The organism is Ruegeria sp. BB5, from assembly GCF_056539405.1.
In genome coordinates this window covers 396,257-508,466 of sequence record NZ_JBQFUX010000001.1, presented here as the reverse complement: position 1 = coordinate 508,466, position 112,210 = coordinate 396,257, and the positions used below count along the sequence as shown (strand labels likewise).

115 protein-coding genes, 4 tRNA genes and 2 pseudogenes (2 of these 121 cut by a window edge) are annotated in these 112,210 nt (G+C 56.6%); 53 read left to right on the top strand and 68 right to left on the bottom strand.

Annotated features, from left to right (window positions below):
• Window positions 1–148, top strand: partial view of a hypothetical protein gene (locus tag ACR0DL_RS02575; RefSeq protein WP_480687432.1) — the final stretch only. It extends 1,469 nt beyond the left edge of the window; 148 of the gene's 1,617 nt are visible here — the last part of the coding sequence; its start codon lies beyond the left edge, outside the window; its stop codon occupies window positions 146–148.
• Window positions 149–227: 79 nt separating this feature from the next.
• Here the strand turns inward: ACR0DL_RS02575 and ACR0DL_RS02570 are convergent, their stop codons facing one another.
• The 5 genes from ACR0DL_RS02570 to nthA all read right to left on the bottom strand — a co-directional run bounded on the left by ACR0DL_RS02570 (window position 228) and on the right by nthA (window position 3,603).
• On the bottom strand, window positions 228–470 hold the full coding sequence (locus ACR0DL_RS02570) for a DUF2842 domain-containing protein (protein ID WP_480687430.1): 243 nt from the start codon (window positions 468–470) through the stop codon (window positions 228–230).
• Window positions 470–1,765, bottom strand: a complete 1,296-nt coding sequence (locus ACR0DL_RS02565) for an adenylosuccinate synthase (RefSeq protein ID WP_170348284.1) — start codon at window positions 1,763–1,765, stop codon at window positions 470–472. The genes ACR0DL_RS02570 and ACR0DL_RS02565 overlap by 1 nt, the downstream gene beginning before the upstream one ends.
• Before the next feature lie 214 nt (window positions 1,766–1,979).
• Window positions 1,980–2,318: a nitrile hydratase accessory protein gene (locus tag ACR0DL_RS02560; protein WP_480687428.1), complete on the bottom strand. Its 339-nt coding sequence runs from the start codon at window positions 2,316–2,318 to the stop codon at window positions 1,980–1,982.
• Window positions 2,315–2,992 (bottom strand): nitrile hydratase subunit beta, encoded by a 678-nt coding sequence (nthB, locus tag ACR0DL_RS02555; protein WP_480687426.1) that lies wholly within the window; start codon window positions 2,990–2,992, stop codon window positions 2,315–2,317. Before nthB ends, ACR0DL_RS02560 begins: the two co-directional genes overlap by 4 nt.
• A complete protein-coding gene (gene nthA, locus ACR0DL_RS02550; RefSeq protein ID WP_170348281.1) occupies window positions 2,989–3,603 on the bottom strand; it encodes a nitrile hydratase subunit alpha in 615 nt (204 codons plus the stop codon). The genes nthB and nthA overlap by 4 nt, the downstream gene beginning before the upstream one ends.
• 150 nt (window positions 3,604–3,753) lie before the next feature.
• Here nthA and secG point away from each other — a divergent pair, with 150 nt between their 5' ends.
• The 10 genes from secG to ACR0DL_RS02500 all read left to right on the top strand — a co-directional run bounded on the left by secG (window position 3,754) and on the right by ACR0DL_RS02500 (window position 11,988).
• On the top strand, window positions 3,754–4,119 hold the full coding sequence (secG, locus tag ACR0DL_RS02545) for a preprotein translocase subunit SecG (RefSeq protein WP_058280875.1): 366 nt from the start codon (window positions 3,754–3,756) through the stop codon (window positions 4,117–4,119).
• A 159-nt stretch (window positions 4,120–4,278) separates the two neighbouring features.
• On the top strand, window positions 4,279–5,922 hold the full coding sequence (locus ACR0DL_RS02540) for a CTP synthase (RefSeq protein WP_480687424.1): 1,644 nt from the start codon (window positions 4,279–4,281) through the stop codon (window positions 5,920–5,922).
• A 101-nt stretch (window positions 5,923–6,023) separates the two neighbouring features.
• The gene (locus ACR0DL_RS02535) at window positions 6,024–6,797 is read left to right on the top strand and encodes an isocitrate lyase/PEP mutase family protein (protein WP_170548220.1); all 774 of its coding nucleotides are present in this window, start codon (window positions 6,024–6,026) and stop codon (window positions 6,795–6,797) included.
• A 121-nt stretch (window positions 6,798–6,918) separates the two neighbouring features.
• The gene (locus ACR0DL_RS02530; protein ID WP_170348277.1) at window positions 6,919–7,368 is read left to right on the top strand and encodes a tellurite resistance TerB family protein; all 450 of its coding nucleotides are present in this window, start codon (window positions 6,919–6,921) and stop codon (window positions 7,366–7,368) included.
• 20 nt (window positions 7,369–7,388) lie between these two features.
• Window positions 7,389–7,826 (top strand): tellurite resistance TerB family protein, encoded by a 438-nt coding sequence (locus ACR0DL_RS02525; protein ID WP_170348276.1) that lies wholly within the window; start codon window positions 7,389–7,391, stop codon window positions 7,824–7,826.
• Between the two features lie 5 nt (window positions 7,827–7,831).
• Window positions 7,832–8,563, top strand: coding sequence for a phosphate/phosphite/phosphonate ABC transporter substrate-binding protein (locus ACR0DL_RS02520; RefSeq protein ID WP_480688462.1), 732 nt, complete (start codon window positions 7,832–7,834; stop codon window positions 8,561–8,563).
• Between the two features lie 137 nt (window positions 8,564–8,700).
• Window positions 8,701–9,477: an ABC transporter ATP-binding protein gene (locus ACR0DL_RS02515; RefSeq protein WP_170357811.1), complete on the top strand. Its 777-nt coding sequence runs from the start codon at window positions 8,701–8,703 to the stop codon at window positions 9,475–9,477.
• A 34-nt stretch (window positions 9,478–9,511) separates the two neighbouring features.
• Complete coding sequence (locus ACR0DL_RS02510) at window positions 9,512–10,225, top strand: transporter substrate-binding domain-containing protein (protein WP_170348273.1); 714 nt, start codon at window positions 9,512–9,514, stop codon at window positions 10,223–10,225.
• Between the two features lie 72 nt (window positions 10,226–10,297).
• Window positions 10,298–11,185 (top strand): ABC transporter permease, encoded by an 888-nt coding sequence (locus ACR0DL_RS02505; protein WP_170349373.1) that lies wholly within the window; start codon window positions 10,298–10,300, stop codon window positions 11,183–11,185.
• A complete protein-coding gene (locus tag ACR0DL_RS02500) occupies window positions 11,182–11,988 on the top strand; it encodes an ABC transporter permease (RefSeq protein WP_170348272.1) in 807 nt (268 codons plus the stop codon). The genes ACR0DL_RS02505 and ACR0DL_RS02500 overlap by 4 nt, the downstream gene beginning before the upstream one ends.
• Before the next feature lie 336 nt (window positions 11,989–12,324).
• Here the strand turns inward: ACR0DL_RS02500 and ACR0DL_RS02495 are convergent, their stop codons facing one another.
• The 6 genes from ACR0DL_RS02495 to ACR0DL_RS02470 all read right to left on the bottom strand — a co-directional run bounded on the left by ACR0DL_RS02495 (window position 12,325) and on the right by ACR0DL_RS02470 (window position 18,824).
• Window positions 12,325–13,077, bottom strand: a complete 753-nt coding sequence (locus ACR0DL_RS02495; protein ID WP_480688460.1) for an NERD domain-containing protein — start codon at window positions 13,075–13,077, stop codon at window positions 12,325–12,327.
• Between the two features lie 215 nt (window positions 13,078–13,292).
• Window positions 13,293–14,708, bottom strand: a complete 1,416-nt coding sequence (locus tag ACR0DL_RS02490) for a UvrD-helicase domain-containing protein (protein ID WP_480687422.1) — start codon at window positions 14,706–14,708, stop codon at window positions 13,293–13,295.
• On the bottom strand, window positions 14,695–16,425 hold the full coding sequence (locus ACR0DL_RS02485) for an ATP-dependent nuclease (protein ID WP_480687420.1): 1,731 nt from the start codon (window positions 16,423–16,425) through the stop codon (window positions 14,695–14,697). Before ACR0DL_RS02485 ends, ACR0DL_RS02490 begins: the two co-directional genes overlap by 14 nt.
• 283 nt (window positions 16,426–16,708) lie before the next feature.
• Complete coding sequence (locus ACR0DL_RS02480) at window positions 16,709–17,797, bottom strand: hypothetical protein (RefSeq protein ID WP_480687418.1); 1,089 nt, start codon at window positions 17,795–17,797, stop codon at window positions 16,709–16,711.
• Between the two features lie 420 nt (window positions 17,798–18,217).
• Window positions 18,218–18,294 (bottom strand) — tRNA-His (locus ACR0DL_RS02475).
• A gap of 47 nt (window positions 18,295–18,341) precedes the next feature.
• The gene (locus ACR0DL_RS02470) at window positions 18,342–18,824 is read right to left on the bottom strand and encodes a GNAT family N-acetyltransferase (RefSeq protein WP_480662216.1); all 483 of its coding nucleotides are present in this window, start codon (window positions 18,822–18,824) and stop codon (window positions 18,342–18,344) included.
• Between the two features lie 77 nt (window positions 18,825–18,901).
• Between ACR0DL_RS02470 and ACR0DL_RS02465 the strand changes: the two genes are divergently transcribed.
• The gene (locus ACR0DL_RS02465) at window positions 18,902–19,090 is read left to right on the top strand and encodes a DUF6324 family protein (RefSeq protein ID WP_170348270.1); all 189 of its coding nucleotides are present in this window, start codon (window positions 18,902–18,904) and stop codon (window positions 19,088–19,090) included.
• Between the two features lie 4 nt (window positions 19,091–19,094).
• Here the strand turns inward: ACR0DL_RS02465 and ACR0DL_RS02460 are convergent, their stop codons facing one another.
• Window positions 19,095–19,526 carry an MmcB family DNA repair protein gene (locus ACR0DL_RS02460; protein ID WP_480687416.1) on the bottom strand — a complete coding sequence of 144 codons (432 nt, stop codon included), beginning with the start codon at window positions 19,524–19,526 and terminating at the stop codon, window positions 19,095–19,097.
• 115 nt (window positions 19,527–19,641) lie between these two features.
• Here ACR0DL_RS02460 and ACR0DL_RS02455 point away from each other — a divergent pair, with 115 nt between their 5' ends.
• A complete protein-coding gene (locus ACR0DL_RS02455; protein ID WP_170348268.1) occupies window positions 19,642–19,962 on the top strand; it encodes an ArsR/SmtB family transcription factor in 321 nt (106 codons plus the stop codon).
• Window positions 19,959–20,384, top strand: a complete 426-nt coding sequence (locus ACR0DL_RS02450; protein WP_170348267.1) for an SRPBCC family protein — start codon at window positions 19,959–19,961, stop codon at window positions 20,382–20,384. The genes ACR0DL_RS02455 and ACR0DL_RS02450 overlap by 4 nt, the downstream gene beginning before the upstream one ends.
• Window positions 20,385–20,600: 216 nt before the next feature.
• Here the strand turns inward: ACR0DL_RS02450 and ACR0DL_RS02445 are convergent, their stop codons facing one another.
• From ACR0DL_RS02445 to ACR0DL_RS02425, 5 genes are all read right to left on the bottom strand, one after another.
• Window positions 20,601–20,906, bottom strand: a complete 306-nt coding sequence (locus tag ACR0DL_RS02445) for a hypothetical protein (protein ID WP_170348266.1) — start codon at window positions 20,904–20,906, stop codon at window positions 20,601–20,603.
• Between the two features lie 59 nt (window positions 20,907–20,965).
• Complete coding sequence (nusB, locus tag ACR0DL_RS02440; RefSeq protein ID WP_170348265.1) at window positions 20,966–21,448, bottom strand: transcription antitermination factor NusB; 483 nt, start codon at window positions 21,446–21,448, stop codon at window positions 20,966–20,968.
• Window positions 21,445–21,996, bottom strand: coding sequence for a 6,7-dimethyl-8-ribityllumazine synthase (locus ACR0DL_RS02435; protein WP_170348264.1), 552 nt, complete (start codon window positions 21,994–21,996; stop codon window positions 21,445–21,447). Before ACR0DL_RS02435 ends, nusB begins: the two co-directional genes overlap by 4 nt.
• 2 nt (window positions 21,997–21,998) lie before the next feature.
• Window positions 21,999–23,120 carry a 3,4-dihydroxy-2-butanone-4-phosphate synthase gene (gene ribB, locus ACR0DL_RS02430; RefSeq protein ID WP_170348263.1) on the bottom strand — a complete coding sequence of 374 codons (1,122 nt, stop codon included), beginning with the start codon at window positions 23,118–23,120 and terminating at the stop codon, window positions 21,999–22,001.
• Window positions 23,121–23,222: 102 nt separating this feature from the next.
• The gene (locus tag ACR0DL_RS02425) at window positions 23,223–23,810 is read right to left on the bottom strand and encodes a riboflavin synthase (RefSeq protein WP_170357806.1); all 588 of its coding nucleotides are present in this window, start codon (window positions 23,808–23,810) and stop codon (window positions 23,223–23,225) included.
• 138 nt (window positions 23,811–23,948) lie between these two features.
• On the opposite strand from ACR0DL_RS02425, the gene ACR0DL_RS02420 reads away from it, so the two are divergent.
• The 3 genes from ACR0DL_RS02420 to ACR0DL_RS02410 all read left to right on the top strand — a co-directional run bounded on the left by ACR0DL_RS02420 (window position 23,949) and on the right by ACR0DL_RS02410 (window position 28,470).
• Entirely contained in the window at window positions 23,949–25,247 is a 1,299-nt protein-coding gene (locus ACR0DL_RS02420) for a capsule biosynthesis protein (protein WP_480687414.1), read from the top strand.
• A gap of 92 nt (window positions 25,248–25,339) precedes the next feature.
• Window positions 25,340–26,470: a polysaccharide biosynthesis/export family protein gene (locus tag ACR0DL_RS02415; RefSeq protein WP_170348260.1), complete on the top strand. Its 1,131-nt coding sequence runs from the start codon at window positions 25,340–25,342 to the stop codon at window positions 26,468–26,470.
• Window positions 26,470–28,470, top strand: a complete 2,001-nt coding sequence (locus tag ACR0DL_RS02410) for a capsular polysaccharide biosynthesis protein (RefSeq protein ID WP_480687412.1) — start codon at window positions 26,470–26,472, stop codon at window positions 28,468–28,470. The genes ACR0DL_RS02415 and ACR0DL_RS02410 overlap by 1 nt, the downstream gene beginning before the upstream one ends.
• Here ACR0DL_RS02410 and ribD read toward each other — a convergent pair.
• From ribD to ACR0DL_RS02380, 6 genes are all read right to left on the bottom strand, one after another.
• Complete coding sequence (gene ribD / locus ACR0DL_RS02405; protein ID WP_480687410.1) at window positions 28,467–29,567, bottom strand: bifunctional diaminohydroxyphosphoribosylaminopyrimidine deaminase/5-amino-6-(5-phosphoribosylamino)uracil reductase RibD; 1,101 nt, start codon at window positions 29,565–29,567, stop codon at window positions 28,467–28,469. The genes ACR0DL_RS02410 and ribD overlap by 4 nt on opposite strands.
• Window positions 29,564–30,034 (bottom strand): transcriptional regulator NrdR, encoded by a 471-nt coding sequence (nrdR, locus tag ACR0DL_RS02400; RefSeq protein WP_005983889.1) that lies wholly within the window; start codon window positions 30,032–30,034, stop codon window positions 29,564–29,566. The genes ribD and nrdR overlap by 4 nt, the downstream gene beginning before the upstream one ends.
• Before the next feature lie 121 nt (window positions 30,035–30,155).
• The gene (locus tag ACR0DL_RS02395; protein ID WP_170348257.1) at window positions 30,156–30,569 is read right to left on the bottom strand and encodes a secondary thiamine-phosphate synthase enzyme YjbQ; all 414 of its coding nucleotides are present in this window, start codon (window positions 30,567–30,569) and stop codon (window positions 30,156–30,158) included.
• An 18-nt stretch (window positions 30,570–30,587) separates the two neighbouring features.
• The gene (locus ACR0DL_RS02390) at window positions 30,588–30,989 is read right to left on the bottom strand and encodes a hypothetical protein (RefSeq protein WP_170409302.1); all 402 of its coding nucleotides are present in this window, start codon (window positions 30,987–30,989) and stop codon (window positions 30,588–30,590) included.
• 78 nt (window positions 30,990–31,067) lie between these two features.
• On the bottom strand, window positions 31,068–31,571 hold the full coding sequence (locus ACR0DL_RS02385; protein ID WP_480688458.1) for a DUF4166 domain-containing protein: 504 nt from the start codon (window positions 31,569–31,571) through the stop codon (window positions 31,068–31,070).
• A gap of 45 nt (window positions 31,572–31,616) precedes the next feature.
• Window positions 31,617–32,054, bottom strand: coding sequence for a thiol-disulfide oxidoreductase DCC family protein (locus tag ACR0DL_RS02380; protein ID WP_480687408.1), 438 nt, complete (start codon window positions 32,052–32,054; stop codon window positions 31,617–31,619).
• 323 nt (window positions 32,055–32,377) lie between these two features.
• Here ACR0DL_RS02380 and ACR0DL_RS02375 point away from each other — a divergent pair, with 323 nt between their 5' ends.
• Window positions 32,378–33,382, top strand: a complete 1,005-nt coding sequence (locus tag ACR0DL_RS02375; protein ID WP_170513183.1) for a helix-turn-helix domain-containing protein — start codon at window positions 32,378–32,380, stop codon at window positions 33,380–33,382.
• Between the two features lie 201 nt (window positions 33,383–33,583).
• On the opposite strand, the gene rpoD is transcribed toward ACR0DL_RS02375, so the two are convergent.
• The 4 genes from rpoD to ACR0DL_RS02355 all read right to left on the bottom strand — a co-directional run bounded on the left by rpoD (window position 33,584) and on the right by ACR0DL_RS02355 (window position 39,593).
• Window positions 33,584–35,572, bottom strand: a complete 1,989-nt coding sequence (gene rpoD / locus ACR0DL_RS02370; protein ID WP_170348252.1) for an RNA polymerase sigma factor RpoD — start codon at window positions 35,570–35,572, stop codon at window positions 33,584–33,586.
• Between the two features lie 114 nt (window positions 35,573–35,686).
• Window positions 35,687–37,636, bottom strand: a complete 1,950-nt coding sequence (gene dnaG / locus ACR0DL_RS02365; RefSeq protein WP_480687406.1) for a DNA primase — start codon at window positions 37,634–37,636, stop codon at window positions 35,687–35,689.
• 80 nt (window positions 37,637–37,716) lie between these two features.
• Window positions 37,717–38,013, bottom strand: coding sequence for a hypothetical protein (locus ACR0DL_RS02360; protein ID WP_170357791.1), 297 nt, complete (start codon window positions 38,011–38,013; stop codon window positions 37,717–37,719).
• Between the two features lie 149 nt (window positions 38,014–38,162).
• A complete protein-coding gene (locus ACR0DL_RS02355; RefSeq protein ID WP_170357789.1) occupies window positions 38,163–39,593 on the bottom strand; it encodes a Glu/Leu/Phe/Val family dehydrogenase in 1,431 nt (476 codons plus the stop codon).
• 327 nt (window positions 39,594–39,920) lie between these two features.
• Between ACR0DL_RS02355 and ACR0DL_RS02350 the strand changes: the two genes are divergently transcribed.
• The 4 genes and pseudogenes from ACR0DL_RS02350 (at window position 39,921) to ACR0DL_RS02335 (ending at window position 42,719) form a co-directional block, all read left to right on the top strand.
• A complete protein-coding gene (locus ACR0DL_RS02350) occupies window positions 39,921–41,600 on the top strand; it encodes a TadE/TadG family type IV pilus assembly protein (protein ID WP_480687404.1) in 1,680 nt (559 codons plus the stop codon).
• Window positions 41,597–41,752, top strand: a pseudogene (locus ACR0DL_RS02345) (TadE/TadG family type IV pilus assembly protein); the annotation flags it as partial. The gene ACR0DL_RS02350 and the pseudogene ACR0DL_RS02345, both read left to right, overlap by 4 nt.
• Window positions 41,753–41,884: 132 nt before the next feature.
• Window positions 41,885–42,127, top strand: coding sequence for a hypothetical protein (locus tag ACR0DL_RS02340; RefSeq protein ID WP_480688490.1), 243 nt, complete (start codon window positions 41,885–41,887; stop codon window positions 42,125–42,127).
• Window positions 42,128–42,131: 4 nt separating this feature from the next.
• Window positions 42,132–42,719, top strand: coding sequence for a TadE/TadG family type IV pilus assembly protein (locus ACR0DL_RS02335; RefSeq protein WP_480687402.1), 588 nt, complete (start codon window positions 42,132–42,134; stop codon window positions 42,717–42,719).
• On the opposite strand, the gene ACR0DL_RS02330 is transcribed toward ACR0DL_RS02335, so the two are convergent.
• Window positions 42,682–43,173, bottom strand: coding sequence for a hypothetical protein (locus tag ACR0DL_RS02330; RefSeq protein WP_480687400.1), 492 nt, complete (start codon window positions 43,171–43,173; stop codon window positions 42,682–42,684). The genes ACR0DL_RS02335 and ACR0DL_RS02330 overlap by 38 nt on opposite strands.
• A 147-nt stretch (window positions 43,174–43,320) precedes the next feature.
• Between ACR0DL_RS02330 and ACR0DL_RS02325 the strand changes: the two genes are divergently transcribed.
• The gene (locus tag ACR0DL_RS02325; RefSeq protein ID WP_170532833.1) at window positions 43,321–44,232 is read left to right on the top strand and encodes a pirin family protein; all 912 of its coding nucleotides are present in this window, start codon (window positions 43,321–43,323) and stop codon (window positions 44,230–44,232) included.
• On the opposite strand, the gene ACR0DL_RS02320 is transcribed toward ACR0DL_RS02325, so the two are convergent.
• Window positions 44,229–44,816, bottom strand: coding sequence for a TetR/AcrR family transcriptional regulator (locus tag ACR0DL_RS02320; RefSeq protein ID WP_170357779.1), 588 nt, complete (start codon window positions 44,814–44,816; stop codon window positions 44,229–44,231). The genes ACR0DL_RS02325 and ACR0DL_RS02320 overlap by 4 nt on opposite strands.
• 99 nt (window positions 44,817–44,915) lie before the next feature.
• Here ACR0DL_RS02320 and ACR0DL_RS02315 point away from each other — a divergent pair, with 99 nt between their 5' ends.
• From ACR0DL_RS02315 to ACR0DL_RS02290, 6 genes are all read left to right on the top strand, one after another.
• On the top strand, window positions 44,916–45,164 hold the full coding sequence (locus ACR0DL_RS02315) for a hypothetical protein (protein ID WP_170513157.1): 249 nt from the start codon (window positions 44,916–44,918) through the stop codon (window positions 45,162–45,164).
• A 127-nt stretch (window positions 45,165–45,291) separates the two neighbouring features.
• Window positions 45,292–46,578 carry a homoserine dehydrogenase gene (locus ACR0DL_RS02310; RefSeq protein WP_480687398.1) on the top strand — a complete coding sequence of 429 codons (1,287 nt, stop codon included), beginning with the start codon at window positions 45,292–45,294 and terminating at the stop codon, window positions 46,576–46,578.
• Window positions 46,579–46,648: 70 nt separating this feature from the next.
• On the top strand, window positions 46,649–47,632 hold the full coding sequence (glpX, locus tag ACR0DL_RS02305; RefSeq protein WP_480687396.1) for a class II fructose-bisphosphatase: 984 nt from the start codon (window positions 46,649–46,651) through the stop codon (window positions 47,630–47,632).
• Between the two features lie 93 nt (window positions 47,633–47,725).
• Entirely contained in the window at window positions 47,726–49,468 is a 1,743-nt protein-coding gene (gene recJ, locus ACR0DL_RS02300) for a single-stranded-DNA-specific exonuclease RecJ (RefSeq protein ID WP_480687394.1), read from the top strand.
• A 98-nt stretch (window positions 49,469–49,566) separates the two neighbouring features.
• Window positions 49,567–49,641, top strand: a tRNA-Glu gene (locus ACR0DL_RS02295).
• 23 nt (window positions 49,642–49,664) lie between these two features.
• Window positions 49,665–49,739: transfer RNA gene (locus ACR0DL_RS02290), tRNA-Glu, on the top strand.
• A gap of 9 nt (window positions 49,740–49,748) precedes the next feature.
• Here ACR0DL_RS02290 and ACR0DL_RS02285 read toward each other — a convergent pair.
• Genes ACR0DL_RS02285 through ACR0DL_RS02255 form a run of 7 tightly spaced genes read right to left on the bottom strand, consistent with a single transcriptional unit; the run spans window position 49,749 to window position 57,135 of the window.
• Window positions 49,749–51,590, bottom strand: coding sequence for a V-type ATP synthase subunit A (locus ACR0DL_RS02285; protein WP_480687392.1), 1,842 nt, complete (start codon window positions 51,588–51,590; stop codon window positions 49,749–49,751).
• Window positions 51,587–52,279, bottom strand: coding sequence for a hypothetical protein (locus tag ACR0DL_RS02280; RefSeq protein ID WP_480687390.1), 693 nt, complete (start codon window positions 52,277–52,279; stop codon window positions 51,587–51,589). Before ACR0DL_RS02280 ends, ACR0DL_RS02285 begins: the two co-directional genes overlap by 4 nt.
• A gap of 1 nt (window position 52,280) precedes the next feature.
• Window positions 52,281–52,958 carry a hypothetical protein gene (locus ACR0DL_RS02275; RefSeq protein ID WP_480687388.1) on the bottom strand — a complete coding sequence of 226 codons (678 nt, stop codon included), beginning with the start codon at window positions 52,956–52,958 and terminating at the stop codon, window positions 52,281–52,283.
• Entirely contained in the window at window positions 52,958–53,401 is a 444-nt protein-coding gene (locus ACR0DL_RS02270) for an ATP synthase subunit C (RefSeq protein WP_170348235.1), read from the bottom strand. The genes ACR0DL_RS02275 and ACR0DL_RS02270 overlap by 1 nt, the downstream gene beginning before the upstream one ends.
• Window positions 53,398–55,194, bottom strand: a complete 1,797-nt coding sequence (locus ACR0DL_RS02265) for a V-type ATP synthase subunit I (RefSeq protein ID WP_480687386.1) — start codon at window positions 55,192–55,194, stop codon at window positions 53,398–53,400. Before ACR0DL_RS02265 ends, ACR0DL_RS02270 begins: the two co-directional genes overlap by 4 nt.
• The gene (locus ACR0DL_RS02260) at window positions 55,191–55,796 is read right to left on the bottom strand and encodes a V-type ATP synthase subunit D (RefSeq protein ID WP_480687384.1); all 606 of its coding nucleotides are present in this window, start codon (window positions 55,794–55,796) and stop codon (window positions 55,191–55,193) included. The genes ACR0DL_RS02265 and ACR0DL_RS02260 overlap by 4 nt, the downstream gene beginning before the upstream one ends.
• A complete protein-coding gene (locus tag ACR0DL_RS02255; RefSeq protein WP_170357764.1) occupies window positions 55,774–57,135 on the bottom strand; it encodes a V-type ATP synthase subunit B in 1,362 nt (453 codons plus the stop codon). The genes ACR0DL_RS02260 and ACR0DL_RS02255 overlap by 23 nt, the downstream gene beginning before the upstream one ends.
• Before the next feature lie 243 nt (window positions 57,136–57,378).
• On the opposite strand from ACR0DL_RS02255, the gene ACR0DL_RS02250 reads away from it, so the two are divergent.
• From ACR0DL_RS02250 to ACR0DL_RS02215, 8 genes are all read left to right on the top strand, one after another.
• Entirely contained in the window at window positions 57,379–59,118 is a 1,740-nt protein-coding gene (locus tag ACR0DL_RS02250; RefSeq protein ID WP_170348231.1) for an ABC transporter substrate-binding protein, read from the top strand.
• Between the two features lie 83 nt (window positions 59,119–59,201).
• Window positions 59,202–60,251 (top strand): ABC transporter ATP-binding protein, encoded by a 1,050-nt coding sequence (locus ACR0DL_RS02245; protein ID WP_170357763.1) that lies wholly within the window; start codon window positions 59,202–59,204, stop codon window positions 60,249–60,251.
• A 1-nt stretch (window position 60,252) separates the two neighbouring features.
• Complete coding sequence (locus ACR0DL_RS02240; RefSeq protein ID WP_170374698.1) at window positions 60,253–61,329, top strand: ABC transporter ATP-binding protein; 1,077 nt, start codon at window positions 60,253–60,255, stop codon at window positions 61,327–61,329.
• Complete coding sequence (locus ACR0DL_RS02235; protein WP_170348228.1) at window positions 61,326–62,189, top strand: carbohydrate ABC transporter permease; 864 nt, start codon at window positions 61,326–61,328, stop codon at window positions 62,187–62,189. Before ACR0DL_RS02240 ends, ACR0DL_RS02235 begins: the two co-directional genes overlap by 4 nt.
• On the top strand, window positions 62,186–62,983 hold the full coding sequence (locus ACR0DL_RS02230) for a carbohydrate ABC transporter permease (protein WP_155139158.1): 798 nt from the start codon (window positions 62,186–62,188) through the stop codon (window positions 62,981–62,983). Before ACR0DL_RS02235 ends, ACR0DL_RS02230 begins: the two co-directional genes overlap by 4 nt.
• 8 nt (window positions 62,984–62,991) lie before the next feature.
• Complete coding sequence (locus ACR0DL_RS02225; protein ID WP_480687382.1) at window positions 62,992–63,396, top strand: DUF2160 domain-containing protein; 405 nt, start codon at window positions 62,992–62,994, stop codon at window positions 63,394–63,396.
• Between the two features lie 66 nt (window positions 63,397–63,462).
• On the top strand, window positions 63,463–63,858 hold the full coding sequence (locus tag ACR0DL_RS02220) for a BlaI/MecI/CopY family transcriptional regulator (RefSeq protein WP_170348226.1): 396 nt from the start codon (window positions 63,463–63,465) through the stop codon (window positions 63,856–63,858).
• Complete coding sequence (locus ACR0DL_RS02215) at window positions 63,845–64,942, top strand: M56 family metallopeptidase (RefSeq protein ID WP_226688631.1); 1,098 nt, start codon at window positions 63,845–63,847, stop codon at window positions 64,940–64,942. The genes ACR0DL_RS02220 and ACR0DL_RS02215 overlap by 14 nt, the downstream gene beginning before the upstream one ends.
• Window positions 64,943–64,947: 5 nt before the next feature.
• On the opposite strand, the gene ACR0DL_RS02210 is transcribed toward ACR0DL_RS02215, so the two are convergent.
• Window positions 64,948–66,351 (bottom strand): MATE family efflux transporter, encoded by a 1,404-nt coding sequence (locus tag ACR0DL_RS02210; RefSeq protein WP_254437314.1) that lies wholly within the window; start codon window positions 66,349–66,351, stop codon window positions 64,948–64,950.
• A 311-nt stretch (window positions 66,352–66,662) separates the two neighbouring features.
• Here ACR0DL_RS02210 and ACR0DL_RS02205 point away from each other — a divergent pair, with 311 nt between their 5' ends.
• Complete coding sequence (locus ACR0DL_RS02205; protein WP_480646235.1) at window positions 66,663–67,127, top strand: putative molybdenum carrier protein; 465 nt, start codon at window positions 66,663–66,665, stop codon at window positions 67,125–67,127.
• A 29-nt stretch (window positions 67,128–67,156) separates the two neighbouring features.
• On the opposite strand, the gene ACR0DL_RS02200 is transcribed toward ACR0DL_RS02205, so the two are convergent.
• On the bottom strand, window positions 67,157–68,692 hold the full coding sequence (locus ACR0DL_RS02200; protein ID WP_480687380.1) for a trimethylamine methyltransferase family protein: 1,536 nt from the start codon (window positions 68,690–68,692) through the stop codon (window positions 67,157–67,159).
• A complete protein-coding gene (locus tag ACR0DL_RS02195) occupies window positions 68,689–70,041 on the bottom strand; it encodes an MmgE/PrpD family protein (protein ID WP_480687378.1) in 1,353 nt (450 codons plus the stop codon). Before ACR0DL_RS02195 ends, ACR0DL_RS02200 begins: the two co-directional genes overlap by 4 nt.
• Window positions 70,042–70,288: 247 nt before the next feature.
• Between ACR0DL_RS02195 and ACR0DL_RS02190 the strand changes: the two genes are divergently transcribed.
• Window positions 70,289–71,167 (top strand): LysR substrate-binding domain-containing protein, encoded by an 879-nt coding sequence (locus tag ACR0DL_RS02190; RefSeq protein WP_480687376.1) that lies wholly within the window; start codon window positions 70,289–70,291, stop codon window positions 71,165–71,167.
• A 13-nt stretch (window positions 71,168–71,180) separates the two neighbouring features.
• Here ACR0DL_RS02190 and ACR0DL_RS02185 read toward each other — a convergent pair whose 3' ends face one another.
• The 6 genes from ACR0DL_RS02185 to ACR0DL_RS02160 all read right to left on the bottom strand — a co-directional run bounded on the left by ACR0DL_RS02185 (window position 71,181) and on the right by ACR0DL_RS02160 (window position 78,377).
• Window positions 71,181–72,200 carry a D-cysteine desulfhydrase family protein gene (locus tag ACR0DL_RS02185; RefSeq protein ID WP_480687374.1) on the bottom strand — a complete coding sequence of 340 codons (1,020 nt, stop codon included), beginning with the start codon at window positions 72,198–72,200 and terminating at the stop codon, window positions 71,181–71,183.
• A 7-nt stretch (window positions 72,201–72,207) separates the two neighbouring features.
• Window positions 72,208–72,942, bottom strand: coding sequence for a TSUP family transporter (locus ACR0DL_RS02180; RefSeq protein ID WP_170374685.1), 735 nt, complete (start codon window positions 72,940–72,942; stop codon window positions 72,208–72,210).
• Between the two features lie 111 nt (window positions 72,943–73,053).
• Window positions 73,054–73,794, bottom strand: a complete 741-nt coding sequence (locus ACR0DL_RS02175; protein ID WP_425080888.1) for an aspartate/glutamate racemase family protein — start codon at window positions 73,792–73,794, stop codon at window positions 73,054–73,056.
• 37 nt (window positions 73,795–73,831) lie between these two features.
• Entirely contained in the window at window positions 73,832–75,070 is a 1,239-nt protein-coding gene (locus ACR0DL_RS02170) for an NAD(P)/FAD-dependent oxidoreductase (protein WP_480687372.1), read from the bottom strand.
• Between the two features lie 4 nt (window positions 75,071–75,074).
• Entirely contained in the window at window positions 75,075–77,288 is a 2,214-nt protein-coding gene (locus tag ACR0DL_RS02165) for a TRAP transporter permease (protein WP_480687370.1), read from the bottom strand.
• 81 nt (window positions 77,289–77,369) lie between these two features.
• Window positions 77,370–78,377 carry a TAXI family TRAP transporter solute-binding subunit gene (locus ACR0DL_RS02160; protein ID WP_170348216.1) on the bottom strand — a complete coding sequence of 336 codons (1,008 nt, stop codon included), beginning with the start codon at window positions 78,375–78,377 and terminating at the stop codon, window positions 77,370–77,372.
• Between the two features lie 127 nt (window positions 78,378–78,504).
• On the opposite strand from ACR0DL_RS02160, the gene ACR0DL_RS02155 reads away from it, so the two are divergent.
• Complete coding sequence (locus ACR0DL_RS02155; protein ID WP_480687368.1) at window positions 78,505–79,473, top strand: LysR family transcriptional regulator; 969 nt, start codon at window positions 78,505–78,507, stop codon at window positions 79,471–79,473.
• A 110-nt stretch (window positions 79,474–79,583) separates the two neighbouring features.
• Here ACR0DL_RS02155 and ACR0DL_RS02150 read toward each other — a convergent pair whose 3' ends face one another.
• From ACR0DL_RS02150 to ACR0DL_RS02105, 10 genes are all read right to left on the bottom strand, one after another.
• Window positions 79,584–80,339, bottom strand: a complete 756-nt coding sequence (locus ACR0DL_RS02150; protein ID WP_170348214.1) for an ABC transporter ATP-binding protein — start codon at window positions 80,337–80,339, stop codon at window positions 79,584–79,586.
• Window positions 80,340–80,348: 9 nt separating this feature from the next.
• Window positions 80,349–81,104 carry an ABC transporter ATP-binding protein gene (locus tag ACR0DL_RS02145; protein WP_170409253.1) on the bottom strand — a complete coding sequence of 252 codons (756 nt, stop codon included), beginning with the start codon at window positions 81,102–81,104 and terminating at the stop codon, window positions 80,349–80,351.
• Window positions 81,105–81,114: 10 nt separating this feature from the next.
• Window positions 81,115–82,320: a branched-chain amino acid ABC transporter permease gene (locus tag ACR0DL_RS02140; protein ID WP_170513086.1), complete on the bottom strand. Its 1,206-nt coding sequence runs from the start codon at window positions 82,318–82,320 to the stop codon at window positions 81,115–81,117.
• Window positions 82,321–82,324: 4 nt separating this feature from the next.
• The gene (locus ACR0DL_RS02135; protein ID WP_425080889.1) at window positions 82,325–83,356 is read right to left on the bottom strand and encodes a branched-chain amino acid ABC transporter permease; all 1,032 of its coding nucleotides are present in this window, start codon (window positions 83,354–83,356) and stop codon (window positions 82,325–82,327) included.
• A 112-nt stretch (window positions 83,357–83,468) separates the two neighbouring features.
• Window positions 83,469–84,815, bottom strand: coding sequence for a substrate-binding protein (locus ACR0DL_RS02130; protein WP_170348210.1), 1,347 nt, complete (start codon window positions 84,813–84,815; stop codon window positions 83,469–83,471).
• 512 nt (window positions 84,816–85,327) lie between these two features.
• Window positions 85,328–85,702 (bottom strand): nuclear transport factor 2 family protein, encoded by a 375-nt coding sequence (locus tag ACR0DL_RS02125; protein WP_480687366.1) that lies wholly within the window; start codon window positions 85,700–85,702, stop codon window positions 85,328–85,330.
• Window positions 85,699–86,595 carry an alpha/beta hydrolase gene (locus tag ACR0DL_RS02120; protein WP_480687364.1) on the bottom strand — a complete coding sequence of 299 codons (897 nt, stop codon included), beginning with the start codon at window positions 86,593–86,595 and terminating at the stop codon, window positions 85,699–85,701. The genes ACR0DL_RS02125 and ACR0DL_RS02120 overlap by 4 nt, the downstream gene beginning before the upstream one ends.
• On the bottom strand, window positions 86,592–87,077 hold the full coding sequence (locus tag ACR0DL_RS02115) for a flavin reductase family protein (protein WP_480687362.1): 486 nt from the start codon (window positions 87,075–87,077) through the stop codon (window positions 86,592–86,594). The genes ACR0DL_RS02120 and ACR0DL_RS02115 overlap by 4 nt, the downstream gene beginning before the upstream one ends.
• Complete coding sequence (locus tag ACR0DL_RS02110) at window positions 87,074–87,751, bottom strand: glutathione S-transferase family protein (RefSeq protein ID WP_480687360.1); 678 nt, start codon at window positions 87,749–87,751, stop codon at window positions 87,074–87,076. The genes ACR0DL_RS02115 and ACR0DL_RS02110 overlap by 4 nt, the downstream gene beginning before the upstream one ends.
• A complete protein-coding gene (locus tag ACR0DL_RS02105) occupies window positions 87,744–88,934 on the bottom strand; it encodes an LLM class flavin-dependent oxidoreductase (protein ID WP_170409251.1) in 1,191 nt (396 codons plus the stop codon). Before ACR0DL_RS02105 ends, ACR0DL_RS02110 begins: the two co-directional genes overlap by 8 nt.
• Before the next feature lie 114 nt (window positions 88,935–89,048).
• On the opposite strand from ACR0DL_RS02105, the gene ACR0DL_RS02100 reads away from it, so the two are divergent.
• Window positions 89,049–89,654 (top strand): helix-turn-helix domain-containing protein, encoded by a 606-nt coding sequence (locus tag ACR0DL_RS02100; RefSeq protein WP_170357727.1) that lies wholly within the window; start codon window positions 89,049–89,051, stop codon window positions 89,652–89,654.
• A gap of 187 nt (window positions 89,655–89,841) precedes the next feature.
• On the opposite strand, the pseudogene ACR0DL_RS02095 reads toward ACR0DL_RS02100, so the two are convergent.
• Window positions 89,842–90,528: pseudogene (locus ACR0DL_RS02095) on the bottom strand (IS6 family transposase).
• 263 nt (window positions 90,529–90,791) lie between these two features.
• Window positions 90,792–91,379 carry a TetR/AcrR family transcriptional regulator gene (locus ACR0DL_RS02090; protein WP_480646216.1) on the bottom strand — a complete coding sequence of 196 codons (588 nt, stop codon included), beginning with the start codon at window positions 91,377–91,379 and terminating at the stop codon, window positions 90,792–90,794.
• A gap of 87 nt (window positions 91,380–91,466) precedes the next feature.
• Here ACR0DL_RS02090 and ACR0DL_RS02085 point away from each other — a divergent pair, with 87 nt between their 5' ends.
• From ACR0DL_RS02085 to ACR0DL_RS02075, 3 genes are read left to right on the top strand one after another with little or no spacing between them, the layout of a single operon-like run.
• A complete protein-coding gene (locus ACR0DL_RS02085; RefSeq protein WP_480662271.1) occupies window positions 91,467–92,573 on the top strand; it encodes an NmrA family NAD(P)-binding protein in 1,107 nt (368 codons plus the stop codon).
• A gap of 47 nt (window positions 92,574–92,620) precedes the next feature.
• The gene (locus ACR0DL_RS02080; protein WP_480662273.1) at window positions 92,621–93,193 is read left to right on the top strand and encodes a carbonic anhydrase; all 573 of its coding nucleotides are present in this window, start codon (window positions 92,621–92,623) and stop codon (window positions 93,191–93,193) included.
• A 55-nt stretch (window positions 93,194–93,248) separates the two neighbouring features.
• A complete protein-coding gene (locus ACR0DL_RS02075; protein ID WP_170348200.1) occupies window positions 93,249–93,737 on the top strand; it encodes a hypothetical protein in 489 nt (162 codons plus the stop codon).
• A 248-nt stretch (window positions 93,738–93,985) separates the two neighbouring features.
• On the opposite strand, the gene ACR0DL_RS02070 is transcribed toward ACR0DL_RS02075, so the two are convergent.
• The 3 genes from ACR0DL_RS02070 to ACR0DL_RS02060 all read right to left on the bottom strand — a co-directional run bounded on the left by ACR0DL_RS02070 (window position 93,986) and on the right by ACR0DL_RS02060 (window position 97,075).
• Entirely contained in the window at window positions 93,986–95,656 is a 1,671-nt protein-coding gene (locus ACR0DL_RS02070; protein ID WP_480687357.1) for a GMC family oxidoreductase, read from the bottom strand.
• Window positions 95,657–95,823: 167 nt separating this feature from the next.
• Window positions 95,824–96,531: an IS6 family transposase gene (locus ACR0DL_RS02065; RefSeq protein ID WP_480687355.1), complete on the bottom strand. Its 708-nt coding sequence runs from the start codon at window positions 96,529–96,531 to the stop codon at window positions 95,824–95,826.
• A gap of 454 nt (window positions 96,532–96,985) precedes the next feature.
• Window positions 96,986–97,075: transfer RNA gene (locus ACR0DL_RS02060), tRNA-Ser, on the bottom strand.
• A 202-nt stretch (window positions 97,076–97,277) separates the two neighbouring features.
• On the opposite strand from ACR0DL_RS02060, the gene ACR0DL_RS02055 reads away from it, so the two are divergent.
• From ACR0DL_RS02055 to ACR0DL_RS02020, 8 genes are all read left to right on the top strand, one after another.
• Complete coding sequence (locus ACR0DL_RS02055) at window positions 97,278–98,645, top strand: SPOR domain-containing protein (RefSeq protein WP_480687353.1); 1,368 nt, start codon at window positions 97,278–97,280, stop codon at window positions 98,643–98,645.
• 17 nt (window positions 98,646–98,662) lie between these two features.
• The gene (locus ACR0DL_RS02050; RefSeq protein ID WP_480687351.1) at window positions 98,663–99,829 is read left to right on the top strand and encodes a D-alanyl-D-alanine carboxypeptidase family protein; all 1,167 of its coding nucleotides are present in this window, start codon (window positions 98,663–98,665) and stop codon (window positions 99,827–99,829) included.
• Entirely contained in the window at window positions 99,826–100,449 is a 624-nt protein-coding gene (tmk, locus tag ACR0DL_RS02045) for a dTMP kinase (RefSeq protein ID WP_480687349.1), read from the top strand. Before ACR0DL_RS02050 ends, tmk begins: the two co-directional genes overlap by 4 nt.
• A 10-nt stretch (window positions 100,450–100,459) precedes the next feature.
• On the top strand, window positions 100,460–101,581 hold the full coding sequence (locus tag ACR0DL_RS02040) for a DNA polymerase III subunit delta' (protein ID WP_480687347.1): 1,122 nt from the start codon (window positions 100,460–100,462) through the stop codon (window positions 101,579–101,581).
• The gene (locus tag ACR0DL_RS02035; RefSeq protein WP_170348188.1) at window positions 101,578–102,384 is read left to right on the top strand and encodes a TatD family hydrolase; all 807 of its coding nucleotides are present in this window, start codon (window positions 101,578–101,580) and stop codon (window positions 102,382–102,384) included. The genes ACR0DL_RS02040 and ACR0DL_RS02035 overlap by 4 nt, the downstream gene beginning before the upstream one ends.
• Window positions 102,381–103,178 carry an MBL fold metallo-hydrolase gene (locus ACR0DL_RS02030; protein WP_170348187.1) on the top strand — a complete coding sequence of 266 codons (798 nt, stop codon included), beginning with the start codon at window positions 102,381–102,383 and terminating at the stop codon, window positions 103,176–103,178. Before ACR0DL_RS02035 ends, ACR0DL_RS02030 begins: the two co-directional genes overlap by 4 nt.
• A 42-nt stretch (window positions 103,179–103,220) precedes the next feature.
• Entirely contained in the window at window positions 103,221–104,153 is a 933-nt protein-coding gene (locus tag ACR0DL_RS02025; RefSeq protein ID WP_170348186.1) for an AEC family transporter, read from the top strand.
• A 71-nt stretch (window positions 104,154–104,224) separates the two neighbouring features.
• On the top strand, window positions 104,225–104,917 hold the full coding sequence (locus ACR0DL_RS02020) for a CbiX/SirB N-terminal domain-containing protein (protein ID WP_480687345.1): 693 nt from the start codon (window positions 104,225–104,227) through the stop codon (window positions 104,915–104,917).
• Window positions 104,918–104,950: 33 nt separating this feature from the next.
• Here ACR0DL_RS02020 and ACR0DL_RS02015 read toward each other — a convergent pair whose 3' ends face one another.
• The 5 genes from ACR0DL_RS02015 to ACR0DL_RS01995 form a co-directional block, all read right to left on the bottom strand.
• The gene (locus ACR0DL_RS02015; RefSeq protein WP_480687343.1) at window positions 104,951–105,973 is read right to left on the bottom strand and encodes a GGDEF domain-containing protein; all 1,023 of its coding nucleotides are present in this window, start codon (window positions 105,971–105,973) and stop codon (window positions 104,951–104,953) included.
• Window positions 105,970–106,557: a heme NO-binding domain-containing protein gene (locus ACR0DL_RS02010; RefSeq protein ID WP_480646186.1), complete on the bottom strand. Its 588-nt coding sequence runs from the start codon at window positions 106,555–106,557 to the stop codon at window positions 105,970–105,972. The genes ACR0DL_RS02015 and ACR0DL_RS02010 overlap by 4 nt, the downstream gene beginning before the upstream one ends.
• A 121-nt stretch (window positions 106,558–106,678) precedes the next feature.
• Window positions 106,679–108,238 (bottom strand): trimethylamine methyltransferase family protein, encoded by a 1,560-nt coding sequence (locus ACR0DL_RS02005; RefSeq protein WP_480687341.1) that lies wholly within the window; start codon window positions 108,236–108,238, stop codon window positions 106,679–106,681.
• 120 nt (window positions 108,239–108,358) lie between these two features.
• The gene (locus ACR0DL_RS02000; protein WP_170395775.1) at window positions 108,359–109,051 is read right to left on the bottom strand and encodes an HAD family hydrolase; all 693 of its coding nucleotides are present in this window, start codon (window positions 109,049–109,051) and stop codon (window positions 108,359–108,361) included.
• Between the two features lie 24 nt (window positions 109,052–109,075).
• Window positions 109,076–109,360: a DUF3572 domain-containing protein gene (locus tag ACR0DL_RS01995; RefSeq protein ID WP_480687339.1), complete on the bottom strand. Its 285-nt coding sequence runs from the start codon at window positions 109,358–109,360 to the stop codon at window positions 109,076–109,078.
• Window positions 109,361–109,447: 87 nt separating this feature from the next.
• Here ACR0DL_RS01995 and ACR0DL_RS01990 point away from each other — a divergent pair, with 87 nt between their 5' ends.
• Entirely contained in the window at window positions 109,448–110,848 is a 1,401-nt protein-coding gene (locus tag ACR0DL_RS01990) for a diguanylate cyclase (protein WP_170409229.1), read from the top strand.
• 5 nt (window positions 110,849–110,853) lie between these two features.
• On the opposite strand, the gene ACR0DL_RS01985 is transcribed toward ACR0DL_RS01990, so the two are convergent.
• The 3 genes in view from ACR0DL_RS01985 to ACR0DL_RS01975 are tightly spaced (each overlapping or abutting the next) and all read right to left on the bottom strand, a layout consistent with a single transcriptional unit that may run on beyond the window.
• Window positions 110,854–111,327: a periplasmic heavy metal sensor gene (locus ACR0DL_RS01985; RefSeq protein ID WP_170409226.1), complete on the bottom strand. Its 474-nt coding sequence runs from the start codon at window positions 111,325–111,327 to the stop codon at window positions 110,854–110,856.
• The gene (locus ACR0DL_RS01980) at window positions 111,324–111,692 is read right to left on the bottom strand and encodes a hypothetical protein (RefSeq protein ID WP_254438695.1); all 369 of its coding nucleotides are present in this window, start codon (window positions 111,690–111,692) and stop codon (window positions 111,324–111,326) included. Before ACR0DL_RS01980 ends, ACR0DL_RS01985 begins: the two co-directional genes overlap by 4 nt.
• Window positions 111,667–112,210, bottom strand: the 3' portion of a protein-coding gene (locus ACR0DL_RS01975) for an RNA polymerase sigma factor (protein ID WP_480687336.1). It continues 68 nt past the right edge of the window; 544 of the gene's 612 nt are visible here — the last part of the coding sequence; its start codon lies off the right edge, out of view; its stop codon occupies window positions 111,667–111,669. The genes ACR0DL_RS01980 and ACR0DL_RS01975 overlap by 26 nt, the downstream gene beginning before the upstream one ends.

Sequence of the window (112,210 nt, the reverse complement as noted above, 5' to 3'; positions counted from 1 at the left end):
CAAGCAAAATGACTTCAACCGCGAAGAAAGCCTGCGGTCCTTCGGTCAGTTGCTGCGCGATGGAAAGATTGAAAAAGCGGGCGGCGGGCGTTTCGCGGCCTCGACCCAGATCGGGTTCCGCCCGGATGACGAGCGCGCCGCGGGATAATCCCCCCCAACCAGTACAATGGAAAAAGGGCCAGAGGTTACTCTGGCTCTTTTCTCTTCATCACCTGAATTGCCAGTGATCAATCCGAGTTTTGCTCTGGGTCTTCTTTGCCAACACCTTTGAAGACAAACTTGAACGGCAGCGCCCACACAATGCCCAATCCGACGTAGACCAACAGTTCCAACCAGATGGGCGGACGGTCGAGCCAGCTCACCACCGTCACAACCGCCACGATATAGATAGGAAGCCCAATCAACAGCAGCACCAGCGACCAACGCCGCCGGGCCTTGTAGCTCAGACCGGAATTGCCGTGATCGCTCATCAGTCGGCAAACGGGTCAGTCACCAGAATGGTGTCGTCCCGCTCCGGACTGGTAGAAAGAAGGGCCACGGGACACTCGATCAGCTCTTCAACGCGACGTACGTATTTGATCGCGTTGGCAGGCAGATCGGCCCAGCTGCGTGCGCCTTCGGTGGATTCACTCCACCCCGGCATTTCTTCGTAGATGGGTTTGCAGCGCGCCTGTTGATCAGCTGCGGTAGGCAGATAGTCCAGACGCTCGCCATCCAGCTCATACCCCACGCAAATTTTCAGTGTCTCAAACCCGTCCAGCACGTCCAGCTTGGTCAGCGAGATGCCGTTCACACCGCTGGTCGCACAAGTCTGGCGTACTAGGCAGGCATCGAACCAGCCACAGCGACGCTTACGCCCGGTGGTTGTGCCGAATTCGTGTCCACGTTCACCAAGGCGTTGACCGTCCGCGTCATCCAATTCGGTCGGGAACGGTCCTTCACCCACGCGGGTCGTATAGGCTTTGACGATACCGAGAACGAAATCAATCGACCCTGGACCGATACCCACACCAGTCGCCGCCTGCCCCGCGATCACGTTGGACGAGGTCACAAAGGGATATGTGCCGAAATCGATATCCAGCAACGCGCCCTGCGCCCCTTCGAAAAGGATGCGTTTACCAGCCTTGCGCTTTTCGTTCAGCACCTTCCAAACCGGAGCGGCAAACGGAAGAATTTGCGGCGCGATCTCTTTCAATTGGGCGATCAGCGCGTCCCGGTCAACGGGCTCGATCCCAAGCCCCTTACGCAGCGGGTCGTGGTGTTGCAGCGCACGATCCACGCGCGCCTCAAGCGTGGCTTCATCAGCAAGATCGGCAACACGAACAGAGCGGCGGCCCACTTTGTCTTCGTAAGCCGGTCCGATGCCGCGACCAGTGGTCCCGATCTTGGTGCCCTTGCTGGCAGCTTCTTCGCGCGCACGGTCCAGTTCGCCATGGATAGGCAGGATCAGCGGCGTGTTCTCGGCAATCATCAGAGTCTCGGGCGAGATATCGACACCTTGCGCCCGAATGGTTCCGATTTCCTTGATCAGGTGCCACGGGTCCAGCACAACACCATTGCCAATGACACTCAGCTTGCCGCCCCGCACGACGCCTGAAGGCAACGCATGCAGCTTGTAAACTTCACCATCAATGACCAGCGTATGACCGGCATTATGCCCGCCTTGAAAACGCGCGATCACGTCTGCCCGTTCGCTGAGCCAGTCGACGATCTTGCCTTTTCCTTCGTCGCCCCACTGGGCGCCGACAACAACCACATTGGCCATATCCGGTCCTTTTGCGCTGAATTATCAAACTCGGCTCATATAGCGGGGTCAAAGCGGCAGGGAAACCGGTAATTCGCCGCAGTTTAGAACCGCGCAATGTGCGGTGCCTCCGGCGGGGATAGTTTCGGCCAGATGAAGTATGGCTCCCCTGTTCATCCGGCCTCAAATGTCTTGGAGGAGTCGCCCAGAACAAGCGGCGGGGGTAGCGCCCCTCCTATTCGCCTGCCGCCAAATGCACCGGTTGACCGTGTGGCGTCGTCAAATAAGCCTCTTCCCAAGCATTTCTCATGCGTTGAATGTCACTTGGTAACGTCGAACCTTGTTCGACCAACAATTGCTCCAAGTTCTCCAGCCACGCGTGAAAATAATCATTCCCGCCATCCAGTTCCTTGTCCAACCCGTGCAATTTCAAAGTATGCGAAAATCGATCGGCCCAATCTGACCACTCGAATTGTCCAGCTTCGTTCAATGCAACTGTCAGGGCGAAGACCTGCGCATGCCAGGGTTCGGCAAAAACCGGCTCTGGTGCGGAATGGGTGGAACAGGTGCTCATACGGGCTCCAGATAGCTTTGCCACAAGTCCAGAACGACCTCGTCCTTAAGATGCTCCGGGTCAGCCCACAACTCGGACGCGGCAAACGCCACCGCATAAAGGGGCTCTGGTGCCTCGCCCAAACCATGTGCATTTGAATCTGGCAACACATGCGTACCGTGCAGCCGCAAAATTCGGCCATTTGCACCCGATGCATAGATTGGCAGTCGCGTATGGCCGCCACTCACCAGGCGATTGGCTGCCGTATCCACAGTTCGGACATTCTGCCCGACTTCAAACTGTATCGGCACGTCCGAAGCCCGATCTGCTGGCCCGCCTTTGGCCAAGGCTTCCGAGACGGTCCCGGCTTTCAGAACACGGGCTGCCAACGGGTGTGGGCCATCGGTGCCTGCGCCCGACAAATCATCCAAGGTCAGCACCCCCTTTTCGACCAGCAGGTCGGCCAGACCGGATATCCACTTTTCATAGTAAGAGAACCGTGCGTAGTCCTTGGGCGACAGCCTTTCGCGCGCGTGGCGCGAGACGTCAATATTCCATTGCCCCAGAAACCCGACCGCCAGCGTCACGGCCAAGGCGCGACCATGCCAGTCCTCGGCAAAGACCGGGGCGCTTTCGGCCTCGGGCGTAACCGGACCGTCCCCAAACCGACCACCCATATCGTGAACACGGGTCATGACGGCACCTTAGGCAGGCCCGTGCCAATCATGCTGTCACGGGTAACAAGCGCAGCAAGGTCCTCTTCTCCCAGCCCTTCTGTGCCTTCCGGGCGCATGGGAAGCACGAGGTAGCGAATCTCTGCGGTCGAATCCCATACCCGCACGGATGATTCTGGCGTCAATTCGACACCGAATTCGGCCAAGACCTTGCGCGGCTCACGTACCGCTCGAGCGCGGTAAGCGTCGGACTTGTACCAACCCGGTGGAATACCCAGCAAAGGCCACGGGTAGCAGCTGCATAGGGTACAAACGACCATGTTGTGCTGTTCCGGCGTATTCTCGACCACTACGATATGTTCGCCCTGCCGCCCGTAAAACCCAAGATCAGCGACAACAGACGTCGCGTCTGCAAGCAGGGCTTGCTTGAACGCAGAATCGCCCCACGCCTTGGCGACAACGCGCGCGCCGTTCTGTGGACCGATCTTGTTTTGATACGTGTCGATAATCTCATCCAGCGCCGCCGGGTCGATCAGACCCTTACGGGTCAGAATCGTCTCAAGCGCTTTAACTCGAAGCGCGGGATCGGGCGGCAACAGGGCGTGCGGGTGGTCGTGATCGTCATGAGGCATGGCCGCAGCCTGCGTTACGTATCATCTGCCTGTCCAGTCCCTTTGCTGTGATCTGGAATATCACCGTTCGTGATGCCAACTCATCCCTTGCCCCCGAAGGCAAACTTGCATAAGTACCACGCGATACACGCCACGCTGTACAGGAACACCATGGAAAACGTCGTTCTCATCATCCACCTCCTCTTGGCCCTGGGCCTGATTGCCGTTGTTCTGATGCAGCGGTCCGAAGGCGGTGGCCTTGGTATGGGCGGTGGTGGCGGTGGCGCCATGACAGGTCGCGCGGCAGCGACCGCTTTGGGCAAGGTGACCTGGATTCTGGCAGCCTGCTTTATCGTGACCTCGATCACGCTGACCATTTTGGCGGCTCAGAAGTCTTCGGGCAGCTCGGTTATCGACCGTTTGGGCGTTCCGGCACCTGCGGCAACCGAAGAAAGCACCCCGGCGGTTCCGTCGGCGGATGATCTGCTGCCCCCGGCGCAGGGCGACAACGCGCCTCTGATTCCTCAGGCCAACTGATCCACAAAACCTAGAAATCTGAAAGAGAGCTGCAACAGCATCTTGCGGTTCTCTTGCGCTATTGGCGCGAATCCTTTATACGTGAAGTCCCGTGATGCAGCGGTTTTTCGAAACCGTCGGGCAGCTGATTTTGACGTCTCACGGGAGCAGCCGAAAAACATGGCGCGTTTTATTTTCATCACTGGTGGTGTGGTTTCGTCCTTGGGCAAAGGGCTGGCTTCGGCGGCTCTGGGTGCCCTGTTGCAAGCCCGGGGATACTCGGTGCGTTTACGCAAGTTGGACCCCTATCTGAACGTAGACCCTGGCACGATGTCGCCCTTCGAACATGGCGAAGTATTCGTCACTGATGACGGGGCTGAGACTGATCTGGACCTGGGCCACTATGAGCGTTTCACTGGCGTGGCGGCCCGCAAAACCGACTCGGTCAGCTCGGGCCGGATTTATTCCAACGTCCTGGAAAAGGAACGTCGCGGCGACTACCTTGGCAAGACCATTCAGGTGATCCCCCACGTCACTAACGAGATCAAGGATTTCATCGCTATCGGCGAGGATGAAGTTGATTTCATGCTGTGTGAAATCGGTGGCACCGTCGGCGATATCGAGGGTCTGCCCTTTTTTGAAGCCATCCGTCAGTTTAGCCAGGACAAGCCCCGTGGTCAGTGCCTGTTCATGCACCTGACCTTGCTGCCCTACATCAAGGCGTCTGGCGAGTTGAAAACCAAACCGACGCAGCACTCAGTCAAGGAACTGCGCTCGATCGGTTTGGCACCCGATATTCTGGTCTGCCGGTCCGAGGGCCCGATCCCGACCAAGGAACGCGAAAAGCTGGCCTTGTTCTGCAACGTGCGCCCCGACAGCGTAATTGCGGCGCAGGACCTTTCGACTATCTATGACGCCCCGCTGGCTTATCACCGCGAAGGTTTGGATCAGGCCGTACTGGACGCGTTCCAGATCAGCCCGGCCCCTAAACCCGATCTGACCAAGTGGGAAGACGTCAGCGACCGCATCCACAACGCCGAAGGCGAAGTTAAGGTTGCCATCGTGGGCAAATACACTCAACTGGAAGACGCCTATAAGTCGATTGCCGAGGCACTGACCCACGGCGGCATGGCCAACCGGGTCAAGGTCAAGGTCGAATGGGTGGATGCCGAAGTTTTCGATACAGAAGACGCCGCCCCCCACCTGGAAGGCTTCCACGCAATCCTTGTGCCAGGCGGATTTGGTGAACGCGGTACCGAAGGCAAAATCAAAGCGGCGCAATATGCGCGCGAACACAAAGTGCCGTATCTGGGCATCTGTCTGGGCATGCAGATGGCCGTGATCGAGGCTGCGCGAAATGCGGCGGGGATCACCGAAGCCGGGTCCGAGGAATTCGACCACGAGGCCGGGAAAAAGCGTTTCGAGCCGGTAGTTTATCACCTGAAAGAATGGGTGCAGGGCAATCACAAAGTAGAACGTAACGTCGGCGACGATAAAGGCGGCACCATGCGTTTGGGCGCCTATGACGCGGTACTGGCCGAGGGCTCGAAAGTGGCCGAGGTGTACGGTGGCACCAATATCGAAGAACGCCACCGCCATCGTTACGAAGTGGACATCAAATACCGCGAAAAGCTGGAAAAGGCGGGCCTGAACTTTTCGGGCATGTCACCGGACGGACGTTTGCCCGAGATCGTTGAATGGTCAGATCACCCTTGGTTCATCGGCGTGCAATATCACCCCGAACTGAAATCCAAACCGTTTGACCCCCACCCCTTGTTCCGCGACTTTGTGCGCGCAGCCAAGGACAGCTCGCGTCTGGTTTGACCTCGGACAAATCACTGTATTGTGTTGGTCGGCGCGAAACATCTTTACGCGCCGACTATTTGCACGGTTAACTGCCGCCATAGCAGCGACAGGAGACCGGCATGACCAACCAGATTACCCAAGCAGAAGAATTCGCCGCCCTACACAAAAAGGGCGAGCCGGTCATCCTGTACAACATCTGGGATGCGGGCAGCGCCGGGGCTGTCCGCGATGCGGGGGCCAAGGCAATTGCGACTGGCAGCGCGCCGGTTGCGATGGCGCAAGGGTTCGGGGACGGACAGAAGATCTCACTGGATGCTGCCCTGGACAATGCACGCCGGATCGTTGCCGCGGTGGATCTTCCCGTGACGCTGGATTTCGAAGGCGCCTATGCTGAGGATGTGCTAAGCGTCGCCGCCAATGTTCAACTTGCGCTGCAGACCGGTGTCATCGGCTTTAACTTTGAAGACCAAATCGTTGGCACCAGCGACCTCTACGACATCGAAACGCAGGAAGCACGCGTCCAGGCAATGCGCGAAGGCTGCGATGCTGCCGGCATCCCGGCCTTCATCAATGCCCGCACGGATATCTTCTTGAAAGCCAAGCCCGACACTCATGATAATTCGATGCTGGACGATGCGATCGCACGGGCCAAGGCCTATGCCGATGCCGGGGCCAGCGGGTTCTTTGCGCCGGGTCTCAAAGACGAAGGGCTGATCGCTCGGCTCTGCGAATCGACCGAGTTGCCCGTCAACATTATTGCCCTTCCCGGCACCCCCGATACGGCCACTCTGGCGTCACTGGGCGTGGCGCGGGTCAGCTATGGCCCTGTCCCCTATCGGCAGATGCTGGGCTGGCTGCAAGAGCAGGCAAAACAGGCGCTTCAGGCGGGTTGATCCATCCGCAGGTGGATCGCGCTCAGCGTGTTTCTGCCAAATCCGACAGTCTTGCGACCATTCTGCCTATGACGGGTGGTCTGTGCTTGGCGGCCCACAAAATATGGAATAACCTGAGCGCATGTTGAAGAAGTTCTTTCAGGCTTTTCGCCCACCGCAGCACGATAAACTGCCCGACCCGGATGCCGAGCTGGCTCTGGGTGCGCTTATGGTGCGTGTGGCGCAGGCGGATCGTGACTATAAGCTTGAGGAAATCAGCCTGATCGACCGCATCCTTGCGCGGCTCTATCAACACAATGCGATCGAAGCTGCCAAGGTTCGCGCGACCTGCGAAAAGCTGCACGCCGCCGCACCTGAGACGGACACCTTCGGCAAGCTGATCCGCGAAACCACCGACCTTCACGAACGCCTTGCCGCGTTGGACGCCCTATGGGAGGTCGTTCTGGCCGATGGCGATACAGACGAAGGTGAGATTAAGATCGTGGAAGAGGCACGCATCGCCATGGGCCTTAGCTTCAATGACAGCCAGACCGCCCGCGAGCGTGTTCAAAGAAGCTTGGAAGAGCATTAAGCCCCATCTATATCTAACCCATGTTTAGTGATTTCCTGTCCCGGCTGACACAGCCCGCCCCCGACCCGCTTGCCGATGATGATGCCCGTCTGGCCTTGACGGCCCTGCTGGTGCGCATCGCCAGGTCCGACAACGACTATGCCGATACCGAGATGGCCCGAATCGACAAGATTTCAGCCGAACGTTATGGCCTGTCCCCGTTCGAGGCCGCCGCCCTGCGCGCCCGGGCCGAAGACCTAGAGTCTGAGGCCCCCGACACGGTCCGTTTTACCCGCGCGATCAAAGAGGCCGTGGCCTATGACGACCGTCTGGCCGTGGTGCAGGCGATGTGGTCCGTCGCTTTGGCCGACGGACAGCGCTCGGGCGAAGAGGATTCGCTGTTGCGGCTGGTGGTCAGCCTGCTGGGCGTCAGTGACGTAGATTCCGCCCTGGCACGTCAAAAGGCCGCCAAGTCGTGATCGCGATGCTGGGCATGTATGACATGCCCGCATTACAGCCTGCGAATGATCGGTTATGGGCGTTGATTCGCGATCACCTTGGCTTTGGCCCGGATCAGCTAACGCGAGACACCGATTTCTGGGATGTCTGGCAACACCCCGACCTGACCTTTGCGCAGACCTGCGGCATGCCTTACCGCACCCGCCTACATGGCAACGTACAGCTGGTCGGCACCCCGGACTATGGACTTGAGGGGTGCCCGCCCGGTTATTATCGCTCCGTTTTTGTGGCCCGAAAAAATGATCCGCGCGATCTGCACGGACTTTCGAACGGCACGTTTGCCTATAACGAGGGCCTGTCACAATCGGGTTGGGCTGCGCCAATGGTTCATCTAGAGGCGCTCAACCTGTGCCCCAAAACCATACTTGAAACCGGTGGGCATGCGCTTTCTGCCGACGCTGTGACCGATGGACAGGCTGATTACGCGGCGTTGGATGCATTGACCTGGGAATTGCTCAAGACGCATTCCGACCTTGACGCGTCCCTACGCGAGGTTGGAACGACGCCGCCGACGCCCGCCCTACCCTATATCACGGCCATCGGGCAGGATGCACCAGGTATCGCCCGCGCTGTTCGCGCAGCAATTGACGACCTGAACCCACAAGATCGCGACCTGCTGCATCTTCGCGGCCTGATAACCATCCCTGCCGAGAACTATTTGTCAGTCCCCAATCCGGTCCGGGATTATGCCATCTGACCCAATCGGTGATCATTTTGGTCAGTACGTTTGGTCAATTTGACGGTTTCAGCACCCGATGATGTCAATTGCGCATTGCATTGCCCCGATTTTTGCGCCCTATTACCGCACCAACACCGACAACACATGGGCCACCCGTGACAGATTCCACTCCCGTTATCGAAATCAAAAACCTCCACAAAAGTTTCGGCCATCTCGAGGTGCTGAAAGGGGTTGATATTACGGCAAGACGCGGGGATGTGGTTTCGCTTATCGGATCGTCCGGGTCAGGCAAATCCACACTGTTACGCTGCTGTAACCTTTTGGAAGACAGCCAGCAGGGCGAGATTCTGTTCAAGGGTGAACCCGTACGCTGGGCCGGTGACCTTCACCATCGCCGCCCCGCCGACCCAAAACAGGTGATGCGCATCCGCACCAACCTGTCGATGGTGTTTCAACAGTTTAACCTGTGGGCCCATATGACCATCCTGCAAAACGTGATGGAGGCCCCGGTAACCGTTCTGGGCCGCGACCCGAAAGAGGTCGAGGATAGCGCCCGAAAATACCTGGCGAAGGTTGGCATTGGCGACAAGTGCGATGTCTACCCGGCGCAGCTTTCGGGCGGTCAGCAACAGCGCGCAGCCATCGCCCGCGGCCTGTGTATGGAGCCCGAGGCGCTGTTGTTCGACGAACCCACTTCGGCACTGGACCCGGAACTGGAACAGGAAGTGATCAAGGTGATCAAGGATTTGGCCGCCGAAGGGCGCACCATGATCATCGTGACCCACGACATGAAAATGGCGGCCGACATCTCAAGCCACGTCGTGTTCCTGCATCAGGGCCTGATCGAAGAAGAGGGCCTGCCAGAAGATATCTTTACGTCCCCCGAATCCGAACGGCTTCGGGGCTTTCTATCCGCCACTCAGGCGGCTTAACTTCAGGACAGAAAACAAAACTGGGGAGTATCCAATGAAAAAACTGATTCTGACTACTGCAGCACTGGCGCTTGGCGCTGGTATGGCCATGGCAGACACTATCCGCCTGGGCACCGAGGGTGCCTATGCACCGTGGAATTTCGTCAATGACGCGGGCGAGATTGACGGGTTCGAGCGTGAGCTGGGCGATGAGCTGTGCAAGCGTGCCGACCTGGAATGCGAATGGGTCAAGAACGATTGGGATTCGATCATTCCGAACCTGGTGTCGGGCAACTACGATGCGATCATCGCGGGTATGTCGATCACTGATGAGCGTGACGAAGTCATCGACTTCACCCACAACTACACGCCGCCGGATCCGTCGGCCTATATTGCCATGTCCGATGGCGTTGATCTGGCAGGCGGCGTAATCGCGGCGCAGACCGGCACCATTCAGGCCGGTTACGTTGCTGATTCCGGCGCAACTCTGGTTGAGTTCGCAAGCCCGGAAGAAACCATTGCCGCCGTACGCGGTGGTGAAGCGGATGCAGTTCTGGCAGACAAATCCTTCCTGGTGCCTTTCACCGAAGATGGCTCGGGTCTAGTCTTTGTTGGCGACGAAGTTCCGCTGGGCGGTGGCGTCGGCATGGGTATCCGTGAATCCGACGGTGAGTTGAAAGAAAAGTTCAACACCGCCATCCAGTCCATGAAGGACGACGGCAGCCTGAACGAGCTGATCACCAAGTGGGAAGTGTCCTCGACCTTCTGATCTTACATTCAGCGGCGCGCCTGATCTTTGGGCGCGCCGCCCATGCGCCCTTGCCAGTCAAAGAGGCCCGCCATTTTCTCGTTCTGCACTGATCCCGAAACACTCGGCACGTTCCGCTGGTTCTCGTGTTATCTGACCAACGGTGTGCATTGGGTGTTCTACCTGTCCTTCTTCAAGGTCTTGCTGTTGCTGGCCATTACGGCGCCGGTCGCGCTGGGTTTTGGTTTTTTGGGCGCTATGGCGGCTCGGTCGCATTTCTTGCCGCTCAGCCTGCTGGGCAAAGGTTATATCGCCGTCGTGCGCGGTGTGCCGGATATTGCCTTCTTCATGTTCTTCGTGATCGCACTGGATCAGGCGTTCGAATGGACTCGTCATCAAATATTGTGCCCGGAATGGACTGATCCGATCCGACAGGGCAATGACTTTATCGTCTGTCAGGCCGCCAAGCTGCCGCTTGGCACTGCCCCCGAATGGGTACACGAAACTTACGGCTTCTTTCTGGCCGTCATCACATTCTCAATCGTTTTCGGCGCCTTTGCCGCCAACGTACTATTTGGCGGTATGCGCGCTGTCCCACGTGCTCAGCTGGAAACGGCCGAGGCCTATGGCATGACCCGCCGCCAGACTTTTTGGCGTATTCTCGTGCCGCAGATGTGGGTATACGCCCTGCCCGGCCTGTCAAACCTATGGATGGTACTGATCAAGGCTACACCGCTGCTGTTCCTGCTGGGCATCGAAGATATCGTCTATTGGGCGCGCGAGCTGGGTGGGTACAAGAACCCGAAATTCACCCAATACCCGCATGGCGACTGGCGCATGTGGTACTTCCTAGCCCTTCTGGTGTTCTACCTGGGCATGACCCGAGTCTCGGAAATCGGTCTTGAACGGCTGATGCGCCGCCTGTCCCACGGTCAGGCGACCTCGGGCGGAGAGCTGCTGCGCAAGGAGACCACCGCATGAGCTGCTTGCAAACGATCCAGGATTACGGCCTGCGCTCGATCGGGATTGGCGAACGTCTGTTGCCACGAAACGATTTTACCCTGTGCGAACAGTTTACCCTGATCGGCTCGGGCATGATCTGGAACATCTATTTCGGGATCATGGCGCTGGTGACCGGGTTCTTTCTGGCCACCGCGCTTGCCATGGGCAAGGCTTCCACGAATAAGTGGCTGCGCAAACCGGCAGAGTGGTTCATCTTCTTGTTCCGAGGCTCACCGCTGTTTATCCAGTTCTTCTTCGCCTATTTCTTCTTCCTGTCGCTGAAGCAGAGCTATCCGTTCCTCGACGCGCTCACCTCGGCCTGGCTTGGCGCGCTGATCGTGCTGTTCTTCAACACCGCCGCTTATTCCGGCGAGATCTTCTATGGCGCGCTGCGGTCGATCCCCAAGGGTGATATCGAGGCTGCTGATGCCTATGGCATGACAGGCTGGGCACGGTTCCGCCGCATCGTGTGGCCAACCATGCTGCGGCTGGCCTGGCCTGCCTATACGAACGAGGCGATCTTCCTGTTCCATGCCACTACGCTGGTGTTCTTCTCGGCCTTCCCGGTCTGGCAGCAACGTGGCGATGCGCTGTACTACGCGGGCTATTTTGCGGACAAAACATTCAACCCGTTCATCCCCTACCCGATTCTGGCCTTCTACTTTATCCTGCTGACCCTCGTGGTCATCTGGAGCTTTGGCCGCGTGAATAAGCACTTGAACCGACATTTGCCCGCAGAAAAGCGGAGCAAAATGAAGCTGAAACTGAACCTGGCGCGCTAATCACAGGCGCGCCAGCCGTCAAAACTGCCAACAACTACAGCAAAAACAGTCACTGCTCCAAGCAGCACATTTTGCACGTTTTTTTCAGACTATATTGAGGGAGATGGTACCGCCTCCCTGGCTTGAACAGGGGACCTCTGGATCCACAACGAGCGAGTTTGATTTTTTATTCATTTAAAATCAATAACTTAATATAATTCATAGCGTTTTTGAAGCAACAAACTCGCAAAATTTATTCAATCACAATGTCTTCAAAGGACCTCTGGGTTTTGCAACCAGAGAGAACTGTCTTCGAACTGAGCGTTTCTAGATAGACCTGACCACGCTTAAATCACTCTAGGAAGTTGAATTCGCAGGTCTTGTGGCTCGACATTTTGGATAACGCGTGCATCCGAGGAAGCTCTGCCCCGAATTCCTGTTGGTTCTTTCGACCATTTTTGCCCCGCAGCGCGGGCACTTTGTTACGTCGGCGTTCTTGCGATTGGCCTTTTCACGAACATGCGTTGCGTGTGCTCGTCGTGTTTCCTTGCTGGCTTCTAACGCTGCACCACGCAATTTTTTGGCAAAGTCACGAACCTCAGCGTCGTTGAATTGGCTAGCTTGCCTTGTGGCTATGTAGTTGTACAGGTCTCCCCTGCTCCAGAAAACATTTGGCGGCATTTCAGTTTTTGGTTCTGCCGAACCTACGAAAGCAACTAGGTTTTCCATTTGGTCCAACCTGATGCCAAGTAGGTCTTGGATTACTCTGATATGGTGGTAGTTCTGGCGGAGGGGGTTCTGAAACTGAGATTTGTGCCGGTGCTTAACCTGTGTCCAACGCGATTGGTCTTTCCCACCGAAAATCCAACCAGACATGTTCTTCGTTTCTATTACGAACACGCCATGTCGTGACAACACAATGTGATCTACCTGTGTGGTGCCCTGAGCGTTTGGCAGAGTAAGGTCATCAAGAACAATATAGTCTTTTTTGTCCAACTTTCGGTTTAACGTGGAGCTCACACGTCGTTCACCTTGAGCACCAATTACAGTTGGCGACTTTAGATAGAAGTGGAGAATGAGAAAGCCGAGACCGAGTATTACAATTAACACTTCCAACGCCAAAACCTCCCGGCTCGCTCGCTTCACAAACAACGCATTTCGACAATCGTTTCATTCGATAGCTTCTATAGCTTATTTTACCCGGGCCCGAACACGATCCTAAGCAGACCAAATTCAGATAATGTTGCTTCATCGAACATGCTAAATTTTACATGCAAAAAGCTTTCTCAATCCTCACAAACATGAGTCGACGTTAAGCGGTCGGATCAAACCGATGGCAAAAATTGGGTTGTTGAGCAAACCACAATCCTTTTTGCTCCTCTCGTTAATGCAACATAAAGGTTTTTGGCGTTCATGTTGTCGCAATCCACGATTACGGCCTGATCTGCCTCCAAGCCTTTTACGAGTAATGTGCTGCCAACAGATCGCGCACCTAATGCACGACTGTGAAAACGCCTTTCCTCGCGAGCTTTTAAAACCATGTCATAAAAGTCATCAGCACTTTCAGTTGCATGTAGAGCTTTCAATAGATTCTGGAAAACTTCTCTTCTGAACGCGGTTACTCCGGATTGATTGCTGAGAGAAGATAGTAGTGAAGCAGCCAATTTGGGAGTTCTATTGTTGTCAAACTGCAAGGCGGCGTATTCAGCGTCTGTTGGTGCGTTCCTGTTGGTTCCAGCTTTTAGTGACGCAAGTCGTCGGATCATCTCTGAGGCATTCACGCCACGAAGGAGATTTGCAGCTTCTGTTAGCAACTCTTCTGGTGCGGATTCTGACGAAAACTGAAAACTTTTGGCGAATGAGACTAGGTCGGTCAAATCAGCGTTTTCAACGGCTGAGGCACCTCTAGTTTTTCTGGCAATATCCTGTTGGCGTTTCTTACCCTTCCAGCCCTTGCCTTCGCATATTATCAAGCTGCTGGAGATTCCCTCTGGGGAGGAATGGGTAGCTTTCAATATGGAGTCAAAATCGTTTGGGCTTGAAATAGGAACCCACTCAAGTTCCTTTGGGGCGGTCATTAGGTCGATTTTCTGACCTGCGATCAGTGCCGGTCTTATGCTTAGTAGCCACCTGCCAAGTTCGGAAGATCCAACTTGTTCCCACCTCCAAGGTACACCCAACTCCCCAATCAGAGGAAAGTCTCGCAGCACCTCCGTGTTCCAATCTACGAGAGCGTCTCCAAAGTCGAATATTCCCTGAAGAACATCCCCAAAAATGCAAGTTGGAAGTACACGTGAAATCTCTTTTACAATCGCGTGCTGGGTTTGGAGACAGTCCTGATACTCGTCGACGAACAAGCGACTGTAGTTCGCGATCAGCAAGTCATCAATGTGCTGCCCATGAAGCAGATTTAAGGCAGCGTTTTTGATGGCAGGGTAATCTGTTCCAGGATTAGACAACTCTAGGACTGATGGAGCTGCGCCGCTTCTGGTCGGGAACATTCCAACCATTCGCATCGCCCAACCGTCTATTGTAGCCAAGCGATAGTTTGATCGAGGTACTTCACCACGATCCAACCTTTGCCTAAGGGCTGCAACTGCGGCATTTGTATGTGTCAAAACCAATATGGGTTTAGCTTCACTCGAGCGTTTCAAGCTTTCGGAGATAAGGTGTGTTTTTCCACAACCCGCCGGTGCTTGAATACACCCGCGTGCTACATCCAAAGGATCAGGCAGTTGCATTTTGCCCCCAAGCCCAGTTCAGCAGGGCATTAGAAACAAACGTAAATCTGGGGTCCAACTTATCAATTTTAGGAGAGAGAATTACCTTTGAAATGTGTTCGAACGGCGCGACTTTCTTATACCATCCGTCGCCGCTCCTTGCCACGGCACCCAACATTGCCGCCAACTCAGGAGTGATCTGATCTGCTGCTGCCCACTGTCTGACACTGGCAAGATTAAATCGATTACCTGATGCGGAGATTATTTGTGCGTCAACTTTGTGCCCGTTCGGAAGCGACAAAGCATAGTCCAACAACTGCAAAATGACGTCACTTGGAGAGCATTGAAAAATAGCGTCCTCAAGCGCCCAGTCATTTGGCCATCTAAAAACTGATCCGCCGCTTGCAATAAAAGCGTTTTCTTCAGAGGCTTCCAAAGGCTTATCACTGTCCATAAAAATTGAAACAGCATAGCCTAGTCCCAACAACTCCTTGGCGGGCGACAACAGTCTATTGGCCCCGCCTCCGTCGACTAAGGTTGTGCCCAACGCTTCAATGGATATCTTTCCTTTGTTAGCCCAGTACTGGTCTAAGCCTCGGAGAAAACCCATCTCCGATTTCCCTTCGCAGATCACCACTCTCTTCGCCAAAAAGGCTTCCGGATTGCCACGTAGAACACCTTGCGCACTCGGAGTTGCTTGACGTGGAGAGTGATTTGCCGCGCCGTCATCTTTTCTAAGAATTGTCAGTTGCGAGTAGTCTAGCTCGCGAAGAACAACTGGCGAATGCGTCGTCGCAAAAACCTGTTGTCGCGTCTCTGGGTCCTTGGCCCCTAGTGTATTCAATAAGCTACGAATTCGGTGTGGTTCCAGACCGGTCTCCAATTCGTCGACAAGAGAAATGCTCGCGGATTTCGCAACTTGCCTTGCTAGTCCCGCAACCAATAGTCTTTTGGACCCTGTGCCTAAGGAAGCAAGGGGGATATTCTGAGCATTGTGCAATGCTATTGCCCCGGTCCCAAACTTTACGGAATTTGCATCAAGTAGGGCGCTGACTCCCCCCTCAGTGGGAACACCCAATTCATCCGCCGAAAATTTCACTCTGCTGAGAGTTGCTGTTAGCTCACTGTTCGCGGTTGAACCAAAATCTGACCTTGCCTTTCTGGCTGCATCGGACAACCCATCAGTGAGAGCTAGCTTCTCATCCGTCAATCGCTCGAAAAGTGCACCTCTCCTCCACGCAAGATGCCAATCTGGATGATCTCCCAGTCTCAGCGGCGCGGAAGACTGACGATCCTCCCATCGTAAGTTTCGCTGGACACCTTTTTGCCGGGCGCGGTTCGACAGGAGTGTCCACTGCGGCTCCAAGTCTTTTTCAACACTGAGGCGGAGTAGCAAAGCCGTTTCCAATCCATGCCCCGGCTCGTCCTCAAATTTCTCATCCGCAGTGTTGTAGCCTACTAAAAAGTCGCCGTAAGCATCTAAAGAGAGAAGTGAAGGTTCTAGTTGACTGAGACCTATCGTTATTTGAATCGGCTCGCTTGTGTCAGTGTTGTGAAAATCGTAGTCGGAAAACTGAACTGACCGTCGAGCTCCGAGGCAATAGTCAATCGCGTCCAGTACCGTAGTTTTTCCGCTGTCACCTGTTCCTATAAGGCAATTCATGCCGGGTTGAGGTTTCCAAGAAAAGCTCTTCAAAGTTCTGAAATTCTGAATGCCTAGGAAGACAATTTTTGGCACAGTTCAAGCTTTCTATATTTTTTCGAACAACCTTACCGTGAGTTGGCAAGTACCGTTCTGATATTACCGCATTGAAAGAGCCACAAGTATGAGTTGTCGGCTCGCGCAGGTTAAAGCACCTTTAAGCCCCTGCAGAATTGAGATGGATCAATCTTCGGGCTTGAGCACACGATTGAATACGACACTCCATGAGCGGGTGCGCTTTTGTGGGCCAAATCTAGTGGTTTTCAAAAGTAGAGCGCTGTAAGACTCTCACAAATTTGAGCCAGAACGTGTAACTAATCTACTTTGCTTCAGTTGTTTTAAGGTGTTCTGTGTCTATCAAAAATACTTCTTCAATATGATTAGTCGGATCATGCTTTTCTATCATTCTTTCAGCCCACTGAAGCCATTGCCTTATGGCTTTTCCTTCAATCTCCTTGTCCAGAGACATCTCGGATTTTGATTTCAGTTCACGCAAAAACCGCTTGAGCAAATCCAACTTTTCCCAGTTGTTAGCAAGCTCGTTAAACTTCTCCCACCTGCTGTCTTCCCGAATTCGTGTTGCTTCTTCTACACGCGCTTGTTTCTTAGCTTCTTGTTGGTCTCGTTCCCGAGCGCGATGCAATTCGACCTGACGATTAAAGGCCGTGGGCGCAGCAAGAACACAAGAGATAAACTTCTTTAGACCACCCGACTCTATCCCCTTTTGTCCAAGAACCAGCCTTACATCAGTGATGTATCTCCCTTCTAGGGAAAGCTTGAGATCATTAGTGGGGAACAGCCCGGAGTTTTGCTGATCAGGCCAAGCGGTCCAATTCTCTAAACTGATCCCACTAATCGTTCGCGTGGACATTTTTTGTTGAATTCTTGCGACAAGCTCAGCGCCTTCAACCTCAAGCTTAAACCGACCCCGGTGTTCCGAGCTCAGAATTTTGGTCCCCCCGGCTTCCACTGCGGACAAAAATGCACTGGTGACTCGAAGCCGATATAAGTCAATTTCCGAAATGGCGGGTATTCCCCAACTATTGTCAAGGGAGTCTCGACTTGTACGGAACTTACACTTGCTCGGATTTTCTCTCCGCAACCATCCCAATACAACAGGATGGAACTCGCTGCGTTGTACCGGTAGCACAGGATCATCAAGTTCAGCTTCCAGCGTTTTCCTATCTATCCGACAGGAGGTTATTGTTGAACTCATCTTGTATCCAGATGAGACTAAGACGATTTTGGATTCCGAAACTGCTTCGTGTGGGAACGGCGGCCTCTCTACTTTCTTACCAGCTTCGATTTTGACCCAATGTCCGCGAGCGGGTGTTGGAATGCTGTTCTGCCTGCAAATCTTAGCAAGGCCACTGTCAGAAATCCCCATCTCGGAGGCCAGTCGGCACATCGGCATCTCCCATACGAGATTGTAAAGTTCACCAAGGCTTATTTTTCGTTCTCGGTGCATCTAACCACCCAAGCAAGGATTGAACGCCATAAACCTCTACCTGAACAAAGGTTTATTAGGCCCAGTAAATCTTCGATGAGAGCCGCAATCAAGCAAAGGAAACAATTATTTAGCTTATTCTGATGTCACTCCTAGTGACACGCGGGGATAGAAATGTAAGTGAATTTGTCAGTTCTATTCTAAAGGGTTAAAACGCCTGAACAGTTTAGAGCGCAAATTTATACAGGATTTATACAGTTTCCTCTTTATTCACCCTGTGTTCACGTTTGTTTATGCGGCAGTTTTGCACCATGTGAATAATTATGACACAGTGTTAATGTCATAAGCTTTTGTTTTATTTGAGTTTTTTTGGATTTTTTATGGTACCGCCTCCCTGGCTTGAACAGGGGACCTCTGGATCCACAATCCAGCGCTCTAACCAACTGAGCTAAGGCGGCACTCGTGAGGGGCGATGTACCGAACGCATCCAAGGAATGCAAGAGGATTAAAGCCGAATTTTCCAGCTTTGTTCGACAAGATCGACACCAAAGGAATGCACTGGCTTACTGTCCAGCAACTGCCATCCATTCGCACGATACAGCGTACAGGCCGCCCTGTGGCTTTCGTGGGTCCAAAGCCGCATTTCCGCGTACCCTGCACCACGCGCATAGCCCATACAGGTGTCCAGCATGCGCTTTCCCAACCCCCTCCCCCGTGCTTCGGGCAGCAACAGAAAGAGCCGTAGTTTTGCAGTTTGTTCGTCCAATGCGACGCAGAATATGCTGCCAAGTCTTTGGCCGTCGCTTTCCGCTATCCAGCCGCGTTCACACGTCGGATCATGGCTGGCCACAAAATCCTCCAGAATGCTCTGCACCAAAGCGCCGAACGAGGAATCAAACCCCTCGTCGCGCGCATAATACCGGCCGTGCTGCTCTACTAGCCAGGGTGCATCAGTGGCGCGAAAGGGTCTGATCTGAATATTCTCCATACCTCATCAGACCGCAAAGGCAGCTTGATTCTCAACCCTTTGCGCGTTAGCACGAACGCCTAGTCCCGGAGGCGAACATGGGCATCAATACCGAACGCGACATTCAGGCAAACCTGCAGATCGGGCCCACTGATCACGGCATGGTGCGGCTATTCATCGAGGCAGACAACATCGAAATCCCAATGGATTTCGACCCCGAAGAGGCCGAGGAAATCGCGGATGAAATTCGCGCTGCTGCTCAGGCCGCCCGCGCTGTCCAAAGCTAATCGCTTAAATCCTGGGATCACGTAGCGCTTGCAACCTGCGCGCCGCGTCGGTTGCGAATTTCTGGATCATCTTCTTGCGCCGCGCCGGTGCAACCTTGTCTTCCGGCGCCATGCGCACAATCTCGGCGTCATAAGCGTCGGCGATGATCAGACCGGTTTCCGCAGGAAGCAGATCGGTTGGAAAGTCGATATCGACGGCCCAGAAGAATCGATCACACCACTCCAGATAGCCCTGCCATTTGGAATCGGCCTGATAATCCGCCCGACTGGATTTACATTCGATCACCCAAAGCTCGCCCTTAGGGCCCAGCCCCATAACATCGACGCGCAGCCCACGCATCGGTACGAATTCTTCAACTGAAACAAAACCATGCGCCGACAAATGGCGGGCCACGCCGCGGGCCAGCTTTTGTCCGGGTTGCAGATCGAGTGTCATTTTAGAAATGTGAACAATTCGTGAACAAAAATCAAGAACCACTTCAGGCTTGACACAATACCATTTGGTACTGCATTAAATGTGATACCAAAAGGTATTACGAATGGTGAAGCACATGCAGCCTCAAACCCAAAACGCATTTCGTGCGCTGGCCGACCCTACCCGCAGGGACATCGTTCAGATGCTCGCCGCGCAGGACATGACCATCGCTCAATTGACCGAACGGTTCGACATGACCCGCGCCGCCGTCAAAAAGCATCTGACTGTCTTGTCGGATGGCGGTCTGATCTCGGTCGAGACACGCGGGCGGGAACGTATCAACCGACTGGAACCAATGGGGATGGCCCCTGTTCTCGACTGGTTCAGCTATTTCGACCAGTTCTGGGACGACCGCCTGAACAAACTGAAAGAAGCCATTGAAAGGAAAGACACATGACACATACCGTTCTGCAAAAAACGATCTTTCTACGGGCCGAGCCCACAACCGTCTGGGCCTATTTGACGGACCCCGACCGTCTGGCCGAATGGTTTCACAAACCCGAACGCCCGCTGGCCGCCGGACAAAAGCTTGAGATGTTCGGAACAACCAGTGGTGATCTGTTGATCTGGGGAGAAGTGCGCGTTGCACGCCCACCTGAATACCTGGAATACACATTCACCGTCAAACCCATGGGGGACGCCGTCAGCGTGGTGAAATGGACGCTCGAACCCGTTTCGGGCGGCACACGGCTTGCGTTGCAACACGAAGGGCTGCCTCAGAGTGCCGAAGCCTTTGGTCTGATCCTGTCGCTCGATAGCGGCTGGGATGAGCATTTCGTCAAAATGCGCACCGCCCTGCACGAAACAGTCGATGCCTGACCCCTTGTGCAAACCCGCCGCAACCCCTACTTAGGCGCGTGGCGGGTTCTGCCCTTCTTGTGATAGGTAGCATTCTGGTGGCCTTAAGCAATTCCGAGGGGGCTGGCTCTGTTCAGGTCCTGGCCTGATTACCTGGCGCCCACCTGTACATACAGGTCCTCGGGAATCACACCGCACGGTTGACTGGCGGTCCCGCCACATTTTTCTGAAGCAAAATTACTTCGGCGCAGGCGCGTTCTGTTGAACTGCAACAGGTTCAAAGCTGTGTACGACGGGTGAGCCACGACGCGGACCACCCGGTTTCTCTGCCAAGCTCATGATGGAATAGGCAAATTGAACACCTGCGAAGACAATGCCGTTCATGAACCAGATCATGAACAGCGCTATCAGACCGATATCCGATCCGCTGATCAAACCGCGCAAATTGGCCACGTTAAGCGCCAACAGCACCCCGACAAAGATGGCCGAGATGACAAATCCCCAGATAACCTGAGTGATGTACAATCGGATCAGTTTGGGCATGGCGGACCTCATTGCGCTTGTACAGTAAGTTTAGCGCGTGTCGGACCATGGTAAAGGCGTCAGAACGCCTCGGGCTGGGCCTCGCGCGCCATGTGATCCAGCACGGCGTTGACGAATTTTGGCTCTTTGCCTTCCGGGAAAAAGGCACGGGCTACATCGACGAACTCGGTAATGACGACTTTGGGCGGAGTGTCGCCCTGAGTCAGCTCCGCCCCGGCGGCACGGAACGTGGCGCGCAAAGTCGGGTCGATGCGCGCAATGGGCCATTTGGCGACCAACGCGCGGTCGGTCATCTGGTCAATGGGCGCCTGATAGTTCACGGCGTCCTCGACCAATTTGCGGAACACGCGGATATCGCCGTCCAACATCTCTTCGCCCTCATAGACAGCGCCGAACCGGTGATCCAGAAACTCATTCACAACCTGTTCGGTCGTCTGACCCGACTGCTCCATCTGGAACAGAGCCTGCACGGCATAAAGCCGGGCGGCGGATTTCATCAGGCGTTTCTGGTTGGCCGGTTTCGGCGCATCTGTCTGGGTCATGCTGTCGTGGGTCCGTTGCTATCGCCCGCCACAAGGATGGACTCGGACGGGGGCTTGAAGCCAACGCCCTTTTGTGAGGCGCCCCACTTACGGCTGAGCGCGATCAGATGCAAGGCCGCAGCGGCAGCCCCGCCACCTTTATTCATCTTTTCTGGATTTGCGCGGACTTCGGCCTGATCGTCATTTTCCACCGTCAGAATACCATTGCCGATGAGCAGACCTTGCAAACCCATCAGTTGGATGGCGCGACTGGAGTCATTGCACACCGTTTCATAATGCGTGGTCTCGCCACGAATGACGCAGCCCAGCGCGACGTAACCGTCGAAATTGCACTGACGGTCCGCCATAGCAATGGCGGTCGGGATTTCCAACGCGCCGGGTACTTCGACCACGTCACAAGTACCACCAGCCGCTTCGATCTCGGCTTTTGCACCGGCTACCAGATTGTCGGCGATGGCGCGATAAAACGGGGCGACCACAATCAGCAGTTTCGCCGGTTTGTCGAAGGTCGGTGTCGGCAGAACGCCGTGTTTGTCTTGTTCAGCCACGATCAGTCATCCTTAAGGATTGAGCGGGTGCCGACGATGGACAGGCCAAAAGCGTCGAGCCCCAGATATACGGTTTCCGGCGAATCTGTCAGCAGTACCAGCTCTTGGATACCCATCTTGGACAGGATCTGCGCGCCCAGGCCGGTTTGCTTGATGGTGCGCGGGCCTTCGTCCTCGACCGCGTAAAGCGAGTTGCGCGGCTGACGGAACAGGCACACCACGCCGCGGCCCTCTTCGGCGATCTTTTCCATTGCCCGCGGCAGTTCGCGAGAGGATTTCGGGCCCAGACCCAGAATATCGGGTGCTTCGTGCAGGGCGTGTGTGCGGGTCAGCACCGGGTCGGGTGTGGTGATGTCACCTTTGATCATGACGACATGTTCGATGCCGTGGGTCTGATCGGTGAAAATACGCAGCTCCCACTCTCCGCCATATTCCGAGGTAACAGTCTCACGCGATGTTTCGACCACCAGATTGTCATTGCGAGACCGATACGCAATCAGGTCGCTGATCGTGCCGATCTTCATGTCATGTTCTTTGGCGAATTCGACCAGATCAGGCAGACGCGCCATGGTGCCGTCAGCCTTCATGATCTCACAGATCACGCCCGAAGGGTTCAGCCCAGCCAGACGCGAGATATCCACGGCGGCCTCGGTGTGGCCCGCACGGACCAGCACCCCGCCGCGCTTGGCGCGCAGGGGAAAGATGTGGCCGGGGGTGGCGATATGCGCCATCGTGTTCTGTTCGTTAATCGCAGTGGCGACCGTCAATGCCCTGTCAGCGGCGGAAATGCCGGTCGACACGCCCTCACGCGCTTCAATCGAAACGGTGAATGCAGTTTCGTGTCGGGATGAGTTGTTCACCGCCATCATCGGCAGTTCAAGGGCGTCCACCCGTTCGGCCGTCATCGGCAGGCAGATCAGCCCGCGCCCATGTGTGGCCATAAAGTTGATCGCGTCGGCATCGGCAAACTCGGCGGGGATCACCAGATCGCCTTCGTTTTCACGATCCTCGTGGTCGACCAGAATATACATCCGGCCCTTGCGCGCCTCGTCGATGATGTCTTCGATCGGGCTGATCGCGTCGCGCAACTGGGCTTCGACGGGTCCTGGGGTTTCAAAGCTCATGAGGCAGCCTTTCACAGAGCATGTTTGACCCGGTGGATAGACTACCAGACGGTCAAAGGCCAGAGCACTTGCGGCACCAGGCAATCCCGGCGCGACGTAGTTTCAGGACATTTCGGCCAGGCGCGCAACGTAGCGGGCCAGTGTGTCGATCTCAAGGTTCACCTTGTCACCAACCCCTACATCACCCCAGGTTGTGACTTCCTTGGTGTGGGGGATGAAATTGATGCCGAAATCACAATCATCCACATCGTTGACGGTCAGCGAGGTTCCATTCAATGCAACCGAACCTTTTGGCGCGATAAACCGGGCCAGTTCTTTGGGGGCACGCAGGGTCACGCGGGTGCTGTCACCTTCGTCCTGCACGGCGACCACCTCGGCCACACCGTCGACGTGACCTGAAACGATATGACCGCCCAGCTCATCCCCGACTTTCAGGGCGCGCTCCAGATTGACGCGCTTACCGACCTGCCAACTGTCCAGATTGGTTTTCGAAACCGTCTCGGCGCTGATCTGCACGTCATACCAATCATCGCCCAGCGCGATCACGGTCAGGCACACGCCATCACTGGCGATCGAGGCGCCGATATCAATTCCCGCCGTGTCGTAATCCGTTTTGATCCGGGCCCGCAGATCGCCCTGCTGATCCAGCTCGGTGACGGTGCCGATATCGGTGACGATCCCTGTAAACATTCTGCTAACCCTCAGCTCTTAACCTGATCCAGTGTTCCAAGCCGAGGTAAGCGCAAGCGGCGTGACGGGCAAGCCCCACCTTGCCGGGAAAGGTCGAAACAGGCATAATTTCCTGAACAAAAGGCAAGAGCAGTAGTGATGTCACCCGACGCCAAAGGCCTGAACCGCCGTGTTTTCCTGTTTTTGCAGGGACCGCATGGCCCGTTTTTCAACGGGCTCGGGCGTATGCTGCGCTCTACGGGGGCCGAGGTTTGGCGCGTGGGGTTCAACGCCGGGGATCAGGCGTTCTGGTTGGACAAGGCCTCGTACATTCCATTTCTCGACACGCCCGAGCTTTGGCCGGACAGGTTGTCTGAGTTGATCGCAGATCGCGAAATCACGGATATTGTCCTGTACGGCGACACGCGCCCAATTCACGCCAGCGCCGTTAAGATTGCCCAAGCCAACGGCGTCACTGTTCACGTGTTTGAGGAAGGTTACCTACGCCCCTGGTGGGTAACGTATGAGCGGTTCGGCTCAAACGGAAACTCACGCCTGATGTCTTTGGGCGTCGATCAGATGCGACATGCACTGAATCAGTCGACAGCGCAGACACCACCGCCACCTTCGCATTGGGGGGATATGCGGCAGCACATCTTTTATGGGGCGCTGTATCATTGGTTTGTATTGTTTCGGAACCGACGTTATCGAAACTTCCGGCGGCATCGCGACCTACCTGTATCAAAGGAGTTTGGCTTGTATTTCAAGCGGCTGGCACTGATGCCGTTTCACCGGCTTCAGCGCCGCTGGGCCACAGCGCGCGTTCTGGGGAGCAGTCACCCTTACCATCTGGCGCTGCTGCAACTGGGGCATGACAGCTCGGTTCAATCCCATTCGGACTATTCCTGCATGTCCGACTTTCTTGCGGATGTAATCCGTGGTTTTGCCAACGGCGCGCCCGCGCATCATCGGTTGGTGGTGAAAGAACATCCGCTGGAAAACCACCGCGAACCACTTCGCCACCGTGTGTATGCGCTGGCTCAAGCGCATGGAATTGCGGATCGCGTGCATTATGTGCCCGGCGGCAAGCTCGCCAAGCTTCTGGATGGTGCGAGTTCTGCCGTGACGATCAATTCTACTGCCGGGCAGCAGGTTTTGTGGCGTGGCATCCCGCTGCGCATCTTTGGCAAATCGGTCTATGACAAACCCGAATTCGTATCGCGCCAACCATTGGCGGCGTTCTTTGCGGACCCGATGCCCCCGGATCAGGATGCCTATCAGACCTATCGCCGGTTTTTGTTGAAAACGAGTCAGGTGCCCGGAGGATTCTATTCCCGCCGGGGCCGCAGGCAGCTTTTGCGTGGCGTGGCGGATATGATGCTGAACGCCGCAGACCCCTATCAATCCGTCCTGTCCCACAAAGAGGCGCAGACGCCACAGTTAAAGCTTGTTGAGTAATACTGGCCGGTTGGCGCTAGAAGTTATCGCGCGAACCGGGTAGCCTGCGCCCAACAAAAGACCATAACAAAAACGACCGAGGATTACCGGCAGTGCAGCGCTTTCCAATCCGATGGATACGGGGGATATCCCTTGTGACCGCAATTGGCCTGTTGGCCGGGTGTCAACTTCCGAAATCAGGGCCCAACAAGTCCGAAATTTTGGCGGGCTCCACGGAAAAAGGCGGCAATGCTTTTGTGGTCGAAGTTGATGACCGCGTCGCAAAGGCCACTTCGGCCATCCCTCAATACGGGTTTTCGTCCTCTTTTCGCAGTGCGCAACGCCTAGCGGCAGACACTGTTCGCCCCGGTGACGTCCTTGGCTTGACGGTTTGGGAAAACGTCGATGACGGCCTTTTGTCCGGTGAAATAAGCTCCTCCACTATCCTAGAACAGATACAGGTCGACAGCGACGGTTTTATCTTTGTGCCGTATGCCGGACGCATCCGAGCCTCGGGCAACACGCCCGAGCAACTGCGCCAACTGATCACCAGCGAACTGCAGGAACAAACACCTGATCCGCAAGTCGAAGTGCGCCGTGTCGCAGGGGATGGCGCAACCGTTTCGCTTAGCGGGGAAATCGGGGCAGCGGGCATTTATCCAATAGAGCGGCCAAGTCGTACCCTGTCCGGAATGCTGTCGCGGGCCGGCGGCGTTGCCGTAGGTTCGGACATCGCGCTGGTGACGCTGATCCGCGGAAATGACCGCGGGACGGTCTGGTATGACGATCTGGTGCGTAATCCCCAGTTGGACGTCGCGCTGCGCGGCGGAGACCGCATTCTCGTCGAAGCTGACAGCCGTTCCTACATCGCGCTTGGGGCCACCGGGCAGTCGCGCGTGGCATTCGACACACAAGACCTTTCGGCGCTTGAAGCTCTGGCGCAAGTGGGCGGCTTGCAATCCCTGTCCTCGGACCCGACCGGTATTTTCGTACTACGTAAGGAACGGCAGGACATCGCGCGCAACGTCATGGGACGTCAGGATTTGCAGGGCGATCAGCGCATGATCTATCTGTTGAACTTGACCGCGCCCAATGGATTGTTCGTCGCTCGGGACTTCGTCATCCGTGACGACGACACGATCTATGTGACCGAAGCCCCATATGCGCAGTGGAGCAAATCGATCTCTTTGATCGCCGGTGGACTGACACCGGTTGCAAACGTCGCCACGCTGACGGGCGGCTGATGCAACTTGACCCAACAGCCGGGGCACAACGGACCCGGTTGCTTGTCTATAACGGTGGTTTCCTGACCCAACGCCGCATACGTCGCATCCTACACCTCAAGGGTTACGACATCCGGCTGGGTCTTCCCCGCGACGGAGACGTAGTGGGTGTTTGGGGCAACAGCCCAACTGCGCATCGCGGCTTTAGCATCGCGACCCGACACAACGCACCGATTCTGCGTGTCGAAGACGCCTTTTTGCGCTCGTTACATCCAGGGCGGACGGGTGAGCCGCCGCTGGGCCTGCTGCTTGATCGGTCGGGGGTTCATTTCGATCCTGCGCAGCCTTCGGATCTTGAAACCCTACTGGCCACGCATCCGCTGGACGATACCGCCCTGCTGAACCGGGCCCGGTATGGGACCGAAAGGATGCGCGAATTGCACCTCAGCAAGTATTCTGCTGTCGATCCCACCCTGCCCCCACCTGAACCGGGTTACGTTCTAGTGGTCGATCAGGCACGGGATGATGCGTCGGTCACGGCCAGCGCGGGTGATGACGCACGCTTCCGCGAGATGCTGGTCATGGCACAAGAGGAAAACCCCGGTGCCCGTGTCCTGATCAAGACACATCCCGAAACCGTTGCCGGACACCGCAGCGGGTATTACTCGGATCAAGATATGACCGACCGGGTTTCGTTTGTAACCGAGCCCATCAGCCCATGGACCCTGCTAGAAGGTGCGGTCGGCGTCTACACTCTGTCATCGCAGCTGGGCTTTGAGGCTATAATGGCTGGCCACAAGCCGCGTGTCTTTGGCCAGCCATTCTATGCCGGATGGGGGCTGACACAAGATGAGGTCTATTTCCCTCGCCGCCAGCGCAACCTGACCCGGGCGCAGTTATTTGCCGCAGCAATGATCCTCTATCCTACATGGTACGACCCATACCGGGATCAGCTGTGCGAGTTGGAAACTGTGCTGGACACGCTTGAGGCGCAAACGAGGGCGTGGCGTCAGGATCATAAGGGGTGGACAGCGTCCGGCATGCGGCTGTGGAAGCGCAAACACCTGCAAGAGATGTTCGGTCGCGAAAAGAAGATTCGCTTCACTCCGACCCCGCCCGATATACCCGACTGCCCGCATATGGTTTGGGCCAACCACGCCCGTGATGCGGAAGACGCGATCAGGATCGAGGACGGTTTTCTGAGATCCCGCGGGCTTGGCGCCAATCTGGTGCCGCCCCTGTCTTTGGCAACGGACGACCTGGGCATCTACTACGACCCGACACATCCAAGCCGGTTGGAGGAATTGATCACCGCACGTGAAACCCTGCGCCCGGATCAGGAATTGCGGGCCGAACGGTTGGTGGCGCAGATCGTTTCGGGCCAACTCAGCAAATACAATACCGGCGGAGCGCCCCCGGAACTGCCCGAAGGGCATCGCATTCTGGTTCCGGGTCAGGTCGAGGATGATGCCTCAATCCTGCTTGGCACTACGACTGTCCACACAAACACCGACTTGCTGAGGGCCGCGCGTGAGGCGAACCCAAATGCGATCCTGATCTATAAGCCGCATCCTGATGTCGAGGCCGGACTGCGCGAAGGGTCGATTGACGACGAAAGTCTCGCCGACGTGATCGCCACAGACACCGATCCAGCCGCGTTGCTGGCCCAAACACACGAAGTCTGGACGATGACCTCTCTGCTTGGGTTCGAGGCCCTGTTGCGCGGGGTCCGTGTGACCACGCTTGGGGCCCCGTTTTATGCTGGGTGGGGGTTGACGAACGATCTGGGAACGGTACCGGCGCGACGTGGCGCAAGACCGTCCATCTTGGGTTTGGTTCATGCCGCGTTGATCGATTATCCACGATACCTCGATCCGCTTACCAGTTTGCCCTGCCCTGTCGAAGTCGCGTTGCAACGCCTGACAGAGGGCAATGAACGAAAGAGCAGTATATCTCTGCGCTTGTTATCGAAACTGCAAGGCGCGCTTGCCACGCACGCTCGCCTATGGCGTCGCCGCTAACGCAGCGCCCTCGCCCAGCGATGCAAAACATCCGGCCCGATGGCGCGGGTTTCGATCAGGTCAAACCGGGGGGCCGCGTCCAACTTGTCCAGCCCCATTGACCCAATGGCGGGCAAGCCTTCGGCACCAATTGTCAGCCCCGCGCTAAAGCCCACCAACTCATCCACCAGATCATCGGCCAGCAAGGACGCCGCAAGCGCCGACCCACCTTCGCAGAAAACGCGCGTCAACCCGGCCTGCCCAAGTTGTTGTAACAGGTCAGCGGCATCTATGTGATGTTCCTGCAGCGCACAGGGGATCAGACGTGCGCCCAGCCCCTCCCACGCGCGGACCCGATCGGCATCAGGGGACGGACCATGGCATAACCAAACCGGTATCTCAGCAGCCGTACGTGCCAATTGCCCCATCAGCGGAATATCCATGTGGCGTGACACTACCACTCGCACTGGCTGCGCCTCGACCCCCAGATCGCGAACAGTCAGAGACGGATCATCAGCCCTCGCTGTACCTGCTCCGACTATCACCGCATCATGACGCGCGCGCATCGCGTGGACCGCCCGCCGCGCTTTCGGCCCCGTAATCCACTTGCTGTGACCGGTCGATGTGGCAATGCGCCCGTCAAAACTGCTGGCCAGTTTGAGCGTCACAAACGGGCGCCCCTGTTCCGTCTTCAGGAAAAACCCCGCATGTTCGCGCGCAGCTTGTTCCGCCAAAACACCGGTGGTGACCTCAATCCCAGCCTCGCGCAACATGGCAAACCCCTGCCCTGCGACGCGCGGATCGCTATCCTCAATCGCGGAAACCACCCGCGACACACCTGCCTTGATCAGCGCCTCGGCGCATGGCGGTGTTTGACCGTGATGAGAACAAGGTTCCAGTGAGACATACGCAGTTGCCCCTCGCGCGGCCTCGCCCGCTTGGGCCAACGCCTGGGTTTCACCATGCGGTCGACCACCAGGTTGGGTCCAGCCACGCCCGACGATCCGACCGTCGCGCACGATAACACACCCTACCGCAGGGTTGGGCCAACACGTGCCCTGACCGCGCTGCCCCAATGACAAGGCCAGCGCCATATATCGCTTATCTGTTTCGCTCACTCGTCCGTCGAAGGCTGCGGCGGGCGCAGTTCGTGGACAAACTCCTCGAAGTCATCGGCCGCCTGGAAATTCTTGTATACACTCGCAAAGCGAACATAAGCCACGGTGTCGATCCGCGCCAGAGCTTCCATAACGATCTCACCGATCTTGCTGGACGGGATATCGGTTTCACCCATGCTTTCCAGACGGCGGACAATGCCCGAAATCATCTGGTCGATCCGGTCAGGATCAATGGGGCGTTTCTGCATCGAAATGCGGATCGAACGTTCCAGCTTATCCCGGTCGAAATCCTCTCGTTTTCCGTTGGTTTTGATCACCACCAGATCGCGCAATTGTACACGTTCATATGTGGTAAAACGCCCCCCACAAGCGGGACAAAACCGACGTCTGCGGATCGCGACGTGATCCTCTGCCGGGCGTGAATCTTTGACCTGAGTGTCGATATTACCGCAAAACGGGCAGCGCATTCGCCCTCTCCTCGTCCCTTGTTCCGCTTCTTTTTGTAAGCGCAGTGGCTTAGTTATCCACAACTATAGGGCAGCCGCTAGGATTTGGGTAGTCGGAAATTTTAACCGCTAGATCATGAATCTACGCGAAATGCGCAGCAACCTTTCGGTGATGCGGCGCAGTTCGATGTTCAAACAGATATATACCCTGCCAAGTGCCCAGAACGGGCTGTCCAGACACCACAGGAATCGACAGGGAAACCGGCAAAAGCGCGGCTTTGATATGGGCTGGCATATCATCGGGACCTTCATAGGTGTGCCGCAGATACGCCATCGACGGGTGATCCGACGGCGGCACCAGCCGATCGAAGAACGCACGCAAATCCGCCTGCACTTCGGGGTCCGCGTTTTCCTGAATGACCAGCGAACAAGAGGTGTGCCGCACGAACAGTGTCAGCAACCCATCCCCCCCGACTGAGTTCAGCCAGTCACGCACATCCGGAGTGAACTCATAAAGTCCGGGACCCCGCGCTGAAATTAAAAACTCGGTCTTCATTAGGTGGACAGGCCTGTATTAGTCAAAGATTGGCCGAGCAGTACACCGGCCATTGGCGGCCGAAACTGACATACTGAAACCCGGCTGAAACCCCGCCGAGAAAACACCACTGCTTTGCTGCTGAACGGTCTCCGGTGCCGTAAGCGAAAACTGCACGGCTGTTCTGCGCCCCGTGGCCTCGCTTGGACCATAACCACGCTTGACGTAAATCCGCTGTTGCCAACTGGCGCCCAGTGTTCTGCGGGCAAAATCAGAGGCCGCACACCAATACCCGTCTACATCGGTCCGTCCGCGCGGGATCACCTCAAAGACTGTGTTGCTAAGCGCTACGGTCTGATAGCCAAACCGAGCGAACGTCGCTGACGCTGGAGTGGTCAATACAAGCGCCGCGAATACGGCATAAGACATAACCTTTTTCATAGTCACACTCTTTCCTGTTTCGAGGTAGGTATTGACCTAGTGTACTCTGAATTCAAACAAAGCCGGTTCACGATGAATTCAATCCGGGTCCATCTGTACGTGAACAAGTTTCAACCAGCCGCTATACCGGATCAATACCCCAAGGCCCGGCACTTTGGCCGAGACATCAAAGCAATAATCCCCTGTTTCGCTCTGCCATTCTACGGTTGATGAGCGTGGCAGCAAAAATGCCGGGCAACGAAGACCCAAAATGCTCAGGCCCCGGATGTGGATCAACAGGCGTTCAGCTTCGACTTCGGGCTCCAGCCACAGCGTCAGCCAGCCCAGCCTTTCACGAACGCAATCTGCGTCGTGATCAAATGTCAGGAGGGATCGAGTCGTGTGGCCATCAAAATCACGTATCCACTGCCATGTGTCATCGTCACGGTCTATCCGAACTTGCACCGGTATGTCGTTGGCGCTTCGAGGAAACCGTCCGAGGTGCAAAGCAAGCCTGATCAACCACCCTCGTCCCTCGACAATATCGCACCGTCCCACGTAGTGACCTGTGTTGGAATGCAACTGCTGAAGGGCCAAGGGCACTTCTACCCCGGCAGGAAGGGATTGCAAAAACGGATCGGGTTCCACTCAAAATCCCTCGGGCAAAAAACGGGATCGCAGTGCGGCATCCGGGATCATACAGGTCGGATTGCGTCCGAATATCTTGTACCTGTTACGTGCAATGGCATGATACAGCGGGTCTTTGATCCAGCTGGGCAGGAACCTACAAAAAGACAAGATCGGCCAAATCCCCGGCAGCGCGCCCATCGCCGCGGCGAAGGCATCCAGACGTTGATGTACATTGCCGTTCACGATCACCAGGTTGGTTTCAAAATCCTGCATGGGCAATCCAAGCTCTTGGTACGGCCTTTGCCCTAGCGGCGATTGCGCCGTTGCGAATTTAAAACGCTGCGCTTTATCCCTCATCGTCATGAATTGAAAAAAACCTGAACACAGAACACATTCTCTATCAAAAACAATGATATACTGAGCATCCACCAATTCTGAGACGGGAAAGTTTGGCATATCTGTTGCGCCCGTTAGCTTTCCTACCCGCACCCTTTCACCATGGTCCGGACCGGGCAATGCGACATGAGGCCGTCTGATTCAAACGCGTGAATGTGCCGGGGAGCCACCGGTTTTGGTGGTTTTTTTTCCAGGGCTCTGACCTCATCCCCACAAGGTGCTAACCCGACAACGGACGGGAAATACAAAATGTCTGACCTTGGGTCTTGTGTTTGCCGGCCAAAACCATTCGAATTCCAGACATTGAAGCAATACATGGGATCGACAAACGCCCAATACGCAACAACGGCATTAAACCCGATTGAAAACACGGTGGAACAGCCATGGAAGTTGATATCGCCCGCATTCAGTTATTGACCAAAGCGCTTGATCAACGAACAAACGGCACCGAAGCATCTGACCGTATACTGGAAAAGTGTAAACTCTCACGGGATAGAATTGCAGCGCCGACAACAACGTGCAGCGCCCATCAAGAAGCCCTGTTTGCACGCTATGCCTGCGATACCGTCGGAGATATTACATTTGCCGCGCAGACCGGGTTGCAGTTTTCTTCGTCCTCTAGCCTGACGGCGTATATCAGTAAGTATTCGCGCGACCTGCGGCAGGTGATCGAGAATACCTCGCGCTTTCATATGTTCATCGACCCGGCCATAGCCTTTGCACTGCGCCTTGCCGGAAACTTTGCCACCATTGAGGCCGAATGGAAGGATGCCAGTTTTGCCCGGTATCACCGCCGGACCGAATTCCTCATGTTCGCCGGATTGGCCCGCATGCGCACCCTGACGCAATCGAATTTCCGTCCGATTGAGATACGGTTTCAGCACGAGGTTGGGAAAAACAGAGAGAAATTTCAAAAACTTGCAGGGTTTCCCGTTGTTTTCGGTGCAGAGAGACTGGAAATCGTCTTTGCCGTATCCTCGTTGGATTTGCCGGTTCCGACCTACGATTCAAACCTGCGCGCGCACCTTCTGGAATATGGTGAACGTGTCCTGGCAGAGCGACGCTCGCCCAAGCAAAAACTGCGCGCGCAGGTCGAAGGGCTGATTACCCGCTCGCTGCCCGGCACTGTCATTCACGCCGATGAGGCCGCCGCAAATCTGGGGATGAGTCCGCGCACCTTCACACGGCGGCTCAAGGAAGAAGGGGCAACCTATCGCGATATCGTCGATGACCTAAGGTGCGATCTGGCGCAAACCTTTATCACCAACGGCATGGCGCTGTCCGAGATTGCCTATTCGCTGGGCTACGCCGATCAACCGGCCTTTTCGACCGCTTTCAAACGCTGGACCGGTCAGGCCCCCAGCACTTTCCGCAGTCGTCTGGATTAATCGGATGCGCTATATGGCAAGTGGCCGGGGGTCATCAGCCGCAAAGCCTCACCCCGGCCTGTCCCATGAGTGGACAATGCGGATATAAAGAGGTGCAGGAGTCTTGCCTTGTGACTTCCCGCCAATTTGATCTTTCCAATGGACAATGTGAAAGCGCGTGGGGTGAAAGAAAAAAGGCGCCACTCTCGGGGCGCCTTGGTTTTATTGATCCAGGAAAGACCGCAGTTTTCGCGACCGGCTGGGATGTTTCAGCTTGCGCAACGCTTTCGCTTCGATCTGACGGATACGTTCGCGGGTCACACTGAACTGTTGACCGACCTCTTCCAGCGTATGGTCGGTGTTCATGCCGATGCCAAAACGCATGCGCAGCACCCGCTCCTCACGCGGGGTGAGCGAGGCAAGAACCCGTGTCGTCGTTTCCTTGAGGTTTTCCTGAATGGCGCTGTCCAGCGGCAGCACGGCATTCTTGTCCTCGATGAAATCGCCCAGCTGGCTGTCTTCCTCGTCGCCAATCGGCGTCTCAAGGCTGATCGGCTCTTTGGCGATCTTCATCACCTTGCGAACCTTTTCCAGCGGCATCTGCAGCTTTTCAGCCAGTTCTTCTGGCGTCGGCTCGCGCCCGATCTCGTGCAGCATCTGACGGCCGGTCCTAACCAGCTTGTTGATCGTCTCGATCATGTGGACCGGAATACGGATTGTACGGGCCTGATCCGCAATTGAGCGCGTGATCGCCTGACGAATCCACCAGGTCGCATAGGTCGAGAACTTATAGCCGCGGCGGTATTCGAACTTGTCTACCGCCTTCATCAGGCCGATGTTGCCTTCCTGAATAAGATCAAGGAATTGGAGGCCGCGGTTCGTGTACTTTTTGGCAATCGAAATCACCAGGCGCAGGTTTGCCTCGACCATTTCCTTCTTGGCCTGCCGCGCCTCTTTTTCACCCTTCTGAACCTGCTGCACGATGCGGCGGAATTCGGGGATGTCGAGACCGACATATTGCCCGACCTGAGCCATATCGTTGCGCAGTTCCTCGACTTTGGCAGTCGAGCGTTCGATGAACATCTGCCAACCCCGACCGGGTTTTTCAGCCATCTCGGCCAGCCAGTTCGGGTCCAGTTCACGGCCACGATAAGCGTCGATAAACTCGCGACGATTGATACGGGCTTGATCCGCCAGCTTCACCATCGCGCTGTCCAGCGACATGATACGGCGGTTGATGCCGTAAAGCTGGTCGATCAGCGCTTCGATACGGTTGTTGTGCAGGTGAAGACCGTTCACCAGTTCAACAATCTCGGCCCGTAGCTTTTGATAGGTCTCTTCGTCCTTGGCGCTGAACGTGCCATCTTCGTTCAGCGTGGCCGAAATCCGGCTGTCCTGCATTTCCGAAAGCATCGCGAAATCGGTCGAGATTCGCTCCAGCGTGGTCAGCACCTGATCTTTCAGAGCCGCTTCCATCGCGGCCAGAGACATGTTGGCCTGATCATCTTCGTCATCATCGTCATCATTGGCGATCGGATTGCCATCCGCGTCCAGTTCCGGTCCGCTGTCCTTGGCTGGCTTTGCCGCCTGTACGGCTGACGTGTCGACGACCGGTTCTTCGACATCACCGTCTTCGTCCAACTGGTTGCCAAATGTGGCCTCCAGGTCAATGACGTCACGCAGCAGAATGTCTTCGGACAACAATTCGTCGTGCCAGATGGTAATCGCCTGGAAGGTCAGCGGGCTTTCGCACAGACCGGCGATCATGGTGTTGCGACCGGCCTCGATCCGCTTGGCGATCGCAATCTCGCCCTCACGGCTCAGCAGTTCGACGCTGCCCATCTCGCGCAGATACATGCGCACGGGGTCGTCAGTGCGGTCCAGCTTTTCCGTTGCAGCACCGGACAACGCAACCTCACGGTTGCTTTCTGTGGTGGTCAGTTCGGTCGAGCCTTTGTTCTCTTCCTCTTCGGCCTCTTCATCTTCGATGATGTTGATGCCCATTTCGGACAGCATCGACATAACGTCTTCGATCTGTTCCGAGCTGACCTGATCAGGCGGCAGCACCTGATTGAGCTGGTCGTAGGTGATGTAACCTTTCTCGCGGGCCTCGGCGATCATCTTCTTGACGTTGGCCTGGCTCATGTCCAACGAGATTTCCTGTTCCTGCTCGTCGGATTTGCGGTCTTCGTTCGTATCCTTGGCGGCCATTCAATGCTCCTGCAGGGATGGGTGATTCGTTTCAACCGAATCATTAGCGCGTAGAAGTGATTCGGCCACCCGTTTACCTGTTTTTCTTTTCCAGTGCCTTACGAAAACACCACTTCACCGGCGTTTCCGTTCAAAATTGATGCCCGACATGATTGCCTTGAACGCATCTTTCTCGTCGCGGTTGATCCGCGCGCCATTGTCGGCGATGTCGAAAACGGCCCTGTCCTCGTTCTGGCTACGGCTTGTGCGGTTGCGTTCTTCGGCGGCTTGCGCCAATCGGTACGTCAACGCCTCATCGGCCAGATCGGACAGTTCCTCTGCAGCTTCGGCAATCTCAGCATCCAACCCCCGGAGCGCTTTGATCTTTGCGAGTTCCTCGGCCAGAGTCATCTCGGCCTTTTCAACGTCGCCTGGTTTGTACACACAAGGGATTACTGCGACATGGCGAAGGGCCAGCAGGTTTTCAAGGGCTTGGGGCCCCAAAGTTTCGGCAATGTGGTCTTTCAGGTTGTCAGGATCATCAATCGCGTGACGCAGGATCGCATGGCGCAGGGCTGCATGGTCGGAATCGCGGCACTCCATGTCCTCCAATTGATGCTCAAACTGCACAACGACTTCGGGGTTTAGCGCAGCAATTGCAAGAATAGCCGCTTCGCGCAGTTGAATCTCGGCACCTTCGGACGAAGCCAAAAACGATGCCCGCGCGTCAGGCGTTGCTGGCTGTTTCTGCGGTTGCCACTTGCCCCGAGGTTGCCATTGGCGGTTCCCAGATTGCCGCTGCGGACGGAACAATTGCCACCGCAGATCCTTAATCTCTTGCCCGTAATGAGAGCGGATCGAAGGGTCACGGATCAGTTTGATCTTGTCCCTCAGCACCTTATCCAACGCTGCCTTACGTTCAGGGCTGTCAAAGACCTTGCCTTCGGTTTCGCGCTGCCACAGCAATTTGACCATCGGAATAGCCCCATCCAGCACGGCCTGCACCGCCCCTTCCCCTTCGGCACGCAACAGATCGTCGGGGTCCTTGCCTTCGGGCATCAGGGCAAAGCGCAAGGATTTCCCGGCCTCCAGCAACGGCAGAGCCAGATCAACCGCCCGCATGGCGGCCCGCAGACCCGCCGTATCGCCATCCAGTGCAATAATCGGCTCATCCGAGATACGCCATAGCAATTGCAACTGATGCTCGGTAATCGCGGTACCTAGCGGCGCGACCGAGGCACCAAACCCAGCCTCTGCCAGAGCAATCACGTCCATGTACCCTTCGGCCACGACCAAGGGCAGCCCTTTGCCCGCAGACTGCCGTGCGGGCCCGTGGTTATAGAGGCTGCGTCCCTTGTCGAACAACTCAGTCTCGGGCGAGTTCAGATATTTGGCATTGTCGGCCGGGTCCATCGCCCGCCCGCCAAAGGCGATGCAACGCCCGCGCGGATCGCGGATCGGGAACATGATACGGTTGCGGAACGTATCATAAGGCTTTTTGCCCTTGTTCGACGGTTTGGCCAAACCTGCACCAAGGATCAGATCCTCAGCCACGTTCTTTCCGCACAGATGATCCCAGAGCGATTGCCAGCCGTCAGGGGCAAAACCGATTTCCCACCGCTCCAACGCCTGCACATCCAGCCCGCGATTGGCCAGGTAGTCACGCGCTGCTCCCCCTGCCCCGGTCTTGAGCTGCAATCGGAAAAACTGCACTGCCTGCTCCATGACCCCGGCCAGTTGCGACCGGCGATCCTGTTTTTCCTGCGCCTTGGGGTCACGCGCAGGCATTGGCATTCCGGCCTCGCGCGCCAGAATCTCAACCGCTTCGATGAACGATACATTCTCGGTTTCTTTCACAAAGCTGATCGCATCGCCTTTGGCATGGCAACCAAAGCAGTAGTAGAACCCCTTTTGATCATCGACGTGGAAAGAGGCGGTCTTTTCATGATGAAACGGGCACGGTGCCCACATGTCACCCTTGCCCTGATTGGACTTGCGCGCATCCCACATGACCTTACGCCCAACGACCTGAGACAAGCTCAGCCGGGTGCGCAGTTCATCCAGAAATCCGGGGGGCAGTGACATGGGTTAAACTTGACAGAAACAGGAACGCGCGCCAAGGGTATGACGCGCGTTTGTCCACAGGGAAATGATGGTGCTGTGGATTATTGCTGCAAACACAGCTCAAGCCACGCGGCGCCCAGATCCTTTTTGCGCACGTCGCGCATCTTTTGCTCGTAAACCCAGGGGGCGATCAACGGAATGGCCGCGTTGTAGTTCTCGGGCCAGGTCGGGCTTGTATCAGCCACCGCCTGCGGTACGTCGCGCTCCTTGACCCTGTCCAGACGCGCCTTTTGGATTGCCGCAACGACATCAGCCTGATACTGGCAGCTTTGTTCTTTAGTTTCCTCAGCAGCCAGAGGTGTGGCCAACAAAAGGGCCGCGATTGCGGTACGCAACATGGGGATCTCCCGGAATCGTTTCTTTCGCGGCAGCTTACCTGTCAGGCGCACTGCCTGCCATCTTCCTTTTCACCGCTTGCGGTCAATTTAGGTCGGACAGCAACAGGGGCAATCGGATCGTGGCCCGATCGCCCCTGTAATGCAAAGGATCAAAGCCCTTTGGCGCGGTAGCTTTTCGAGACGCGATCAATGGCTACGATATAAGCCGCCGTCCGCAGATCTTCGACATCATCACGGCTGTGCCAGACCTCGCGCATGGATTGGTAGGCAATGCGCATCGTGTCATCGAGGCCCGAACGAACCAATTCCAACTCATCCGCACCTTTGAGGTATTTGGCCTTAAAGTCCGGGGACATCGACCACGCATCGCCCAGATACCGATCCAGCCGCTCCAACTCGCTGACGATCAACTCGTGGCGCGCTTCTTCCTGACGACGCTGCATCCGGCCAAAACGGATATGGCTGAGGTTTTTCACCCATTCAAAGTAAGATACCGTCACACCGCCGGCATTCGCGTACATGTCCGGAATGATCACGGTGCCTTTTTTGCGCAGGATTTCATCCGCACCCGCCGTCACAGGACCATTCGCCGCCTCGATGATCAAGGGTGCCTTGATCCGTTCGGCGTTGGATAGGTTGATGACACCTTCAAGGGCCGCCGGAATGAGGATGTCGCAGTCTGCTTCCAGAACCTCGGCACCTTCGGCAGAATGCGTTGCATCCGGATAGTCGCTAACACCGCCATGCTTGACGATCCACTGCCGGACTGATTCAACGTCAATCCCGTCGGGATTATAGAGCGCACCATCCCATTCAACGATACCGACAATACGAGAGCCGTCCTCTTCACTCAGGAACTTTGCGGCGTGATATCCCACGTTGCCCAACCCCTGCACGACAACGCGTTTGCCGTCCAGCTTGCCGGACAGGCCTGCCTTCTGCACGTCCTCAGGGTGGCGGAAGAACTCACGCAATGCGTATTGAATGCCCCGCCCTGTGGCTTCGACACGTCCGGCGATACCACCGGCATTCAGCGGCTTGCCGGTGACACAGGCACGCGCATTGATGTCGGTTGTGTTCATTCGTGCGAATTGGTCAGCAATCCACGCCATCTCGCGCTCGCCCGTGCCCATATCGGGCGCAGGCACGTTCTGAGACGGGTTGATCAGATCGCGCTTGGCCAATTCATAAGCAAAACGCCGCGTGATCTGTTCCAACTCATGTTCTTCATACTGCCGGGGATCAATGCACAAGCCACCTTTCGAGCCGCCAAACGGTGTCTCAACCAATGCACACTTGTAAGTCATCAGTGCCGCCAGAGCTTCGACTTCGTCCTGATTCACGGCCAGAGCATAGCGAATACCGCCCTTGACCGGCTCCATATGCTCAGAGTGAACCGACCGATATCCGGTGAAAGTATGAATCTCACCCCGCAGGCGAACGCCGAAACGCACGGTGTAGGTCGCGTTGCAGACCCGGATTTTCTCCTCCAACCCCGGCGGCAGGTCCATCAGGGACGCCGCCCTGTTGAACATAAGGTCCACACTCTCGCGAAAGCTGGGTTCTTTAATGGCCGTCATTTAATCCTCCGTGCCAGCGAACGGTTTACGTTCTGACGTTTTGTCGCACCCATTGGGTAAACGATCAATAATTAAGCAGAAATAAAACTCGAAAAACGCATCAAAAATACTGTGAAGGTCGCTGAGTCGCCCAATTCGGCACCCGACTTCGAAATTGTCGCCCAACCGAAGACAGAAGCGCCCATCCCCCGCAAATTATCCCGCTTTTGCTTGTAAATCAGTCAAGTCAGCAGCTTTTTCGCCTAAATCCCGCCACGATTCGGCGTTAATTTTTGAGAGTTAATATTTCCTTAGCAGTTTGGATGTCTGCTCAGCGAGGTCATCAAGATGAATAAGCGCGTATTTCAAAGCGGCTCAAAGAGATCTGAAAAAAAGGCTTCGGTCGCCCGCCGTTTCGCCAAAGACGAAGGTGGTGCGGTATTCACGCTTTTTGTGCTTATCGGCCTTCTGATGATGTTTGCGACAACCGGTCTGGGCGTCGACATCATGAAGTTCGAGCGCGAAAGAGCGACGATGCAAGCAACGTTGGATCGCGCTGTCCTTGCTGCTGCCAACTTGGACCAAGTTGATGTAGACCCCAAGCTGGTGGCTGAAGAGTACATCAAGAAATCTGGGTTGGGTGACGTCAACTACGACATCGAGGTCATTGAAGGCATCGGATCTCGGAAAGTGATCGCGTCGGCAGATAAAACCGTCACAACAAACTTCATGAGGTTTGTGTACATCGACACTTTGACCGCCTCAGCGACAAGTACCGCGGAAGAATCTGTTGGTTCTGTTGAAATTTCCCTAGTTCTGGACATGTCCGGTTCGATGACACGGGCATCCGCCACGGAAGGCCGATCCAAAATTGCGGTTCTGCGCGATGCGGCTAAAAGTTTCGTGGACACAATGTATGAGAAAGAAAATCCGGATAAGATTTCAATCTCGATCATCCCCTACGCCACGCAAGTGAACGCGGGCGAGAATATTTTGGGCAAGTTCACCAACGTGACGTCAGAACACAACTACTCACATTGCTTGAACTTCAGCGCGTCAGATTTCCGGCGTGCTGCTTTGGACCCAACCGCCTCGTTGCAACGCACTGCCCATTTTGATCGCTATCGGTCTAACCGCAACCAATGGGAAGAACCCAGATATCCTACTTGCCCGACGCGGGACGGTAGTGAAATTACTGCTCATACAAACGACATTGACGAGTTGCATGATCGGATCGACGATCTTACTGCGCAGGGCAATACCTCGATCGACATCGGCGTGAAATGGGGCATGGCGTTGCTGGACCCCGAGTTTCAAGACCTCATAGAAGACTTGTCGGAGCAAAGAGTTAGCCCGACTTCGACCAAGACAATTGTTCCAGCGGAATTCAGTGATCGCCCAAAGAACTATGAAGACGATGTTGAAAAGATTCTTATCGTCTTTACCGATGGCGAGAACACCTCACAATATAGGCTGGAAGAAGATCTGCGTGACGGGAATTCGGATGTTTGGTTCAACGCTGGATACACACATTGGGACGGCAAAATAGGTGAATACAGCGTCAGAATTTCGGACCCTGGTGATCCACCTGTTTACTATTGGTCTCGTCAGCAGGAATACCGCGACCACGCCCATGGCGATCAAGAGGATGGAGATGCCATTCGCCTGACTTATCCACAATTGTTCAATCGTGCGTCGCTGCGCTGGAATGCCGAAAACAACTACCGTTTTGACAGCAATCGTATCAACAACTGGTATTACGGTGCATATAACTCTATCGGTTCGTCCACAAAAAACATTCGCACCTCTGATATCTGCTCAGCCGCTAAGGATAAGGGTGTGATCGTCTACGGCATTGCTTTCGAAGCACCTGCAGTCGGCGTAACCACCATCGAGGATTGCGCCAGCAGCCCCAGCACAGTTTATGCAGTCAACAGCGATGGAACTTTGGGCAACAACAATTTGACCCTTAAACAAGTGTTCGAATCCATCGCTGCCTCGATCAAACAATTGAAGTTGACGCAATGACCCGTGGGTTTCTGAAAAATATACTGCGGTTCAGGCGGTCTGAGAAAGGCGGGTTGGCGGTTGAGTTCGTCATCTTGTTCCCCTTGTACCTCGTCGTCATTTTGTGCGCTGTGGAATATGCACTGGTTTCCGTAAAACAAGTTATGTTGGAACGTGCTGTGGATTTGGTTGTCCGCGACATCCGTCTTGGAACCGGATCGGGACCCACGCACAATCAGATCAAGGATGCAATTTGCGAAAGATCCCTCGTTATTGACGATTGCACGAGTAATTTGCAGCTGGAGATGATCCGTCAGAGCGCTTTCACCGGCGTCACGCTGCCTGTGTCACCGGACTGTACGGACCGTGCGGAACCGGCAAAACCCGTGCGGGAATTCACGAATGGTCCAGCAAATGAATTGATGATCCTGCGTGCTTGCGCACAGATTGATCCGGTTTTCCCCGGATCAGACATGGCAGTCGCCTTGGTAAGTGACGGTGGCGTGATCTCTCTGACTTCAACGACCGCTTTTGTTCAGGAGCCTTGATACAATGCGTTTTCTAACTAGAATCCGACAGTATCTGAGAAGCTCGGCACGGCGTGAGAACGGGAGCCTAACACTGGAATCCCTGCTGTTATTCCCGATCTTCGTTATGACGATCTCTCTGACTTATACGTTCTTTGACGGTTTTCGCCAAAGCACTTTGAACGTGAAAGCCGCGTATACGGTAAGCGATCTGCTCTCGCGGGAAAAAGACACTGTTACTGACACTTACATCGAGTCCATGCACACCCTGATGCAACGGATGGTGAACAGCACCGCCGAGATGAGATTGCGTGTTTCATTCATCCGCTATTTCGAAAACGGAGGCGACGACTACTACGATGTCGAATGGTCAACGACCTGCGGATTTCCTGGGATTTGGGAAAACGGCAATATCGACCAGTTGCGTGACCGACTTCCTCCTATGGCCGACCTAGAACCGATGATCATCGTGGAATCGTCAAACGACTATGAATGGACAGTCAAGCCCGCCTGGCTGGAAACCGACTATCAATTCGAGAACTACATCTTCACGCGTCCGCGTTTCGAAAATCAGATTATTGGGAATGTTTCTCAACAGGGCTGCCAGTCGTAACCAGAGCCTGCAGTATTTCGCACATGAACTTGGTTTCGGCGGCCGTTGTTACCCCGCCGACACCCACCCGACGTCCCAATCGCCACCACAGGCCGGGCGCCCAGCTATTTTCGGCACTTTGCCGTGTCTTTAGAAGAAACCCGTTTGAGGGTTTGAACGCAAAGACGCCCCGGTCAATGCTCTCGATATCTTCGACTTTGGCAATCAGCCGCCCTGCCCCGGTTCTGAGTTCGGTTTGCGTCAACTCGATCGCTTCATCGGTCGCGAACCACATTCGGTAGGCCAACCAGAAAGACGCACCACCCACCACAAGCAGGAAAACCAGCCATATCGGCTCGGATGGATGTGCCAACGCGACATACAGAACAAGTACACCGACACAGCCCAACATTCCGGTGCCCAACCAACGTCTGGCGATTGAGGGCCTGATGGTGGCCAAAACCTCTTGTTGCATGTGACTCCCCGATTTTTTCGCCACGGTTTAACGGTTTTGTTCCAGGAAGGACAGAGGGGTAGATTTCCGCACAGCACCCGTTCTTTTCTGCTGATTGACCAGACTTGCGCTTATCATACATGCAAACCAAAGCTATTGGAGGTCACAATGTCCCTACGACCAGTTTTGGAAACCCGCAAATCCACACCAACGCTTGAGGGCGCGGGGGTCAAATTGCACCGCGCGTTTGGGTTTCAGGACCCATCTGAACTGGACCCATTCCTGCTGTTTGACGACTTTCGCAATGAGAACCCGCAGGATTATCAAGCGGGTTTCCCATGGCACCCTCATCGTGGAATCGAAACGATCACCTATGTTCTGGCTGGCACGGTTGACCACTCGGACTCATTGGGCAACAGCGGGACATTGGGCGCCGGAGATGTGCAGTGGATGACAGCCGGGTCTGGGATTTTGCATCAGGAAATGCCGACGGGTAACGCCGCTGGCCAAATGCATGGTTTCCAGTTGTGGGGCAACCTGCCCTCGGCACAGAAAATGACTGCGCCGCGCTATCAGGACGTGCAAAGCAAGGACATCCCGAAAATCACCGATGATGACGGAACAACTGTGCGTGTGATTGTAGGAGAGTTCTGGGGCAAGACCGGCCCGGTCGATGGGATCGCAGCCGACCCGCAATATCTGGACATTCAGATCCCTGCAGGGGTCAAGAAAACATTCCGGATAGATACCTATCGCCGTGCCTTCGCATATGTGTTTGAAGGTCAGGCTGCCTTTGCCGACGCGTCGCATCCTACTGGCGTCCTGCTGGAAAAAGAGGTTGCAGGGCAAGAAGTTAACATTCGGGACATGTCCGGTGATCGAACCCTTGTGCGCTTTGGCAGCGGCGATGAGATCACGGTGCAGGCCGGCCCTGAGGGTGTGCGATTCCTTTTGATCTCAGGGGCACCGATTGCCGAACCTGTGGCTTGGCACGGCCCCATTGTCATGAACACTCGGTCCGAATTGGAACAGGCCTTTCGCGAATTACGTAATGGCACGTTCATTCGACCGGCACACTAGATCGAGACCGATCTACGCACCATGTCCCAATAGACCTGCTCGACTTCGTCCAGCGACAAGCGTCCACCTGCGCGATACCAAGTCATCACCCCGTTCAGCATGGCAATGACGGCGAGGGTGGCGATCTTGGTATCCGCGATATCGAACACCCCGCCCTGCTGCCCGCTGCGCAAGATGGTCTCTAACGCGTTTTCATAGCTGCGGCGCAAGGCCTCGATTTCCGAGAAGTTTTCCGGTGTCAGGTTGCGCAATTCCATATAGGCAATGAACACCTCATCTGGGCGTTCCAAGTGAAAGCGGATATGAAACCCTACGAACTGGCGCAACGCCTCGGACGCATCGGCAGGATGGTCAAGGTCGTCATAAGCCAAAAGCAGCTCTTGCATGTGTTCGTGCATCAGACGGTATAGCAGGCTTTGTTTATCCGGCGTGTAGTTATACAGAGCACCTGCCTGCACCCCGACCTCGGACGCGATCTGGCGCATCGAAACGGCCGCATAGCCGTGACGGGCGAACAAACCCAGCGCCGCCTTGCGGATGCGTGGGCCGGTAATATCGGAATGTGAACCTTGCGTACGTGCCATTCCCACACAGTATCTGAACGTTTGTTCAGATAGAACCCCGCTTGAACCAAGTCACTAAAAGGTGCATCACAGTTTCAGTTGATGTTGAAAGAGTTCTGCATGAAACCCCTGCCTTTGCTGATACTGATGCTCGCATGTGCCGGATGCACCGATATTCCAGAATTGGAAGGGCGCGAGTTGCCGGAGCTGGAGTCGGCACGCTATCCTAAACTTATCCCGCTGCAGGAAAACCTGGGCCCCGCCGTTGATCCGGTGAACGAGGCCGCCGTGGTCGAAGAAGACTTGATTGCGCGGCGTGAGGAACTTGAGAAAAAGTCAGAAGAACTCCAGAACGCGGAAATCAACTAAGCTCCTACGATTCAGCCCCGTCCGGGACCAGGACGCATTGCACCCTAGCGCTGAACCCGCTAAGGCAGCGCTGAACGGGCAAACGGCCCGAAACCACGGAAATTTCGAGCGGAAAGGAACCCACGGGATGACACAGGTGCTGCGGCTGGGAATTGCGGGCTTGGGAACGGTTGGCGTGGGTGTCGTAAAGATCATCCGCCGCCACGCAGACCTGCTGCAGGCGCGCACGGGCCGATCTGTCGAGATCGTTGCCGTTTCGGCGCGCGATGCGAATAAGGATCGCGGTGTGAACCTGTCGGACTACGCCTGGGAAACCGATCCCATGGCGTTGGCGAAGCGCAATGACATCGATGTGTTTGTCGAACTGATCGGCGGCGAAAACGGCCCGGCCAAAGCCTCGGTCGAGGCGGCGCTGGCCACTGGCAAGGACGTGGTGACCGCCAATAAGGCGCTGCTGGCGATCCACGGTCAGGACCTAGCCGAAAAGGCCGAAGCAGCCGGCCGTGTCATCCGGTTCGAGGCCGCCGTTGCAGGCGGTATCCCGGTGATCAAGTCGCTGACCGAAGGGCTGGCCGGAAATGAGATCACCCGCGTCATGGGCGTGATGAACGGAACCTGCAATTATATCCTGACCCGCATGCAATCGCAGGAGCTGGGCTATAACGCGCTGTTCGAAGAATGCGCGCAGCTTGGGTACCTTGAGGCCGATCCGAACCTGGACGTTGGCGGCATCGACGCGGCGCATAAGCTGGCGTTGTTGTCTTCGATCGCTTTTGGCACCAAGCCGAACTTCGATGGAATCCAGATCGAAGGCATTCAGCAGATCACCCTGGAAGACATTCATCAAGCCGCCGATATGGGCTATCGCATCAAACTGCTGGGCGTCGCGCAACGCTCGGCCCGTGGTTTGGAACAGCGTATGCAGCCGTGCCTTGTGCCCAGCAGCTCACCCTTGGGGCAGTTGGAAGGCGGCACAAACATGGTGGTGATCGAGGGCGACGCGGTCGAGCAAGTCGTGCTGCGTGGCCCCGGTGCTGGCGAAGGCCCTACGGCAAGCGCAGTGATGGGCGATGTTTGCGATCTGGCACGCGGGCTGCAAATCCCGACCTTTGGTCGCCCCGCAACCTCGTTGCAAGATGCCAAGTCTGCGGTGACCGGACTGCCCGCCCCCTATTATCTGCGGCTTGCCCTGTTCGATAAACCTGGTGCGCTGGCCAAAGTGGCGGCTATTCTGGGCGATGCAGGTGTTTCAATCGACCGGATGCGCCAATACGGGCACACGGAAAGCACCGCTCCGGTTCTGATCGTCACCCACAAAGCCACGCGCGCCACGCTGGACGTTGCCCTGAACGGGCTGCGGGACACCGATGTGGTGGCGGATGAGCCAGTTGCATTGCGCATCGAAGAGGTTTGACCCTTGCGGCCTGCCCAAGACGCAGGCTATGCCGAAGAAAACGCCGATACTGACCTGAGGATAGTGAAAAATGAGTGCTGCCAAGATTGATTTCAACGACCGACTGTTGTCTCTGGGCCTTGCGCGGGTCGCAGAACAGGCCGCACTGGCGTCCGCCTCTCTGGTTGGGCGTGGCGACGAAAAAGCCGCCGATCAGGCAGCAGTAAACGCCATGCGCGAACAGCTGAACCTGCTGGATATCGCGGGTGTGGTTGTTATCGGCGAAGGTGAACGCGACGAAGCGCCGATGCTGTATATCGGCGAAGAAGTCGGCACCGGAAACGGACCTGGTGTGGATATCGCGCTGGACCCGCTGGAAGGCACCACCTTGACCGCCAAGGACATGCCAAATGCGCTGACCGTGATCGCCATGGGCCCGCGCGGCTCGATGTTGCATGCGCCGGACGTTTACATGGACAAGCTGGCCATTGGTCCGGGATTCGCCGAAGGTGTGGTCAATCTGAACATGTCGCCCCGCGAACGGGTCGAAGCACTGGCCAAGGCCAGGGGTTGTGAGCCTGCCGATATCACCGTCTGCATTCTGGAGCGTCCCCGTCACGAAGCGATGATCGCTGAAGTCCGTGAAACCGGAGCCTCGATCCGCCTGATCACCGATGGTGACGTGGCCGGTGTCATGCACTGTGCCGAAAGCGAAGAGACCGGCATCGACATGTATATGGGTTCGGGTGGCGCGCCCGAAGGCGTTCTGGCTGCGGCTGCGCTTAAATGCATGGGCGGGCAGATCTTTGGCCGCCTGTTGTTCCGCAACGATGACGAACGCGGCCGCGCCGCCAAGGCAGGCATCACCGATCTGGATCGCGTTTATTCCCGCGACGAAATGGTCACCGCCGACGTAATTTTTGCTGCCACCGGTGTCACCGGCGGTTCGCTGTTGCCGCGCATCAAGCGCGAACCCGGCTGGGTCGAAACCACCACGCTGCTGATGCGGTCGAAAACCGGCTCGGTCCGCCGCATGTCGTATCGCACGCCGATGTGGCCCCACGACAAAGCGTGATGGCTTGCGCCATTGCCTTCGGCGAGAGTATTTGGAAAAAGATGAAGAGGCCGGATCCGAGAGGGTCCGGCCTTGGCGCATAAGAGGCACACCATGAGTTATCTTGGGGTTGAGCAGTCACTATCCGGGCGACGTTGGGTCGGCCCAGTGCCCGCCGTTGAGCGGGCCGCGGAAATGCTGATCCAACAGGCCGGTCTGCCCCGCGCGGTGTGTCAGGTTCTGGCGCGACGCGGCGTCTCTGCTATGGAGGCGTCCGGGTTTCTGGAACCCAAACTGAAAGAACTGCTGCCTGACCCGCGCGACATGAAGGATATGGAAAAAGCCGCAACGCGATTCCTGTCAGCGGTCACGAACAATGAGCGGATCGCAGTGTTCGCGGACTATGACGTAGATGGCGCCAGTTCTGCGGCTTTGCTGCTGGTTTGGCTGCGGCAGATGGGCCTGCAGGCTACATTGTACGTGCCCGACCGAATTGACGAGGGCTATGGCCCCAACGTGCCCGCGATGCAGGAACTGGCCGCCACGCATGACCTGATCATCTGCGTCGATTGTGGCACGCTGAGTCACGAACCGATTGCAGCCGCCAAGGGCGCGGATGTGATCGTGTTGGATCACCACTTGGGCGGCGAAACTCTGCCCGATTGTGCCGCCGTGGTGAACCCTAACCGGCAGGATGAAAGCGGCGATCTGGGCTTTCTCTGCGCCGCCGGTGTCGTGTTTCTGATGCTGGTCGAAGCCGGACGTCAACTGCGTGAGGCAGGTGTAAACGGGCCTGACTTGATTGGTCTGCTGGATCTCGTGGCGCTGGCGACCGTGGCTGATGTGGCCCCGCTGATCGGGGCAAACCGGGCGCTTGTGCGACAAGGCCTGAAGGTAATGGCCCAACGGCAAAGGCCCGGTCTTGTGGCGCTGTCGGATGTGACGCGCATGGATTCAGCGCCTAACAGCTATCACCTGGGGTTTCTGCTGGGTCCGCGCGTGAACGCGGGCGGGCGCATTGGTCAGGCGGACCTGGGCGCGCGGTTGCTTAGCACAGAATCGATGCATGAGGCGCAGGCGCTCTCGCAACGCTTGGATGAATTGAACACCGAGCGTCGTGACATCGAAAACGCCGTGCGTGCCGCAGCCTTGGAGCAGGCCGAGGAACGTGGTCTGGATGCGCCGCTTGTTTGGGCTGCGGGTGAAGGCTGGCACCCTGGTGTAGTCGGCATCGTGGCCTCACGCCTGAAGGAAAACGCCAACCGCCCCGCGATTGTCATCGGTTTCGACGGGGATGAGGGCAAAGGCTCGGGCCGTTCGATCTCGGGCGTTGATCTGGGTGCGTCGATCCAGCGGCTAGCGGCCGAAGGGTTACTGGTGAAGGGTGGCGGCCACAAGATGGCGGCGGGGCTGACCGTGATGCGCGACCAGTTGGAACCTGCCATGGCGCGGCTCAGCGAATTGCTGGCCAAGCAAGGCGCGGGTGAAGGCGGTCCGGCCGATTTGAAACTGGATGGCACCCTGATGCCTGGTGCAGCCACTATTGATCTGATCGAACAGATCGAAAAGGCAGGTCCGTTCGGGGCCAGCGCCCCAGCCCCGCGATATGCGCTGCCCGACCTGCAGGTGCGTTTTGCCAAACGCGTTGGTGAATCCCATCTGAAACTGTCCCTGTCCGACGGTGTTGGCGGCGGTCTGGACGCCATTGCCTTTGGGGCCTTTGACGGTCCGATGGGCGAAAAGCTGTCAAATCACGGCGGCGCGCGCTTTCATTTCGCCGGACGGCTGGAAGTGAACACGTGGGGTGGACGCCAAAGTGTGCAACTTCGGCTGGAAGACGCAGCAGAGGCCATTTAAGCCCGATTTCAGGCCTTGGAAAAAACTTTCACGTCCTTGCATTTTTCGGCTTGCGGGGGTCCGGGCGAAACCGTAAAAGGCCCTCCACAAGGCAGCGTGGCCCGTTCGTCTATCGGTTAGGACGCCAGGTTTTCAACCTGGAAAGAGGGGTTCGATTCCCCTACGGGCTACCACTTGTGCTTGCGCCATACCAAATGGCCCGTTCGTCTATCGGTTAGGACGCCAGGTTTTCAACCTGGAAAGAGGGGTTCGATTCCCCTACGGGCTACCACTTCCCTATTTAGACACCAAACTTCTCGTGGCACAGATTTTGTATCTGCCCCCAGGTCGACTTGAATTCCGGTGTGTTTTCCGCCGCATAGTGAAAGTTCTTCATCAATCCTGTGAGCTGCGTAAACACCTGCCGAACCTCGGCCTTGTCAGCGAACTCCGCAGTTGATTGGGTCACGTCGTAGACCAGCTTGAAGGTCATTTTCTGACGTTCCAGCGGCACCGTCGCGTCCACTTTGTCAAACGCGTCCTGCTGTAGATAAACCATATCCACAAACAGCGCTTTTTGCTGGGTTACGAAATCTTGGATCGTGACGCCCTCTTCCCCCGTCACCTGCATCATCTGATCGACCTGTTCGCCTTTTTCGATCAGGGCCAGCAAATCCCGGACCTTGCCGGTCCAACCCGGTTCGGCGTTTTTGTCGTACCAGTCGGACAATTGATCCGAATAGCGCGACCAACTGAGCATCGGATCGACCGCAGGATAAAACCGCTTGTACGCGCGTTCCGAAGACAGGCCGAGGAAACATTTCACTGTGGACAGGGTCGATTGCGTGACCGGCTCGTCAAAGTTGCCGCCGGCGGGCGAGACGGTTCCGATCAAGGTAAGGCTGCCCAAATCGCCGTCATTGGTTTTCATTGCTCCGGCACGCTCATACAGTCCCTTGATCGAGCTTTCCAGATAGGCAGGAAAACCCTCTTCGCCCGGGATTTCTTCAAGTTTTCCGGATGTTTCGCGCATCGCTTGCGCCCAGCGGCTGGTGCTGTCGGCAATCAGCAACACGTCATAGCCCATCTGTCGATAATATTCACCCAGCGTGATACCGGTGAAGATCGACGCCTCGCGCGCGGCAACCGGCATGGACGACGTGTTGCAGATGATGATCGTACGATCCATCAGGCTGCCACCCGTGGTTGGGTCGGTCATCTTGGGAAACTCGTGGATCGTCTCAACCACTTCACCCGCACGTTCGCCACAGGCTACGACAATGACGATATCCACCTTGGCATTGCGCGCGATCAGGTTTTGCAGAACGGTTTTGCCCGCCCCAAACGGCCCAGGAATACAGGCCGTCCCCCCGCGTGCGATGGGAAAGAACGTGTCGATCAGGCGCTGAGAGGTCAGGACCGGTTCGGTCGGATACAACCGCTCGGACAGCGCGCGTTTCAGAGTGCTTTCCGATAAAGGCCGCCGCACTGGCCATTTCTGGCATAAGGTCAGCGTGTGTTCGCCGCCTTGCTCATCTTCCAGACGGGCCACTATGTCGTGGATCGTGGCCGCGCCTTTTTGTACCCAGATGACCTTGTAATCACCCATCCAGTTAAACGGCAGCATGATCTTGTGGGTGAAATGTCCCTCGGGGACCGTTCCGATGCTGTCACCGGCCGTCACCGTATCCCCGACCTTGATCGAAGGGCTGAACGACCATTTTACCTGATCGTCCAGCGGAGTGACATCGGCCCCGCGGGGCAGGAAGGTGCCAAAATCAGCCGCTACTTTGGGCAAAGGCGATTGCAACCCGTCGAACACCTGCCCCAACAAACCCGGCCCCAGCTCGACCGACAGCAATTGGCCAGATTGTTCGACCGGGTCGCCCACGGCAACCCCGTCGGTGCTTTCATAGACCTGCACATCCGCCGTATCACCACGCACCCGCAGCACCTCGGCCTTCAGGCGTTCCTGCCGCCCACCCGGCCCGGGGCGTGTCGGCAGAATAAAGACCACTTCGTTCTTGACCAACTGCCCGGGCTGGCCCGAGGCGTCATGGTTGGCCTGTATCTGCACCAACCCCTCTTGCACCGAGACGACACGGGCGGTGGCGGTCTGTTTGGCAGAGGTTGGGGCGGTCATGCGTTTGCTCCGTCAAAATCGATATCGGCGACATTAGCCATGGCCTGCTGGGCCAGATGCTCAAATCTTTTGGCTGCCGCCTGCGCATTGCTTTGCGCCCAGCGGTCGAAAATGTTCCAGATCAGCACGTAGATCACCACTGCTTCGAAATCGAAATAATGGCGGGCAGCGTGGCGTTTAAGTTGCTTGTGGCTGACCGACAAGAGCAGCCGTTCCAAGCCCAAAGGATCTGCGGCGTCCAATAGTTGCTGGGCCTCCTTGATCCAAGGCATCGGACCTTCCAATCGAAAGCTCGGGTCGTTCCAATTGGCAGGGATATGGCGGGCCCAACGCCCCATACCGAACGATCCGGCAGGTGGGCTGACCCCCTGTTTGCGCAGGCGCAGCGCGGCCACTACAGTACGCAAGTCCATCCGCTCAATAAGCATCTTGCGCAAGGTGGGCTGCGAGATATCGTGCAACGCCTCGTTGCAGCGCCCAATGGCCTGCGCGTCGGTTACCCCGATGTCGTAGTCGCCCCAGTTCAAAGCATGCTCCAACACCTTCAAAACGCGCGCATCCTCGGGTGTCAGCGCCTGTAAACGTCGATCCAGCCGCAACCGCGACAAGGGCGGCTGTTTGGCGACAAACAACCGCTCCGACCCCGGTAAGCTGCTGATCAGCGCGATATAGGCGTCAGGGTTTGGCATTCTAACGGATCACCCCCTCCAGAACGGCCCGGAAACGCGGCTGTAGATGCTCCATCAGCAACGAGGCCACCGCTTTATCCGTCAGATCCAAAGCCACGCCTTGATCGTCCGCCCGCACCCGTATGCCACCCTCGGCATCATCCGAGGCGTGCAGTTCGACCTGCTCGCGCAGCATTTCAGCGGTCAGGCCCAGTACGTATTTGGTGAGCTTGCCAGACTGGATATCGTCGGCATTCTGTTTGATATCCTCTTGCGTGGCGATCTTGGCGGGCAAAATGACTTCTACCTTTCCGCCCAGATTGGCGCCTTCTGCCGCACGGCCCACAACTTCGAGTATCATCTGCTTCAGCAGGTCTGGATCGGCCATTTCCTTGGTGACCAGACGTTCGACATCTTCGCGGAAGCGGTCCGTCAGCCCGGCTTTCATGGTCAGCACCGCATCCCGCATGGCAGTGTTCAGCGCCTCTTCGCCCGCTGCGCGGTAGTTGTCAGAATCCGTGCGGGCCTTCTTTTGATACGCGTCCGCCTCGCGTTTGGCGTCGGCCAGTATCTTCGCCGCTTCGGCCTTGGCATCGGCGCGCAGTTTCTCTGCATCCGCCTGGCCAGCGGCCACCCCATCGTTGCGCAACTTGTCGATCAGCGCGTCAACACCGTGAGAGATCATGCCATCCTGTGCCATCAGCTTATCCCCGCGCTGATGACCAAGGCAAAGACGAAGGCGAAAACGCCAAAGCCTTCGATGATCGCGGCCGGTGCCAACGACAGCCCGAAGATTTCCGGCTTTTCCTTGGTTGCATTGATCGCTGCTGCACAGGCCCGGCCCTGCCAGATACCGCAATACATCAAGGCGATGCCCGACAAGATGCCGATCCCGAACAACCCGCCCGCATTTTCAGGCGTCACCTCACGGTTCAGGGTGAACATGATGACGATGCCATAGATCACCATGGTCGACGGAAAGGCCGAAACGCCGACGAACCGACCATAGCCCCCCTCGGTCTCGGTCATGGCGCCGATGCTAGCCATTCCGGCAATGGAGCAGCCAATGGCGCTTGCCGCCGCACCCAGTGCCATCGGTGCGTAAATCCCCAGCCAACCCAATGTAAGAACAAGCTCATTCATTCCTGAACCTCCTTGCGGGCAAACGGGCGAAAGACGATGCCTTCATCCGGCAAACCCCATTTAAAGAATTCGATGTAATTGAGACGCAGCCCGTGGACGACGCCGCTCATCATCGCGAGGGCGAAGTTCAGGGCGTGACCGACGATCAGGATCAGCAGAGCGAACAGGATCCCGGGCCCCTTCAGCGCGTGCATCACTGACACCGCCAGATCGTTGAATGTGATCGCCAGCGAGGCCGAGGCCAAGCCCAGCGCGAACAGGCGCATATAACTAAGGACGTCACCAAACGCCCCCATCGCTCCGGCCAGGGCTTGGATGCCGCCAATCAGACGCCATAACCAATCGATTGGCTTGTTGATCTGACGGTCGCTGGAAAACCAAAGGATCGCCAGAACACCCGCGCTAAGGATCACCGCACCGGGTGTTGCAGAGTTTCCCTTCATAAAGCTGAGCCACAAAACAAATCCGCCAATCAGTGCAGCGATCCAGCCCAGATTGGCAATCGCATTGCGCTGCCCCCAGGCGGCGTGGGCGGCCAGTGCATTGGCCAGCACCAGATGCAGAACTCCCACAACGATCGAGACCATCATCATGGCACCAAAATTGTTCAGATCGAGCAGTTTCACCTTGGCGAGGATCGACCCTTCCGGCGGTGACACACCGAAATAACTGCCCACCAGAACGCCATATACAATCGTCGCGCCCGAAATGATCAATCCGTACCGACGCCATGATTTCTGCCCTGCAGTTCCGTCCATTCGTTTCCAAAACAGCAGCAAGCCCAGCAATATGATCGCGCCGTACCCCGCATCGGCCACAATCATGGCAAAGAAGAACGCGAAGGACACGGCGACGATGACGCTTGGGTCCCAATCCTTGTAACCCGGCACTTGATAAAACAGCGCCAAGTCTACGGCAGCATTACGTTTTTCCGGCTGTTCCAACAGCGTGGGTGGTGAGTCTTCGGGGCCTGGATCCTCGATCAGAATAGCGGCGTTCTTACCCTTCGCCATGTCCAAAACAGCATCAATGCGATCCTCTGGCACCCAGCCCTGAAGGGCAAACATCGCCTCTTCATCGCGCACTTTCTGCGTCGCATGGGCAAGCTCTGCTGCGCTCTCAGCCACCGAGAGGTTACGCCGCATCAGCGTTAAGTAGCGGGTCTGGGCGACCCGTTCGGCCTCAAGCGCTTCGATGGCAATTTCCACCTCTTCCAACTGGGCTTCAAGCTCATGAATGGGCAGTGACCCCGTATGGGTGCGCGGTACTGGCAGAATGTCGTCGGCGGGCTCATCCGACGAGATCAGAACGGCATAAATAAACCTATGGTCCTGCTCCAGAATCGCCCAGGGCAGCGTCAGGTCATTCAAAACATCTCGATGCTTTAACGGCAGTTGGTAGAACCATAGCCGGTTGCCCGCCAGAACGTCATCGGGCGGAAAATCCAGATCGCCCCACGGCCGCACCTTCGCAATGCGATCGGCCAGAAAATCCCGCCTGTCTGTCATGTCGCGACTGCGTTGCATCAGGTCGCGCACATCCTTGACGAACTGATCCATATTAAAGTCCGTGTCGCGCTGAATTTGGCGGCGTGGCTCAGGTACATCTGTCAGGAAACGCAACGCCTTATAGGCATCTCTTGCACCGCGCGCGCTGATCTTTTCCGGCTCAGATGGTGGCGGGGCCAGTGGCAATACATGCATGCACCCCAGTGCTTGCAACGCCTCAAGCGTTTCGGTTTTCTGCGCTGCCCGTCCTACCAGCGAGAGCTTTTTGAGACGCGCAATACTCATGACGCCGCCTCTTGCGCATGTTTACGCTTGGAGATTTTCGAGCGGACGACGGCCTGCATCTGCTCATCACTCAGGTAGATGCGGATCTTCTTGATATTGGCCTTGGCGCGCGGGATCAGAACCTTTTCGAACAGGTTCACCCGCTGCGTGATCGTGGCAACGGCCTTGTCGAAAATCCTGACCCTCTCCTCGGCTACTTTGACCCGCAGGCGCGCCTCGATCATGTCATGCAGCAACTGCGCCGCGGCATCCACCCAATGGGGTTTTGCCAACAGCGAATAAGGGCGCACAGCAACCTCGATCCAGTCCAGATCAGGCATCTTGACGCCCACCACGTTGACCTCTTTGACCCTGTATTCTTTCAGTTCCACCAGCCCGTCCAGATCGATGCTTTGCTGTGCCAGCATTGGCAGCTTTGCCCCCACCTGCTGGGCCAGCTCTTGCACCTCGTCCTCCAGCCGCCTCACCTCCTCACGGGCTTTCACACGTTCCGCCATCAATTGCTGGCGCTTGAGGTCCAGTGACGGCAGGAACCGCTCATAGCTTTTCAGCTGCGTCTGCTCGCGGGCGAGCGACGATTTATTCAGCTGCAACCGCGCCATCGGCATCCTTTGGGAAATATTTGTCGACCAGAGATTGCTTCATCAGCAATTGTTCTGGGGCAAAACACTCAGCCAGCGTTTTCCAGCCCAGATCAAGCGCATCCTCCAGCGGGATCGAGACGTTGATATCCATGAAACGCTTACGGAACAGCGCGCCAAACTTCAGCAGTTGGTGATCGTAATCCGACAGGTCAAAGGCCATCGCCTGCTTCTGCGCGGCGTCCCGGCTTTCCGAATAAAACCGGATCATCGTATTCATAATCTGCCCGTGGTCTTCGCGGGTCGTCTTACCAACTACGTTCTGCTTGAGGCGCGACAGGCTGCCGAACGGGTCGATCACACCCGAATGCAGGTAAATCTGGCCTTCGGTGATATAGCCCGTGTTGTCCGGCACCGGATGGGTCACGTCATTGCCTGGCATTGTCGTCACGGTCAACACGGTGACCGACCCGCCCTTGGCGTAATCACACGCCTTTTCGTACCGGCGCGCCAACTGCGAATAGAGGTCACCCATATATCCGCGCTGCGATGGAACGCGTTCCTGACTGATCCCCACTTCTTTCATCGCATCGGCGAAAGCGGTCATGTCAGTCATCAGAACCAGCACGCGCTTGCCCTCTTCCACCGCGAATTTCTCGGCCACGGCCAACGCCATATCCGGCACCAATAAACGTTCGACCAGAGGGTCCATCGCCTGATTGACGAACATCACGGTGCGCGAGAACACGCCCGCATCCTCAAAGGAGGTGCGGAACGTGTAATAGTCATCAAAGATCAATCCCAGCCCGCCGAACACCACGATATCGGCATCCGCCTGAATACCGATTCGGCTGAGAAAGGCGTTGAACGGCTCACCTGAGACCGAGAAAATCGGGATTTTCTGGCTTTCGACAAGCGTGTTGAACACGTCGATCATCGGCACATCCGTGCGGATCATCTTGTTGGGAACCGCACGCTCGGCCGGGTTTACGGTGGGACCACCGATGTCGATGCGCGGCTCGGCAGTCAGGTCGGGTCCGCCGTCGATCGCCACCCCCGCCCCGTCGAACACGCGCCCCAAAATGTTGGCCGAATAGGGCGTCTGCATTGGGTGGCCAAGAAAGGTCGCCGTCGCCTCGGTGGATATGCCTTTGGTGCCCGAGAACACCTGCAACGTCACCACGTCCCGATCAATTAAGATCGCCTGAGCCAGAGTTTTGCGGCCATCCACCGTCTCGATCACCGCCAGATCGTTGAAGCGAACGGCTGGGTCGCGCGCGCCATCAATCGGCACCCGAACCTTGATCGTGTCACCGACAATTTCCAGAACACGCGTGTACTTCAACAGGCTTCGGGACATCACTTACCCCCATGCGTCAAAGAGATTTTCAGTAAATTCACCACGGTGGTCAGTGGCATTTTTTGTAATTGTAAGGACAGCTTACAACGAATTCAGAAATTGGCAACCGAGGATAAATCAACCCTTCGAAACCGGCGGAATGTTCATTTACTAAAAATTTAGTTTGACAGGTGCGCAGAAAATCGCTGATGCTGTCGGTCATCCGGTTAGCACCGGACAACCATAATTTTTGGGAGGAGACAGATGCGGAGACATCTACTTTCCGCAGTGGCGGCGGCTGCCGTCATTGCGGGGCACGGTCCCGTTTGGGCCGACGAAGCCGCAGCACAACGTTGGATCGACGACGAATTCCAGCCATCGACCTTGTCGAAAGACGAACAGATGTCGGAAATGCAGTGGTTCATCGAAGCTGCACAGCCTTACGCTGGCATGGAAATCAACGTCCTGTCCGAAGGCATCCCGACACATTCTTACGAATCCGAGGTCCTGACCAAGGCGTTCGAGGAAATCACTGGCATCAAGGTCAACCACCAGATCCTCGGTGAAGGCGAAGTGGTTCAGGCGGTTCAAACCCAGCTGCAGACCGGCCGGAATCTGTATGACGGCTATGTCAACGACAGTGACCTGATCGGCACCCACTCGCGCCTGCAACTGGCCTATCCGCTGACCGACATGATGGCTGGCGATTGGGCGGCGACAACTTCGCCGACGCTGGATCTGGATGACTTCATGGGCATTCAGTTCACCACCGGTCCGGACGGCAAGCTGTACCAGCTGCCTGACCAGCAGTTCGCGAACCTTTACTGGTTCCGCAAGGACTGGTTCGACGACGAAGCCAACAAAGCCGCGTTCAAAGAAAAGTACGGCTATGACCTGGGTGTTCCGGTCAACTGGTCGGCTTACGAAGACATTGCCGAATTTTTCACCAATGACGTGAAGGAAGTCGACGGAGTGGCGATCTATGGCCACATGGACTACGGCAAGCGCGCACCTGACCTTGGTTGGCGTATGACCGATGCGTGGCTGTCAATGGCCGGTGCCGGCGACGTTGGCGAGCCGAACGGCATTCCGGTTGATGAGTGGGGCATCCGCATGGAAGCGGGCACCTGTAACCCTGTTGGTGCATCCGTGTCCCGCGGCGGCGCTGCAAACGGTCCCGCTGCGGTCTATGCGATCCGCAAATGGGATGAGTGGCTGCGGGCCTATGCGCCTCCGGGTGCGGCGTCCTATGACTTCTACCAGTCGCTACCAGCGCTTAGCCAAGGCAACGTCGCCCAGCAGATCTTCTGGTACACCGCCTTTACTGCCGACATGGTGAAGCCGAAATCCGAAGGTAACAACACGGTGGATGACGAGGGCACGCCGCTGTGGCGGATGGCACCCAGCCCGCACGGCCCCTACTGGGAAGAAGGCCAGAAGGTTGGTTATCAGGACGTGGGGTCTTGGACCTTCCTGAAATCGACCCCTGCGGATCGTGCTCAGGCGGCTTGGCTCTATGCCCAGTTCGTGACCTCCAAGACTGTCGATGTGAAGAAGTCCCACGTCGGTCTGACCTTCATCCGCGACAGCTCGGTCAATCACGAGTCCTTCACCGAGCGCGCACCCAAGCTGGGTGGTCTGGTCGAGTTCTATCGCTCGCCTGACCGTGTGGCATGGTCGCCCACCGGCATCAACGTGCCGGACTATCCGAAGCTGGCCCAGATCTGGTGGCAGCAGATCGGTGACGTGAACTCGGGTGCGTTTACCCCGCAAGAGGCGATGGACCGTCTGGCTGAAGAGATGGACATCACCATGGCCCGTATGCAGGCCGCGGACGAAAGCGCCGGTGTGTACGGTGGTTGTGGTCCACGCCTGAACGACCCGCAGGATCCTGCCTTCTGGCTGGAAAAAGAGGGTTCGCCAAAGGCCAAGCTTGAGAACGAAAAACCGCAAGGCCAAACTGTCAACTATGACGAACTGGTTCAGCGCTGGCAGGCTCAGTAGACCATTGAAACCCGGGGGTGCCGGTTCAGGCATCCCCACCCCAAAGACCAGTGCGATGCACTGAAGGACCGGAACTCACGGACATGATTGAACTTCAAGATGCCACGAAACGCGTTGGCAACGTCATCCATATCAAACCCACCAACCTGACACTGCAAACGGGCCATTTCAACGTGCTGTTAGGCGCGACGGGCTCGGGCAAGACCTCTCTGATCAAGATGATGGCCGGGCTGGACCCGATCGCCTCGGGCAAGGTTCTGATGGATGGGCAGGATGTGACACGGCTGAACACGCAAAAGCGTCAGATCAGCTTGGTACACCAGTTCTTCGTGAACTACCCGCATATGAGTGTTTTCGACAATATCGCCTCGCCCCTGCGCGTGGCTGGTATGGCGCAATCCGAGATCGAGGGCCGCGTGGAAGAGGCCGCCGATCTGCTGCAATTGCGCCCGATGCTTAACCGTCGCCCGCATGAGCTGTCGGGCGGGCAACAACAACGTACCGCGCTGGCCCGTGCCATCGCGAAAGAAAGCCGCGCCGTGTTCCTGGATGAACCGTTGGCGAACCTTGACTACAAATTGCGCGAAGAGCTGCGCGAACAATTACCAGACCTGTTTGCAGGTCGCGGTGCCGTCGTGGTTTATGCCACCTCGGAACCAGAAGAGGCCCTGCTGTTAGGTGGGTACACCGCTCTGATGGAAGACGGCCACGTTACTCAGTTCGGCCCAACCGCTGATATCTATCGCAATCCCGAAAACATAGCCGCTGCGCGGGTGTTCTCGGACCCGCCAATCAATGTGGCTCGAGTCTCGGTCACTGGCGCTCAGGCGCAACTGGCGGGCGGGGGCGGCTGGACCGTTACGGATATGGCTGATGGAGAATACATGGTTGCTGTGCGTCCGCACCGCGTGACCCCGGTCCGCACCTCGGACGCAGATGTTGAACTGACCGGTCGCGTGATCGTCACTGAACTGTCCGGTTCCGATTCCAGCGCGCATTTCCAACATGGGGATGAAGCGTGGGTCTCGCTGGCTGCCGGTGTGCATCCCTATCAGGTCGGTGAGGATCACAGCTTCTATATGAACCCGGCGCATTGCCGGTATTTCGGTCAAGACGGCAAAAGGGTGGCCTGACATGGCACAGATCAAACTTTCAAACCTGCGACACAGCTATATGCCAACGCCAAAAGGCCCGGAAGATTACGCACTGAAGGAAATCGATGTGACCTGGCGCGATGGTGGGGCCTACGCGCTGCTCGGCCCGTCGGGCTGCGGCAAGTCCACTCTGCTGAACATCATCTCGGGGCTGTTGACGCCGTCCGAGGGGCAGATTCTGTTCGATGACCGCGACGTCACCACCCTGCCCCCGGATCAACGCAACATTGCGCAGGTGTTCCAGTTCCCAGTGATCTACGACACGATGACGGTGGGCGAAAACCTTGCCTTCCCCCTGAAAAACCGGGGCGTCGATGCCACAACGATCAAACGTCGGGTCGATGAGATTGCCGAGATGCTGGACGTCACGGATATGCTCAACACCCGTGCATCGGGTCTGAGTCCGGATAACAAGCAGAAAATCTCGATGGGGCGCGGTCTTGTGCGCGATGATGTAAACGCGGTGATGTTTGACGAACCCCTTACGGTGATCGACCCGCATCTGAAATGGAAACTTCGGTCAAAGCTGAAAGAGCTGCACCAGCGCGTGCAAGCCACGATGATCTATGTGACCCACGACCAGACCGAGGCGCTGACTTTCGCGGACGAAGTCGTCGTAATGCAGGAAGGCGAAGTGGTTCAGATCGGCACTCCAGTCGAACTGTTTGAACGCCCCCAGCACACATTTGTCGGGCACTTTATAGGTTCACCCGGTATGAATGTCCTGCCCTGCGAGGCCAAAGGCGACCGCGCCGTGTTCGAAGGCCACGAGGTGATGCTGGAAGGTCCCACCCTTGGTGACGGAGGCCGTACACACCTGGGAATCCGCCCTGAGTATGTGGGTTTTGGGGACACCGGCATCCCGGCGCATGTGACCAAAGTGGCCGATATCGGCCGCCACTTTGTTGTCAGTGCGATGGTCGGCAACACGGCCCTTAAGGCTGTGACCGAACACAGTGTACCCGAGCCCGGATCACAAGTCTTTCTGCAATTTAAACCTGAACAATCCCGCGTCTATCGCGACGGCTGGATCGCAACCGAGGAGCGGGTGCAATGAGAACCGAAAACCAAAAGGCATGGTTCTTTGTCTTGCCCGTTCTGGCGCTGGTCGCGTTCAACGCGCTGGTGCCGATGATGACCGTGGTCAACTACTCGGTGCAGGAAACCTTCGGCAACAACCAGTTCTTCTGGGAAGGTCTTGGTTGGTTTGAACAAATCCTGCGATCTGACCGATTCCAGGCCGCACTGGGGCGGCAGTTTCTGTTCACCTTCCTGATCCTGATCATCGAGGTCCCGCTGGGTATCATCGTGGCCTTGTCGATGCCACGCAAAGGGTTTTGGGTGCCGGTTTGTCTGGTGCTTATGGCGCTACCGATGCTGATCCCGTGGAATGTGGTCGGCTCGATGTGGAATATCTTCACCCTGCCCCAGATCGGCCTGTTGGGTTACTTTCTGAATGACGTTTTGGGCATCAATTATGACATGACCCAACAGCCAATCTCGGCTTGGATCACTGTCGTCGTCATGGATGTCTGGCACTGGACCTCGCTGGTGGTCTTGCTGTGCTATGCGGGGCTCGTGTCGATCCCTGATGCGTACTACCAAGCGGCCAAGATCGACGGTGCCACCCCGTGGTCGGTGTTCCGCTATATCCAGTTGCCCAAGATGAAAACGGTTCTGACCATCGCAGTCTTGTTGCGGTTCATGGATAGTTTCAACATCTACACCGAGCCATTCGTTCTGACCGGCGGCGGCCCCGGCAACTCGACCACCTTGCTTTCGATCGACCTTGTGAAGATCGCGCTGGGGCAATTTGACCTTGGTCCTGCGGCCGCGATGAGCCTGATCTATTTCGCCATCACGCTGCTTGTGTCGTGGCTATTCTACACTCTGATGACAAAGGATGACGCAGAATGAAAAAGCGTTCCATCATCCCGATCCTCTATATCGCATTCCTGATGCTGCCGATCTATTGGCTGGTGGCGATGTCCTTCAAGACCACGAATGAAATCCTGTCGGGCTTTTCCCTGTTTCCCCAGACCTTTACGTTGGAAAATTACATCACCATCTTCACTGATCCAACATGGTATTGGGGCTACATCAACTCGATCACCTATGTGACTCTGAACACGGTGCTTTCTGTCTGCGTGGCTTTGCCTGCCGCCTATGCGTTCTCGCGCTATCGGTTTCTGGGTGACAAACAGCTGTTCTTCTGGCTGCTAACCAACCGTATGGCCCCAGCGGCGGTCTTCGCCCTGCCGTTTTTCCAGCTTTATTCGTCGATCCACCTGTTCGACACGTATCTGGCCGTGGCGTTGGCGCATACGCTGTTCAACGTGCCGCTTGCGGTGTGGATTTTGGAAGGCTTCATGCGTGGCATCCCGAAGGAACTGGATGAGACGGCTTATGTCGATGGCTATTCCTTCCCGCGTTTCTTCGTGACCATCTTCCTGCCCAATATCAAAGCGGGCGTGGGCGTCGCGGCGTTCTTTTGCTTCATGTTCTCATGGGTTGAGATGCTGCTGGCCAAAACCCTGACCGCGGTCGAGGCCAAACCTATCGCAGCCGTAATGACCCGCACCGCTTCCAGCGCGGGGTATGAGTTGGGCCTCCTGGCCGCCGCCGGAACGCTCACCATCATCCCCGGCGCCATCGTCATCTGGTTTGTCCGCAACTACATCGCGCGTGGTTTCGCGATGGGTCGTGTATGAGGTTCGAAATGCGAAAATTGCTACTCATCCTTCCCTTCCTGCCCTCGACGGCTTTCGCACAGGCTCAGGCCGGATGGGGCAATGTCGGCCAGCAAGAGGAAAAGGGTTTTTCCTGGACCGCACCCCTGTGGCCCGATTTCTGGATGGCCTGGACCCCGGCCACATTGGCCTTATTCGTAGGCATCTTTTCGGCCATTGCCCTGATCGGCGTTCTCGAAGGTTTCAAGTACCGCGACGGCATCGAACGACGAGGTGTTTTAGGCCTGTCAACCACGCTGGGCGACCGGCTGTTCATCACCCTGCTGGGATCAGCCTATATCTTTCTGGCCTGGCTTGGTCTGGTGGGTCAGCCGGTCTGGACACCACTTTTTCTGTCAGTCGGCTGGGGCATCTTCGTCTTCTGGAAAGTTTAAGCTTTGCGAAACAGCGAAAGGATGCTTGTCTGTCAAGCATACTAAAAAATGCGACACGAAAGACCGATGCGAAAGAAAAAAACAACAAACCTGCTGACCGAAGTAGAACTTGAGTTCATGAACGAGCTCTGGGCGCTGGGTCAGGGCTCGGTCCGTGACGTGCTTGATCGCCTGCCAGCCGAACGCAATCTGGCTTATACATCTGGCGCCACCATCCTGCGTATTCTCGATGAAAAAGGATTTGTCGAAAGCCGCAAGGATGGAAAGACGCTGATCTATACGCCGCTGCTGGAGAAGGACAGATATCAGGCGCGGTCGCTGCAAAACCTGTCGCGGACCCTGTTCGACGACACGCCCGCCACACTGGTCGCGCGTTTGGTTGACGACGCAGGGCTCAGCGAAGCCGATCTGGAGGAAATTCGAGCACTGGTAGAGAGGAGACTGCAAAATGACAGCGGTTAAACCGGTTCTCGACGCGTATCTGGAATTGAATCTGGTCCTTGGGTTAGCCGCGCTTGTGTGGCTGGCAGCCCGAGGCATTCTGTCCAGAACATCCTTCAGCCACGGATTTGTGGCGCAACTGCGCGCGCTCAAGGCGCTTTGCCTGTGCGTCGTCCTCAGCCCCGTTCTGGCACTGGGTGTGTCCGTGCTGGCCACTCACACCCCGGCAAAAGGCACTGTAGCCATCGGTGACATCGCCGTGGCGGCCTATCTGCGTGGTGACATTGCCATGCCAGCCACCCAGTTCGAAGCCTTGCTGAACACACGCCAGCGTTGGGTCGATGTGTTGTTCAGCGGGGATCACCCCGTTGTTTTGGTGATCCTTGCGCTGCTGGCGCTGGCAGCGTTGATTTATACCCTGCGCGTCATCCGCGACGGGCTGTCGATCCGCGAGACAGTGAACACCAGCTTTCTGTGGCGACGCTCTGCCAAGGTGGACATTCGCCTGTCCGACCGCATCGCCGTTCCCTTTGCTGTACGCGGCCTGCGTCGACGCCATGTAGTGCTGCCCAGCCATCTGCTGGATTCCCCGCACGAAATGCGCTTTGCCCTTGCGCATGAGCTGCAACACATCCGCGCCGGTGATGTAGAGTGGGAGCTGGGGTTCGAACTGCTGCGCCCCCTTCTGTTCTGGAACCCCGCCTATCTGGTCTTGAAATACCAGTTCGACCGCCTGCGTGAGTTGGCCTGTGATCAATCGGTCGTTGCCCGCAAAGGCATCGACACGCAGGACTACACCAGCTGTCTTTTGGACTATTGCGCCCGAACAGTTGTGCGCGGCAGCCCGCGTGTGCTGAATGTTGCTCTGGTTACGGGAGGCAAAGCTAAGCGGGTTCTGCGGCAACGCGTAATCGCCCTGGCCGATGCGCCTTCGGTTAACTCATCTATGCCGTTCATGTTCCTAGGCCTGACCATCTTGTTTGCACTGGTGCTGGGCCTCGGTGCCGCTTCGATCCAACAGACCGAGGATTGGAGCCACGACCGGCTGATGCTGTCGACTGTTGTCAACCTGGAACGGCTAGAGGCGCGCAATCAGGGCAACTGATTGATCTACCAACCTCGCCGCCCAAACAGCGCCTGCAATCGGGTCTGCCCGGCAAACGGGTCCATCGGTTGCGGCGTAGCCAGTTTTGATACGACCCGGCGGACCAGAACCCAGCAGACCCCCGCAAAGATCACGCCACCCAAAGCCTGCCCCAGCAGGACCCCCGGTGCCCCTGCGATATAGGCACCGGCCACAGCAAAGGGCCATGTGCCCAAAGTATGCCGCCCCCAATTCACCCAAGTCGAATACACAGGGTGACCCAGATTGTTGAAACTGGCATTCGCAACAAAGATCACACCGTTAAAGAACGACGCCAAGGCCAGCGGCCCGCAAAACAGGTAGATCAGTGTGCGCGTTTCCCCCTGCGCCTGAAACAGATCGGCAATCGGCGCGCGCAATAAGAATAGGGTGACGGCCATCAGGCAGACATAAACAGCGGTGAATTTGACCCCGGCCAGAAAACTCTGCTTTACGCGGTCAAACTGCCCCGCCCCGAAATTCTGCCCGACAATAGGTCCAATGGCCCCGGACAGGGCAAAAATGACCGAAAATGCCACGGGCAATAGCCGCCCGATCACGGCCATGCCAGCCACCGCATCCGTTCCGAACTGTGCAATCTCACGAATGACGATGGCATTGCCGATGGGGGTGGCGATATTGGTCAGAACGGCAGGTACGGCAATTGCGCTGACCGGACGAATATCCGCCCCAAGCTGCTGCAAAGAGGGCCGACCAAACCCGCGGTGTACCCGCACCGCCGGTCTGACCGTCGCGATCAACATGCAAATACGCGCAATCACCGATGCGATGGCCGCCCCATCCAGCCCCAGCCCGACAGCAAAAATTAGGATCGGGTCTAGCACGGCGTTTGCCACACCACCATAAATCGTGGCCAACATCGAACGCCGGGCATCTCCGTAAGCGCGCAGAACCGCCATACCGGTCATCGCCACAGCCATCACCCACATGGTTGGCAAAATGATCGAGGTATAGCGGGCAGCCAACCGCAGCACCTCGCCTTCTGCGCCCAGAAGCGACAGAAAGAACGTCAGATTGAACAGGACGATTACAGACACGATCAACCCGACGACGGCACCCAGAACAGCCACACTGGTGCCGAATTGGCGGGCTTGTTCGTGCCGCCCGGCGCCAAGTTCCCGAGCGACCAGGGCCCCTGCCGCAATCGAAAGGCCAACATTGACCGAGTTGGTGAAGAACAAAAGCGTCCCGGCATAACCAACAGCTGCGGCCAGCGCATCGTTTCCCAACATCGAGATGAAAATCATGTCGACGAAATCAACGGCGAAAATTGCCATAAGACCAATACTGGTGGTCAAGGACATCCGGGTCACGTGCCCCATCAGGCTGCCCGTCAGAAAGACCGCCTTGCTGTCAGATTGTGTCGCCATGCCTTGTTAGCCTTTTTGAATGCGGGCACTTCTCTGGTTCTGTTGGGGGAACTGCCCGGTAAGCCCCCAGTTCCTCTTGCACTACCTGAGAGCCGTACAGGAACTGCAGGACAAATTCGGACCACTCTGACCGTACGGCATTTGCGTCCAAGGCGACAAACCGACCTTCAGGTGACAGTTTGACGATCCCATGAACCGCTCAAAATCCGTTTCGCGCAAGGGGTGAATACCTCCAGCCCCTTGAATTTCGCCGATTTGAGGTAGCCCGGCAACCTGACTAATCTAGACCACAACAAATAGGGGCGTGGGTCATGAAAATTGTCTCAGGTGGACAGACTGGCGTAGATATGGCTGCTTTGGAGTTCGCACGCCAAAACGGTTTTGCATACGGTGGCTGGGTCCCCAAAGGGCGCATGAACGAAGATGGAAGGATTCCGGCCCAATTCGACGGTCTGACCGAAACGCAATCCGAAGACGTTGTGGAACGCACTCGCTGCAATGTCTTATCGAGCGATGCTACCTTGATCTTTGTGGATGGCTCAATCAGCCCCGGCACGCAGCAAACTATTGTTTTCGCAGAAGAAGCTGGAAAGTTACATCTGACCGTCGACGTCAGAAAAGGAATAGCGACCAGTGCCGCGCATGTCAGTGAGTGGCTGCAGGCAAACCCGGTGTCGGTTCTGAACATCGCCGGCCCTCGCGCCTCGGAAGCACCACAAATCGGGGCGCAGGTCCGGGCGGTGCTGGATCGGATTTTGAGTGAACTTAAGAAGTGAAATCCAAGGTTTAGTTTCGTCGCCCATTCTCATGGAAAATACCTGCCAATCTCGGGAAATCGCTGCGCGATGTCGGTTGCTGTTTTTGCCCCGAACACGGGCGTTGAATCACCGGCAAGAATCGCGTCGGTCCGGGCGCGTGCAGAAGCGATCAGACTGGGTGATCCTGCATCGGACCACGCCTGTGGTGTCGTCCGATCCGCAAGTGCGGGATAGTAATAGTCGCTTTGCATGCGGCCCAGGGTTTGACTCGCGCCCAGAAAATGCCCCGGACCGTTCAGGCACATGTCGCGGATCACATCGAAGGCGAGCGCATCCTCGGTGATCTCAAACCCGCGTGTCGCACGCATCACCGATCCAATCAGGTCGTTATCCAGGACAAAACTTTCCTTGCTCGCCGCCAGAAGCGAGCCGTACATGCCAGCGGCTTCGTAAATCAGATTGGCCCCCGCCAACGCGCTGAGCAATTCGGTGATGCCCTTTTCATACCCTGCCTGAAAGTCTGGCAGCTTGCTGTCCGTCATCCCCGCGCTCACCGCACAGGGAATGCCATAATATTGCGCCATCTGCGCACAGGCCGCCATCAGCACGCCCTGCTCGGCACTGCCACCGGACATCGCGCCGGTGCGTAGGTCGCTGACAAAGGGCAAGGCACCAAATAACGCCGGGTGCCCGGGATTCAGCAGGTTCAGATAGACCAACCCGGCCAGAACTTCGGCTGTTTGCTGAGCAACGGCGCCCGCCAAAGGCGCTGGGCTTGTCGCACCCGCCTGCCCTGCCGACACCAGTTTTAACGGTGTCCCGGTCTCGGCTGCGCATTCGATTATTCCCAGTGTTTCGGCAGCAAAAGTCAGGGGCGGCACGACAAAACACGTGGAAACACAGCAGAACGGCCTTGCCCGCCAAGCCGCTTCGCCGCCCGCAATCATATGGAACATCTCAATCGCCGCACGCATTGTTTCGGCAGAACTGAAGGACGTTCCGATTGGCTTGGCGGTACCCGCTGCGCAGGCGAAGGCCGTATTCATCTCCATTGCATGAGTGTCCGGAATATCCCGAGCGACCACTGTGCGCTGAAACATGTGAATGTTGGGCAGCGCTTCAGCCAACCGCGCCATGTCGTGCAGGTCCTTCAGCGTGCTGTCGCGCACCTCACCTGTCGCGCTGTCGACGATATGGACTGCCGCGCCCGAGGTACCAAGGTGGATGCGCGTACCGCTGGGATCAAGGTCGTATTCCGGCCGTTGACCGTACAACGTGAAACCTCGGCCAACCGTTGTTAACACTTGCTCCACCAACTTGGACGGAAACAAAAGCCGACCAGCATCCGAAACCAACCCCCCGGCAGCAACGACGGTGTCGACACAGCGGGGCGTCGCGTTGGCCATGCCAATCTCGGCCAGAATGCGAAGTGTGGTTTTGTGGATGGCCGCAATCCCCTCAGTTGAGATTGGGCGATATCGCCCACCTTCGATGCCCGGCCAGATCGCGGTGGTTGGGCCAGTTCCCGCCCCACCCTTTCGCTGAGCTTTGCGGGCGGCCCGTCCTGATCTTACGCGGCTCATGCGTACTCTCCCTGACGGCAGAACAACGAAGACACGGCAGGTAGCTCGGGCCAGATCCGCAACTTTTCGACCCAGCTGTCGGGCACCGGCCCGGTATTGGCCGCAAACTTCTCCCAAAGCTGTGATTGTGACATCGGCGACTGCGGCGCACCTGTGGGAAAGCTGCAGCTTTCCTCGATGATCTGCCCATCTTGGAACGTCACAACAAGCCGGTCTGGGTCCTTGGCCGAATAGTTTTGACCGGACTGATTGGGCGCAAAAGCATGCACGCGCGACTTGCCAATCAGGCGTTCAACCATCGGTTTCTTCCACGCCTGCTGCGTGAGATCGGCAAGCGTCAAATTACCATTTACCAACCCCATAGCCGCTACAAATGGCAGACTGAACAGCGCCTCTGGGATGGACCTGGGTTGCACGAATGGCAGCACGGTGGCGTGAAAATCGGGCACATAAAGGTCAATCGCGGTGATTTTCGTCGGATCAATCCGGCCATAAAGGCGACGTGCGCAGGTCATGATCCGATGGGTATACCCGCAGCTTGGCCAGGGTTTCAGAACCAGCCCGTATTCGGCCAGAGCGTATCCCGTTCCCAGTTTGCCCAGCGCCGCCTGCAACCGATCAGGCACAAGCCCGCCCATTAAAACCGCCTGCCCCCGCTCGTGATCCAGCACATGTGCTTGACCGGTGACACCGGCGCGAGCCAAACAGGCGGCCTCGACCCCTGCTCGCGCAGCGAACCCCGCCTGAACCGGCTTGGCATTAGAGCCGAACTGACAGGTATATCCACCAATCGCACTGATTGAGAGAGACATCGCATGGGTCGTTTCCGATGCGTCCAGCCCCATCAATCGCGCGCAAGCTGCAGCAGCGGCCGGAGTCCCAAAAGTCGCGGTAGAATGCCAGCCAGCGTCGTAATGTTCGAAATTCAACGCCTCCCCCAGACGTGCGATGACTTCAAACCCTGCCAGATAGGCTTGCGCCAGATCACGACCCGTTGCCTTTGACCCCATAACGGCCAGCATCGCGGGAAGCAAAACAACGGTCGGATGCGTATTGCCGGGCAATTCCCAATCGTCAAAGTCCAGCGCATGTCCCGCAACTGCATTCAAAAACGCGGCATGCGGGCGCGAGGTTGTCATTTTGGCACCCAACACCTCAGTTCTGCCTTCCACTGACATAGCTTGCACCGCTGCGCGTGTTTTGCAGGCCACTTCGGTTCTTACACCTGCCAGAATGCAGCCCAGCGTATCGATCACCCCATCGCGCAGCACGGCCAGGGTATCCGGGTCGGGTATAAGCGGATCGTCAACCACAAAGCGGGCCAACCGACAAAGGGCGGGTCGGGTCATGGCACACCTTTGTTTAACAGGATGATACCCGTGGTTTTCATTCAGAAAAACCTTCATCCGGCGTCTGGCACGGCGAATCCAACGCTTCGGGCCGCATCCGTGAATGCGGATCACAATGAACTGCTATCTGCACTTTCATAATGCACCTCATTCTTGGAATGCTGTTATTCTTCAAGAATGCTAATTCCGCTTGTTTTTTTCAGGAAGATCGAAAAACCTTATACTCGACATTCCATTGAGGAATGATATGGCCGCGCCAAATTGGAAACTACTTACTGCTTTTGAGGCAGCTGCACGACACCGCAGCTTTACGCATGCCGCGCAAGAACTGAATGTTCAGCAACCGGCGATCAGCCGCCGCGTTGCCGCGCTTGAAACGGAACTTGGCGTCAGACTGTTAAATCGGACCCGCCCCAACGTCTCATTAACACGCGAAGGCGAGGTTTTGTTCCGTGCTGTCGCCAGCAGCCTTCTGCAGGTCAGCAGCGCCGCAGAACAGATTTGCCGCCGTCCGGACAAAGATGTTGTCACCGTCAACACCACCATCGGCTTCGCCAGCTGTTACTTGATGAAGCGCCTGCCTGCCTTTCGTACCGCGCATCCCGAAATCTCGGTCGAGTTGATATCCCGGGACCAAAACAACGCATATGGGCCTGATGCCGACATCATCATTGCGTTTGACCACCCGGACAGGTTGCCGGGGGTCAGGCACCGCCTGATTTTTCAGGAAACCATGGTTGCAGTGGCGCATCCAAAAGTCGCGAACACCATCCCTGACACCCCGGCGGCCCTGGCGCAAAGCCCGCTTCTCCATCTTACAATGGGCAATCACACCGACGACTGGAATACGTTCTTCGCAGATACTGGCCTTACACCGCCCCCGCCAGTGTCCGAGCGGAAATTTACCAGTTTCATGGTCTACCTGCAGGCTGCTTTGAACGGGGATGGTGTGATCCTGGGATGGCAAACACTGTTGCAGGACCATTTTGACCTTGGGCAATTGACGCCGGTGACCTCACGGCGCCTAAATACTGAACGGGGGTACTTCGTGTGCCTGACAGAGCGCGCGCAAAGCAATGCGGCTGCTTTGAAAATTATGGATTGGCTTGCAGACGCCACCCCATAAGCAGCAGGCCGTCTTACTGCAGGCTGCCCAACAACTCGCTTTGGTAACCAAACAGCGCAGGCAATCCTCCGGTATGCAGCATGACAACCTTCTGTCCTTGTTGAATTTTCCCTGTTTCAACCAAATGCAACAACCCCGCAAAGGTCTTTGCGGTATAAACGGGATCAAGGAATATTCCTTCTGTCCGGGCCATCTTTTGCAATGCGGCTTGTGTCTTGGCGCTCAACTTGCCGTAACCCGGGGGCAAGGCTTCGTCCATAACCTCAATTCTGTCTTTCAGAGGGTCCGCTTCGATGCCCAGCAAATCTGCCAGCTTTTGCAGGACAGTTTCCATGCGCGTATGCTGTTGGGTTTTGTCGCGACGCACGCAGACACCGAAGACCGGCGCGGACACCTCTGACAGCGCGACGCCGGTTAGCAAGCCACCATGTGTCGCCCCACTGCCCGACGGCACGACAACCGCATCAAAATCACGCATCTGCTGGCACAGTTCCTGACCCGCTGTAACATACCCCAAAGCACCCAACGGAGGGTGATGTAGCCCCAGATGAATGACGTAAGGCTTGCGCCCCTGTGCCTTTAACTCATCCGCGCGCGCATGCAGGGCTGCATCTGCCCCGGCTTCGTCCTCGCCAAGAGGATAGCTCATGTGTTCCGCGCCGAGAATTTTGGCCAACAGAACATTCCCCGAGGTGTAATAGTCGGGGGCCATGTCTGGCACACGCTCTTCCAGTTGCAGGACCGACTGCATGCCCAACCGTGCAGCTGCTGCGGCGGCGGAACGCACATAGTTGGATTGGACCGCACCTGTGATCAGAACAGTATCAGCGCCTTGCTGTATGGCGTCACCGAAATAGAATTCGAGCTGCCGTGTCTTGTTTCCCCCAAAACCAAGCCCCGTCAGGTCATCGCGTTTCAGCCACAGATCAATGCCCAGTTCGTTGGACATTTTGTTCAGGCGCTCCAGCGGCGTTGGGCCGGACATAAGCTTAGCGCGTGGGAATTGGGCCAGTATATCAGTGCGTGTCATCATTTGCCCCTCAGAGATAAGCCATCGCATAGGCACGTTGAAAGAGAACACAGCAAGCAATCAGCGAAACCAGCCGAATTGCTGCAGTGATAAGTGGTTGCGGCAAGTACGGGCCGATGGCGCGGCCGATCAGGCTACCGACCAAAGTAACCGAAGCGAACGCCCACAACTGCGGCCCGAACGGGTTTGTCTGCACCGAAGACAAACTATGCAGCAGGAACGCGATGCCATAGGCGACCAGAGCAATGGGTTGGACCAGCTTCGCGACTTCCTTGGCCTGATGACCTTTCGCAATCAGACCGAACACCATCAGGGGCCCGGGCGTCGCTGCCCAAACGGTTGCAAGCCCGGATAACCCTGACACGGCTGAGAAACCCGCCGTACCAATGGCGCGGTGAAACGGGATAAGGGTTGTAATCAACCCGATCAGTAGCAAGCAGGCCGTCAGGGTCAGAACGAACACCTCGCTTAGAAACGGGTAGATTGCCAGGCCAGCGATCACACCGACAAGGCAACCGGCAATGCCGATGAGGGTTGTCTTTCGTTCGATCGCAAGGATGCGCCGGTCAGTGGCGACCACGGACACAATGGTGTTCAACAGCAATAAAACGGGCACGGCCGTCGATGTACCCAACATGATCATCATTGGCGGGCCTGCAATGATGCTGAACCCGATCCCTACCCCGACCTGAAGTACTGCGCCTAAGCAGATGGCGACCATCAGGATGGATAGTTCGACAGACACTTCCACACCCCCTTGGTCATTGTCACCCCTTGCAAGGATTGGCATATCCGCAATTGCAGACCGGGGTCCATGCCTTTCCGATATGGCACGAAGCGCCTGGCCTGCAGATTTTTACGTCCAGGGCATGATCCCGGAATACGCGCTGCGCGTGGCAACGGAATGCGCCATCTGAGCCAATGTCGTCAGATCAAATACTGGCAGCTGAAGTTCTTGCTGAATCCGCGCGGCGTAGGGCGGCAGATCGGTGCATTCCAGAACGATGGACCGGATGTCAGGCGACTGCCGTTTCAGGTTGCGCACTGCATCCATCAATTCGGCCTCGATCAGATCGGTGTCCATACGGGTTCTTGTGTTGCGCAGGATCACTTCGGCGAATTCACTGGTGTGCTCCAACCCTTGTACGACCACGGGAATACCAGCCGCTCCGACGCCTTCGAAATGCCGGTCCGTCAGTGCCGATGCATCTGCGGTCACCACGCCCACCGGCGCGTTGGCTCCGGTCATGTGAAAGGCCAGAGGCACCTGGATCAGGCTGGACGCGAATACAGGGACAGACACTGCAGCCGCCAATTCCTTTTGAAACAGGGCCAGGAAACCACAGCTGCCCGTGATGGCCCGCACGCCCTCGGCCTCAAGCCGCTGCGCACCCTTGATGAACGGGTCAAGCAGCTCGGGTGTGGGGTTGTTCAGCAGGGTCGGGACAGTAACGCCGTCGATCATTTCATAAAGGACCGGAAACGGCAGGCTGGACGGATTCTTGATATGCCCCGGAGGTTTGGGGAAATAGCTCTCAAGACAAAGAACGCCTATTGAGGCCCCACAGATATTCTGACCGCCTTCATAAATCGGCATGGTATTCAAATCCTTTCAAGGTGAGTGTGCCGCAGGTTCAAAACCGGGTCGGTGAAAATGGCGCCAGATCGACGTTGGGCTTGCGTCCCGACACAAGATCGGCAACCAGTTCGCCGGTTTTAGGGGCCATCATCAGGCCATAATGGGAATGCCCGAACGCCGTAAAAAGCCCGGCCTGCCCGTCAAGTTGCCCAATCGCAGGAAGGCTGTCTGGGAATGAAGGCCGCCGACCCATCCAGAACTGTGCCTGGCTGGTATCAAGATCCGGCACCATCGCCTTGGCTTGCTCTGTCAGAATTTTTTCTTTGCGCGGATCGGCCGGTGCGTCGACCTTTGCAAACTCGGCCGTTCCGGCAACCCTAAGCCCATCGACCATCGAGCTGGCAACGACCTTTGCATCCACATCCATGACCGAATTGTTCAGGCTGGCAGCAGGGTTCTGAAACTGAACATGGTATCCCCGCTCAGCGACAAGCGGAACGGTTAGACCCAGCGGTTTCAAAAATTCAGCAGACCATACGCCAGCCGCCAGAATAATGTTGCGCGCGAGCAGCGTTTCTTGCGGTGTGGACAGATGCCATCCGCCACCTTGGACAAAGGTCAGTCCAGTGACCTCGGTCTTTACGATCTCTGCCCCCTGCGTGCGGGCTTTTTCCGCCAGAACCGCGCCAACGCGCCCCGGCGAGGTTAAACGGGCCTGACCTTTGATCAGCACCGCCGCTTTGAATTCGGACGTCAGCGCAGGTTCAAGACGCAGTAGTTCGTGCCCGTCAACGCGCTCAAGATCACCACCTTTTTCCTGACGGATAAGATAGTCGAGACCTTCCAAATCAGCCTGTTCGGGACGACGGAATGCATGAACATAGTAGCTGTCGGTAATCAGATCTTCGCTGCCAGTGCCTTGCAGATGCCGACGGTACAGGTCAATTGACGGGCGACACAAAAGATCCATCGCATCCGACACTTCGCGAACGGTCTTTTCGCCGGAATTGCCCAGAAAACGTAAACCCCAGGGGATCATCTTTGGCCAGAAATTGGGCCGCACCGAAAGCGCGCTTTTCGGATCCAAAAGCATTTGGGGAAGCTTCTTCCAGATTCCCGGCATCGCCTGCGGGATAATCGACCAGGGCGACACCACACCCGCATTCCCGAACGAGGTTTCCTGACCCGGCTCGCCCCTATCGACAAGCCGGACCGGAATGCCACGCTCTTGCAGCGACAAGGCGCAGCAGATGCCGACGATGCCGGCACCGATGATGGTGACTTGTTCTGTCATTTCATCAGGCCGCCGAATGACTGCGATTGCGGGCGATCAACTGCGTGATGATGACTGGCGAAGCCACGGCCAGCGCGACCAGATCGGCAGTCAGGGTCGGCGCCACGAAAATGACCCCGGCGAGCGCCATCAGGATACGCGACACCATGTTCAACGGGCTCAACCAGTATCCCACGACAGCTGCGGACAGGGCGATAACCCCGGCGATACAGCTTGATGCCGTATAGGTGAATTCCCACAGGTCAAACCCGGTCGAAGACACAAACAGAAGAACCGGCGCATAGACAAAAGCCATCGGTGCAATCACCTTACCCAACCCGAGCGTAAAGGCAGATAGCCCGGTACGGAACGGGTTCGAGTTCGCAATGGCCGCCGCCGCATAGGCCGAGGTACAGACTGGCGGCGTGATTTCCGAGACCACCCCATAGTACAGCACAAACAGGTGGCTGGCGATCGGCGGGACACCAAGCTGCGCCAGCGCAGGCTGGGCGACGGACACCAGCATGATGTACAGCGCCGTGGTGGGGATACCCGCGCCCATCAGGATGCAGACGATGGCGATGAAGACCAGCGAGATGAACAGTTGCAGGTCTTCCATCGCAAACAGTTGGAAGCTGCCAAACGAGATCATGTTGTACAGATCCGACGCCAGATTGCCTGCGCCCTGCGTCACCATAAACCCGATGCGGAACCCGATGCCGGTAGTGTTGATCACTCCGACCACGATGCCCACTGCTGCAGCAGCCGCACCCACGGCCAGCGAATATTTCACGCCCAACTCGACCGCCTGCAGCATCTCCGGCACTTCGATCCGTTTTTGCGGGTTGAGCGTTGCGACAACCGAAAGGCCGCACAGAATGGCCGTCATGGTCAGATCAAATCCGCCATCCGAGAATTTCCAAAGGACAAAGGCCAGGAAGGCGGCTGCGTAGATCAACGTTGGAGGTTGCTTGATCCGCGACATGCCCGCAATCACTGCCAGCGAAATACCACAGAAGGCCGACATGAACGGCGTGTAACCGGTGAACAGGACCACCAGCAGACCGATCAGGGGCACAATGTTCGCCCACCCTTCGGCCCACACAGCCTTGAGCTGCGGCAACTGCTCTTTGGCCAGACCCTGCAGGTTCAGTTTACGCGCCATCAGATGCACAACGGCGAAGACCCCGACATAGTGCAGGATCGCTGGGAAGATCGCCGCAATCACGATGGTGGTGTACGGAACCTCAAGGAACTCGGCCATGATAAACGCCGCAGCGCCCATGATCGGCGGTGTAATTTGACCACCAGCCGAAGACGCGGCCTCGACCCCGCCTGCAAAATGGCCGGGGTATCCTAGGCGCTTCATGTTTGGGATAGTCAGCGCGCCGGTTGATACGGTGTTGGCCACCGAAGAACCCGAGATCGTGCCGAAGAAGGCCGAGGATACCACCGACACTTTTGCCGGACCGCCAGTATAGCGGCCCGCCAAAATCGTGGCGTTATCGATGAAAAGTTGTCCCAGACCTGTGCGCTGTGCGATCACGCCGAACAGGACAAAGTGGAACACGATGGTTGAGACAACCCACAGAGTGACGCCATAAATACCCTCTTGCGGGAAATACATCGACGACACGAAAGTTTTGAAGTTCACACCGGGATGTTGCAGCAGACCGGGGAAATACGGCCCCAGCAGCGCGTATGAAATGAATACACAGATGATCAGCGGCAGAACCCAACCCAGCGTGCGGCGCGCGATGTCCAGCACCAGCAGGATGATGACGACACCTAGGAACACGTCATACCCGTTCGGGTTACCCATTCGGAACGTCTGCTCCTCGATCCCCAAAAAGGGAATGCCACGCCAGGCGAAGCCGACGTACAGCGCGGCAATGATACCCAGCGCCATGAAGACCAGATCGTAAAGGGGGATGTTGCCGATGCGGAACCGGCTGACTTTGAGCGCATACAGGCTTTGCGATCCGATAATCGGAATGGTCGCGTAAACCAGAATGAACAGCAGGGCGAGATAGATGCCCATATGCCAGTGGTCGGCAGGCAGGCCGAACCCGGCAGTAAAGAATTCGTAAAACGCAAAGATCAGGGCAACAACGCGCAGGACCTTACCGGTGGTTGGTGTGACCTGCCGAACAGCGGCGCCTTCGTCGAACTGTTCTTCGATGGCCGCAAGTTCTTCGGCCGTCAGTTCGTGGTCATCAAGTTTCTGGGTCTCGGTCATGATGGCCCCCTGATTTCGCATAATTCAAGTGTGCGGTGCCCCGAAATGGGGCACCGGACGATAGGTTACGGTGTGATTTGATTACTGAAGAAGCCCAGCTTCTTTATAGAACTTCTCGGCACCCGGATGCAGCGGAACGCCCAGCGCTTCGACGCCGTCCAGCGCGGTATCCGGCGTGATCTGCTTGCCTTTGGCATGGCCATTGTCCAGCAGCTTGCGTGTGTTGTCGTTCCACATCGCCTTGGTCAGTTGATAGACCAGATCATCCGACAGGTCCGAGGACACAACCAGCATCGCGCTGACCGCGGGGGTCTTGGTTTCGCCATCGATACCTTCATAAACCCCACCCGGAATGGCCGAGGGGATATAGGCCGGAATGATCTCGTTGATCTTGGCCAGGTCTTCGTCACTGAAGGAATGCAGGTTCATACCCTTGGTCGAGGACAGCTGTACCATCGCGGCAACCGGCCAGCCTGCGGCATAGAAGTAGGCGTCCAGCTGACCATCGGCCAAACGCTCGGCGCTTTGGCTGTTGTTCAGCTCGGCTTCGTCCATGTTGTCGCGGTTAACACCCCAGGCGTCCAGCATCTGCAGCACGGCAACCTGCGTGCCAGAGCCAGCCTGCGCGATACCGACGCGCTTGCCTTCCAGATCACCCAGATCGTTGATCGTCGATCCGGCTGGCAACACAAGGTGCAGGTCTTCGGGGAACAGATTGGCGACAATGCGCAGCTTGGGGTGCGGTTTACCTTCGAACTTACCCTCACCCAGATACATCGAGCGGGTGACATCCGCCGCCGCAAGGCCAGCTTCCAACTCACCGTTCTGAACAGCCGCGTTATTGAACACCGACGCGGTGGTCGATTGTGCAATCGCGATCAGGCCAGGAACACCGCACTGGCCGCCTTCTTCACAGGGGCGCGAACCCGGAGGGGCCGAGATACCGTTTGCGATGGTGCCGCCGATGGGGAAGTAGGTTCCGCCGGCACCGCCGGTGCCGATGCGGAAAAAGGTCGGGTCCTGCGCCAACGCCGGTGCGGCCAGCGCGCCAGCCAAAGCCAGTCCAGTCAAGCATTTCACTAGTTTCATTGTCATCTCCCAAGTAGGAACGTCGGATTCGGTTCGCCCGACTTCGATCCTGCAAGCGTAAAGGCAATTCTCATAAATACAAATTTGTTATATTTCACAAAATTAAATTTTAACTTATACATTGAGCATGAACCTCACCCAACTCACCGTTTTTCGCGAGGTGATGGAGTCCGGCTCCATCTCTCAGACTGCCAAGAAATTGCATCGGACGCAGCCTGCTATCAGCCTTGCCCTCAAGAACCTCGAAAAATCTTTGGGCCTGACATTGTTTGAACGCAAAGGACGTCGGCTGGTTCCGGTCCCCGAGGCGCATTACCTTCTGGCCGAGACCGCAGGCATTCTGGATCGCCTGTCAACGATCTCAAACACCATGGAGGGTTTGATCAAAGGGCATTCCGGCAGCCTGAATATCGCAACGATGCCGGGCCCTTCGGCCTTTTTGTTCCCGCGGTTCATCAGTCAGTCGGTGGGTGAAAACCCGGACATTCAAATCACGTTGTCCTCGCGGAGCTCTCCGCAAATTATGGAACTTGCGGGAACGCAGAATATCGATTTCGGCTTTGCTGATTTCGAGCATTCAGCCGGACGAAAAGCACAATATTCGGTCGAACTGATTCAGGCAGACTGTTTCTGCGCAATAGATTGCGATCATCCGCTTGCGTCCCAGGACAGCATTACGATTTCCGATTTGGACGGAACGCCGATGGGCGGGCTATACGCAACCCATCCGTTTCAGCGCAAAGTCCGGCGAGAGTTTCAGGACATATCCGCCAACTATAACCCGACCGTGACCTGTCAGTATTTCCTACCGCTCATTCCGTTTGTAAGTTCGGGCCAGTGCTGCACGATAGTTGATCCGCTGACCGTCGCAACTGAACGCGAGATGAACCTGTCCAACGGCAAGGTTGTGTTCGTACCTTTGGGCAATCCGCTCAGGTATGAATATGCGATCCTTGAACCCGCTCATCGCCCGCCGTCTCAGTTGGCCTTAAAGATCAAGGCTGGATGGAAAGCAGAAGTTTTGAAAATGCTCGAGGAAGTGAAGGCCAACCCCCACACAGAATGGGTTGGTGACGTGCGTGGCCAGCAGGTTTGACTGTCTTTGAAAGACGGGCAATGGTTTATCCGAAACCGCCCAAATCAGCGAATTTCAAGCACCTAAAAAGCCTAATATTTTTAGATTTTTCATGCGGCTAAACAGGATACTTATATCGCCAGATACTCTTCCCGAAGATTGGTATCTTCCAGCACCTCGTTCGCAGTCCCGTCAAACACAATGCTCCCGGTATCCAGAATAATCGCCCGGTCCGCCAGTTCCAAAGCACGAACGGCGTTCTGTTCGACGATGATCGTAGTCATGCCCTGTTGCTTGACATGAATAAGCGTTTTTTCGATCTCGTCGACGATTACAGGGGCCAAACCTTCATAAGGCTCATCCAAAAGCAAGACCTTGATGTCTCTAGCCAGTGCTCTGGCGATTGACAGCATCTGTTGTTCGCCGCCGGACAACGTAATTCCCTCTTGTTTGCGGCGCTCGCCCAAGCGCGGGAACAACTCGTATAACCTTTCCAACGACCATCCAATCGGCGGCGCGATTTGCGCAAGCTGCAGGTTTTCTTCGACAGTTAGGCCCGGAATAATTCGCCTATCTTCCGGGACAAGACCAAGACCCGCAGCTGCCGCTTCGTAGCTTGTCATATTGTGCAGCGGTTGGTGATCCAGCCAGATTTCGCCATGCCTTACTTCCGGCTCTCCGACCCTTGCGATGGAACGGAGTGTCGAGGTTTTGCCAGCGCCGTTTCGCCCAAGAAGAGCTAGAATCTCACCTTCGTGTACATTGAAGCTGACGCCCTGAACTATGTAACTTTCTCCGTAGTAGGAATGCATATCCCACACCGAAAGAAACGCAGGTGCGGTACTGGCCCTGTTCGCGTTTTTCGAAAAGTCAGGTTTCTCGTTCATAGCTTTTCCTTACGCTGCTTCGCCCAAATAGGCCTCTCGGACCTTTGGGTTGCCACGAATGTTTTCAGGCGTGTCTTCAACCAGGGGTGTGCCTTGCGCCAAAACCGTGATGCGTTCGGCCAGGCTGAAGACCACGTGCATGTCATGTTCAATGATCGCGATGGTGATGTCGCGCTCGTCTTTGATTTGCTTCAGCAGATCAATGGTATTGTTGGTATCAGCCCGCGCCATGCCCGCCGTGGGTTCGTCCAACAGCAGCAAGCGCGGGTTCTGACTGAGGCACATGCCGATCTCTAGCCGCCGCTTGTCACCACGGGACAGCGAAGCGGCGTGCATTTCGCGTTTGTCAGCCATGTTCATCTCTTCCAGCATCGCCTCGGCCTGTTCCACAACCGCCTTTTCATTGGCGATGGTCTCATAGGCGTGCATCCGAAAAGCCCCATCCCGCATTGCGAAGATCGGGATCAACATGTTTTCCATCACTGTCAGCTCGCCAAATATCTCGGGCGTCTGAAACACGCGGCTGATGCCCATCTGGTTAATCTGGAACGGCTCCAACCCAAGCACCGAATTGTTGTTGAACAAAACGGACCCGGTGTCCGGCATCAGCTTGCCCACCAAACAATTCAACAGCGTCGACTTACCTGCACCGTTGGGACCGATGATGGCGTGGACCGAGTTCTCTTCGACATTGAGGTTTACATCCGTCAGCGCCTTGAGACCACCGAAGCGCTTGCTGACTTCTTTGACTCTTAGAATTGCCATGGTTCGCCCCCTACTCGGCCGGTTCTGTTTTGCCCGACGTTGCATCGTCGGTATTAGATTTCTTGCGCTTAAAACGGTTGAGCAATCGTTGGCCACCTTCGACAAGACCGCCTGGCAGATAGATGACGACCAGCATGAACAGGATGCCCAGCGTCAAATGCCAACCTTTACCGATGAACGGATGGATCACGAAGACAACCGCATCCTCCAGCCCATCAGGCAGGAATGCGAACCAGCTGTGCAGGACGTTATCGTTGATTTTCGAGAAGATGTTCTCAAAATACTTGATAAATCCAGCACCCAGAACCGGACCGATCAGTGTTCCGGTGCCGCCAAGGATAGTCATCAGGACCACCTCTCCCGAGGCTGTCCATTGCATCCGTTCAGCACCAGCCAGCGGGTCCATCGCGGCCATCAGACCACCGGCCAGACCGGCATACATGCCCGAGATTACAAAGGCCGCCAGCGTGTAAGGCTTCGAGTTCAGACCCGTGTAGTTCATCCGCTGTTGGTTCGATTTCACCGCCCGCAACATCATGCCAAAGGGCGACCGGAAGATGCGGATTGACAGATAGAACACTACCATCAGGACAACCGCGCACAGGTAATAGCCCGCGTTAAAATCAAAGCTCCACGCGCCCACGTCCATTGTGTAGGTCGCACGCATCGGCAAGCCGAACAGGTGCGGCAGGTCCGGTGAATTGGCGCCCTGCAGGATCTGCGGATCATCTGCATAGACTTGCAGGCCGGTTTCCCCGTTCGTCAGGTTAAACTTGGGGTTCGATAGCACCGAATAAGCCAGCGCAAAACTCATCTGCGCGAAGGCCAGTGTCAGGATTGAAAAGTAAATTCCTGACCGGCGCAGGCTGACAAAGCCGATCAGCAGCGAAAACAATCCGGCGACGACCACACTTAGCGCAATGGCCGGAATGATGTTGTAGCTAAGTAGCTTGAACATCCAAACGGCGGAATAAGACCCTACCCCTAGAAAGGCCGCGTGACCGAAAGACAGGTATCCCGTCAAACCGAACAGGATGTTGAAGCCGATGGCGAAGATGCCAAAGATCACGAACCTCTGCATCAGATCCGGGTAACCCGCATTGAACTGCGCCATGGCGCTGCCTTCGGGGAACGGGTTCAGGATGAAGGGGGCCAGCAATGTCAGGATTGCAACGATGATCAGCAGGCCGGTGTCTTTTTTGTTTAGTCCCAGCATGGGCTTATTCCTCCATCACGCCCTTGCGGCCCATTAGACCGCGTGGACGTGTCAGCAGCACGATGATGGCGACAAGGTAGATGATGATCTGATTGATGCCCGGGATAGTAGTGGTTGCCCAGGTTGTTGAGGCAAAGCTTTCCAAAATACCCAGCAAGAACCCGGCCAGCACCGCGCCTGGCAATGAACCCATGCCGCCCACAACGACCACAACAAAGCTGAGAACCAGAAAATCCATGCCCATATGGTAATTTGGCGGATTAAGCGGGCCGTACATCACCCCGGCAAGGCCGGCCACGGCAGCGGCGATGCCGAACATGATGGTGAACCGGCGGTCGATGTTGATACCCAGCAGACCGACAGTTTCGCGATCCGCCATCCCGGCACGCACGACCATACCAAACGTGGTGAATTGCAGGAATGAGAACACCGCACCGATGATGCCCACCGCAAATCCGAAATAGACCAAACGCCAGATCGGATAGATGATCGCGTTGGGGTCGAACCCAACCATGATGCCCAAATCGACCGACCCGCTCAGCGCATCTGGCGGCGGGGTCTGGATCGGATTAGCGCCGAAGAAATACTTGACGATTTCCTGCAGCACGATAGCCAGTCCAAAGGTCACAAGGATCTGATCCGCATGAGGGCGCTTGTAGAAATGCTTGATCAGCCCACGCTCCATCACATAGCCAACCAGCAACATGATGGGGATCGCAAAAAGGATCGCCAGCGGAACGGACCAGTCAATGATGGTGGCTCCGACCTCGGGGCCGAACCAGGCCTCGACATAAGGCGTTTCAACTTTCAGCGGGTTGCCCAGAAAGTCCTTCTGGGTTTCGTCAAGCGTTTCGAAACTCAGGTTAAGAAGCTTCTGTAAGGTCACCGCACAGAACGCTCCGATCATGAACAGCGCCCCGTGGGCAAAGTTCACAACACCCAGCGTTCCGAAAATCAGCGTCAGGCCCAGCGCGATCAGCGCATAGGCCGAGCCCTTGTCCAGCCCGTTGAGAATTTGCAGTAGGATGGCGTCCATCGGCCCCACCTCAAGATTGGTCAGTGTAATTGAGTGGTCGTGACCGGGTTTTAGCGCCCGGCCACAAGGGGTCTGGCCGCCGAGACCGGCGGTCAGACATCAGCCAAAGGCCTTAAGCGCCCGGGTTGCACTTACCCAGTTCACCACCGGCGAACATCGGGTGTTCCGGATCGTACTCGACCTGCGCACGCGGCGTGATCTCGACGATTTCCAGCGTGTCGTACTCGTTGGTCGGGTTCTCGTTGCCCCGCACGACCAGCACGTCCTTGAAACACTGGTGATCCGCACCGCGATACCAAGTCGGACCATTGCCCAGCCCGTCGAACTCAAAGTCTTCCAGAGCTTCGACAATACCGCATGGATTGAAGGTTCCTGCCCGCTCACACGCATCCGCATAAAGCAGAACTTGCGCATAGCAGGTCTGGGCCGAGTTGGACGGAGGCTTGCCGTACTTCTCGCCAAAGGATTTCACGAAGGCTTTGGTGCCCTCATCCTGCAGCTGCCAGTTCCAGTTCATCGACCCCAAGACGCCTTTGATGTTTTCACCCGCACCAGCGGCCATCAACTCGGAATACAGCGGCACGACGATCTTGAAGTCCTTGCCATTGGCGACCTTGTCCAGCAGGCCGAATTGAATTGCGTTGGTCAGCGAATTCACCATGTTCCCGCCGTAATGGTTCAGAACCAGAACATCCGCACCCGAATTTAGAACCGGGGCGATATAGGACGAAAAGTCCGTTGACGCGAGTGGTGTCTTAACCGTGTTGACCGTTTCCCATCCCAAGGCTTCGGTCGAGGCGACGATCGACTCTTCCTGGGTCCAACCCCAGTTATAGTCGGCCGTTAGGTGATACGCGCGACGTTCCTTGCCCATCTCAGCCGCCAACACCGGTGCAAGCGCTGCACCCGACATGTAGGCGTTGAAGAAATGACGGAACCCGTTGGCTTTTTTATCCTTGCCCGTGGTGTCGTTCGCGTGGGTCAGACCCGCCATAAAGATCACGCCGGCCTCTTGGCACAGACCCTGAACCGCGACAGCCACGCCTGAAGACGAGCCACCGTTGATCATGATCGCGCCGTCTTTTTCAATCATCGATTTGGCAGAGGCACGCGCGGCGTCCGATTTGGTCTGCGTGTCACCCGTAACAAATTCGACTTTCTTGCCAAGGATGCCGTTCCCCTGAAGCGCCTTGGATGTGAAGGTATTAAGGCAACCCCCGTCCCCTTCGCCGTTCAGATGTTCGACCGCCAGTTGCTGAGCAAGCAGTTCGTCATTGCCTTCTTCGGCGTAAGGTCCGGTTTGCGGAACATTGAAACCCAAAGTGACAGATGCCCCTGTCGGCTCGTTGGTGAAAGCAGCAGCCGACGAAGCCGTAAAGATTGTAGGCAGGGCCAGACCGGTACCTGCAACGGCACCAGACTTCAGCACGCCGCGGCGTGTGACAGATTTGTTGGTCATTCATTCCTCCCATTTTCGTTCTTTCGCCCTCTGGCTCCTCTTCCAGCGGACAAAAGCGCACTTTTGTGCATCTCAATAATGGAAAGCGGAATGAAAATTCCTCAATAAATTCCTATTTTTGAAACATAATTTTGTAAAAAAATTCACGAATAATAATATTTTTTGTAAATAATATGGTGCGCCACCATTTAGCATTGCCGATTTTCATATGCTTAGGTGTGAATTTCAATGGCAACAATTTTCGGCCTTCACCACCCGATAGATCCGCAATCATACATCTCGGCTGAACGTCCAAACCGGCCTCGCCCTAAGATTGCATCCAGTGGACACATGACGTTCAAAGATCGGGATTTCAACACCTGAATTTCTACGCCCAAAGCGCTTAACCCCAATCTGGAAATAAAACCTGGCTTTAGAAGTCACAGCCGCTCGGGCCAGCAACCCCAGCGGCACCAAACTGGGAAAGGTTCGGTAAAACGACTTTGTTTCTGGCTGCGTCCGAGACTGTCGGATCAGCTTGTGCGTTGCTTATAATACGTGTCTTTGTGAACGATCAGCCCATCGCGGTAGGTCAAGATGTCGACGCTTAGAAACTCTTCCTTGGTGCCATCCTTGTGCGTGGCCGTGCGGCGATATTCACAACAGGCTTTGTTTCCAGAAATGGTGCAGTCAAGTGTTTCCCAATGCACGTTCGCAACCTTTTCAAACAGGGATGAAAAGGCGCTGCGAATGGCCTCGGCACCTTCCAGACGTATGCCATGTTCTTCGGGGCCAACAGCATGGTCAAATGTCGCGTCGTCTGCAAAATGCTTCATCACAGCGTCAATGTCGTTCGCGTTAAAAGCGTCGCCGACCGAGTCGACAAGGTCACGGGTCAAAGCGGTCATGATTGCAGTCCTTTTCCTTGAAGCATGTCGCAAGTGTGTTTGAAGAAGAGGCTTGCCGGGTCGACAAGCACATTCAGTTCGTCAAAGTGATCCACGCCCGGCACGAAATAGAGACCCACTTTGCGATCTGCTGTTTCGTATTTTTCGACATACATGCGTGCCTGTCGGTGGAATTCCTCGGTTTCCGCACCGCCGACCACAACCAGTTGAGGCGCATTGGTGACCGGGGGGTGGCTGGTCATCGGGCTTTCAGCCTCGGCTTCTGTTGGATCCATGCGGATGCCCGCATTCAGCGCTTCGGTCAGACGGACCGGTTCGAGATAGCTGAGCGGTGACACCGGGATACCGGATTTTATCAGGTCCGCGGGAAGATCATCACCAAACGCAGGCCAATCTGTTGCCATCATCATCTGGGTGATATGTCCGCCAGCGGAATGACCCATCACGGTGATGCGGTCTGGATTGATGCCCAGATCGCGCGCGTTGCGCCAGATATAGGCCATGGCCTCACGCGCTTCTTCTGAAATACGCGTAATGGTCACGGATGGGCAAAGATCGTAGCCGACGACAACAACATTGAACCCCGCGGCAACAAAGGGTGGCGCTATGAAACTGTAAATCGATTTGTCACCACGCTGCCAATAGCCGCCGTGGAAATAGACCAATGTCGGCGCAGCCGCGTCCAAGCAGCGGAAGACATCCAACCTTTGCTTCTCGCCTTCCCCATAGCGGAAGTCCAGGCTGCAATCGCAGGTAGCGCGCGCTGTCTCGCTATCGCTGCTCCAACCGGGAATGACGGTCACTTCATAGTCCGGTCGCCCTGCCCTTAGATTATATTGAGCGTCGAATTCATCAGGGCCGAAGCGTGTGTGAAAGGTCAGATGATCGCTCATGATGAAGCCTCGGGCTGGGGCGCGGAGAAGAACGCGCCGCGGCAAAAGACAAGGGGCGGAGCGGGCGCGTGGGCGTAGTTGATGACGCGGCCCAAGAGGATCTCGTGATCGTCTGCGTCGACCCTGCTGTGAACCGTACACTCCAATTGCGTCGAGGCACCGGGGATCAAGGGGGTCGCGGTTCCGGGGATCCAATCGGTGTCGGTAAATCGGTTTTCGACATCGCTCGCAAAGTGCATAGCAAGGTCTTTCTGCTCGGCCGACAGGATATTGACCGCAAAATGATCCGATTGCGACAGCGTTGGGAAGACCCGGCCTGACTTTGCAACACAGACCGAGATCACCGGCGGCTGCAATGAGACCGAAGTGAATGAGTTGGCGGTCAGACCCCACGGTTCTCTGTCCGCGTCATAGGTGGCTACAATGGTAACACCCGTCGGAAAGGCGCCAAGTGCGCGGCGATATTCTCGGAGGTCCATCATAACACCCCTTCGCTGGCACAGGCTTTTTCTAAGGCAGCCCATTCATCGGGGTTGGTCCCGAACGGGCGCATGACGTGATCCTGATAGGCGGGGCGTTCCGCCAGCCGCTGATACCAGGCCTCGACATTCTGCAAGGACGGGCGGTCGACCTCGACGTTAAAATAACGATAGGCCACACATCCCAAGGGAATATCTGCCATGGTGAAGCTGTCACCGCAGACATAGGTGCGCTCCGCAAGGTGCCGGTCCAGAAGGGTCAGGGCCTCGTGCGCCTCATCGCGCAGCTTGGCGATCTTTTCGGGGTCACGCTTGCCCGGTTGCGTGCGCACCGTTGCGAAGAACAGATAGATCACCGATCCAAAGGCGCGGCTTGCCGACCATTCCATCCATTGATCCGCAATCGCGCGGGTCTGAATATCGGATGGGCTCAGCGTTCCTGCCCCGTATCGATCACAGAGGTAGCGTACGATGGCAAGGCTTTCCCACAGCGCAAAATCCCCGTCGCGGATCGCCGGGATCATCTTGTTGGGATTGATCTGCGCATACATCTCGGTGTCGAGCTTGCCAAAGCTGCCCCCGGCAAGTTGCAGCGCGTAGTCCAACCCCAGTTCATTCGCTGTCCAGATCACCGGAATGACGTTCGACGAATAGGGTCGCCCCCAAATCTCAAGCATGTTCCAGCATCCTTTTTTGCGCGATGGACTGCGTGCCGAACCTGGGAACGACATGCTCAAACAGACGATGCCAGCTGGCCAGAATTTTCTCGTAGGGTACGCCGGTATATTGCTGCATCAGCATGAGGTGATCGAGGCCGATGGTTTCCTGCCGTTCTGCAAAACGATCCGCAACATATTCGGCATCACCCACCACAATGATCCCGCGTTTGTTGAGGAAATCAAACCAGTCCATGTCCTCATCTTCGGGGGTCATCTCTTCGCCGACATCCAGATAGCCGTGCTTGGTCCATTCCCCCTTGGGACGCGACCCGCCGAGAAATTCGTAATAGGCATTGATCGGACCACGGATTGTGTTCACCGCTTCTTCCATGCTTTCACCGACATAAAACGCTGTGCAGACACCAACGCCCTCGCCAAGACTTACCTCGCGCCCTTCGCGTTGCGACAGGGCCTGGCGGTAGGGCTCCCAACAGGCCAGCGTCACCTTGGGGCCAGCCGCCATCGAGATCACGCCCCAACCGCGTTCCCCGGCCAGTTTGAATGTGGGCGGTGCATTTGACATCAGCCAGACCGGAGGGTGAGGGTTGGAATAGGGGCGCGGATGCACATACATCGCTTTGTATTCGCCATCTTCATCGTGATAACGCGGATCCAGAGGGTCAAAGAACCGGTTGCTCTCTTTCCAGCCGGGAACAGGGAATTGATAGAACTCACCATGATGGGTGAACGCTTCGTTGGTCCAGGCTTTCAGGATAATCTCAAGGCTCTCCTGATACAGCCGCATAACCTTGGCATTGTCGCGCCGGTCCGCATCTTTATTGAACTGGAGGGTTGAGCGTTCATTGATGCCCTTGGCGACGCCGAAATCAAAACGGCCGAGCGTCATATTATCCAGCATCGCGGCATCTTCAGCCACGCGCAAAGGATGCCAGTCAGGCAAAATGATGGGCGCTGTTCCAACCCGCAGCGTCTTGCAATGCGCGGCAACGTGGGTCCCCATCTGGATCGGGTTGGGCGGCGCATTCATATAACCGTTATGGGCAAAGTGATGCTCGGTGAACCATGCGGTTGTGAACCCTGCCTGCTCGGCCAGCGAACACTGTTCGAGGATCATCTCCAGCGTGCGCGTCCATGGAATCGTCTCACCGGGGCTAAAATTGGCAATCAAATCAAAGCGCATAACTTTCTCCCAGCCGATGGAAAATCAGTTGATTTTTCCCCTTCTTTTCAACTAAGTTGATTTGAGCTCGAAAAGTCAACTAAAATCATTTATTCTGAAGTCATGAAAAGTGACGTGTCTCAGACCGACGCCCAAAGGCTCGGCAGTGAAATTCGCGAAGTGCGCAAAGCGCGTGGATTGACCCTACAACACCTGTCCGAGGTGGTGTCGTGCTCCAAAGCCTATCTCAGCCGAATTGAACTTGGGGCGGCCAAGGTGTCGAACGACCTGCTTGGCGAAATCAGCGATGCGCTTGCAGTTGAACCCAATTGGTTCTTTCCCAAACAGGAAGGCAACGGGCCTCTTGAGCGAAAGCACGTCGTGCGACGCGAAAACCGTAGGGCGCTGTCCGCGATGTACACGCGCTCAACTGATGAATTAGGTTTTGAGGACGAGTTACTTTCCAGCACCTTGTCTGGCCAATGCTACCTGATACTGTCTCGCTTTCGCCCAGGGGCAGGCACGCCACCGGAACCCCTGGAAGGTTATTCATTTGAAGGCGAACAACATGCTATCGTCCTGAGCGGTGAAGTCGAGCTGCGCCTTGGCGATGAAATCATTGTCCTTCGTGAAGGCGACAGTTTTTCCTACCCCTCGATGATCGCACACCGCTTTCGCAACCGAACAGATAAAGAGGCCTCGATGGTCTGGGCGATGTCACCGATACGAATTACTTGGTGACTGTTGGCCGGAGGTTACCAAAGCCAGAAATTTTTAATTGTATTGTGAAAAGTCGGCACACAGACCGGTTCAAAAGGCAGTCAGAAGGTGGTCGATTTCGCCTTTAATATGGCGGTGCTGTCAGACGAATTCGAACCAGTCTCAGTTTGCCGTGGAAACCGCGAACCTATCCGGAACAAAGTTGACGTCACTCGCTAAGAGTGGCGGCGCGGGTCAGCTTGAAGGTGTCTCGGCTGGTCAGCGATCTTTGCTGGTTGAAGTGGTTGTAGACGGAGGAATGGACGGAGGCGAATTTCTGTAGACTTCGCATGCGCCTGAACCGTTGCATGGCGCGTTCGCGTCGTCGGAAAGGAAGGTGTGAATTCTCGACGCGGTTATTGAGCCACCTTCCCGTCTGCTGTTTTTCGGTAGCTCCGAGCTCTCTGAGAGCAGCCAGATACGACGCGAAGCGATCGGTGACTACTTCTTCAGCTTAACCGTGCCGCTTCATCAATTTCCTGAGGAAATTCAATGCAGCTTGCTTGTTTCGGCGTTTGGTGACGATTGCTTCCAGCACTTCGCCCTCATGATCGACAGTCCGCCAGAGGTAGTGTCTCTTGCCATTCACCTTCACGAAAACCTCGTCCACGTGCCACTTCCATTTGGAGAACGCGCGCAGTTGCTGAACACGCTTCCGACTGATCTCAGCAGCAAACATTGGGCCAAACCTGTTCCACCAATGCCGGACAGTTTCGTGCCTCACGTCGATGCCTCGCTCGTGCAACAGATCTTCGACATTCCGAAGCGAGAGCGGGAAACGGATGTACAGCATCACTGCAAGGCGGATGACCTCGGGACTGGTTTTGAAGTATTTGAAAGAGGCGGGTCTGGTCATTGGCAAAAGCTAGGCAACCGCCCTGCCCCGCCCAAGCGAAGTTAGTCTGACAAGACCTTCCTTTGGGCTCCTTCGCAGTCATTGGCAGACCTGCAGCATTACGCCAGCCGACGTCGGCCCAGAGCCGACCTTGACCACAGGTTCTGATTGCGGCTGTGCGGCCCGTCGAAGCTGCCATTCGCTGCGGCTGCATGATCGACGACAGAACGAATTCACACAACGCACAACATAGCCGCCAATCTCGCGGAATACCCTGCCGCAGTTTAAGACCTGCCTTTCGGCCAATGATCCTGCAGCAAAACTATGGCAGTGCGCCCGGCCTCCAGAGCTCGGTCCGCCTCGTCTTCAGTTCCTGCCAAACGAGCCAGAGTGATCGTACCCATCAGGAGTGCCATCGCAGCCAGGCCCTGGTCCGAGCCGGTTTCCGGCGTGTCCCGCAAAAGGGCCGCCATGCGATCCGAAGCTTGAGCGCCCGCGTGCCGAGATGCGCCCTTGGTGCGGGCAAGCTCGGTTCCCATCGCCGCCAACGGGCATCCATGCCGACTGTCTTGAACATGAGCTTGGGACAGGTACTTGGCTATGTAGTCCTGACGTTCCTTCCCTCGCCCTTCGCTGGATTCCTCGCGTTCCATGCCTGAAACAACATCGTCGATCGCGTGCCGGAAGGCTGTCGCGATCAAATCCTCTTTCGACTCAAAGTGCCGGTAGAAACCACCATGTGTCATTCCGGCTGCCTTCATGACGTCAGCGACGCTTGTCGCTTCGACCCCGCGTTCGCGGAACAACTGCGCTGCAGCATCCAGTATCCTGTTGTGACTGCGCTTTTTTTCCGCTTCCGACATTCTCGGCATTTTCGCGCTCCTAGGCGGGGTTGACAATTAAGATTACATGTATCATCTAAATTATAGATTGCAAGCATCATCTAAAGGAGTGTGCCCGTGCCTGCCAAGCCTAAGATCCTCGTCACCAGCGCAAGCGGCAAGACCGGGCTGCAAGTCGCGCTTCAACTCAGAGCCAAAGCCTATCCTGTCCGCGCTTTCATACGGCAGAGGGATCATCGCTCTGATATTCTCGAACGCGCGGGCGCTGAACTATTCGTGGGTGACCAGTATTCCCTGAGCGACATGCGCTCGGCGATGAAAGGCGTGCAGCGGGCGTATCAATGCGCTCCGACAGCACCCAATGGGCTGCACTTCAGTGCGGTCTTCACCGCTGCGACTTACGAAGCAAAGGTCGAACACGTCGTTACACTTAGCCAATGGCTTTCGAGCGTAGATCACCCATCACTGTTTACACGTGAAGTATACCTGGGCGATATCCTGATCGGCATGCGTCCCGAGATGTCTGTGACCACGGTGAATGTCGGCTGGTTTGCCGAAAACTACCTGATGGTACTGGGCATGGCGGCCCATCTTGGGACGTTCACGATGCCGCTCGGCGACGGCGACGTGAAGAAGAATGCCGCCCCCTCAAACGAAGACATTGCCCGCGTGGTTGTCGGTGCCTTGACGGATCCGGCACACCATGCAGGCAAGACTTATCGTCCCACGGGTCCAACGCTGCTGTCGCCCAACGAGATCGCCGAAGCAATGGGCCGCGCGCTGGGGCGGCGGGTACGCTATGTCGATATTTCCGAACGAATGATGATCAAAGCGCTGAAAGCCCTTCGCCCTGCAAACTATTCGGAAGCGGCAGTCACCCAGCTTGCAATCTATTCAGAAGAGTACAGGCGAGGCGCCTTCGCGGTGAATGCCCCAACCGAAGACGTGTTCCAAGTCAGCGGGCACGAACCAGAAGCCTTCGAAAGCATTGTACGACGCAAGGTTGCTGAACAACCCGACCTGGTGCGCAGCCTGTCCGGCAGCATTGGCGCGATCGGCATTTTCCTGAAGATTCTCACGACGCGCCCGTTCGATCTTGATCACGCTCAGAAGCAGCGAGACTACGTGCAGCTCTCATCCGCTTCGTACTGTCAGGACAATGCGGCCTGGACAGAAAAGCACCAACCCAAGGACGTACAAACCGAACCGAAGCGTGTTGCCTGAGACCGCAAACGACGAAGGATTGTCTCCCAAGACGAAAGGACCTCTAAATGAACATTCAGGACGAACTTATCACTCGAAACCAGGAATTCTCTGCGGGCTTTGACAGTGCTGACCTGCCGATCCTGCCAAAGTTGCGAACGGTTGTTCTGACCTGCGGTGATGCCCGGGTCGATCCCGCGCACATCCTCGGACTGGAGCTTGGCGACGCGGTTGTGATCCGAAACAATGGCGGACGGGTTACGCGCGCCGCAATCGAAGAAATCGCCACCCTCGCCTTTCTGGTGAGCGCTATGACGGAGGGCCGCGAACAGGGGTTCAACGTCATCCTGATGCAGCACACACAATGTGGAGCCGAGCGGCTGTCCAATCCGGACCTTCAGGACGCGCTGTTAAAAAAGCTTGGGATTAACGTATCCGAATACGCAATCACGGATCAGGAAAGCGACCTTTCGGCAGACATCAAGCGTCTAGCGGCAGCACCGGAGGTACCGGACGCGATCACCGTCTCGGCCTTGCTTTACGATGTCGCCACTGGAAAAGCCCAAGAGATTACTCCAGCCGCTTCACTGGGGACAATCCGGGCCGAGGCGAGCGTATCGCAAACTGCGGCTCGAGCATGAAGGTCTGCCCACCCCCTATTCACGTAAACAGGCGCATATCGAAAGGATCGATCAGATGACCCCCACAGTGATATTCCTTCTTCAATTCGCGATGAGTCTCTTTGTCTTTGCTCTGATCGCGGCATGGTACGTTGCACCTTGGCTTGCACGGCTGTCGGTGGCTGCGGCGCTCTCAATGCTGCTGTTGCCGCATGCTTTCCGACACATCGGAATGAGCTTCATGGTACCAAATCTCAACAACGGAGGTTTGCCCGAGGTGTTCGCAACCAGCGCCAGCTATGGCGATCTACTCTCGGCGTTTCTGGCAATCGCCGCGCTTATCGCTTTGCGATGGAGATCAGTGGTTGCCCTTCCGTTGGTGTGGGGTTTCAACATCCTTGGTACTGTCGATCTGGTGAACGCCTTGCGCCAGGCCGAGGCAATTAACTACTTTGGCCCCACTTGGTTCATTCCAACATTCTTTGTGCCGGTACTTTTGGTCACGCATGTGATGATCTTTGCACGGCTGTTGAAGGCAGATGGCCCCAAGACAGCCTCGGCATGAGAGGACAGGTATTGTTCCAGGGCAGGCAGCGCTGCTGCCCGCCCCAACTGAGTCTCACGGCCCTTTCCGGACCTTCGTCCCACCCTCACGATGCTGCAGCCGCAATCCGGTTACCGGTCTTTCGCTGCGATTGCGCGCTATGGTGCTGTCCGAACTCACAGTTTGGGGGACGAAGCGTAAATTCGCTACAGTTGACGCAAAAGTCAGCTTAGATGCCCAGTGTGCTGTCAGCGACCAGAAAGCCTGAGTCAACATTCAACAGAATTGTATCGCGCGCGCTCCTTACCTGTGCGGACCGCCTCTTCGTGCATCGGTTTCAACTGTGGTGCACTCCGCATGAAATCCACAGCCCTGGCCGCGATCATCATCGTAGGTGCATTGAGATTGGCGCTTGTAATCTCTGGCAAAACCGAAGCATCCACTACGCGCAAGGCTTCAATTCCGTGCACACGAAATTTGTTATCAACCACCGCCAGTCCATCATAGCCCATCCGACAGGTGCACGACGGATGAAAAGCGGTTTCCACTCTCTCGCGCAGCATGGCCTCGATATCCTCACTTGTTCGACAATCGGCACCCGGAGTCATTTCCGCGCCGCGAAATTCGTCAAAGGCCGGTTGCGCCACAAGCTCTCGCGCGCGGAGCACACCTTCTCCCATTTCGCGCAGGTCGTCGGGGTCGGCAAGATAATTGAAATGCAACCTTGGTGGTCCCCGAGGCGTGGTGCGGTTAAGTTCGATGTAGCCTTTCGTTCGTGGTCTTGCATGATCTACGTTGACTGAGAACGCCTGATTGATCGTGATACGATCCCCTTGAACCGTAAATCCCAAGGGGCCGAAATGGTACTGAAGATTGGGATGGGAAACATCATCATTGCTGCGTATGAGGCCACCCGCTTCCCATATGTTGGACGTAGCGATGCCCTGGCCGGTCAGGGCCCATTGCACCCCTGCGGTCGCCCTGACCAAAGGATTGCCGATGCGGTGAAATGCAAGCCGTTTGCGGCAGGCAAACTGCAGCTTTATCTTGGCATGATCCCGAAGATTTTGGCCAACGCCAGGCAAATCAGCAAGAACTTGGATGCCGCAATCACGCAAATGATCCGCCGGACCTATACCGGACAACATGAGCAATTGAGGCGAGTTGATCGCTCCGCCACACAAGACAACTTCTCGTTTCGCCCTTACAGTCTTATGCTCCCCAGCCAGCTGGAACGTCACACCCTCAACGCGGTGACGGCGAATTTCCAGTTTTTCGACATGGGCTCCAGTTTGCATTTTGAGGTTCGGGCGCCGTAATGCCGGGGTCAGGTAAGCTGTTGCGGCGCTGCACCTGCGATTGCGGCTTTTCGTAGCGTCATAGCGCGCCACGCCCTCAGGATGCTGACCGTTCAGATCATCACTTGCTCCCTGTCCGGCTTGTGCGCCAGCCTCAAGAAAAACGTCGAATAGTGGGTCAGTGTTATCTGTGCGTGTTACTTTTAGAAGGCCCGAGTTTCCTCGCCAATCATTGGCTCCTTGATCATAGCTTTCGGCTGCCTTGAAATAAGGAAGGCAGTCGGCATACCCCCAACCCGCAAGTCCATGATCGCGCTCCCAGCGGTTAAAATCGTCTGGATGACCACGCATATAGACCATTGAATTGATCGAAGAAGACCCTCCCACAACTCGCCCTCGCGGGGTTGGTATCCGGCGGCCATTCAACCCGGCTTCGGGTTCCGATACGTAATTCCAATTGATCCGTTTGTTTCGGAAGGCCCGATAAACTCCGGCGGGAATTTGTATCATGACGTTACGGTCAATTGGCCCGGCTTCGAGAAGTAAGACAGAAACTGACGGATCGCGACTCAATCCTTCGGCAACGACACAGCCGGCCGAACCGGCGCCAACAATGACAAAATCGTATTCGTCTATCTTCATGCAATCCTCGAAACATGCTCATGCACAATGCATTAACTCTGTCAGAGAAGAAAGAAGTCCATACACAGCCTGAAGTTTAGACCAGTGTCTGCTTTAGGTCAGATTGCAGCAGTTGGTGCTGTCAGACTAATTCGAACTAGTCTCAGTTTGCCTCGGAAACCGCGAACCTATCCGGAACAAAGTTGACGCCACTCGCTAAGAGCGGCGGCGCGGGTCAGCTTGAAGGTATCTCGGCTTGCGAGCGATCTTTCCTGGTTGAAGTGGTTGTATACGGAGGAATGGACGGAGGCGAATTTCTGTAGACTTCGCATGCGCCTGAACCGTTGCATCGCGCGTTCGCGTCGTCGGAAAGGAAGGTGTGAATTCTCGACGCAGTTATTGAGCCACCTTCCCGTCCTTTGTTTTTCGAGTGCACCCAATTGTCTGAGCGCAGCCTCATAGGATGCAAAATGGTCGGTAACGATCTCTTCGGCGCAACCATGCCGCTTCATCAATTTATTGAGGAATTTCAGTGCTGCAGCTTTGTTTCGCCGTTTCGTGACAACGGCTTCCAGCACCTCACCTTCGTGATCAACGGCCCGCCAAAGATAATGCCTCTTGCCATTTACCTTCACAAAGACCTCGTCCACATGCCACTTCCATTTGGAGTATGTTCTAAATTGCTGAATACGCTTTCTTCCGGTCTCAGAAGCAAACACCGGACCAAACCTGTTCCACCAATATCGGACAGTTTCGTGGCTCACGTCGATGCCTCGCTCATGCAACAGATCTTCGACATTCCGAAGCGAGAGCGGGAAACGGATGTACAGCATCACCGCAAGGCGGATGATCTCAGGACTGGTTTTAAAGTATTTGAAGGAGGCAGGTCTGGTCATGGGCAAAAGCTACGCAACACCCCTGCCCCGCTCAACCAAAGTTCTTCTGACAAGACCGGAGCGCCTGTTCGGCTTCTGACATCCCCAGATCCGTCGTCCCTGATACAGGATCTTCCCTCCCTGATCCGTAGTCACAATTCCCTGTTCCCACGAGAAAATTCCCTGTTCCACCTTTTAGGGAATTGGCAACATAAACCTCTGAAAAACATACAGTACCGATAGGAGAAATGACGGAACTCAGTCCCGTTTTGCGGAATTTCCCTGTAAATTGCGGGTTATCAGGGAAATCCAGCTCAAAGCGACCCCGACAAAATGTGGCACTGAGACTGAGGCCTGAATTCTACTCAGAGTGTACGGTTTGCTCCGTCTCTGATTGAAAGCGCATGCGCCAACTCGCGGGAACTGCGGAACAATTCAGGATCAGAAAATACAACTGAAGAGAGACAGGTATGAGTGGCGGGGAGACAGGGATTCGAACCCTGGGGACGCTCTCACGCCCAACGGTTTTCAAGACCGCCGCATTCGACCACTCTGCCACCTCCCCGCGTGGGGCTGGGTCTAAGGCCAACTGAAATCGGTGGCAAGAGCAAATAGGGAATTCTCGCCTAAGGATGTGCAGTGGTCTTTCCATGACACCTCACCCACGTTATGCTTTGCAGGAAAGACCGTAACAGACCGGCAAGACAGAACCGGCAATTGGCGGCGGGGTTCAGGAAACGAGACCCCTTCAGGCAAGGGATGACAAAATGAAGCGAGCGACTGAGACACGCGTAAAACCGCGATCGTGGGCGGTGCTGGCCGTGACATTGGCAATTCTGGCGGGGTGTGACGAGACACTGTCGACCGAGGAAGCATTGTCGGACGCACCAAGTGACGGCACCCAGACCAGCGGTACCGTCGAACTGTTTCCCGGTCATTCAGACAAATCAGGCGCAACGGTCGAAGCGCCAGAGGCCTTCAATGTGACCGAGGCCGCGCTGTGGGATGGGCGTCCGTCCTTGGGCGGTATCTGGGTTGCCCACCCGGATGTGACCCAACCCGAACGCGTTGTCATCAAGAATCCGAAAAACAACAAATCTGTGAATGGCGCCTTGTTCCGGCGGGAAAGAAACCTGCCCGGCCCGGCTTTACAACTGTCCTCTGCGGCCGCTGGCAAGCTGGGTATCCTTGCGGGTGCGCCGACCAAGGTTCAGGTTACTGCCCTGCGGCGCAAACCCGTAGAAAAAGAAGAACCCAAGCCCGAAGAAACCGCGACAACCGAGAATAGATCGGTCACCGATGAAGCAAAATCAAAAGACGCAGCCATAGAAACGGCTACGGCAGATGCCGAAAAACCCACAAAGCGGAAATGGTGGCAAAAGAAGGAAACGGTTGCCGCAGCAGGTGCAGCCGGAGCCGCTGCAGCGGCAACAGGCGACGCCGCAGCTGAAGCAACCGCCGATGCCGCGGAAGACGTGGTTGAAACCGCAGCTCAGGCAACAGCGTCACCTACTCAATCTGACCCCGAAGTCACCTCGCCCGAGGAAAAGCCAGCCAAACGGAAGTGGTGGCAAAAGAAGGAACCGGTTGCCGCAGCGGGCGCAGCCGGAGCTACCGCGGCGGCAACAAGCGACACCGCAGCTGAGGCAACCGCTGATGCGGTGGGAGAAGTGGTAGAAACCGCAACTCAGCCCACCGCGGCCCCCTCTCTGTCTGACCCCGAAGTCACCCCTCCCGAGGACAAACCGGCTAAACGGAAGTGGTGGCAAAAGAAAGATCCTAACGAGATCACTGAAACGCCGCTTGACCCCGTTGCAGGTGCTGCAGCCGCGATTGAAGCGGCCGACCCCACCCCGGTAAGCGCGCCTGCTCCGGTGGCTCAGGATCCAGCACCACGATCTCTGACCAAGCCGTTTGTTCAGGTTGGAACCTTCAATGTCGAAGCCAATGCCAAGAGCGCGGCGCAAAAAATTGAGCGGAACGGAATGACTGCCAACGTTCGCGAGCTGAAGACCGACGACAAAACGGTCTGGCGCGTGCTGGTTGGCCCGGCAAAAACCCGCTCGGAACGCAACGCATTGCAAAGCGACGTCAGAGACCTTGGGTTTTCCGACGCGTTCTCTGTCAAGAATTGAAACAAAGGAGGCCCCTCGTGCTGTCCTCACTGCGATCATCCGTTTTGACCCTTGGGCTGGCTGTGTTTGCCCTGCCCGCCCAAGCCTTTGATACAACAGCCCGCGCGGCATATGTGGTAGATCAGACCACAGGTACGGTTCTACTGTCCAAAGAGGCCGATCTGCCCCTACCGCCTGCCTCTATGTCCAAGCTTATGACGCTTTACGTGGCGTTCGAGGCACTGCGCGATGGCCGCCTGACATTGGATGAAACACTGCCGGTTTCGGAACACGCCATGAGCTATGGCGGCTCAACCATGTTCTTGAACACGCAGGACCGCGTTAGGGTCGAGGACCTGTTGCGCGGCATTATCGTACTGTCGGGCAACGACGCTTGCGTGGTGATCGCCGAGGCGCTCAGCCCTGACGGAACCGAGGCTGGGTTTGCCCGATACATGACGCAACGTGCGCAGCAAATGGGCATGAACAATTCCAACTTTGCCAACTCGAACGGCTGGCCCGCTGCCGGTCATATGATGTCCACCCATGACCTGGCTGTGTTGGCAAATCATCTGATTTCGGATTTCCCGGAATACTACCCCCTGTTCGCCGAGGAAGAGTTTGAATTCGATGGCCGCGCGCCGTCGAACAAACGCAACCGCAACCCGCTGCTCAAGCTGGGGATCGGTGCCGACGGTCTGAAGACCGGCCACACGCAAGAGGCCGGGTATGGCCTTGTCGGGTCGGCCAAACAGGGTGACCGTCGGGTGATTTTTGTACTCTCAGGTCTCGACAGCACCAGCAAACGGGCAGAGGAGGCTGAGGCCGTGGTTAACTGGTCGTTTCGAAATTTTGTCGAGAGGACAGTTGCCAACGCGGACACGCCAATAGCCGAGGCCAAGATCTGGATGGGCGCGCAAAAGACCGTGGGTCTGGTCCCGGAAGAGGACTTGTCGCTGCTGTTCCCAGTTCTGGGTGACAAGAATATTGAGGCCGAGGTTGTCTATGACGGGCCGGTCAACGCGCCAATTGAAAAGGGCCAACAAATGGCTGAGCTGGTTATCAAACCGGAAGGATTGCCGGAAATCCGCCGCCCATTGGTGGCGTCTGAAAGCGTCCCGGCCGGAGGCTTCGTGGTGCGTATGATGACCGTGGGCGGTATCTTTCTGACCGATGTGATCGGCAATCCACTGGACGCATTGTGACAAAGTCCGGGTTGTTTCTGACCTTCGAAGGCATTGATGGATCAGGCAAATCATCGCAGGCACGCATGCTGGCCGAGCGTTTGCGCGATCTTGGTCATGAGGTCGTGCTGACGCGCGAACCCGGTGGCTCGGTCGGGGCCGAAGAGATCCGCCGCCTGGTTTTGGAAGGCGACCCCGACCGCTGGTCGGCCGAAACGGAATTGCTGTTGTTCACTGCCGCGCGGCGGGATCATTTGGAACGCACAATCGAGCCCGCTCTTGCCGCTGGCAAAGTGGTTATCTGTGACCGATTTGCCGATAGTACTCGCATGTACCAGGGCCTGTCGCGCGGCGATTTGCGCGGGGTGGTTGATCAATTGCACAGCTTGGTGATTGGGCGCGAACCCGATCTGACACTGCTGATCGACATGGACCCACAAACCGGTCTGGCCCGCGCCAAGGGGCGACAGGGCACAGAAGAACGGTTCGAAGATTTCGGCATCGATCTGCAGCAAAAGATGCGCGCCGGATTTCTGGCGCTGGCCGATGAGTTTCCGGACCGCTTTCGCGTGATTGACGGCAACCGCGACATGGACAGCGTTGCACAGGATGTGACAGATATCGTTCTGCAAGCTTTGTGACTGACGATAGATGAGCGACGATACCCCAACCCCGGATCAGGCCCCCGGTGCCCCGCACCCGCGCGAAACCCAGCAACTGTTTGGGCAAGCCGCGGCTGAACAGGCATTTCTGAGCGCCTACACCTCGGACCGGCTGCACCACGGCTGGCTTTTGACTGGCCCGCGCGGGGTGGGCAAGGCAACCCTGACTTGGCGGATTGCACGGTTTTTGCTGGCAACGCCGCCGGTGGAAGAGGATGGGCTGTTCGGTGCCCCTCCGCCACCTGAAACCCTTGCGATTGATCCCGAACATCCGGTCGCACACCGCATACTGGCCGGGGCCGAGCCGGGGCTGGCCGCCATCACCCGATCCGTGAATGATCAGGGGCGGTTGCGGAACGAAATCGTCGTTGATGATATTCGCAAGCTGGGGAAATTCTTCGGACTGTCCTCGGCCGATGGCGGGCGGCGTGTCGTAGTCGTCGATTCAGTGGATGAGATGAATGTCAGCGCGGCTAACGCCCTGCTGAAAATGCTCGAAGAGCCACCTGCGCGCACGACATTACTGTTGGTTTCGCACCAGCCGTCACGCCTGTTGCCAACGATCCGATCCCGTTGTCGAACCCTGCGCCTTTCTCCACTTGGACCTGAGGATATGCAAGCCGCCCTCGTGCAAACGGGTGCGGACCTGCCCGCGCAGAACGACCATTTGGCGGCGCTGGCCGCCGGGTCGGTCGGCGATGCGGTGCGGTTGATCAATCTGGGTGGGTTAGAGATCTATGCTGAACTGATCGCCATTCTCGGCACTCTGCCGCGCATGGATCGCCAGCGCGCGCTGGCCCTGGCCGAAGCCGCTGCCCAACGCGGTGCGGCAGAGCGGTTCGAACTGCTGCTGACCCTGATCGACGTCGTCCTGTCGCGCCTGGCGCTGACCGGCGCAACCGGTGCGCCGCCACTACCCGCGGCTGCGCCGAATGAGGCGGAAACGCTGTCTCGTTTGTCCCCATCTCCGCATCAGGCCCGTCAATGGGCCGAGGTTGCGGCGACAATCACGGCCCGCGCGCGCCATGGTCAGGCGGTGAACCTTGACCCTGCCGCTCTGGTCCTAGATACGGTGTTCAAGATACAGGAAACCGCCGGTCAGACCAGATGAGCGACACCCCCCAGATCACCGACAGCCATTGCCATCTGGACTTCCCCGATTTTGAGGGGCAGCTGGACCAGATCATCGCCAATGCCGCCGAAGCAGGCGTGACCCGCATGGTCACGATCTGCACCCGCTTGCGCAACGAACCCACCATTCGTGCCATTGCCGAGGCACACGCGCCGATCTTCTATGCCGCAGGCACCCATCCCATGAGCGCCGCGGATGAGCCGATGGCCACGGTCGACGAACTGATCGCGCTGTCCCGGCACCCGAAATTTGTCGGCATCGGCGAAACCGGTCTGGATTACCACTACACCGCTGACTCAGCCTCGGTACAAAAGCAATCGCTGCGCGTTCATATCGAGGCCGCCCAGCACACCGGTCTGCCGCTGATTATCCACGCCCGCGCAGCTGATGATGACATGGCGCGCATTCTGGCTGAGGAACACCGCAATGCGCCCTATTCCTGCGTAATGCACTGTTTCTCATCCTCGGCGGAACTGGCCCGCGCCGCGCTGGATCTGGGTTTCTACCTGTCCATGTCCGGCATCGCCGCCTTCCCCAAAAGCCAGGAATTGCGCGATATCTTCGCTGCCGCGCCCGTCGACCGCGTTCTGGTGGAAACTGACGCCCCCTATCTGGCCCCACCGCCTTATCGCGGTAAACGTAACGAACCGGCCTATACCGCCCACACCGCCCATAAAGGGGCCGAAGTGTTCGGGTTGGACTATGCCGATTTCGCGGCCCAGACGCAGGCCAATTTCGACCGTCTGTTCACCAAGGCCGCAACCTACAAGGCGGCTGCATGACCCAGCTGCGCTGCACCATCCTTGGCTGCGGCTCGTCCGGCGGCGTACCGCGACTGGGCGGGCATTGGGGGGATTGCGATCCGCAGAACCCCAAGAATATTCGCCGCCGCTGTTCGATGCTGGTTGAACGTGACGGGCCAGATGGCACGACCACGGTGCTGATCGACACCACCCCCGACATGCGCAGCCAATTGCTGAGTACTGGAACAGGGCGTTTGGATGGCGTGGTTTATACTCATTCCCATGCCGATCACGTCCACGGCATCGATGACCTGCGCATGATCGTCTATAACATGCGCGAGAGAGTATCGGTCTGGGCCGACGGTGATACGCAGAACGCCCTGCTGGGGCGGTTTGGGTATGCCTTCATCCAACCCGAAGGCTCTCCCTATCCGCCGATCCTTGACTTGAAGTCCATCGACGGCCCGTTCGAAATCGACGGCCCCGGCGGTTCGATCCCGTTTCACCCCTTCAAGGTCAATCATGGCTCGATCGATTCTTTGGGTTTTCGGATGGGTAAGCTGGTGTATCTGCCGGACGTCGCCGAACTTTATGACGACGCATGGCCTATGATGGAAGGGCTGGACTGTCTGGTCATTGACGCCCTGCGCCGTAGCCCTCATCCCACACACGCCCATCTGGATAAAACGTTGGAATGGATTGAGCAGCTGAAACCCAAACGAGCGGTTCTGACCAACATGCATATCGACCTCGACTATGTCACGGTTGACGCCGAAACCGCCGATCACATCACCCCTGCCTATGACGGTATGGTGATCCATCAGGATTTATAGGGCACTGCCGTTGCAGCCCGCGAAACACTCTGGGGCGGCTGGATGCTGCAAACTCTGATCGAAGTTATCCTGCCGGTATTTCTTGTGATCGGTGCCGGATACGCCGCGACCCGCCTGGGGTATTTCAAAGAAGCCCATGTCGAAGGGTTGATGAAATTCACCCAGGGCTTCGCGATTCCCTGCCTGCTGTTTCTGGCCATCGCACATCTGGATCTAAGTGCAAGTTTCGATCCCCGGCTACTTGGCAGCTTTTATGCCGCGGCAACCCTGTGTTTCACCGCCGGTTTTTTCGGCGCCCGCCTGATCTTTCACCGCGAGTGGGAAGATTGCGTCGCCATCGGCTTTTGCTGTTTGTTCTCGAACTCGGTTTTGCTGGGCCTTCCGATCACGGAACGCGCCTTTGGGTCCGAGAATTTGGACGGGAACTACGCCATCATCGCCTTCCATGCGCCATTTTGCTATGCCATCGGCATCACGGTGATGGAAGTTGTCCGAAACCGGGGGAATGGCGGCAGGCGCATGATCCGGTCGGTGATGTCGGCAATGTTCCGCAATGCGCTGATCCTCGGTATCGCGCTGGGATTTATCGTTAACCTTTCAGGAATTGGCGTACCTTCAGTTTTGGACGAAGCGCTTGGCCTTATTACTCGTGCCGCCCTGCCCGGCGCCCTGTTTGCGCTGGGCGGGGTTCTAGTCAAATACAAGCCCGAGGGCGATCTGCGCGCGATTGCCTATGTCTGCTGCATTTCATTAATCCTGCACCCCGCCCTGGTTTGGCTGTTTGGGACCTCTGCTGGTCTGCCTCAGGATTTGTTCCGCTCGGGCGTTCTCACAGCGGCGATGGCGCCCGGCTTCAACGCTTATATATTTGCCAACATGTACGGACACGCAAAACGGGTGGCAGCCTCATCCGTTTTGATTGGAACGGCGACCTCGATTCTGACGGTCTGGTTCTGGCTGACACTTTTAGGTTGATGGCTCCTTAGTTTGGATTGACTCTGGCGCGGCGGGACGCACCTATCGGTAAAGCTAACAGGACAATTCGAATGCACCACGCCCTTATCGTCGCCCATGGCCAACCGTCGGACCCGACCCCGGCCGAACAGGTCTTAGCCGAGTATGCCGCCGAGGTCGACGTACTGTGCGCAAAGGTGACTGTGCGGTCGGCAACGCTGGCGGCACCGGGTATATTCGAAGAGCGCGTTTCAAAGCTGACAGATGACGCGGTAATTTACCCGCTGTTCATGGCAAAAGGGTGGTTTGTCACCAGCGCGCTACCCAAACGTCTTGCCGGGCGAAATCTACGCATTCTGGACCCGCTTGGTATCGACCCTGACCTACCAGAACTTGTGGCCGGGGCGCTGCGCGACAGGTTGGTGGAAAACCAGTGGACGGCGCAGGAAACGGATCTCGTTGTGGCGGCTCATGGCTCAGGTCGCAGTCGCAACCCATCTGCCGTTGCCCTTGCTTTCGCCAGCACGTTAGAAAAAAATCTGGCATTCAGGTCCATTCGTGTGGGTTTTGTCGAAGAACCCCCTTCCATCTCCGAGGCCGCGTCAGGTTTGTCGGAGCAAGCAATTTGCCTGCCCTATTTTGCCTGCACCGGCGGTCACGTTCTTGAGGACCTGCCGCAAGAGTTGGCTGAAGCCACGTTCAAAGGACAACTCATGCCAGTTGTCGGAGAGCTACCACCGATCAAGCGCCATATTGCAAACACTCTGAGCCGTGTGTTCGATTAGGCTTGATCGCATCTAAGCCGGGTCCGCGCGATTTTAATCCAAACGAACCCCGGATGCCGGGTCGCCTTGCCGACGCCCCACCAGTGTCGAGTATAAGCAATGCCGAGATCTGCCTTTCCTCTTCGCCTCATACAGCGCCAAATCAGCCGCGTTCAGAATTTCCGCAGATTTGGGGGGCGAAAACTGCGTGGACAACGCGGTCCCGATACTGGCTGATATCCGACAGGGGTTTTTCTCGAACACCATTGGTTTTTGCAGCCGGTCAATAAGACGTGACGCAATTGCTGAGAGGACAGATTCATCCATCAAACCCTTGAAGATAATAACGAACTCATCCCCGCCAATGCGAGCCACTGTGTCATCGTTGCGGGTTTCCTCTACCATGATCCGTGCGGCCTGCTGCAACACGTGATCCCCCGCTGCGTGCCCATATTGATCATTGACCGACTTGAAGAAATCCAAATCCAGATGCATCAGGGCGAAAGGCGAATTCCCGGATATCAGATGGCCCAGAACCACGTCCATGGCCCGACGGTTCTTTAACCCGGTCAGCATATCGGTAAAGGCTTGTTCTTCGGCGGCCAACATCGCCCCTTGCAGCCGCAGGTTAAGCGACCGCGAAGCCTCCATCGCGGCCGATTTAGCCTCGACCAGGTACAGCAGTTCGATTGCAAGGTCGGTGCCAGAAAAGTCCGCACTGGTCAGCGCATAATCGCGTACAGCATCCAAAATCGAAATGCCGAAGGACAGGTTAATTACTGCGCCTTTTCCGTTGGGCAGTGGCGCAACCAATCCCTTCAACACCGTTCGTGGCGTATCATGGAGTTTCAGGTGCAGTTTTGCGCCAGCCAATGACATCAGAGCCGAAAGGGTTGTGACAGCGCGCGGGCGTATCAACTCGAATACATCCAGAAATTCTTTCCCCTCCATCGGTTGATCCGGGCGAAGTTTCTGCAACGTCGGCCCTACGCGTGTTATCCGCCCAGTTTCGCTCACCAGAACGAACATTGGACATAGTGTTTCCAGCAAAGAACCCAGATCGCCAGTATCCATCATGATTTGCGCGCCCCAAGATCGAAATGACGCCCTTCGGCAAAAGCGCTTTCCACAAGTACGACTGAGATGACTTCGGCCTCGCCCTCTTGCCCGTCATGGGACAACATGGCCAAGGCACCGTAATCGTCGGCCATGGCGCGCAAAACCCCGACCATAACGCTGGAATATCCGGCCAATCCGGGATGACAATACAATTGATATTCTGTTGGGCTCACCTCAATAAGCTCCAACATTGGCAGACAAAGGTCGGAAACTGCCAAACGGACGCGGTCGGACAAGTCATCCAGGGAATGCAGGAACTCTACATAAGTGACGCCGCCAAAGCGCAGCAGACGGCGCAGATCCTCCATATTCGGGTGAGACACCAGATATGTTCCCAAGTCCTCGAGTATTTCGGCACGTGGGCGCATTAGTTCGCCGCACAGTGCGTCCAAAACCCGGGCAGTCATGTCGTCATCGTAGACGAGCATGGCCTCGAACTCGGTAAATCCCAGCTCAGCCATCTCGGTCACGTGCAACCAGCACGTCTGCCCGTAGGTCGCGCATACGAAGGATTGTACCGCCCGATTGATCAGACCATGCATAAAATGCCCCAGATTGGTTACTTCTCCAATCTGGCCCGAGATTCCTTAACAAACCCCCAAGATAGGACGTTGGATTCCAACAATCTGAACAAATATCACAGTGGAAGTCTTTGACAGAGAACTAGAAATCCGTCGGCGCCCCACCTTCGGCCTTGCGACGGGCGACAAAGTCGGCAAGCTCATCCCGGATCGCATCATCCAGCGCCGGTGGTTCAAAGCTGGTGATGATCTCTTTGAACATGTGATGGGCCCGCTCCGCCGTCCAAATGCCACCCGCAACATTCCACCCCTCGAAGTTCTTCCAATCACTCAGAAAGGGTTGATAGAATGCGGTGGTGTAGCGGTCCTGAGTGTGCTGAATACCAAAGAAATGTCCGTCATTGCCCACCGACCGGATCGCATCCAACGCGATTTCATCTGGACCGGTCGCGGTAATTTCAGGCTGCATATAGCGCTGAATTTGCTGTAATATTTCACAGTCCATGATGAATTTCTCGGGGCTGGCGATCAACCCTCCCTCAAGCCAACCTGCTGCGTGGTATACCATATTGGTACCCGACTGAACGGACGCCCACAGAGAGTTCGAGGTCTCCCAAACTGATTGGCCATCGGGCACGTTTGCGGCACACACCCCCGACGACCGCATCGGCAGGTTGTAGAACCGTGCCATTTGCCCAGTCATCTGGGTGGAACGCATATACTCCGGTGTACCAAAGGCAGGTGCGCCTGACTTCATATCCACATTGGATGTGAACGTCCCGATTACACAGGGAATCCCCGGACGCACGTATTGGAACAGAGCGATTGCGCACAAGGCTTCGGCCAGCGATTGCGCCACAGCCCCCGCCATCGTTACCGGAGCCATTGCACCAGCCAACGTGAACGGCGTCACAACAATCGCCTGCCCCCGCCGCGCCAAACGCAAGCAACCGTCAATCATCGGGTGGTCGTGTTTCAGCGGTGAGGTCGAGTTGATGTTCGAATACATCCGAGGCGTCGCTTCGAACTCCTCATGGCTCAGCCCGCCAGCGATGCGGACCATCTCCATCACATCTTCGACCCGTTCCTTCCCGAGGCAATAGGCATGCATCGCCTTGTCAGTCAGGGTCAGCTTGTCATAAAGCACATCCAGGTGCCGGACACTGGCATGTATATCAACGGGTTCAACCGGATACCCGCCCGCAAAGTGAATGCAATTGAAATATTGCGTCAATTTCAACAGGTTGCGGCACATATCTCGATTGCCGGGAACCTTGGTACCGATCTCCATATCCCAGTAATTCGGCGGCGATGATACGTTGCCGAACACCATGTTCTTTCCGCCGATCTCAATCGTGCGGTCCGTATTCCGCGGAGTAATCGTAAAGCTTGAAGGGGCTTTGCCCACCATCTCCATGACAAAGTCCCGGCCCATGCGAACATTGTCGCCCTCGACCGTACACCCTGCCTCGCGCAGAATGCCTTTGGCTTCTTCGTTGTAGAACTCGATCCCGATCTCTTCGAGGATGTGCATGACCCCTTCATGGATCGCCTCGATCCCGTCCTGATCCAACGGTTCAGTCGGGCGGTCGATGTTGATTGGCGGGCTCCACGGCATCTGGTCGATTACCGCAGTACCTCTGCGTTCAGCGGCCCCGGCACGTCCACCACCACGACGCCTACGAGTTTTTGTGTCTGCCATCTGATCCTCCGGAGCTTGCTCTATCACAAGCAAGCCCCGAAGGTCGGGGGCTGGCCGCTCTGTCTGCGACAGACTTTGTCGGTTTTTTATCCCGAAGCGACGAAATCGGCTGGAGCGTGATCAGTTTTTCGCCAGCCAGTCGGGAATGTGCCCGATATCCGGCAACACGACATCCGCCATGGGCGCCAGTGCTTCGGCCGGGGCCATGCCCGTGAGAACGGCAATTGTCGTCATCCCGGCAGCGCGACCAGCTTGCAGGTCGTGCAGACTGTCGCCCACCATGGCCACCTGTTCAGGTGCCACGCCTACATGGGTCGCAAAGGCAAGCAACTGCCCGGGCCCTGGTTTGTACCCGTGGCCGCTGTCATAGCCCGCGACAAAGTCAAAATGATCGCGAATCCCGACCGATGAGAGATGCTGTTTCGCTGGCATCTCACCGTCATTTGTGGCCACGCCCAGCTTTAGCCCAGCCTGTTTCAAACCTTCCAAAAAGGGGGCCAATGGCACGGCCTGCGCCTGCGGAGCCGACGCCGATTCGGTGTTCAGGACATCGACCAGATCTTCCTGCGTCATGTCGGGAAGATGCGGAACCAAGGCTTCGGCGATTTCATCAACCGTACCGGCGATGACGATGCTGTCCTCGGAATAGGTGGCCCTTTCCAGATCAAAGCCGATAACACGCCCCAATTCTGAAGCGCGTGCAGGGTCTCCGTCGGCCAGGCGCAACACGACATTGCGCCCGAAAGCCCCCCAGGTGTTGGCAAAGTCAAACAAGGTGCCGTCCTTGTCGAACAGGATCGCGTCGATAGGCATTGCATGCTCCTGCAAAGTTGTGGGTCAGGTCCAGTGGACGTCAGCGCCACCGGACAAAGCCGCGCGGGCCTGTCCAGGCAGGTCATAGGGCACGGAATTCGCGTCACAGAAGGCGATTACCCACGAGTCGTCAAGCATAAGAAACTCCAGCACCGACCCCAGAAACTCGGGTTCGCCTGCTCTTTCGCGCAGGTCCTGTGTCGATGCACCGGTTGAGCCAAGGAAAATTGGCAGCAATTCTTCATTGCCCACCAGCCAACCCAGAACATTGAGCGCCAGCGTTTCGGCAGATTGGGCGTTTATTGACATAAAGTAGCCCCGGATCAGGTCTTGGAAAGGGTTTGTTAACCAGACTCATAAACACTTTAGCAACGCATGCAATCAATGGTGACTGATATGTCCGTGCAGGGAACCATCCTTGTCCTCGACGGGGCCTCAACCAATCGCATCATGCTGAAGGTTCAGCTAACTGCGGCTTGGTATCACGTTGTTCAGGGTGAACGGCTTCAGGGTCTGCCCGGACTTTTACGGCGTGCCAGGCCCGACCTGGTACTGACCTCGCAAACCTTGCCGGACGGCACTGCCGCTGACGTAAAGAAGCTTGTCATGGCAGACCCGGATTTGACCGATGTGCCGGTGGTTGCGATCGCGCAGCAAAACGACAAGGCCGCGCGGTTGAAGGCGCTGGCTGACGGGTTGGACGATGTTCTGGCCCACCCGTTCAAAGATACGTTCCTGCTTGCGCGGGTTCGCAGCCTGTTGCGCGCGCGCGCCGATACCCAAGAATTGCAGGTTGGAACCAGTTCGCACCCCATCGGATTTGCCGAACCCAGCGCTGCGCTGATCATGCCTGCGAAAACCGGTCGAGTCGCTATTCTGACACAATCGTCATGCACCAGCGCTCTGTGGAAAAAGGCCCTATTCAAGCAGACACCGCACAACCTATCCGCTCATACAACATCCAACCTTCGGGGTATTCTGTCGGGACCTGTCCCTGATGCCATCGTGTTCGAGGTCAGTGCAAACCCGTCGGACCTCAAACTGCTGGCCGATCTGAAATCGCGAAGCACTACGCGGCATACGGTTCTGATTGGTGTTCTTGAGGAAGAGAATACCGAATTGGCATCCGAAGCGCTTGATCGGGGTGCCGACGCGATTTGCATGGGTAGTTTCTGCCCCGAAGAAACGCTGTTGCGCCTGGAAAACCAGATTGTGCGAAAGGCCCGGCTGGACCAGATGCGCGCGTCGCTCAGGCGCGGGTTGGAGGATTCCTGGGTCGATCCGTTAACCGGCCTGCACAATCGCCGATATGCGATGCACGCGATGGATCAGATCATGCACAAGGCTGCGCGGACCGAACAAGGTTTTGCGGTGATGCTGGCTGACCTGGATCACTTCAAGTGTATCAACGACTCCTTCGGCCACACCGGCGGGGATCTGGTGCTGGCCGAGGCAGCGGCCCGGATGAAACAAACGATTGGCTCGGCCGGGTTCATCGCACGAATCGGTGGCGAAGAGTTCATGATTGGCCTCGCCGAAGCAACGCAGGCCAAAGCACTGAAACTAGCAAGAAGCTTGTGTGATTGCATCCGTGACAAACCTTTTGAGCTGCCAGACGCCCCTGCCCCAATACCGGTCACGATCAGTATTGGACTAATCGCAGCCCAACCAAACGGATTGTCGCAATCACTTCAACCACTCCGGTTGGAGGGGTTGATCAAATCGGCCGACACCGCGCTTTATGCTGCCAAGTCGGCTGGGCGCAACCAGGTTCGGGTCCGGCAGAGCGCAGCCTGAACCGATCAATCCTTGTGCTTGCGCCCATGCGCCTTGCGCTCGACCACTTCCTGCAGCCGGTCCGCGTAAGCCTGACGTTCCGCGTCAGTCATCGCGGTGATGCGGTCCAGCCATTTATCCTGTAATGCGCTTTGCAATTCGGCCATGGCTTGCGCCTGTTGCTGCAGCAGCGCCTGCACCGCCTCGGGATCGAACGGTTCCCCGCGCAAGGCTGCCTCAAGCGCGGCAAAGTCCTGCGACCGCATCTTCGCCCCCTTGATATGCCGCTCAGACAACTCACCGCGCAACGCTTTCCGTTCTTCTTTGGGCAGCGCCCGGTACAATGTTGGGGCAAATCCGGGCGGACCCTTGACGTGATGCCCGCCTTTGACCCTGTAAACAGTGCCCAAAGCGACCCCGACAACCAAAAGGTTCAGCGCCAGCGATACGGTCAAAAGAACCGTCACCCACCGTCTTTTGGGTTTGGCATTATCGCTCATTCGGCGTCCTCCAGAAAAGTTGTGTCCAGGCCAAGGTCAGCGACCACAAAGCTGGTGTCCTGCGGAAAAATAATCGTTGCCGGGTCAGGTAGAAAGTCGGGCGCGGCAAATCCGATCCAAACCCCTGCGGCACTGGCCGCGACCAAACCACCCATGCTCTGCCAGCCTCCGATCCCGTCCAGCAGCCGCGCCCAGACAGAACGCGGTGGATCTGCAGGTTTCATCCGGTCAAGACGCACCGTTTCGGCGTCCGTCAGAATGCGAACCGCCAGATCATCGGGCAGTTCCGGCCGGTCTTGCCGTGCCTGAGCAAACAACTGGTCCAATTTCATGTCATCTTCAGCCATCTTCGTACCCCAGTTCATCTTGCCGTCCTGCCAGTATTGCCGCCAAGGCGCGCTTTCCGCGCGCGGTCAGGCTTTCTACCGCTTCAGTCGAAATGCCCATGATCCCGGCGATTTCAGGGTTGGGCAGTTCTTCGATATGCCGCAAAATCACCGCTTGCCGTTGGCGGTCTGGCAATTGTGACAACGCTGATTGCAGCGCATCCTTACGCGCCGCTTCTTGTAGCCGCTCGGTAGCGCTCAGGTCTTCATCCTCGGGCTCTGGCACATCGTCCAGACGGTCCGGCCTTTTCTTGCGCTGCACATCCACACACAGGTTCAGCGTGACCCGATACAGCCAGGTGGACACCTTGGCCTGCCCCGGCACCCATTTTGGGGCCATCTGCCACAGCCGCATCATGGCGTCCTGCGTTACGTCTTCGGCCTCGGCCCGGTTGCCCAGCATTCGCATCGCGACTGAAAAACAACGCGGCCCCAACCGGTCAGTCAACTGACGGGCAGCCGCCGCGTCGCCGCCCGCGAACTGCCGCAGCAACGCA

Bases quoted from the DNA above. Each gene is read 5' to 3' on its own strand.
- ACR0DL_RS02570 (WP_480687430.1), bottom strand. From the start codon at position 470: ATGAGCGATCACGGCAATTCCGGTCTGAGCTACAAGGCCCGGCGGCGT.
- ACR0DL_RS02565 (WP_170348284.1), bottom strand. From the start codon at position 1,765: ATGGCCAATGTGGTTGTTGTCGGCGCCCAGTGGGGCGACGAAGGAAAA.
- ACR0DL_RS02560 (WP_480687428.1), bottom strand. From the start codon at position 2,318: ATGAGCACCTGTTCCACCCATTCCGCACCAGAGCCGGTTTTTGCCGAA.
- nthB (WP_480687426.1), bottom strand. From the start codon at position 2,992: ATGACCCGTGTTCACGATATGGGTGGTCGGTTTGGGGACGGTCCGGTT.
- nthA (WP_170348281.1), bottom strand. From the start codon at position 3,603: ATGCCTCATGACGATCACGACCACCCGCACGCCCTGTTGCCGCCCGAT.
- secG (WP_058280875.1), top strand. From the start codon at position 3,754: ATGGAAAACGTCGTTCTCATCATCCACCTCCTCTTGGCCCTGGGCCTG.
- ACR0DL_RS02540 (WP_480687424.1), top strand. From the start codon at position 4,279: ATGGCGCGTTTTATTTTCATCACTGGTGGTGTGGTTTCGTCCTTGGGC.
- ACR0DL_RS02535 (WP_170548220.1), top strand. From the start codon at position 6,024: ATGACCAACCAGATTACCCAAGCAGAAGAATTCGCCGCCCTACACAAA.
- ACR0DL_RS02530 (WP_170348277.1), top strand. From the start codon at position 6,919: ATGTTGAAGAAGTTCTTTCAGGCTTTTCGCCCACCGCAGCACGATAAA.
- ACR0DL_RS02525 (WP_170348276.1), top strand. From the start codon at position 7,389: ATGTTTAGTGATTTCCTGTCCCGGCTGACACAGCCCGCCCCCGACCCG.
- ACR0DL_RS02520 (WP_480688462.1), top strand. From the start codon at position 7,832: ATGCTGGGCATGTATGACATGCCCGCATTACAGCCTGCGAATGATCGG.
- ACR0DL_RS02510 (WP_170348273.1), top strand. From the start codon at position 9,512: ATGAAAAAACTGATTCTGACTACTGCAGCACTGGCGCTTGGCGCTGGT.
- ACR0DL_RS02500 (WP_170348272.1), top strand. From the start codon at position 11,182: ATGAGCTGCTTGCAAACGATCCAGGATTACGGCCTGCGCTCGATCGGG.
- ACR0DL_RS02490 (WP_480687422.1), bottom strand. From the start codon at position 14,708: ATGCAACTGCCTGATCCTTTGGATGTAGCACGCGGGTGTATTCAAGCA.
- ACR0DL_RS02480 (WP_480687418.1), bottom strand. From the start codon at position 17,797: ATGTGCCGACTGGCCTCCGAGATGGGGATTTCTGACAGTGGCCTTGCT.
- ACR0DL_RS02470 (WP_480662216.1), bottom strand. From the start codon at position 18,824: ATGGAGAATATTCAGATCAGACCCTTTCGCGCCACTGATGCACCCTGG.
- ACR0DL_RS02465 (WP_170348270.1), top strand. From the start codon at position 18,902: ATGGGCATCAATACCGAACGCGACATTCAGGCAAACCTGCAGATCGGG.
- ACR0DL_RS02460 (WP_480687416.1), bottom strand. From the start codon at position 19,526: ATGACACTCGATCTGCAACCCGGACAAAAGCTGGCCCGCGGCGTGGCC.
- ACR0DL_RS02455 (WP_170348268.1), top strand. From the start codon at position 19,642: ATGCAGCCTCAAACCCAAAACGCATTTCGTGCGCTGGCCGACCCTACC.
- ACR0DL_RS02450 (WP_170348267.1), top strand. From the start codon at position 19,959: ATGACACATACCGTTCTGCAAAAAACGATCTTTCTACGGGCCGAGCCC.
- ACR0DL_RS02445 (WP_170348266.1), bottom strand. From the start codon at position 20,906: ATGCCCAAACTGATCCGATTGTACATCACTCAGGTTATCTGGGGATTT.
- nusB (WP_170348265.1), bottom strand. From the start codon at position 21,448: ATGACCCAGACAGATGCGCCGAAACCGGCCAACCAGAAACGCCTGATG.
- ribB (WP_170348263.1), bottom strand. From the start codon at position 23,120: ATGAGCTTTGAAACCCCAGGACCCGTCGAAGCCCAGTTGCGCGACGCG.
- ACR0DL_RS02425 (WP_170357806.1), bottom strand. From the start codon at position 23,810: ATGTTTACAGGGATCGTCACCGATATCGGCACCGTCACCGAGCTGGAT.
- ACR0DL_RS02420 (WP_480687414.1), top strand. From the start codon at position 23,949: ATGTCACCCGACGCCAAAGGCCTGAACCGCCGTGTTTTCCTGTTTTTG.
- ACR0DL_RS02410 (WP_480687412.1), top strand. From the start codon at position 26,470: ATGCAACTTGACCCAACAGCCGGGGCACAACGGACCCGGTTGCTTGTC.
- nrdR (WP_005983889.1), bottom strand. From the start codon at position 30,034: ATGCGCTGCCCGTTTTGCGGTAATATCGACACTCAGGTCAAAGATTCA.
- ACR0DL_RS02395 (WP_170348257.1), bottom strand. From the start codon at position 30,569: ATGAAGACCGAGTTTTTAATTTCAGCGCGGGGTCCCGGACTTTATGAG.
- ACR0DL_RS02390 (WP_170409302.1), bottom strand. From the start codon at position 30,989: ATGAAAAAGGTTATGTCTTATGCCGTATTCGCGGCGCTTGTATTGACC.
- ACR0DL_RS02380 (WP_480687408.1), bottom strand. From the start codon at position 32,054: ATGCCAAACTTTCCCGTCTCAGAATTGGTGGATGCTCAGTATATCATT.
- ACR0DL_RS02375 (WP_170513183.1), top strand. From the start codon at position 32,378: ATGGAAGTTGATATCGCCCGCATTCAGTTATTGACCAAAGCGCTTGAT.
- rpoD (WP_170348252.1), bottom strand. From the start codon at position 35,572: ATGGCCGCCAAGGATACGAACGAAGACCGCAAATCCGACGAGCAGGAA.
- dnaG (WP_480687406.1), bottom strand. From the start codon at position 37,636: ATGTCACTGCCCCCCGGATTTCTGGATGAACTGCGCACCCGGCTGAGC.
- ACR0DL_RS02360 (WP_170357791.1), bottom strand. From the start codon at position 38,013: ATGTTGCGTACCGCAATCGCGGCCCTTTTGTTGGCCACACCTCTGGCT.
- ACR0DL_RS02355 (WP_170357789.1), bottom strand. From the start codon at position 39,593: ATGACGGCCATTAAAGAACCCAGCTTTCGCGAGAGTGTGGACCTTATG.
- ACR0DL_RS02350 (WP_480687404.1), top strand. From the start codon at position 39,921: ATGAATAAGCGCGTATTTCAAAGCGGCTCAAAGAGATCTGAAAAAAAG.
- ACR0DL_RS02340 (WP_480688490.1), top strand. From the start codon at position 41,885: ATGATCCGTCAGAGCGCTTTCACCGGCGTCACGCTGCCTGTGTCACCG.
- ACR0DL_RS02335 (WP_480687402.1), top strand. From the start codon at position 42,132: ATGCGTTTTCTAACTAGAATCCGACAGTATCTGAGAAGCTCGGCACGG.
- ACR0DL_RS02330 (WP_480687400.1), bottom strand. From the start codon at position 43,173: ATGCAACAAGAGGTTTTGGCCACCATCAGGCCCTCAATCGCCAGACGT.
- ACR0DL_RS02325 (WP_170532833.1), top strand. From the start codon at position 43,321: ATGTCCCTACGACCAGTTTTGGAAACCCGCAAATCCACACCAACGCTT.
- ACR0DL_RS02320 (WP_170357779.1), bottom strand. From the start codon at position 44,816: ATGGCACGTACGCAAGGTTCACATTCCGATATTACCGGCCCACGCATC.
- ACR0DL_RS02315 (WP_170513157.1), top strand. From the start codon at position 44,916: ATGAAACCCCTGCCTTTGCTGATACTGATGCTCGCATGTGCCGGATGC.
- ACR0DL_RS02310 (WP_480687398.1), top strand. From the start codon at position 45,292: ATGACACAGGTGCTGCGGCTGGGAATTGCGGGCTTGGGAACGGTTGGC.
- glpX (WP_480687396.1), top strand. From the start codon at position 46,649: ATGAGTGCTGCCAAGATTGATTTCAACGACCGACTGTTGTCTCTGGGC.
- recJ (WP_480687394.1), top strand. From the start codon at position 47,726: ATGAGTTATCTTGGGGTTGAGCAGTCACTATCCGGGCGACGTTGGGTC.
- ACR0DL_RS02285 (WP_480687392.1), bottom strand. From the start codon at position 51,590: ATGACCGCCCCAACCTCTGCCAAACAGACCGCCACCGCCCGTGTCGTC.
- ACR0DL_RS02280 (WP_480687390.1), bottom strand. From the start codon at position 52,279: ATGCCAAACCCTGACGCCTATATCGCGCTGATCAGCAGCTTACCGGGG.
- ACR0DL_RS02275 (WP_480687388.1), bottom strand. From the start codon at position 52,958: ATGGCACAGGATGGCATGATCTCTCACGGTGTTGACGCGCTGATCGAC.
- ACR0DL_RS02270 (WP_170348235.1), bottom strand. From the start codon at position 53,401: ATGAATGAGCTTGTTCTTACATTGGGTTGGCTGGGGATTTACGCACCG.
- ACR0DL_RS02265 (WP_480687386.1), bottom strand. From the start codon at position 55,194: ATGAGTATTGCGCGTCTCAAAAAGCTCTCGCTGGTAGGACGGGCAGCG.
- ACR0DL_RS02260 (WP_480687384.1), bottom strand. From the start codon at position 55,796: ATGGCGCGGTTGCAGCTGAATAAATCGTCGCTCGCCCGCGAGCAGACG.
- ACR0DL_RS02255 (WP_170357764.1), bottom strand. From the start codon at position 57,135: ATGTCCCGAAGCCTGTTGAAGTACACGCGTGTTCTGGAAATTGTCGGT.
- ACR0DL_RS02250 (WP_170348231.1), top strand. From the start codon at position 57,379: ATGCGGAGACATCTACTTTCCGCAGTGGCGGCGGCTGCCGTCATTGCG.
- ACR0DL_RS02245 (WP_170357763.1), top strand. From the start codon at position 59,202: ATGATTGAACTTCAAGATGCCACGAAACGCGTTGGCAACGTCATCCAT.
- ACR0DL_RS02240 (WP_170374698.1), top strand. From the start codon at position 60,253: ATGGCACAGATCAAACTTTCAAACCTGCGACACAGCTATATGCCAACG.
- ACR0DL_RS02235 (WP_170348228.1), top strand. From the start codon at position 61,326: ATGAGAACCGAAAACCAAAAGGCATGGTTCTTTGTCTTGCCCGTTCTG.
- ACR0DL_RS02230 (WP_155139158.1), top strand. From the start codon at position 62,186: ATGAAAAAGCGTTCCATCATCCCGATCCTCTATATCGCATTCCTGATG.
- ACR0DL_RS02225 (WP_480687382.1), top strand. From the start codon at position 62,992: ATGCGAAAATTGCTACTCATCCTTCCCTTCCTGCCCTCGACGGCTTTC.
- ACR0DL_RS02220 (WP_170348226.1), top strand. From the start codon at position 63,463: ATGCGAAAGAAAAAAACAACAAACCTGCTGACCGAAGTAGAACTTGAG.
- ACR0DL_RS02215 (WP_226688631.1), top strand. From the start codon at position 63,845: ATGACAGCGGTTAAACCGGTTCTCGACGCGTATCTGGAATTGAATCTG.
- ACR0DL_RS02210 (WP_254437314.1), bottom strand. From the start codon at position 66,351: ATGGCGACACAATCTGACAGCAAGGCGGTCTTTCTGACGGGCAGCCTG.
- ACR0DL_RS02205 (WP_480646235.1), top strand. From the start codon at position 66,663: ATGAAAATTGTCTCAGGTGGACAGACTGGCGTAGATATGGCTGCTTTG.
- ACR0DL_RS02200 (WP_480687380.1), bottom strand. From the start codon at position 68,692: ATGAGCCGCGTAAGATCAGGACGGGCCGCCCGCAAAGCTCAGCGAAAG.
- ACR0DL_RS02195 (WP_480687378.1), bottom strand. From the start codon at position 70,041: ATGACCCGACCCGCCCTTTGTCGGTTGGCCCGCTTTGTGGTTGACGAT.
- ACR0DL_RS02190 (WP_480687376.1), top strand. From the start codon at position 70,289: ATGGCCGCGCCAAATTGGAAACTACTTACTGCTTTTGAGGCAGCTGCA.
- ACR0DL_RS02185 (WP_480687374.1), bottom strand. From the start codon at position 72,200: ATGATGACACGCACTGATATACTGGCCCAATTCCCACGCGCTAAGCTT.
- ACR0DL_RS02175 (WP_425080888.1), bottom strand. From the start codon at position 73,794: ATGCCGATTTATGAAGGCGGTCAGAATATCTGTGGGGCCTCAATAGGC.
- ACR0DL_RS02170 (WP_480687372.1), bottom strand. From the start codon at position 75,070: ATGACAGAACAAGTCACCATCATCGGTGCCGGCATCGTCGGCATCTGC.
- ACR0DL_RS02165 (WP_480687370.1), bottom strand. From the start codon at position 77,288: ATGACCGAGACCCAGAAACTTGATGACCACGAACTGACGGCCGAAGAA.
- ACR0DL_RS02160 (WP_170348216.1), bottom strand. From the start codon at position 78,377: ATGAAACTAGTGAAATGCTTGACTGGACTGGCTTTGGCTGGCGCGCTG.
- ACR0DL_RS02155 (WP_480687368.1), top strand. From the start codon at position 78,505: ATGAACCTCACCCAACTCACCGTTTTTCGCGAGGTGATGGAGTCCGGC.
- ACR0DL_RS02150 (WP_170348214.1), bottom strand. From the start codon at position 80,339: ATGAACGAGAAACCTGACTTTTCGAAAAACGCGAACAGGGCCAGTACC.
- ACR0DL_RS02145 (WP_170409253.1), bottom strand. From the start codon at position 81,104: ATGGCAATTCTAAGAGTCAAAGAAGTCAGCAAGCGCTTCGGTGGTCTC.
- ACR0DL_RS02140 (WP_170513086.1), bottom strand. From the start codon at position 82,320: ATGCTGGGACTAAACAAAAAAGACACCGGCCTGCTGATCATCGTTGCA.
- ACR0DL_RS02135 (WP_425080889.1), bottom strand. From the start codon at position 83,356: ATGGACGCCATCCTACTGCAAATTCTCAACGGGCTGGACAAGGGCTCG.
- ACR0DL_RS02130 (WP_170348210.1), bottom strand. From the start codon at position 84,815: ATGACCAACAAATCTGTCACACGCCGCGGCGTGCTGAAGTCTGGTGCC.
- ACR0DL_RS02125 (WP_480687366.1), bottom strand. From the start codon at position 85,702: ATGACCGCTTTGACCCGTGACCTTGTCGACTCGGTCGGCGACGCTTTT.
- ACR0DL_RS02120 (WP_480687364.1), bottom strand. From the start codon at position 86,595: ATGAGCGATCATCTGACCTTTCACACACGCTTCGGCCCTGATGAATTC.
- ACR0DL_RS02115 (WP_480687362.1), bottom strand. From the start codon at position 87,077: ATGATGGACCTCCGAGAATATCGCCGCGCACTTGGCGCCTTTCCGACG.
- ACR0DL_RS02110 (WP_480687360.1), bottom strand. From the start codon at position 87,751: ATGCTTGAGATTTGGGGGCGACCCTATTCGTCGAACGTCATTCCGGTG.
- ACR0DL_RS02105 (WP_170409251.1), bottom strand. From the start codon at position 88,934: ATGCGCTTTGATTTGATTGCCAATTTTAGCCCCGGTGAGACGATTCCA.
- ACR0DL_RS02090 (WP_480646216.1), bottom strand. From the start codon at position 91,379: ATGCCGAGAATGTCGGAAGCGGAAAAAAAGCGCAGTCACAACAGGATA.
- ACR0DL_RS02080 (WP_480662273.1), top strand. From the start codon at position 92,621: ATGAACATTCAGGACGAACTTATCACTCGAAACCAGGAATTCTCTGCG.
- ACR0DL_RS02075 (WP_170348200.1), top strand. From the start codon at position 93,249: ATGACCCCCACAGTGATATTCCTTCTTCAATTCGCGATGAGTCTCTTT.
- ACR0DL_RS02070 (WP_480687357.1), bottom strand. From the start codon at position 95,656: ATGAAGATAGACGAATACGATTTTGTCATTGTTGGCGCCGGTTCGGCC.
- ACR0DL_RS02065 (WP_480687355.1), bottom strand. From the start codon at position 96,531: ATGACCAGACCTGCCTCCTTCAAATACTTTAAAACCAGTCCTGAGATC.
- ACR0DL_RS02055 (WP_480687353.1), top strand. From the start codon at position 97,278: ATGAAGCGAGCGACTGAGACACGCGTAAAACCGCGATCGTGGGCGGTG.
- ACR0DL_RS02040 (WP_480687347.1), top strand. From the start codon at position 100,460: ATGAGCGACGATACCCCAACCCCGGATCAGGCCCCCGGTGCCCCGCAC.
- ACR0DL_RS02035 (WP_170348188.1), top strand. From the start codon at position 101,578: ATGAGCGACACCCCCCAGATCACCGACAGCCATTGCCATCTGGACTTC.
- ACR0DL_RS02030 (WP_170348187.1), top strand. From the start codon at position 102,381: ATGACCCAGCTGCGCTGCACCATCCTTGGCTGCGGCTCGTCCGGCGGC.
- ACR0DL_RS02025 (WP_170348186.1), top strand. From the start codon at position 103,221: ATGCTGCAAACTCTGATCGAAGTTATCCTGCCGGTATTTCTTGTGATC.
- ACR0DL_RS02020 (WP_480687345.1), top strand. From the start codon at position 104,225: ATGCACCACGCCCTTATCGTCGCCCATGGCCAACCGTCGGACCCGACC.
- ACR0DL_RS02015 (WP_480687343.1), bottom strand. From the start codon at position 105,973: ATGATGGATACTGGCGATCTGGGTTCTTTGCTGGAAACACTATGTCCA.
- ACR0DL_RS02010 (WP_480646186.1), bottom strand. From the start codon at position 106,557: ATGCATGGTCTGATCAATCGGGCGGTACAATCCTTCGTATGCGCGACC.
- ACR0DL_RS02005 (WP_480687341.1), bottom strand. From the start codon at position 108,238: ATGGCAGACACAAAAACTCGTAGGCGTCGTGGTGGTGGACGTGCCGGG.
- ACR0DL_RS02000 (WP_170395775.1), bottom strand. From the start codon at position 109,051: ATGCCTATCGACGCGATCCTGTTCGACAAGGACGGCACCTTGTTTGAC.
- ACR0DL_RS01995 (WP_480687339.1), bottom strand. From the start codon at position 109,360: ATGTCAATAAACGCCCAATCTGCCGAAACGCTGGCGCTCAATGTTCTG.
- ACR0DL_RS01990 (WP_170409229.1), top strand. From the start codon at position 109,448: ATGTCCGTGCAGGGAACCATCCTTGTCCTCGACGGGGCCTCAACCAAT.
- ACR0DL_RS01985 (WP_170409226.1), bottom strand. From the start codon at position 111,327: ATGAGCGATAATGCCAAACCCAAAAGACGGTGGGTGACGGTTCTTTTG.
- ACR0DL_RS01980 (WP_254438695.1), bottom strand. From the start codon at position 111,692: ATGAACTGGGGTACGAAGATGGCTGAAGATGACATGAAATTGGACCAG.